The organism is Paenibacillus paludis (assembly GCF_042610515.1).
Classification (GTDB): Bacteria; Bacillota; Bacilli; order Paenibacillales; family Paenibacillaceae; genus Paenibacillus_AQ.
In genome coordinates, this window is the sequence record NZ_JBGJZP010000003.1 from 1 (window position 1) to 99,442 (window position 99,442).

Annotated in this window: 96 protein-coding genes, 1 tRNA gene, 1 pseudogene and 1 other annotated feature; of the genes and pseudogenes, 68 read left to right on the forward strand and 30 right to left on the reverse strand. The window is 49.2% G+C overall.

The annotated features are described in order from the left end of the window. Positions 1–126: 126 nt before the first annotated feature. The 8 genes from ACAN56_RS06550 (at position 127) to ACAN56_RS06585 (ending at position 6,022) form a co-directional block, all read left to right on the forward strand. Positions 127–351 carry a hypothetical protein gene (locus tag ACAN56_RS06550; protein ID WP_379141449.1) on the forward strand — a complete coding sequence of 75 codons (225 nt, stop codon included), beginning with the start codon at positions 127–129 and terminating at the stop codon, positions 349–351. A gap of 77 nt (positions 352–428) precedes the next feature. Next, positions 429–932, forward strand: a complete 504-nt coding sequence (locus ACAN56_RS06555; protein ID WP_379141451.1) for a DUF3800 domain-containing protein — start codon at positions 429–431, stop codon at positions 930–932. 366 nt (positions 933–1,298) lie between these two features. Beyond that, a complete protein-coding gene (locus tag ACAN56_RS06560) occupies positions 1,299–2,111 on the forward strand; it encodes an inositol monophosphatase family protein (protein WP_379141453.1) in 813 nt (270 codons plus the stop codon). A gap of 371 nt (positions 2,112–2,482) precedes the next feature. Further along, positions 2,483–3,250 (forward strand): hypothetical protein, encoded by a 768-nt coding sequence (locus ACAN56_RS06565; protein WP_379141455.1) that lies wholly within the window; start codon positions 2,483–2,485, stop codon positions 3,248–3,250. A gap of 158 nt (positions 3,251–3,408) precedes the next feature. Further along, positions 3,409–3,894 carry a VOC family protein gene (locus ACAN56_RS06570; RefSeq protein WP_379141457.1) on the forward strand — a complete coding sequence of 162 codons (486 nt, stop codon included), beginning with the start codon at positions 3,409–3,411 and terminating at the stop codon, positions 3,892–3,894. A gap of 487 nt (positions 3,895–4,381) precedes the next feature. After that, positions 4,382–4,828, forward strand: coding sequence for a GNAT family N-acetyltransferase (locus ACAN56_RS06575; protein ID WP_063848045.1), 447 nt, complete (start codon positions 4,382–4,384; stop codon positions 4,826–4,828). A gap of 143 nt (positions 4,829–4,971) precedes the next feature. Beyond that, positions 4,972–5,520: a histidine phosphatase family protein gene (locus ACAN56_RS06580; RefSeq protein WP_379141460.1), complete on the forward strand. Its 549-nt coding sequence runs from the start codon at positions 4,972–4,974 to the stop codon at positions 5,518–5,520. Positions 5,521–5,761: 241 nt separating this feature from the next. Beyond that, positions 5,762–6,022 (forward strand): hypothetical protein, encoded by a 261-nt coding sequence (locus tag ACAN56_RS06585; protein ID WP_038590223.1) that lies wholly within the window; start codon positions 5,762–5,764, stop codon positions 6,020–6,022. Positions 6,023–6,218: 196 nt separating this feature from the next. On the opposite strand, the gene ACAN56_RS06590 is transcribed toward ACAN56_RS06585, so the two are convergent. The 3 genes from ACAN56_RS06590 to ACAN56_RS06600 form a co-directional block, all read right to left on the reverse strand. Then, complete coding sequence (locus ACAN56_RS06590) at positions 6,219–8,441, reverse strand: alpha-galactosidase (protein WP_379141463.1); 2,223 nt, start codon at positions 8,439–8,441, stop codon at positions 6,219–6,221. Between the two features lie 57 nt (positions 8,442–8,498). Then, a complete protein-coding gene (locus tag ACAN56_RS06595; RefSeq protein WP_038590228.1) occupies positions 8,499–10,013 on the reverse strand; it encodes a peptide MFS transporter in 1,515 nt (504 codons plus the stop codon). Positions 10,014–10,279: 266 nt separating this feature from the next. Next, positions 10,280–11,212 (reverse strand): zinc-binding dehydrogenase, encoded by a 933-nt coding sequence (locus ACAN56_RS06600; RefSeq protein WP_379141465.1) that lies wholly within the window; start codon positions 11,210–11,212, stop codon positions 10,280–10,282. Between the two features lie 140 nt (positions 11,213–11,352). Here ACAN56_RS06600 and ACAN56_RS06605 point away from each other — a divergent pair, with 140 nt between their 5' ends. The 5 genes from ACAN56_RS06605 to ACAN56_RS06625 all read left to right on the forward strand — a co-directional run bounded on the left by ACAN56_RS06605 (position 11,353) and on the right by ACAN56_RS06625 (position 20,859). Then, entirely contained in the window at positions 11,353–12,231 is an 879-nt protein-coding gene (locus tag ACAN56_RS06605; RefSeq protein WP_379141467.1) for an MmyB family transcriptional regulator, read from the forward strand. Between the two features lie 256 nt (positions 12,232–12,487). Further along, complete coding sequence (locus ACAN56_RS06610) at positions 12,488–14,182, forward strand: methyl-accepting chemotaxis protein (RefSeq protein ID WP_379141469.1); 1,695 nt, start codon at positions 12,488–12,490, stop codon at positions 14,180–14,182. A gap of 583 nt (positions 14,183–14,765) precedes the next feature. Continuing rightward, entirely contained in the window at positions 14,766–18,635 is a 3,870-nt protein-coding gene (locus ACAN56_RS06615) for a galactose-binding domain-containing protein (RefSeq protein ID WP_379141471.1), read from the forward strand. A gap of 283 nt (positions 18,636–18,918) precedes the next feature. After that, positions 18,919–19,839, forward strand: a complete 921-nt coding sequence (cysK, locus tag ACAN56_RS06620; protein ID WP_379141473.1) for a cysteine synthase A — start codon at positions 18,919–18,921, stop codon at positions 19,837–19,839. Positions 19,840–19,863: 24 nt separating this feature from the next. Next, positions 19,864–20,859: a DUF3558 domain-containing protein gene (locus tag ACAN56_RS06625; RefSeq protein ID WP_052092015.1), complete on the forward strand. Its 996-nt coding sequence runs from the start codon at positions 19,864–19,866 to the stop codon at positions 20,857–20,859. 40 nt (positions 20,860–20,899) lie between these two features. Here the strand turns inward: ACAN56_RS06625 and ACAN56_RS06630 are convergent, their stop codons facing one another. The 4 genes from ACAN56_RS06630 to ACAN56_RS06645 all read right to left on the reverse strand — a co-directional run bounded on the left by ACAN56_RS06630 (position 20,900) and on the right by ACAN56_RS06645 (position 24,230). After that, positions 20,900–21,397: a VanZ family protein gene (locus ACAN56_RS06630; protein WP_038590242.1), complete on the reverse strand. Its 498-nt coding sequence runs from the start codon at positions 21,395–21,397 to the stop codon at positions 20,900–20,902. A 38-nt stretch (positions 21,398–21,435) separates the two neighbouring features. After that, a complete protein-coding gene (locus ACAN56_RS06635; protein ID WP_038590245.1) occupies positions 21,436–22,302 on the reverse strand; it encodes a D-Ala-D-Ala carboxypeptidase VanY in 867 nt (288 codons plus the stop codon). Positions 22,303–22,453: 151 nt separating this feature from the next. After that, positions 22,454–23,542 (reverse strand): sensor histidine kinase, encoded by a 1,089-nt coding sequence (locus ACAN56_RS06640; RefSeq protein WP_038590249.1) that lies wholly within the window; start codon positions 23,540–23,542, stop codon positions 22,454–22,456. Beyond that, complete coding sequence (locus ACAN56_RS06645) at positions 23,535–24,230, reverse strand: response regulator transcription factor (RefSeq protein WP_379141478.1); 696 nt, start codon at positions 24,228–24,230, stop codon at positions 23,535–23,537. Before ACAN56_RS06645 ends, ACAN56_RS06640 begins: the two co-directional genes overlap by 8 nt. Before the next feature lie 271 nt (positions 24,231–24,501). Between ACAN56_RS06645 and ACAN56_RS06650 the strand changes: the two genes are divergently transcribed. The 3 genes from ACAN56_RS06650 to ACAN56_RS06660 all read left to right on the forward strand — a co-directional run bounded on the left by ACAN56_RS06650 (position 24,502) and on the right by ACAN56_RS06660 (position 26,680). Beyond that, positions 24,502–25,299, forward strand: coding sequence for a sensor histidine kinase (locus tag ACAN56_RS06650; RefSeq protein ID WP_052092016.1), 798 nt, complete (start codon positions 24,502–24,504; stop codon positions 25,297–25,299). After that, a complete protein-coding gene (locus tag ACAN56_RS06655) occupies positions 25,296–25,967 on the forward strand; it encodes a response regulator (protein WP_379141480.1) in 672 nt (223 codons plus the stop codon). The genes ACAN56_RS06650 and ACAN56_RS06655 overlap by 4 nt, the downstream gene beginning before the upstream one ends. A 62-nt stretch (positions 25,968–26,029) precedes the next feature. Continuing rightward, complete coding sequence (locus ACAN56_RS06660) at positions 26,030–26,680, forward strand: YcnI family copper-binding membrane protein (protein WP_379141482.1); 651 nt, start codon at positions 26,030–26,032, stop codon at positions 26,678–26,680. A gap of 714 nt (positions 26,681–27,394) precedes the next feature. Here the strand turns inward: ACAN56_RS06660 and ACAN56_RS06665 are convergent. The 3 genes from ACAN56_RS06665 to ACAN56_RS06675 form a co-directional block, all read right to left on the reverse strand. After that, a complete protein-coding gene (locus ACAN56_RS06665; RefSeq protein ID WP_379141484.1) occupies positions 27,395–29,245 on the reverse strand; it encodes a CotH kinase family protein in 1,851 nt (616 codons plus the stop codon). A gap of 54 nt (positions 29,246–29,299) precedes the next feature. Next, positions 29,300–29,959 carry a DUF4956 domain-containing protein gene (locus ACAN56_RS06670; protein ID WP_379142037.1) on the reverse strand — a complete coding sequence of 220 codons (660 nt, stop codon included), beginning with the start codon at positions 29,957–29,959 and terminating at the stop codon, positions 29,300–29,302. Between the two features lie 95 nt (positions 29,960–30,054). Continuing rightward, complete coding sequence (locus ACAN56_RS06675; RefSeq protein WP_038590263.1) at positions 30,055–30,768, reverse strand: polyphosphate polymerase domain-containing protein; 714 nt, start codon at positions 30,766–30,768, stop codon at positions 30,055–30,057. A gap of 278 nt (positions 30,769–31,046) precedes the next feature. Here ACAN56_RS06675 and ACAN56_RS06680 point away from each other — a divergent pair, with 278 nt between their 5' ends. Both ACAN56_RS06680 and ACAN56_RS06685 read left to right on the forward strand, forming a co-directional pair. Next, the gene (locus tag ACAN56_RS06680; RefSeq protein WP_379141486.1) at positions 31,047–32,297 is read left to right on the forward strand and encodes a purple acid phosphatase family protein; all 1,251 of its coding nucleotides are present in this window, start codon (positions 31,047–31,049) and stop codon (positions 32,295–32,297) included. Positions 32,298–32,510: 213 nt separating this feature from the next. Further along, on the forward strand, positions 32,511–36,152 hold the full coding sequence (locus ACAN56_RS06685) for a X2-like carbohydrate binding domain-containing protein (RefSeq protein ID WP_379142039.1): 3,642 nt from the start codon (positions 32,511–32,513) through the stop codon (positions 36,150–36,152). A 149-nt stretch (positions 36,153–36,301) separates the two neighbouring features. Here ACAN56_RS06685 and ACAN56_RS06690 read toward each other — a convergent pair whose 3' ends face one another. Further along, positions 36,302–37,042 carry an SDR family NAD(P)-dependent oxidoreductase gene (locus tag ACAN56_RS06690; RefSeq protein ID WP_038590269.1) on the reverse strand — a complete coding sequence of 247 codons (741 nt, stop codon included), beginning with the start codon at positions 37,040–37,042 and terminating at the stop codon, positions 36,302–36,304. A gap of 127 nt (positions 37,043–37,169) precedes the next feature. On the opposite strand from ACAN56_RS06690, the gene ACAN56_RS06695 reads away from it, so the two are divergent. The 4 genes from ACAN56_RS06695 (at position 37,170) to ACAN56_RS06710 (ending at position 42,703) form a co-directional block, all read left to right on the forward strand. Further along, complete coding sequence (locus ACAN56_RS06695; RefSeq protein ID WP_038590272.1) at positions 37,170–38,054, forward strand: LysR family transcriptional regulator; 885 nt, start codon at positions 37,170–37,172, stop codon at positions 38,052–38,054. 61 nt (positions 38,055–38,115) lie between these two features. Beyond that, positions 38,116–38,826 carry an SAM-dependent methyltransferase gene (locus tag ACAN56_RS06700; RefSeq protein ID WP_038590275.1) on the forward strand — a complete coding sequence of 237 codons (711 nt, stop codon included), beginning with the start codon at positions 38,116–38,118 and terminating at the stop codon, positions 38,824–38,826. Positions 38,827–39,721: 895 nt separating this feature from the next. Continuing rightward, complete coding sequence (locus ACAN56_RS06705; protein ID WP_038590278.1) at positions 39,722–40,345, forward strand: hypothetical protein; 624 nt, start codon at positions 39,722–39,724, stop codon at positions 40,343–40,345. Positions 40,346–40,513: 168 nt separating this feature from the next. Next, positions 40,514–42,703 (forward strand): alpha-galactosidase, encoded by a 2,190-nt coding sequence (locus ACAN56_RS06710; RefSeq protein WP_379141490.1) that lies wholly within the window; start codon positions 40,514–40,516, stop codon positions 42,701–42,703. A gap of 81 nt (positions 42,704–42,784) precedes the next feature. Here ACAN56_RS06710 and ACAN56_RS06715 read toward each other — a convergent pair whose 3' ends face one another. After that, a complete protein-coding gene (locus ACAN56_RS06715; RefSeq protein ID WP_038590284.1) occupies positions 42,785–43,402 on the reverse strand; it encodes a nitroreductase family protein in 618 nt (205 codons plus the stop codon). Positions 43,403–43,728: 326 nt separating this feature from the next. On the opposite strand from ACAN56_RS06715, the gene ACAN56_RS06720 reads away from it, so the two are divergent. The 16 genes from ACAN56_RS06720 to ACAN56_RS06795 all read left to right on the forward strand — a co-directional run bounded on the left by ACAN56_RS06720 (position 43,729) and on the right by ACAN56_RS06795 (position 55,339). Beyond that, entirely contained in the window at positions 43,729–44,166 is a 438-nt protein-coding gene (locus ACAN56_RS06720; protein WP_379141494.1) for a helical membrane plugin domain-containing protein, read from the forward strand. Positions 44,167–44,206: 40 nt separating this feature from the next. Continuing rightward, complete coding sequence (locus tag ACAN56_RS06725) at positions 44,207–45,385, forward strand: NAD(P)/FAD-dependent oxidoreductase (RefSeq protein ID WP_379141496.1); 1,179 nt, start codon at positions 44,207–44,209, stop codon at positions 45,383–45,385. Positions 45,386–45,586: 201 nt separating this feature from the next. Continuing rightward, complete coding sequence (locus tag ACAN56_RS06730; RefSeq protein ID WP_379141499.1) at positions 45,587–46,330, forward strand: alpha/beta fold hydrolase; 744 nt, start codon at positions 45,587–45,589, stop codon at positions 46,328–46,330. Continuing rightward, positions 46,327–47,181 (forward strand): DUF2785 domain-containing protein, encoded by an 855-nt coding sequence (locus ACAN56_RS06735; RefSeq protein WP_379141501.1) that lies wholly within the window; start codon positions 46,327–46,329, stop codon positions 47,179–47,181. The genes ACAN56_RS06730 and ACAN56_RS06735 overlap by 4 nt, the downstream gene beginning before the upstream one ends. Before the next feature lie 93 nt (positions 47,182–47,274). Beyond that, entirely contained in the window at positions 47,275–47,904 is a 630-nt protein-coding gene (locus ACAN56_RS06740; protein ID WP_379141505.1) for an SGNH/GDSL hydrolase family protein, read from the forward strand. A 380-nt stretch (positions 47,905–48,284) separates the two neighbouring features. Next, positions 48,285–49,031 carry a type I methionyl aminopeptidase gene (gene map, locus ACAN56_RS06745; RefSeq protein WP_038590301.1) on the forward strand — a complete coding sequence of 249 codons (747 nt, stop codon included), beginning with the start codon at positions 48,285–48,287 and terminating at the stop codon, positions 49,029–49,031. 32 nt (positions 49,032–49,063) lie between these two features. Then, positions 49,064–49,648 carry a DJ-1/PfpI family protein gene (locus tag ACAN56_RS06750; protein WP_038590304.1) on the forward strand — a complete coding sequence of 195 codons (585 nt, stop codon included), beginning with the start codon at positions 49,064–49,066 and terminating at the stop codon, positions 49,646–49,648. Positions 49,649–49,675: 27 nt separating this feature from the next. Next, positions 49,676–50,491 carry a hypothetical protein gene (locus ACAN56_RS06755; RefSeq protein ID WP_379141508.1) on the forward strand — a complete coding sequence of 272 codons (816 nt, stop codon included), beginning with the start codon at positions 49,676–49,678 and terminating at the stop codon, positions 50,489–50,491. 64 nt (positions 50,492–50,555) lie between these two features. Continuing rightward, positions 50,556–50,978, forward strand: coding sequence for an Rrf2 family transcriptional regulator (locus ACAN56_RS06760; RefSeq protein ID WP_379141510.1), 423 nt, complete (start codon positions 50,556–50,558; stop codon positions 50,976–50,978). Positions 50,979–51,399: 421 nt separating this feature from the next. After that, entirely contained in the window at positions 51,400–51,579 is a 180-nt protein-coding gene (locus ACAN56_RS06765) for a hypothetical protein (RefSeq protein WP_038590313.1), read from the forward strand. 16 nt (positions 51,580–51,595) lie between these two features. After that, on the forward strand, positions 51,596–51,802 hold the full coding sequence (locus ACAN56_RS06770) for a hypothetical protein (RefSeq protein WP_379141512.1): 207 nt from the start codon (positions 51,596–51,598) through the stop codon (positions 51,800–51,802). 12 nt (positions 51,803–51,814) lie between these two features. Continuing rightward, positions 51,815–52,147 carry a GNAT family N-acetyltransferase gene (locus ACAN56_RS06775; protein ID WP_379142041.1) on the forward strand — a complete coding sequence of 111 codons (333 nt, stop codon included), beginning with the start codon at positions 51,815–51,817 and terminating at the stop codon, positions 52,145–52,147. 11 nt (positions 52,148–52,158) lie between these two features. Continuing rightward, a complete protein-coding gene (locus ACAN56_RS06780; RefSeq protein WP_038590321.1) occupies positions 52,159–52,545 on the forward strand; it encodes a hypothetical protein in 387 nt (128 codons plus the stop codon). A 41-nt stretch (positions 52,546–52,586) separates the two neighbouring features. Then, entirely contained in the window at positions 52,587–53,324 is a 738-nt protein-coding gene (locus tag ACAN56_RS06785; RefSeq protein WP_379141515.1) for a metallophosphoesterase family protein, read from the forward strand. Between the two features lie 196 nt (positions 53,325–53,520). After that, positions 53,521–54,396: a VOC family protein gene (locus ACAN56_RS06790; protein ID WP_379141518.1), complete on the forward strand. Its 876-nt coding sequence runs from the start codon at positions 53,521–53,523 to the stop codon at positions 54,394–54,396. A gap of 82 nt (positions 54,397–54,478) precedes the next feature. Beyond that, on the forward strand, positions 54,479–55,339 hold the full coding sequence (locus tag ACAN56_RS06795; RefSeq protein ID WP_379141520.1) for a beta-1,6-N-acetylglucosaminyltransferase: 861 nt from the start codon (positions 54,479–54,481) through the stop codon (positions 55,337–55,339). Positions 55,340–55,460: 121 nt separating this feature from the next. On the opposite strand, the gene ACAN56_RS06800 is transcribed toward ACAN56_RS06795, so the two are convergent. Then, a complete protein-coding gene (locus ACAN56_RS06800; RefSeq protein ID WP_379141523.1) occupies positions 55,461–56,216 on the reverse strand; it encodes an MBL fold metallo-hydrolase in 756 nt (251 codons plus the stop codon). A 259-nt stretch (positions 56,217–56,475) separates the two neighbouring features. On the opposite strand from ACAN56_RS06800, the gene ACAN56_RS06805 reads away from it, so the two are divergent. After that, on the forward strand, positions 56,476–58,497 hold the full coding sequence (locus ACAN56_RS06805; RefSeq protein ID WP_379141525.1) for a Na+/H+ antiporter: 2,022 nt from the start codon (positions 56,476–56,478) through the stop codon (positions 58,495–58,497). 3 nt (positions 58,498–58,500) lie between these two features. Further along, entirely contained in the window at positions 58,501–59,022 is a 522-nt protein-coding gene (locus ACAN56_RS06810) for a GNAT family N-acetyltransferase (RefSeq protein WP_379141527.1), read from the forward strand. 155 nt (positions 59,023–59,177) lie between these two features. Here the strand turns inward: ACAN56_RS06810 and ACAN56_RS06815 are convergent, their stop codons facing one another. The 5 genes from ACAN56_RS06815 to ACAN56_RS06835 form a co-directional block, all read right to left on the reverse strand. Further along, positions 59,178–59,600, reverse strand: a complete 423-nt coding sequence (locus ACAN56_RS06815; protein ID WP_339225855.1) for a threonine/serine exporter family protein — start codon at positions 59,598–59,600, stop codon at positions 59,178–59,180. Positions 59,601–59,624: 24 nt separating this feature from the next. Beyond that, complete coding sequence (locus ACAN56_RS06820) at positions 59,625–60,392, reverse strand: threonine/serine exporter family protein (RefSeq protein ID WP_038590337.1); 768 nt, start codon at positions 60,390–60,392, stop codon at positions 59,625–59,627. Positions 60,393–60,521: 129 nt separating this feature from the next. Further along, positions 60,522–61,784 (reverse strand): DNA polymerase IV, encoded by a 1,263-nt coding sequence (locus ACAN56_RS06825; protein ID WP_038590341.1) that lies wholly within the window; start codon positions 61,782–61,784, stop codon positions 60,522–60,524. A 98-nt stretch (positions 61,785–61,882) separates the two neighbouring features. Next, positions 61,883–62,464: a YitT family protein gene (locus ACAN56_RS06830; RefSeq protein ID WP_038590344.1), complete on the reverse strand. Its 582-nt coding sequence runs from the start codon at positions 62,462–62,464 to the stop codon at positions 61,883–61,885. Between the two features lie 113 nt (positions 62,465–62,577). Next, positions 62,578–63,096, reverse strand: a complete 519-nt coding sequence (locus tag ACAN56_RS06835) for a DUF3231 family protein (protein ID WP_038590347.1) — start codon at positions 63,094–63,096, stop codon at positions 62,578–62,580. A gap of 185 nt (positions 63,097–63,281) precedes the next feature. Here ACAN56_RS06835 and ACAN56_RS06840 point away from each other — a divergent pair, with 185 nt between their 5' ends. Continuing rightward, positions 63,282–63,494 carry a hypothetical protein gene (locus tag ACAN56_RS06840; protein ID WP_038599512.1) on the forward strand — a complete coding sequence of 71 codons (213 nt, stop codon included), beginning with the start codon at positions 63,282–63,284 and terminating at the stop codon, positions 63,492–63,494. Between the two features lie 6 nt (positions 63,495–63,500). Here ACAN56_RS06840 and ACAN56_RS06845 read toward each other — a convergent pair whose 3' ends face one another. Further along, entirely contained in the window at positions 63,501–64,373 is an 873-nt protein-coding gene (locus tag ACAN56_RS06845; protein ID WP_038590349.1) for a helix-turn-helix domain-containing protein, read from the reverse strand. A gap of 170 nt (positions 64,374–64,543) precedes the next feature. Between ACAN56_RS06845 and ACAN56_RS06850 the strand changes: the two genes are divergently transcribed. Next, a complete protein-coding gene (locus ACAN56_RS06850) occupies positions 64,544–66,508 on the forward strand; it encodes a glycoside hydrolase family 127 protein (RefSeq protein ID WP_379141533.1) in 1,965 nt (654 codons plus the stop codon). 229 nt (positions 66,509–66,737) lie between these two features. Here the strand turns inward: ACAN56_RS06850 and ACAN56_RS06855 are convergent, their stop codons facing one another. Together ACAN56_RS06855 and ACAN56_RS06860 are read right to left on the reverse strand one after the other, a co-directional pair. Then, complete coding sequence (locus ACAN56_RS06855; protein ID WP_379141535.1) at positions 66,738–69,173, reverse strand: glycoside hydrolase family 94 protein; 2,436 nt, start codon at positions 69,171–69,173, stop codon at positions 66,738–66,740. A 183-nt stretch (positions 69,174–69,356) separates the two neighbouring features. Next, entirely contained in the window at positions 69,357–70,412 is a 1,056-nt protein-coding gene (locus ACAN56_RS06860) for a LacI family DNA-binding transcriptional regulator (RefSeq protein WP_379141537.1), read from the reverse strand. Positions 70,413–70,862: 450 nt separating this feature from the next. Between ACAN56_RS06860 and ACAN56_RS06865 the strand changes: the two genes are divergently transcribed. Continuing rightward, positions 70,863–71,882, forward strand: a complete 1,020-nt coding sequence (locus ACAN56_RS06865; RefSeq protein ID WP_379141539.1) for an ABC transporter substrate-binding protein — start codon at positions 70,863–70,865, stop codon at positions 71,880–71,882. A 107-nt stretch (positions 71,883–71,989) separates the two neighbouring features. Here the strand turns inward: ACAN56_RS06865 and ACAN56_RS06870 are convergent, their stop codons facing one another. Both ACAN56_RS06870 and ACAN56_RS06875 read right to left on the reverse strand, forming a co-directional pair. Next, positions 71,990–72,379 carry a hypothetical protein gene (locus ACAN56_RS06870; protein ID WP_379141541.1) on the reverse strand — a complete coding sequence of 130 codons (390 nt, stop codon included), beginning with the start codon at positions 72,377–72,379 and terminating at the stop codon, positions 71,990–71,992. Then, the gene (locus ACAN56_RS06875; RefSeq protein ID WP_340898857.1) at positions 72,376–72,582 is read right to left on the reverse strand and encodes a helix-turn-helix transcriptional regulator; all 207 of its coding nucleotides are present in this window, start codon (positions 72,580–72,582) and stop codon (positions 72,376–72,378) included. Before ACAN56_RS06875 ends, ACAN56_RS06870 begins: the two co-directional genes overlap by 4 nt. Positions 72,583–72,756: 174 nt before the next feature. Between ACAN56_RS06875 and ACAN56_RS06880 the strand changes: the two genes are divergently transcribed. From ACAN56_RS06880 to ACAN56_RS06905, 6 genes are all read left to right on the forward strand, one after another. After that, positions 72,757–74,358, forward strand: a complete 1,602-nt coding sequence (locus tag ACAN56_RS06880; protein WP_379141544.1) for a helix-turn-helix domain-containing protein — start codon at positions 72,757–72,759, stop codon at positions 74,356–74,358. Between the two features lie 221 nt (positions 74,359–74,579). Next, positions 74,580–74,867: a hypothetical protein gene (locus tag ACAN56_RS06885; protein WP_076112099.1), complete on the forward strand. Its 288-nt coding sequence runs from the start codon at positions 74,580–74,582 to the stop codon at positions 74,865–74,867. A gap of 297 nt (positions 74,868–75,164) precedes the next feature. After that, positions 75,165–76,376 carry a copper amine oxidase N-terminal domain-containing protein gene (locus ACAN56_RS06890; RefSeq protein ID WP_379141546.1) on the forward strand — a complete coding sequence of 404 codons (1,212 nt, stop codon included), beginning with the start codon at positions 75,165–75,167 and terminating at the stop codon, positions 76,374–76,376. 593 nt (positions 76,377–76,969) lie between these two features. After that, positions 76,970–77,425 carry a hypothetical protein gene (locus ACAN56_RS06895; RefSeq protein WP_379141548.1) on the forward strand — a complete coding sequence of 152 codons (456 nt, stop codon included), beginning with the start codon at positions 76,970–76,972 and terminating at the stop codon, positions 77,423–77,425. Continuing rightward, positions 77,418–77,942: an accessory gene regulator ArgB-like protein gene (locus ACAN56_RS06900; protein WP_379141551.1), complete on the forward strand. Its 525-nt coding sequence runs from the start codon at positions 77,418–77,420 to the stop codon at positions 77,940–77,942. The genes ACAN56_RS06895 and ACAN56_RS06900 overlap by 8 nt, the downstream gene beginning before the upstream one ends. A gap of 2 nt (positions 77,943–77,944) precedes the next feature. Next, a complete protein-coding gene (locus ACAN56_RS06905) occupies positions 77,945–78,079 on the forward strand; it encodes a cyclic lactone autoinducer peptide (RefSeq protein WP_081965804.1) in 135 nt (44 codons plus the stop codon). A gap of 310 nt (positions 78,080–78,389) precedes the next feature. On the opposite strand, the gene ACAN56_RS06910 is transcribed toward ACAN56_RS06905, so the two are convergent. After that, positions 78,390–78,461: transfer RNA gene (locus ACAN56_RS06910), tRNA-Val, on the reverse strand. Positions 78,462–78,597: 136 nt separating this feature from the next. Between ACAN56_RS06910 and ACAN56_RS06915 the strand changes: the two genes are divergently transcribed. The 7 genes and pseudogenes from ACAN56_RS06915 to ACAN56_RS06945 all read left to right on the forward strand — a co-directional run bounded on the left by ACAN56_RS06915 (position 78,598) and on the right by ACAN56_RS06945 (position 82,740). Then, complete coding sequence (locus ACAN56_RS06915) at positions 78,598–79,134, forward strand: cupin domain-containing protein (protein WP_052092022.1); 537 nt, start codon at positions 78,598–78,600, stop codon at positions 79,132–79,134. 167 nt (positions 79,135–79,301) lie between these two features. Next, positions 79,302–79,736 carry an NUDIX hydrolase gene (locus ACAN56_RS06920; RefSeq protein WP_038590379.1) on the forward strand — a complete coding sequence of 145 codons (435 nt, stop codon included), beginning with the start codon at positions 79,302–79,304 and terminating at the stop codon, positions 79,734–79,736. A 21-nt stretch (positions 79,737–79,757) separates the two neighbouring features. After that, a complete protein-coding gene (locus ACAN56_RS06925) occupies positions 79,758–79,889 on the forward strand; it encodes an NUDIX domain-containing protein (protein ID WP_379141555.1) in 132 nt (43 codons plus the stop codon). Beyond that, positions 79,833–80,239 (forward strand): annotated as a pseudogene (locus ACAN56_RS06930) (NUDIX domain-containing protein); the annotation flags it as partial. The gene ACAN56_RS06925 and the pseudogene ACAN56_RS06930, both read left to right, overlap by 57 nt. A gap of 240 nt (positions 80,240–80,479) precedes the next feature. Further along, positions 80,480–81,217, forward strand: coding sequence for a creatininase family protein (locus ACAN56_RS06935; protein WP_038590386.1), 738 nt, complete (start codon positions 80,480–80,482; stop codon positions 81,215–81,217). Between the two features lie 205 nt (positions 81,218–81,422). Beyond that, positions 81,423–82,226, forward strand: coding sequence for a helix-turn-helix transcriptional regulator (locus tag ACAN56_RS06940; protein ID WP_379141559.1), 804 nt, complete (start codon positions 81,423–81,425; stop codon positions 82,224–82,226). A 112-nt stretch (positions 82,227–82,338) separates the two neighbouring features. Beyond that, positions 82,339–82,740, forward strand: a complete 402-nt coding sequence (locus ACAN56_RS06945; protein ID WP_379141561.1) for an aldo/keto reductase — start codon at positions 82,339–82,341, stop codon at positions 82,738–82,740. A 133-nt stretch (positions 82,741–82,873) separates the two neighbouring features. Here the strand turns inward: ACAN56_RS06945 and ACAN56_RS06950 are convergent, their stop codons facing one another. Together ACAN56_RS06950 and metG are read right to left on the reverse strand one after the other, a co-directional pair. Beyond that, positions 82,874–83,275 carry a hypothetical protein gene (locus ACAN56_RS06950; protein ID WP_379141563.1) on the reverse strand — a complete coding sequence of 134 codons (402 nt, stop codon included), beginning with the start codon at positions 83,273–83,275 and terminating at the stop codon, positions 82,874–82,876. Between the two features lie 220 nt (positions 83,276–83,495). Beyond that, positions 83,496–85,160, reverse strand: coding sequence for a methionine--tRNA ligase (gene metG / locus ACAN56_RS06955; protein WP_379141565.1), 1,665 nt, complete (start codon positions 85,158–85,160; stop codon positions 83,496–83,498). Between the two features lie 230 nt (positions 85,161–85,390). Further along, positions 85,391–85,656, reverse strand: a binding site (T-box leader). A 158-nt stretch (positions 85,657–85,814) separates the two neighbouring features. On the opposite strand from metG, the gene ACAN56_RS06960 reads away from it, so the two are divergent. The 3 genes from ACAN56_RS06960 (at position 85,815) to ACAN56_RS06970 (ending at position 86,878) form a co-directional block, all read left to right on the forward strand. Then, the gene (locus tag ACAN56_RS06960; RefSeq protein ID WP_038590399.1) at positions 85,815–86,030 is read left to right on the forward strand and encodes a hypothetical protein; all 216 of its coding nucleotides are present in this window, start codon (positions 85,815–85,817) and stop codon (positions 86,028–86,030) included. An 82-nt stretch (positions 86,031–86,112) separates the two neighbouring features. After that, the gene (locus ACAN56_RS06965; RefSeq protein ID WP_341092376.1) at positions 86,113–86,556 is read left to right on the forward strand and encodes a GNAT family N-acetyltransferase; all 444 of its coding nucleotides are present in this window, start codon (positions 86,113–86,115) and stop codon (positions 86,554–86,556) included. 85 nt (positions 86,557–86,641) lie between these two features. After that, positions 86,642–86,878 (forward strand): DUF3892 domain-containing protein, encoded by a 237-nt coding sequence (locus ACAN56_RS06970; RefSeq protein WP_038590405.1) that lies wholly within the window; start codon positions 86,642–86,644, stop codon positions 86,876–86,878. 115 nt (positions 86,879–86,993) lie between these two features. On the opposite strand, the gene ACAN56_RS06975 is transcribed toward ACAN56_RS06970, so the two are convergent. Further along, on the reverse strand, positions 86,994–87,731 hold the full coding sequence (locus tag ACAN56_RS06975; RefSeq protein WP_379141569.1) for an MBL fold metallo-hydrolase: 738 nt from the start codon (positions 87,729–87,731) through the stop codon (positions 86,994–86,996). 167 nt (positions 87,732–87,898) lie between these two features. On the opposite strand from ACAN56_RS06975, the gene ACAN56_RS06980 reads away from it, so the two are divergent. Further along, the gene (locus ACAN56_RS06980) at positions 87,899–88,450 is read left to right on the forward strand and encodes a copper amine oxidase (protein WP_038590410.1); all 552 of its coding nucleotides are present in this window, start codon (positions 87,899–87,901) and stop codon (positions 88,448–88,450) included. A gap of 91 nt (positions 88,451–88,541) precedes the next feature. Further along, complete coding sequence (locus ACAN56_RS06985; protein WP_019911532.1) at positions 88,542–88,865, forward strand: DUF1292 domain-containing protein; 324 nt, start codon at positions 88,542–88,544, stop codon at positions 88,863–88,865. A gap of 121 nt (positions 88,866–88,986) precedes the next feature. On the opposite strand, the gene ACAN56_RS06990 is transcribed toward ACAN56_RS06985, so the two are convergent. Continuing rightward, the gene (locus tag ACAN56_RS06990) at positions 88,987–90,462 is read right to left on the reverse strand and encodes an aminotransferase class I/II-fold pyridoxal phosphate-dependent enzyme (protein ID WP_076112074.1); all 1,476 of its coding nucleotides are present in this window, start codon (positions 90,460–90,462) and stop codon (positions 88,987–88,989) included. A 90-nt stretch (positions 90,463–90,552) separates the two neighbouring features. Here ACAN56_RS06990 and ACAN56_RS06995 point away from each other — a divergent pair, with 90 nt between their 5' ends. Next, positions 90,553–91,842: an MFS transporter gene (locus ACAN56_RS06995; RefSeq protein ID WP_052092023.1), complete on the forward strand. Its 1,290-nt coding sequence runs from the start codon at positions 90,553–90,555 to the stop codon at positions 91,840–91,842. A gap of 108 nt (positions 91,843–91,950) precedes the next feature. On the opposite strand, the gene ACAN56_RS07000 is transcribed toward ACAN56_RS06995, so the two are convergent. Beyond that, entirely contained in the window at positions 91,951–92,574 is a 624-nt protein-coding gene (locus ACAN56_RS07000) for a DUF1054 domain-containing protein (RefSeq protein ID WP_379141573.1), read from the reverse strand. Between the two features lie 309 nt (positions 92,575–92,883). Here ACAN56_RS07000 and ACAN56_RS07005 point away from each other — a divergent pair, with 309 nt between their 5' ends. From ACAN56_RS07005 to ACAN56_RS07015, 3 genes are all read left to right on the forward strand, one after another. Beyond that, positions 92,884–93,480, forward strand: coding sequence for a hypothetical protein (locus ACAN56_RS07005; protein WP_038590415.1), 597 nt, complete (start codon positions 92,884–92,886; stop codon positions 93,478–93,480). A 266-nt stretch (positions 93,481–93,746) separates the two neighbouring features. Further along, positions 93,747–95,159, forward strand: coding sequence for an NADP-dependent phosphogluconate dehydrogenase (gene gndA, locus ACAN56_RS07010; protein WP_038590418.1), 1,413 nt, complete (start codon positions 93,747–93,749; stop codon positions 95,157–95,159). A gap of 156 nt (positions 95,160–95,315) precedes the next feature. Further along, a complete protein-coding gene (locus tag ACAN56_RS07015; RefSeq protein WP_038590433.1) occupies positions 95,316–95,858 on the forward strand; it encodes a shikimate kinase in 543 nt (180 codons plus the stop codon). 25 nt (positions 95,859–95,883) lie between these two features. Here the strand turns inward: ACAN56_RS07015 and ACAN56_RS07020 are convergent, their stop codons facing one another. After that, positions 95,884–96,192 (reverse strand): rhodanese-like domain-containing protein, encoded by a 309-nt coding sequence (locus ACAN56_RS07020; protein WP_038590436.1) that lies wholly within the window; start codon positions 96,190–96,192, stop codon positions 95,884–95,886. 112 nt (positions 96,193–96,304) lie between these two features. Here ACAN56_RS07020 and aroA point away from each other — a divergent pair, with 112 nt between their 5' ends. The 3 genes from aroA to ACAN56_RS07035 all read left to right on the forward strand — a co-directional run bounded on the left by aroA (position 96,305) and on the right by ACAN56_RS07035 (position 99,036). Further along, positions 96,305–97,597 (forward strand): 3-phosphoshikimate 1-carboxyvinyltransferase, encoded by a 1,293-nt coding sequence (gene aroA, locus ACAN56_RS07025; RefSeq protein ID WP_038590439.1) that lies wholly within the window; start codon positions 96,305–96,307, stop codon positions 97,595–97,597. Positions 97,598–97,691: 94 nt separating this feature from the next. Beyond that, the gene (locus tag ACAN56_RS07030) at positions 97,692–98,126 is read left to right on the forward strand and encodes a CoA-binding protein (RefSeq protein ID WP_340898839.1); all 435 of its coding nucleotides are present in this window, start codon (positions 97,692–97,694) and stop codon (positions 98,124–98,126) included. A 241-nt stretch (positions 98,127–98,367) separates the two neighbouring features. After that, positions 98,368–99,036: a hypothetical protein gene (locus ACAN56_RS07035; RefSeq protein ID WP_379141578.1), complete on the forward strand. Its 669-nt coding sequence runs from the start codon at positions 98,368–98,370 to the stop codon at positions 99,034–99,036. The last annotated feature ends 406 nt before the right edge of the window (positions 99,037–99,442 follow it).

Here is a 99,442-nt window from a genome sequence, read left to right on the forward strand (position 1 = left end):
GTGGATTTTAAGGGCTTTTGACCCGTTGCATAATCCCATCGTACAGAGGCGCTCGTTTTTGTTCAAACTCCAAATTATTCGTATTACAGGAATTCTAACGGAGAACGATAGTAGGGGAGAGCTTTTATGAATAAGTTAAAGTATGCAGATTTTTTAACAGAGTTGCAAAGAGGTTCTCAATACGGAGTATTTATTGATGAAACAGGAATTCCTAATAAAGAGGATAAAAAAACATGGGTTGCTGTTATAATTAATCCAACAATTATGAGAGAGATATTTGTGTCAATAGATAATGTCTTCAGAGGAGCAAGTGATTTACAGAGCTTAAAATTAAGGAATTACACTTTGTAGATATTTATAACGGGAAAAAGGGTTATCGGGATATTCCTTTTGGAAAAAGGCTAGGTATATTTAAAGTTCTAGTCGATTTGTTTAAGCATTATAATTTACCCATTTTAGTTCAGTCAATGTCACCAGAATTTTTACAACAATTTGAAGATTTATATAGTCAAGGTATTACCAGCTTTGGTCCTTTTGATTTAACGAACTATAACGATATGGGCTTGTTTTATCTTTTACATAAAGTAAAACTCTACATTCTTGAACATAGGAGTAACAACCACGAATTAGCCAGAGTTTTCATTGATAAGAACTATAAGAAAAATGGTATTGGAATACAAACCTCACTATTCAAAGATGTGTTCTTAGACAGTGTAGTTTTTTTGGGGGACTCCGCTGACATAACTCCGATACAGCTAGCTGATTTTGCAGCTTTTTCATTAAATAGAAGACAATTATTTATTAAGAGTAGTGAGCCTAAGAAACGAGATGTAGCTCTGCTCGAAATACTATCTCCATTAGCGGAACAATACATTGATATTGATAAAATCAAAGCAATAATTATAAGGTCCAATAGTACACAAAATGAATAACTTTACATTGAAGTAACGGGAAACGACAGCTCAAAAACATTAAGACAGCCGATTTCAACACGATCGGCTGCTTTTGTTTAACTAGCCGTACTGTGTCCTGAATCTCATACCTCGCAAGCAAATCTTGCCCGTCCCCCACCCGAAAAACTTGCTGTTAATTATGATAAGGATCAACTTCAAGCAAGACGATGATGCCGTTCTCACCTATGTTGAATTGATGTCCAGCTCCGTCTTCCAGTTCAGTTCTACGTTGGTTGAAGTAGTCCTCCTGAAAATGAATCCTTAAAAAGGGATGTGGTACAGGGGCACGAATATAATCTATGTCTGAAAATAAGATTAAGCACTGTAAGGAGGAATGGGAACAAAATGAAGTTCGACCTTCGAGAATTAGCGTTGTTTGCAGAACAGGTTGTAACAAAAGCGGGTGATAGAATTTCCGAATTGCGCAGCCGGGAAAAAATTGAAGTGAATTACAAGGATGCGGGTGAACTTGTGACATCAGCTGACTTGCTGTCGGAAAGAATCATTCAAGAAGCCATAATGGGGACATTTCAAGGTCATCGAATTCTTTCGGAGGAAGATGGAGTACATAACTGGGATAATTTCAAGTTTGACGGTCCAGTGTGGGTGATTGATCCCTTAGATGGAACAGTTAATTTTTCTCGGAACCTGCCGCATTACGGCGTTTCATTGGCTTTTGCCCTTGATGGCGTAGTACTGGCAGGAGCAGTATATGCGCCAGATTTGAACTGTACTTATGTTGGGATTAAAGGGGAAGGCTCCTATTGCAATGGTGAGCGTTTACGAATTCGTGAATGTACTTCACTACTAGATGCTGTCATTGGCACTGGTTTTCCGCATGATCCAGCAAAAGTGCAGCCAGCAATCGAAAGAGTGAACAGACTCAGAAGAAACTGTCGTGACATTAGGCGTTTTGCCGCACCAACAGTAGACATTTGTTATGTGGCGTCCGGAAAGTTAGATGCGCATACGGAAAGTCTTTCACCGTGGGACGTAGCCGCTGCAGGCTTGATTGCACGGGAGGCTGGAGCAATGAGTTGCCATGTACAAGCGGTGCCTGATGGCATCCCTAATGAACTCTATGGTGAAGATGTCGTATTCACAACACATGGAATCTTCGATGATCTCTTGACATTATTGCGGATGGAATCCGAATAAAAGGTTCAGTCTCTTTTCAACATTGTGTACGTGCAAAAACGTTAGCTTAGTAAGGCATGTTCTTCAATGAAAAATCCATCCTTTTCAGGATAGCCTTAAATACTTACCCCTTCAGCCAGCGCTGAACCATATCATAGTTTACAGACAGGTCATTCCGCTAACTGGAAACGATAGCACTATGACAATAGGCAGCCGAAATCATTGGCTGCCTATTTAGCTAACGGGCAGGTTAGTTGAACAACAGTGGCTGTTATTGGCGAATTTTTTTATACTGACTGGTTTATGAATGTCATTTTGGAATTTAGTTTTATTCAAAGGGGATAATACCTACAATACCCTACAATACTGCTTCCAGAGGTGGCGTAAAAAACGTGAAAAGGTTAGTCATAATATACATGGTGTTTGCTGGACTATTTTCCTCGATACAATTAGCAAAGGCAAGTGTTCAACCAAAATTAAAAACAGAAGATGTTTCATCTATTCAAGCAAACCGTATATATGGGGGGTCTCGTTTATTTAAGGAAAGTGACGGATATGAAGAAGTAATCATCAGTAAGGTTGTTAAATGGATAAACACATCAAATCCTTCCGAAGTACCAACTGAGTTTGAGTTAAATAAAACTCCCGTCTCCAATTTGAAAATAAGAATGAAAAACGGGGATATTGCAGTCATTGAACCTGCCTATAATTGTATTTTTGAAAACCAAAAAATGACATGCACAATAGCAGATGGTGAGGTTAAATATACCCAAAAAAATATAAGAGTTCGATTAAAATCACTGGAGCTATATGATTGGCTCTTAGTTGGGTGGAAATATGAAAGTACTGGAGCTCCCAAAGAAGAATTGCTTGAAGAAGCTTTATATACCAGATATTTTACCTATCTCGACAAAACTTACTCAGACTTTATCCTGTGTCCAAAAATAGATAAAATTGAAAGAATAAATGGCGATACAAGAAGACATATCGTTCATGCAAGTGCGTTAAATTATGGTGCACATCATGGTGACGTTCCTTATGATAGAATACATATTACGTTAACTGATACTCCAGAAAATGGTGTTGAAATAAATAAAGTTACAATCGAAAAAGGTATTTCTGGAAAAGAAAGCCGTATACAATGTAGACGAGAGAACTAAAAGAACTTGAGCTAACGGAAAACGTTAGTTCAATGAAAACAGCGACAGTTAGTTTAATGATTTCGCGAATACTTCAACTATGTAGAATATGCGAAGTTTGCAGATTAGCTGTTAGGCGAATCTTTTGAAAGCATATATTAAAACATGGGAGGAAAAAATTGATTAAATTCATCTCATCAGTTTTATTTGTTAAAGATATAGCAGTTTCACGGATGTTTTATGAAGAGATTTTAGACCAACAAGTAGAGATAGACTATGGTGTCAATATCGGATACCTTGGTGGCTTTTCAATATGGAGGAAGGACGTAGCACATCAAAACATATTTAGAGATAACAAGGCTGAAATCGAATTAATAGGTAGCGGGAAGCAGCAAATTGAACTGTATTTTGAAGTGGAATACATAGATGAGATCTACAAAAAACTTAAAGATCATCAGATTGAATTCGTTCATGACATATTTGAACAACCTTGGGGACAAAGAGTAGTTAGAGTATATGACCCAGATAAATATATTATTGAATTAGGCGAACCGATGAATGTGGTAATCAAGAGATATTATGAGACTGGTATGACATTGGAAGAGGTAGCAGAGAGGTCTTTAACACCAATTAGTATTGTAAGAAGCGTAATTAATAACAAATAATTAGCACTAGCTCAAGCAGGTTAGAAGATTAAAACCTCCCTTTAGAAGCAAACCTAGATGTAATAGCTTCTAAGGGGAGGTTTTCTTATGAAGTTAAGTGAGTTGTGGCATCTATATGAGGCTGATATTCCTAAGTTTTTAATCGAGGAAGACGTTCGAGGATCTCAACTGGAAACTGCTCTGTAGTCGTATTCGTATCCGATATCCATCCAACTAAATACATGATCATTCCTACGATTAGATAGGCATTAAAACGGCATGCAAATCGAGGAGAGATTGAAACGGCAGGACTCGAGATATCTTTTTTATAACAGTTTTATACCAATCGTAAAGTATTACTAGTAGTATACTATTGGATGTGTTTCCCATTATTGAAGGGAGTGGTGTGGTATGAAGAATATCGTTGCTGTCGTGGTTGTTACGGAGGAAGTTCAATTATAATCACAGAGGAATTCCTCTGTGATATCAAAATTTTGGAGGGATTCATGTGGTTATTGAATTAAAGCCGGTATCAATTGAGAACTGGTACGATTGTACCAAGTTAAATGTAAAGCAAGAACAAACTAGTGTTTTTCCAGCTCCTGTTGTTTATTGGATTGCAGAATCTAAATTTCTTCATGATTTTGATTTGCGCGCAATATATTCAGAGGCGTTGCTAGTCGGATTTATTGTCTTTTGTAAAACCCCCGACGAAGACGGTAACCATTGGATACCTGCACTCATGATTGATGAGAATCATCAAGGGAATGGTTTTGGCAAAAAAGCAATGAAAAAATTAATTGATCTTATGAGTCAAAATGGTTGTAATAGATTAATGATCGGGCACAGACCCGACAACTTGATTGCTGGGAACCTGTATGAATCCTTGGGATTTCAGAGGGCTAGCGAAGAAATAATTGACGGTGAAATTATTCGTTTTCTACAACTTAATTAAAGGATCCCCTTAGTAAATAAATATGGCTGTCAGTAAATTACTGGCAGCGGTCGTTCAACTAATAAGAAACGTTAGCTCAATAAATGCCATGAGTATATTAGAAATGGATTTAAGAGCGGTATGTGATGTGTGGAGGATTTTTAATGACGCAATTTTATCTCATTCGCCATGGTGAACCTCTATGGGACATAAATGAACATTACAAATTAAAGGGACATGGCCGGGACATGGTTCCTCTTACTAATAAAGGGGTTAACCAAGTATATTTGACAGCAAAGGACGAACGTTTAAAAGAAGCTGAAATTGTTGTCTCTTCTCCTTACCCAAGAGCACTTCAAACGGCCGCTATTTTATCAAAGGAACTTGGTTTAGAAATAATGGTTGAATTCGATTTAAGGGAATGGCAACCTGACTTAACATTTGAATATGATTCATTGGAGAGGCTTAAAGAACTGGGGGATGATTATGATGCTAATCATGGAGTCTATCCTCCTGGGGTAACCAAGCTTTGGGAGTCTAAAGAACTACTGAAGAACCGCATGGAGAAGGTGATTAACAAATATCTCGAATTTCAAAAGGTGATAATTACTGGACACGGCATGGCTTTTCGTACCTTGGTAGGAGAGGTAGGCGAGATTCCACATGCTTCAATTATCGAGTATTATAAACAAAGCCATGTCACTTTACGCTAACGGGAGACGATAGTTCAAGCAGTAAAGGCAAGTGAGTTATGGCATCTGTATAAGGCTGATAAACGAATTCAAGGATGCTGGGCCATGAGAAAGCCTCAACCACGCAGATATACGCACAACACCGTGGCGAACGCAGGAGAGAAATGTACCAGTGATCCCTTTAGCACATTATAGCGGTAGATCCCTTTTAGAAATTTGCCGCTATTCAACTAAAGAGCAGTATGTGAAGGGAGAATGATTAATGAAGGGGCGAGTTTATGTAGAGTATAGGCGTTTAGGATTTTTTGCTGTAGAGACCGAAGACAATGATTTCTCCATAATTGAGGTTGGGAGTGGAATCCCTTCCTTAGGAGACGAATTGATTGGGGGGCTTAATTCACTTGGTGAAAAGCAACTATACAATGAGACAACTAAAGAAGAATTAGATGTATCTATTAAATCTATACAATTAACCCTAGCCGAAGCGAAGAGCTATATTAAAGATGCTGCAAGAGGGAAATAGTTAGACGATTTAACGGGATACGATAGCTTAATAAACCAGCGGGAGTTCAGGATTTTATTTTCCAGAACAAGACTTCCGCTGGTTTTATATGGGAGTCAGTCTAATACTTCGAACATGTATATGGAAAATATATAGGAGGTCCGGCAAACCATTTCATTGGTTTACCGGACCTCCTTATTGCAGATGCGGGTTGCTGCTAGTCTGCCTCCAAAATAAAAATGCGAGACAGAAAATCGCCTCTTGGCACCTTGGAATGGTAATCGCCAGATGTATGGTCATTTAAAACAATACCGATCTCCATCAATTCATCCCCAAAATAGCCGTGTTCGCCTAAATGGGCGATGCGATATTTTTTATGAGGGTCCAGTCCGGCAAGCTTCAATCGCCGATAGCCGTCGTTTACCTTCGTAAGAATGCGGTAATAGCCGACGATCGCCTGGCTTCTGTCTCTGGATCGGACCATCCATGCTGTTTCATTACCCTGGAAGGGACTGGCCAGCCGATAAAACGTCCCCCGCGCCATGAGACCACGGTACTTTTTCATAAAGCTGATTTGTTCCTGAACGGTTGCTTTTTCTTCATCAGACAGCAGGCTGATATCGAGCTCATAGCCAAAGGTGCCAAAATAGGCGACACTGCCTCGGGTATTCAGGGAAACGCTGCGGGATGTCTGGTGATTGGGCACCGCGGAAACATGGGACCCCATGCTGCTGAGCGGGTATACCATGGAGGTGCCGTATTGTATTTTTAACCGTTCGACGGCGTCTGTATTATCGGAAATCCATCCCTGCGGCGAATAATACAACATCCCCGGATCAAATCGTCCACCTCCGCTGGCGCATGACTCGAATAAGACCTCAGGAAATTTACTGGTTAGCCGTTCGTGCAATTCATATATCCCCAGGATGTATTGATGGTAAACCCTTCCTTGAAAATCACATTCCCTTCCTTGGGAAAACACTTCTGACATAGAGCGGTTCATATCCCATTTCACATAGGAGATATCAGAGCCGGCTAACAGATGGCTGAGGGTCTGATCCAAGTAATCAATGACCTCGGCCTTCGTCAAGTCCAGGACATATTGATTTCGACCCGGACTCACCGTACGGTAGGGGACGGATAATAACCAGTCCGGGTGCTTCTCATAAAGTTTGCTTGCTTTGCTGATCATTTCCGGTTCAAACCAAAGGCCGAATTTCAGCCCCATTGCAGTAATCTTAGAGGCAAGGCCGGAGATGCCGTTGGGCAGCTTGACCTTGTTGGGGTACCAGTCCCCGAGAGAGGTTGTGTCTGTATTACGTTCGCCAAACCAGCCGTCATCCAGAACAAACAATTCGATTCCAAGCCCGGTGGCCGCGCGGGCAAGTCCAAGTATTTTGTCCTCATCAAAATTCATGTAGGTGGCTTCCCAGTTATTGATTAGGATGGGGCGCTCTCTGTCCCTCCAGAAGCCTCGGACCAACCGTGTTTGATACAGCTCGTGGAACACTTGGCTCATCCTGTTCAAGCCTTTATCAGAATACACCAACACGGACTCCGGCGTTTGAAAGCTATCTCCGGGTTCCAAAATCCAACTGAAGCCATGCGGATGTATGCCCATCATTATACGGGTTACATCATACGTATCTACTTCCGCCTGAGCCAAAAAATTTCCGCTGTACACTAAACTGAATCCGATTGCTTCGCCGAGAAACTCCGTAGTTTCCTTTCGCTTCAACCCGATGAAGGGGTTATAGTTGTGGCTGCTGTGCCCCCGCAGACTGTATATGCTTTGAATACCCTGGTGCAGAGGAACATTCTGAATATGCCGCTCCCTCCCCCAAGCACCGGTTAAGGTCAACATTTCATACTCCTTATCCGGAAGCTCCAGGCTGAAGCTCATAGCGGCTTCAAGGCGGATTTTCTCTGTGCCTGAATGGATTATTTTCATAGATCGGGTTAATACAGGTAACTGGTTGAAGAGAGTATATTGCAGTTCAACCTGACAGGAGAGAGTCTTGTCGATTAAACAAATACACACGGTATCGGCCTCATTGTCCTCTTCGACATACGTTGCGGGCAGGCCTTCAAGTGAAGGTTTGCCCGGGAGGATCTGATGACTCAAATACTCAAAATGAGTGGTGCTGCTGCCATCCTGCTGGACCACATGAAGCCCGCAGTTTCTTAAATCGCCTGCACCATAAACCGAAACCTCCTGTTTGACCTGCTCCAGGGAAAACTTTGGGTTTCCTTCAAAAACGCAGGGAGACATATCGCGAAACCCCCATTCCAGCAGGTGGGAGAAATCCTCCTGGTCCTGAATCCTTTTGCCGTAATACAAATGGCCAAGCTGCTGATTCAGCATGACGCAAAAGATGTAACTGATTTCATCATTGTACAAGTGAAATTGCTTGGTTTTTTCATGGTAGATCACAGGCATGGGGAAAACTCCTTTCAAAAAAGTGCTGACAATTGAAATTGTCAACACTGGGGTTTATTAGTCCATATCTTTTTCGATATTTTTGGAAAAGAGGAAGATGAGCAGAGCCGTCATGAACAGAAGTCCCGTCATAATAGGAAACAAGTTGACCTGCTCGTCAGCCGTTTGATAGAAGGTGAACAAAATCAAAGCAATTCCGTTGCCGATCGTGCCCGCCTGCCCCCAAGCGGTTTGCATCTGCGTATCGTAAGCATCGGGTGACAACTTAGCTACAAGCGATGAACCGATAGGCCAAACCAGATTGTCGGAGAACGTAAGGAACAGATAGTAGAACACCATCCAAAGCAGGTTGTAGGGGGCCTGATCCTTAAACATAATGATCGGTATGGTCAGCAAGCCGAAGCCGCAAGCAGAGAACAATATACCCAATCCGTATTTATAAGTGGTGCGAATATGGGTTGCGCGTGTTTTGGTCCACAGCCAGACAAAGACGGGGGACAAGGCCAAGCCGAAAATGGTATAAATGGTTCCCACTGATCCTGGAGCAATTTCAATTCCAAAAATATGGCGATTGATTTTCTGATCGATAAAAATCGCCACAGTGGAAGTCAGCATGGTTCCGCAAAGCGCCATCACAATCTGGGCTGAGAATAATTTGAGGAAGGGCTTCAACCGTCTTTTGTCCCGGGCGGTTAAATCTTTTTTCCTCATGAGATTGGTCAAGAAAGCAATCGGAATAATAAAAGTGGCTGAAGTGATGATGTTTAGTACTCCCTGGAAGGACATCACACCGTTAATGACTAAAACCACAATGGTGCCTATAAAGATAAGCATAATGATCAGGAAACGGGTCAATAATGTTTTGAACTTTCCTTCCTCAAGAGGTTTGATCGGCTTTTCGCCCAAGGGACCAAAATATTTGTGTTGTGTAAAGAAAATCACCGCACCATACAGGAAGGCAGCCGCAGACGCGATCAAGAATCCCAGATGGAAATTTTTCATTCCGATTTGGCCGACCAGAAGTGGAGCAACCAGACCGGCAATATTGTTGGCAATCGTGTGAATGGTAAAGGCGGCGTCCCGTCTTCCGCTGTCGGATTTGCGGTAGAGCTGGCCGGTCAAAGAAGCGTTGCTTGCCCCCATAATTGGAAGCGACATCAAAAACAATGCGATGAATGCAAATATTCTTCCTTGTGTTAGAGAAAAAGCCGGAATGGCCAAAACACCAAATGCCATCCCTTTCACTATGTTGCCAATAATCAAAGCTTTGCGCATGCCCAATACCCGGTCAGCCAGCCAGCTTCCCAAAATGCCAAATATGGAGTTGCAGGCGCCCATTGCCGCAATCATAGATGCGGCCTGACCCTGTGTGAAGCCTAACCCTTTCATGTATGGACTGTAGAGATAAAAAATTAAAATCGCGTACAAGGCTCCCCAAGCAAATGAATTAAAAAAGTTCCCCGCTGCCAAAGCGCCTACACCTCTTGGGTGGCCCAAAAATTTCTTGTCGTCCAGTACCTCCTCCAACGATTTATTTCTGGGATTCATGTTCGTATGGCTTTCATCGCTCATGGTTCTTCCTTCTTTCTTCGTATTTCTGAGAACGCTTTCCCTTTTAAAATATAGCAGATTCATTTCTGTAAAACGGTAGCGGATAGTTGGGATAGGTGGACATTTATTACCTATCGCGGAGGTATCCGTTTCTCCCGCATAATCGATGACTTCGATGAACGCACCAAGGCCGTCTCTACAAAAAAAGGATGCACCCGAGCTGTCGCTTGACGGGGCATCCTTTGCATTTAAATAGCGGTACTATTAATTCGGAAAGAATACAAATGCTAATTGATTAAAAGCACTGCTTTACCGGAAAATCTGCGTTCTAATAAATCTTCGGATACCTCCCCAATGTTCTCCCATGATGTCTCCACTTCAATCCGGGGAGTTAATCGGCCTGTTGAAAGTAAATCCGCTAGCAATTTTAAATCGCTGGCAGGTGAATAGCGGTTAATTTCCTCCCCTAAAAAGAAGCTATACAAGGTTCTGCCGCCCAACCCCCTGATATTAAGTGTGGAGTAAGGGGAGGACGAATGTCCCATCGAAACGATGATTCCTCCTGGTTCAAGCTGGGGCATTAAGGCAGCCAGCGTATCGCCACCCACCGAATCCACAATGAGATGATAAGGCCCGAAAGAGTGGGCCGCTGAAATCGCTGCATCTCCAACCAAAACCTCGTTGGCACCAGCTTCCCGGACAACCAGGGCTTTTTCCTTTGTTCTGGCTACACCTACTGTGAAAGCCCCGGATTGTGCGGCTAGCTGATGGGCCCAGATCCCCACTCCTCCAGTGGAGCCAGTGATCAATATTTTTCTACCGAGCAGCATACCGCCCTTTCTAAGGGTATAGAGTGCAGACAGGCCTGCTACAGGCAAAGTGGAGGCTTGGACGAAGCTGACGTTGTCCGGTATTACTGACAGAAATGAAGCGGGTGCCGCCACCTGCTCAGCCCATGCACCCAGCGGAAGCAAGCCGACGACACGGCTTCCTTGTTTCGGACCTGTGCCATTGCTGGCTTGCTCAATGACGGTTCCGGCAAAATCCCAACCTGGGCGAAATTGCTCGGCCTCATTCCTTGCGTCTATAACTTCACCCCGATTAAGAGAGAAGGCGTGTACTTTAACGATCGCCTCCCAAGGCTGAGCTTGAGGAGCAGCGACGTCCTTGATGGCAAAATATCCTTTTGCCAGTGAGTCTGTAACTATTGCGCGAACCATAAAATCTCCTCCATGGATGTAATTAGAAGCAGATTGAACATTGCTCCCCGTTTTCATAATGGAGTATACTGTACAATAACTCTCGCACCAAGAGTAGAACTACACCTCATTATTTGTAAAGGATTTGGAGAATAATGACTATGCGTAAAGATCAGAACCTTCAGGTTGAAACATTAAAGAATCTTTTAGCTGAGGTAGAGAGTCTTCGTGTAAAACGTCAACAAGCCTATGCTAATCAATCCCATCCGTTGTTGAAACGTTTTAACCAGCAGGAGCTTAACGATATGGCTTGCCCTACTTATAAGAACTTATTAACGGGACGTTCACATCGAATTCCGGATCGTCAAATGATTGTTCGTATTGCTACCTATCTTGAGTGCACATCCATTGAACAAAATGATCTGCTGGTAGCTGCCGGTTATCTCCCATTCCATCAGCGACTTGAAGGTGAGGCTTGGGAGCAAGCGCTTGAGGAAGCAAGGCAGATCATGAGCAGCCTGCCATTGCCGGCCATGATCGTCGACCAGGCTCTAGCTATCAAAGGTGTTAATGATTCATTTTCCCGACTATTCGATCTGCCCGCTCATCCGGATTTTTATAAGGACCTCAATATGGCGGATCTTCATTTCAATTCTGAATTCCCTGTTCGTTCCCGTTCCACTTTCGATGCAGCGTCCTTCGAATTATGGGAATCACATGCTATCGATGGCATACAAGCCTACAAAACAATGCACATCTATTCCAGGCACGAGCTTTGGTATAAACAAGGCATCCGAAAACTTCAAAAATACGACGACTTCAATAAATACTGGAACAAGCAGCCCGGCAACACGAGGAATGAGCTTGAGCAGCATAAAATGATTTTAGCCGAAATGGGCAACACAGGTAAGTGGGTTCCTATTCGCTACAAGCAAATTCATATTTCCACAAGCCATCATATGCATCCGAGAATTGAGGCTTTTTTACCGGTTGATGATGCTGCCCGAATGGTATTTAAACAATTGGGATGTCATGCCTAGTGTGATCGCTTCAATGTTAGAACAAATCAGTCTTATATTTCTCTGATCAACGGATACCATCCTACAAAGGACGGTGTCCGTTTCTTTGTTAAGCGCTGAATCGCAAAATTCAATCACCTCCGCACTTTAAGCGAACATTCAGTTCAAACTCAGGTCAGCTTAAGGCTGGGGAGATAGGATAAGGGCAGAGGAAATGTTTAGCAATACATAGGAAGAGGCGGCCCCGAGAATACATACGGATATGGAGGAAACACCTATGTTTACAAAAATTCGCGCAAAAATACTACTTGGCTTCGCAGTGGTCATTCTCGTATTCATCGCCGCAATCGCCGGAAACACCTTGTTTCAAGGCAAGGTTACCATGCTCACCGAGCAGATTAACCGCAATTACAGCAAGCTGACGCTCGTTCAGCAGCTGACGGACAAGATCCGCACGGCGGACGGGCTCGGCGCCAGATATGTGATGAGTAATACAGATGAGGAAAGAACCACCTATCTGACCGCTTATGAGGCAATGATTCCGGAGATTACCGAGGCGATAACCGTGCTTAAGAATGCGGGCCTCAATGAAGCGGAGCTTGCCGGGATTACGAGTCTCGAAAGTGAATGGAGCAACTATTTGACCGTGCTGGAAAATGCTTTCGCTTTAGCCAAGGAAGGAAATTTCCCGAATGCGCAAAAGGAGTTCACGAATCTCTCGCTGGATACGATTATTGCTTCGCAGCTGGTCTTCGAGAATACGCTGAATGAGGAGATCCAGCATGCACAAAGTCAGTCCGTGGAGCACCGCAGCTCGGCCATGGGCATCAGCTTTGGTGTGACGGGCTTGTCGGTTCTGCTGGCTATCTTCATCGCACTGCTGCTGTCCGGCAAGATTATTAAACCGATCCGTGATGTAAATAAACAACTCCAGGAGATTGCCGAAGGAGATGCCGACCTGACCCGCAAGCTGACAGTCCGGACCAAGGACGAGATCGGTGATCTGGCACTTGCTTTCAATAAAATGACGGATAATCTCGGTCTGATCATCGGACAGGTGAGCCAGTCAGCGGATGGTCTGGCGGCTTCCTCCGTCAAGCTTACCTCCGACAGCGGGCTGACAGCCGAGGCTACGGAACGGATCGCCGGCATTATGGGTACGGTTGCTTCCGGTTCGGAGAGACAAATGAATGATCTGCAGACCAACATGACGACGATTGTTGAAATGTCGGCCGGCATCCAGCAGATCGCCGCAAGTGTGCAGGATATTTCCGATGCATCACTACGCTCTAATGAATTCGCCATGGCAGGCGACAAGTCGTTGCAGGCGGCCGCCCGCCAGATGGCTTCGATTAACCAGTCGATTGGGTCGCTGTCCGAGCAGGTGCTTGGTTTTGCCAAACGATCCCGGGAGATCGGCAGCATTGTTGGGGTCATCCAAGGCATCGCCTCACAGACCAATATGCTGGCGCTGAACGCAACAATTGAAGCGGCGCGTGCCGGGGAACAGGGCAGAGGGTTCGCCGTTGTTGCCGATCAGGTACGCAAGCTGGCCGAGCAATCCGGAGAATCGGCCAATCTTATTGCCGAGATGGCGGCAGGGATTCAGTCCGATGCCGATGATGCGGTCCTGGTGATGAAGAGCAGCATTGCCGAGGTGCAGGACGGTACGGAAATCATTGAAGAAGCAGGACATTCCTTCGGGGAGATCCGCATTTCGATCGATTCTCTGGCCGGACAGGTTCAGGAGGTGTCGGGAGCGGTCGAGGAGATCACGGCGGCTACCGAAGAGATTGTGGAGTCGATCCGCACCGTCACGCAAATATCGGAAACCACAGCTGCGAATACGCAGCAGGTGTCGGCAGCTTCACAGGAGCAGATGGCATCTGTAGAACAGATCGCTTCCTCGGCAGGTGCGCTGAGCACATTGGCGCAAGGTCTGCAGGGGTTGGTGGCAAGGTTTAATGTGTAGCTTGACTGGAAATACGCTCTTCAGCAAATCTTTACCTTCATTTCATTTGGTTTTAAGCTTCAGGCGGTATATTCATCACATGACCCCCATACAATAGACCTTGACCCTGCCGGATAACGGCGGGGTCGCTTTTTTTATATGCTGCTATATATAAATGGATCAGCTATCTCTTAAAGAACGAGAACTGATTACAAGTGTGCTATCCAACCATTTTGGCTAGATAGAAAAGAATAACAATTAATGTGAACGTAATATTGCACATACTAAGCATAGAAACGGCCATTGGTTAAAATCTAGTTATATCTTATATTATTACCATAATTAGTTAGTTAATAGTCAGTCTCCGAGTTCGGTCAGTGTATCTTGCGATTGCGGCTAGTAGTTCTGCATGTTTGCGCAAGGAGTAGATCGTGCTTTTTGTTGTGGATGTACAGCATTGGGAGACGCTGCAGCTGGCTAATTGAAATTGGATTAGTGCGGGCAGGAGGGCAGCCTTTGAATCAAGGAGGTGAAGGGGGAAACAAATTGTTTGTGAATGCGCTTTCTTTAACATGATCCATAACATTATGGAAGGTGGTTGTGTATGTTAACAGGAGACAAGGCATCTGCCAGGAAAACATTCCTCATCTATGGTTTGATTGTTGCGTTGTTTGTAGGCCAATTGGTGCTGTTTCCGGCTGTAAGCTCTGCGGCGGCCAATCTGGCGCAGGGCAAAACAATTACCGCAAGCTCGGTCGGCGACGTTTATGTGGCGGCGAATGCCAATGACGGCAATCAAGGGACGTATTGGGAAAGTGCAAGCAATGCTTTTCCGCAATGGCTAAAGATAGATTTGGGCACAAGCAGCAATGTGAACCAGGTGGTGCTGAAGCTGCCTGCTGCCTGGGAGCCAAGAACGCAGTCGTTAGCTGTTCAAGGCAGCACGAATGATTCTGCGTACAGCAACCTTGCGGCATCGGCGAGTTATACGTTTAATCCGTCAAGCGGCTCCAACACGGTAACTATTAATTTTACCGCAGCAAACGCCAGATACATCAAATTAAACTTTACCGCAAATACGGGTTGGCAGGCAGCACAGGTATCCGAGATTGAGGTCTATGGGACGACCCCAACGCCAACCGGCACTTATGAAGCGGAAGCTGCCGCATTATCTGGTGGAGCCAAGACAAACACCGACCATACTGGCTATACAGGCTCGGCATTTGTGGACGGATATCTCGTACAAGGTGCAACCACAGCCTTTACGGTTACTGCTGCCACTGCAGGCAGCTACAATGTTTCGCTCAGGTATGCCAATGCTTCAGGCAGCACCAGAACATTAAGTGTCTACGTGAACGGAACAAAGGTTAAGCAGACTTCGCTTCCCAATCTGGCGAACTGGGACACTTGGTCCATACAAGATGAAATATTGACTCTCTCTGCCGGTAACAATACAATTTCCTATAAATACGATTCCGGAGATACCGGCAATGTTAATATGGATCATCTGGTTCTTACTCCGGCGGCCACACCTACGGCGACACCAACAACCGTACCAACTCCAACAACCACACCGACAGCAACCCCAAAAGTAACACCCTCACCAACGCCTACAGCCACACCAACGGTTACGCCAACACCAACGGCTTCACCTACAGCTACACCAAGCACAGGTCCAGGATTGAATCTGGCCATCGGCAAAACTATTAATGCTTCCTCATCCATATTTACGTTTGTTCCTGGCCATGCGAATGACGGCGATGTCACCACTTACTGGGAAGGCGGGGCTGCCAGCTATCCGAATACGCTGACCGTCAACCTTGGGGCCAATGCCAGCATTACTTCTGTCGTCGTGAAGCTGAATCCGGCGGCGGCCTGGGCAACCCGTACCCAAACGATTGAGGTATTGGGACACAATCAGGCAACCTCCACCTTTACAAGTCTCGTTCCGGCTACCCTGTATACCTTTAATCCGGCCAGCGGCAATTCAGTGACTATTCCGGTTACGGCAACGGCCAGTGAACTTCAACTGAAGTTCACCACTAACTCCGGTTCAAATGCCGGCCAGGTTGCAGAATTTCAAATTACCGGCACGCCGGCAGCGAATCCTGATCTGACGGTGACGGCAATGTCCTGGAGCCCTTCTGCTCCGGTGGAATCGGATGCCATCACCTTAACCGCAGCCATTAAAAATGCAGGAACCGCAGCATCCACAGCGACAAATGTCAGCTTTTATCTGGGTACGACCAAGGTAGGGACGACTCCGGTAGGGGCACTTGCTGCAGGAGCCTCAGCCAATGTCTCGCTTAACATCGGTGCCCAAGATGCGGCCACCTATGCACTGGGCGCCAAGGTGGATGAGAGTAACACTGTTATTGAACTGAATGAAGGCAACAACAATTACACCCATCCGTCTTCTCTTACTGTTACACCTGTATCAAGCTCCGATCTGCTAGCATCTCCGGTAAGCTGGACCCCGGGAAATCCGGCCGGAGGCAATACCGTAACCTTCTCGGTTGCCATCAAAAACCAAGGGACAGCAGCTTCCGCCGGCGGTGCGCATAATATAACGCTGACGGTGACTGATGCCACCACCAATGCCGTGGTCAAAACCTTAACCGGGTCCTACAACGGAGTAATCGCCAGCGGTGCCACAACGGCTCCGGTCACTTTGGGCACATGGACTGCGGCGAACGGCAAATACACGGTGAAGAGCGAAATTGCCGTGGATACCAATGAGCTTCCGGTGAAACGGGCCAACAATATTCAGACCCAGCCGCTGTTTTTCGGCCGCGGGGCGAACATGCCTTACGACATGTATGAGGCCGAGGATGGTGTTGTCGGCGGTGGAGCTGTTAAGCTTGCCCCAAACCGCACCATCGGCGATCTGGCCGGTGAAGCTTCGGGCCGGAGGGCGGTAACACTGAACACGACCGGCAGCTATGTGGAATTTACCACAAAGGCCAGTACCAATACGCTGGTTACCCGGTTCTCCATTCCGGATTCGGCCAGCGGTGACGGAACCAATGCCACATTGAACATTTACGTCAATGGAGTGTTCAACAAGGCGATCAGCCTGACCTCCAAATACGCCTGGTTGTACGGCCCGGAAACCAGTCCCGGCAACTCCCCGGGCTCCGGTTCCCCGCGCCATATCTATGATGAAGCGAACATTATGTTCGACAGCACCATTCCGGAAGGAAGCACGATCAGGCTGCAAAAGGATGCGGCAAACACCTCGAAGTATGCTATCGACTTTATCAGTCTGGAGCAGGTGTCGCCAATAGCCAATCCGGACCCGGCTAAATATGCGGTTCCTGCCGGATTCAGCCATCAGGATGTGCAGAATGCGCTGGATAAAGTCCGTATGGATAACACCGGCAACCTTGTGGGGGTATATCTGCCTGCCGGAACTTACGAGACCTCAAGCAAGTTCCAGGTCTACGGCAAAGTCGTGAAGATCGTCGGTGCAGGACCGTGGTACACCCGGTTTTATGCTCCAGTCAGCCAGTCCAATACGGATGTCGGATTCAGAGCCACCGATTCCGCCAATGGATCGACTTTCTCGGGCTTCGCTTATTTCGGCAATTATACTTCGCGGATCGACGGACCCGGTAAAGTGTTTGATTTCTCCAATGTGTCGAACATTACGATCGACAACATTTGGACCGAGCATCAGGTATGCATGTTCTGGGGTGCGAATACCGACTACATGGTGATCAAAAACTCGCGTATCCGCAATACCTTTGCCGACGGTATTAATATGACAAACGGAAGCACCAACAATCTCGTATCCAACAATGAAGCGCGGGCCACCGGAGATGACAGCTTTGCACTGTTCTCGGCGATTGATTCCGGCGGTTCGGACATGAAGGACAATGTCTATGAGAATCTGACCTCAATCCTGACCTGGCGTGCAGCCGGTGTGGCGGTCTATGGCGGTTATGCCAATACCTTCCGCAACATTTATATCGCCGACACGTTATGCTATTCCGGGATTACCATCAGCTCACTGGACTTCGGGTATCCGATGAACGGATTTGGCGCTTCACCGCCGACGAACTTCCAGAATATCTCGATTGTCCGTGCAGGCGGACACTTCTGGGGCAGCCAGACCTTCCCGGCCATCTGGGTATTCACGGCATCGAAGGTGTTCCAGGGCATCCGGGTCAGTGATGTGGACATTATCGATCCGACTTACCACGGCATTATGTTTCAGACCAACTATGTGGGCTCTTCACCGCAGTTCCCTGTCGCGGATACAATCTTCTCCAATATTACGATTTCCGGTGCGCAGAAGAGCGGGGACGCATTTGATGCCAAGTCGGGAGTGGGCATTTGGGCCAATGAATCGGCGGAAGCCGGTCAAGGCCCGGCAATGGGTTCGGTAGTCTTCAACAACTTGAAGATTACCAATACAGTCACTCCTATTAAAAATAATACGTCCACCTTTACGATCAACGTTAATCCTTAGACAGCCAGCTGAACAGACCCATAGAAACGGAGTGCTGCTGCTTTCATTAGCAGTGCCCGTTTCACAGCAGGGCCGCCTCCCGCCGACACAGGGGGGCGGCCTTTTGCCGCGGAATAAAGAAGCGGCATGAGCAGCCCGGATTCCCGGCAATCGACAAGTGCCGGGCCATAGCCTACAATGGGTGTTACAAAGTATAAGGAGTAAAGCCCATGCTTCCGATGCCAGTTTTATTCGAAGAACACTCATGGATGCAGCGCTCACAAAACTGTTAGGAGGATTTACTATGACACCCCTGGTAGTCAATAATATTACGGAACTGATCGGCGATACGCCAGCCCTGCGGTTGAACCGCCTGACCGGCCCGGATGATGCAGAAGTGTATGTGAAGCTGGAAATGTTCAACCCCAGCGGCAGCGTGAAAGACCGGGCCGCGTATAATCTGATCCGGCAAGCTGAGCTTGGCGGCTTGCTGAAACCCGGCGGAACCATTATCGAGCCGACGAGCGGAAATACCGGCATCGGGCTGGCGATGAACGCAGCGGCAAAGGGGTATAAGGCGATTCTCATCATGCCGGATAATATGACGAAGGAACGGATCAATATCCTGAAGGCATATGGTGCTGAAGTGGTGCTGACTCCGGCGGCGGAGCGGATGCCGGGCGCAATTGCTAAGGCGCTGGAGCTTGGCGCAGAAATTGCGGACAGCTTCATTCCCCAGCAGTTTGAGAATAAAGCCAATCCGGACATCCACCGCACGACGACGGCACCGGAAATTGTGGCCCAGATGGACGGCAGGCTCGATGTGTTCGTCGCCACCTCCGGAACCGGAGGCACGATTACCGGAACCGGCGAGGTGCTGCGCCGGGAGCTGCCCGGCATCAAGATCGTTGTGGTGGAGCCGCAAGGCTCACCGGTGCTTTCGGGTGGCAAGCCCGGCCCGCATAAGCTTGTCGGAACCAGCCCGGGATTTGTCCCCGCCATCCTGAACACGGATGTATATGATGAAATCGTCCAGGTGTCCGACGAGGGTGCGCTGGAAACAGTCAGAGCGCTGGCCAGCACGGAGGGGATATTGATTGGCCCTTCCGGCGGAGCAGCGGTGTGGACGGCGCTACAGGAAGCGCGGCGTCTGGGGAGCGGCAAACGTGTCCTCTGTATCGCTCCAGATACCGGTGAGCGTTACCTGAGCATGGGGATATTCTAATACTTCTCTGGGGGGAAATGTAGAATGAAGCTTATCCGGGGTATAGTGATTACTTGCGTGCTGCTGACAGGATGTTCTGCGCAAAATGCGGCTAAAGAGGAAGGGACAACGTCCACCTCCTCCCCGTCTGCCGTAGTAGCAAGCGCAACGCCGTCTCCGGCGGTTACGGATGAAGCCAGTGCACCGTTGGTCAACGGAACCGATGGTGGAACAACTTCGAACCCTCCGGCCTCGGCATCAGCATCGAAGGAGTACATGGAGACTGCCAGGCTGCATACCACGTTCGGGTTTGCCGATGCAGAAGGGAAGCATATCCTGATGACCCGGGAAGATGACAGTGAGATGGAACAGATGAAATCCCTGAACACGGCTGTCGGCAATAACGGCCAAATTCTCACGTTAACGTTCGAGAAATGGCAGGCTGGGAGCGAGAACAGTAACGGCCGGGAGTCGGCGAATAATTTTGCCAATCTGCAGGGGGTTGTCTATGCGGTAGATGAAGGCGGCGCGACCCCGGATGAAACCTACTATTTGGCCGATTCCGCTGAGTTTAAGCTCAAGTCGCTGCTTGAAATTCAGCCGGCAGCAGAAGGAAGTGGACAGCTCACCGCTGATGATCCTTTGCGAAAGAGCATTTCTGCGGCTAAACAGCGGGAAATCAAGGCCGCCTGGAAGCTGGCGGATTTGCCGCCGGACCGTGGCCTGTACCTGGTGCAATTCGTGAGACAGAACAAGAACATGCTGTTCAGTCTTGTTGTAGTGGATGGCGGGAAGCTCAAGTTCATGGATTATCCCGCCGTTGTTCAGGAGGATGAATATTCAGTATGGCGTGTAGATGATGGCGGTGAGGTCCTGCCGGAGATGTTCTCGTTGTTATTTGCTGCCGAGACTACAGATGGACTGCTGCTCGGGCTGAATTGGTGGGGCGCAGAGGGGATTAATTCCTTTTTCCTGTCCCAGGATGGGGATACCTTCATAGAGCTGGATATCCAGTACGGCCGTTATACCTCGCCTTTGTAGCTGCTGTAAATGTGTATCTGTGTTGCACAAAGTCCAGCCGTCATGATTCTGTGGCGGGCTGGACTTTTTTCTTGTGCACGAACAGTCGAAGCATACTATAGCCGATCACTCCTCCAAGGGTATTCAGAATGAGATCGTCGACATCAAAGGTACCGATAGAGAGGATAGCCTGTGCACACTCCAATAGCAGACTTAAACCCAGGGAGCGAATCAGTACACGCATCAATGAAATTCTCCGGCCGCTCGACTGGAGTATAAGGAACATGCCATACGGCAGGAATAAAGCGATATTTCCGCCCAGATTGAGCAGTGTGTTACTTGTCAGGTTATCGAGTGTGTTCGATATGGTGGCCAGCGGGATGAAATTGCCCCATTGCATCGCACGGTCGATGTTGTGCGCACTGTGTTGTAATTGTTCCCAGAGAAAGATAAAATTTATGGAGCTGAACTTAAATAAAATGATTTTGAACAATGCATAGACATACAAGGCGAATAAGATCTGCACTGCAATCTCTCTCGTAGCTTGTGTACGCTTCATTTCTTCTCCTCACTTTCTATTGATTACTCCCATGCTCGTCAGGGGAACACGGTCAAAATGACCCCGTCCATATTGTCGCCCGACAGCTCAAAACGGCGGTCAGCCGGCACCGGGATCGGTGTGTTGCCGGTAACGGAATGATACGAAACCTGGTATGGCTCTCCATCCACCGTTGCCGAATAGGTCTGCTGCTCCTTGATGAATTCGAGATACTCTTCCAGTGTGAAATTGTTGTCCTGCATAATTCTGCTGTGCGGCAAACCGACATAGCGGAAATGCCAGGGTTCATACTGAATGCCGGTAATGGCCGTCTTGTCACCCGGGTAGCGTAAAATAAATCCGTATTTCCAGGCATTCTTCTGGAGCCATTTTCCTTCAGGTGCGCTGTTCATCGCCGTCTGTGTAGATCCGATATCCAGTGATAAGCCGAGATTATGCTCACTGTGGCCTGCCGGCAGCGCATATTCGGCACCTTTTTCCTCATAAAGCCGCTTTTGTTCTTCCGTATCCCGGTATCCGCTGCTGATCAGAAAATTCGAAATGCCGTCGGCGGCAGCTGCTTCAATCATCTCTGAGAAGCGCTGCACCACGCTTTGCGACAGCATGATCGTGTTGTCCAGCAGCCCGTATCCTTGCACCAGCTCCTGATGCTCAAACAGGTTGACGATGTCCTTTGTAACTCCTGATTTATGTACTGAATATTTTTTGTTGACGAGTAACAGGTTTCCCTGGTAGATCTGGCTTTTGGAAATAACCGTAAGATCGGTTCGCCCGGGATCCGCTGTGATCACTTTGGACCTCATGTCCTTAAGATCATTTCCTGTGATTTCCGCTTCCTTGTGGACAGCTTCATAGCCCAACAGCATCAGGATGACAAGCCAAAAAACCCACTTCTTTTTTTTCATTTCTGTCTCCTCCTTGTGTTCATTCTTTAAGGATAAGAGAGAGCGTTTAAAAAGAAGTGGGGTAAAAATAAAGTTTTTCTTAAATATATACTAATTTATTGCTGAAACGGATAATAAGCATGTTGAAATCCGTGTAACGAAAAGATTACAGCTACCGTGGAAGCCGAACCTCAAAGAGGGTGCGGATGATGTCACTTTGCACAGAGATGCTGCCGCCATGCTGTTCGACGATATTTTTGGCAATGAACAGGCCGAGTCCAGTTCCGCCTTCTTGGTGGCTGCGGGCCCGGTCTCCGGTATAGAACATATCGAATAGATGGGGCAGTTGTTCTGCAGGGATGCTGCCGCCATAATTGATCACCTGAATGACGATATCCTCCGCCTGCGGACTGCAGCTGACATCCACATACTGGCCATCTTTGCCGTACCGGGCGGCATTGGTCAGCAGATTCTCGAATACGCGTGCCAGCAGCTCACCGTCGCCCTCGATCTCGATCCGGGGAGGGGTATTCAGGCGGGCTGTCAGTCCATTGCTCTCAAAGACAGGATATAATTCCTCATTTAATTGGCTCAGCAGTTCGCTTAGATCAAGCGGCCTTTTGTTGATGGTAAGCATGCCGTAGTTCATTCTGGTGATTTCAAACAGTTCATCAATGAGCTTTTCAAGCCGTTGGGATTTGGTATAGGCGATGGTCGTATAATGTTTGATCTGCTCTGCAGACAGCTGTCCTTCCTTCAGCACGAGATCCAGATATCCCAGCACAGAGGTCAGCGGAGTACGCAGATCATGGGCCAAATTCAAGACCAGCTTGTCCTTGCTGTTTTCGGCAAAATCTCCCCGTTCCACCGCTTTCTGCAGCATTTCGCTCGCCAGATTCAGGTCTGCGGCAATGTCCTCGAACTCGTCGTTCGAGGAGAGAGTAAGCCTGCTTTTGAAATCGCCGTTTGCCAGCAGATGAATATGCTTGGAAATCTCCCGGAAATAGGTGGCATAGGGTTTGGTAAAGAGGAAGAAAAAAAGGATGGCCAGCGGAATAAAAAAGATCAGAAAGAAATTGAGATCTCCGACGCTGCCGATCATATGCCGGAACCGGGCCAGCGAGTCCTCCAGTTTAACCTCTGATTTATAATAAAGCTGAAGCATTTTATACAGCGCAAAGGTAAGGACACCCGAGCAAATCATGCTCATTATCAGCAGCATAATCATTTTAAAGCGGAAGCTGCGGATCATTTTAGCCATTGAATGTATAACCTACTCCCCAAATGGTTTTGATCCATTTATTTTTGTTTTGATCTTCGCCAAGCTTTTTGCGCAGGGTACGGATATGCACCATCACTGTGTTCCCGCTCTCAAAATAGGCTTCACCCCACACCTGCTGGAAGAGCTGCTCGGCACTGAAGACCTTCTTGGGGTAGCTGGCCATAAGGTACAGGATATCGAATTCTTTGGGCGTCAGCTCGATGTTGTTCCCGTATAACGTCACGGTGCGGCAGTCAGGATCAACGATCAAGCCGCCCGCTTCGAGCACAGCCTTGCTGCCGGAGACGGGCCGGCGCAGCTGCATGGAACGGCGCAGCTGCGCGTTCACCCTGGCGACCAGCTCCATGGGATTAAACGGCTTGGTCATATAGTCATCGGCTCCGATTACAAGGCCGGTGATTTTGTCCAGGTCCGAGGTTTTGGCACTCAGGAAGATGATCGGCATCTGGTGCTGCTCGCGGATCTGCCGGGTGACTTCATGCCCGTCCAGGCCGGGCATCATAATATCCAGAATTGCTAAATCAATGGAGTGGGTCTGGACCGCCTGTACGGCAGCTCGTCCGTCAGATACTTTGATCAGATGGTAGCCCTCTTTTTCCAGGTGCAAGGCGACCAGTCCGGCGATCTCGGCATCGTCATCGGCGATTAGAATCGTAATTCGTTTCATTTCATTTTCGCTCCTGTATAAGTTAACATGTAATGTGGACTTCAATTAACGCTTTGCTCCTAGTTTACCTTATCGGTTTAGCTTTCGCGAGCGGCGATTTTCGGTAATGTTAATATTTTAAATACTTATATTTGTAACATTTCAAAGAGGGTATAGCCCGAAAGAGTCATGCCGGCGCTAGCTTGGGAATGCTATTCTATACATTAAGATTTGGGAGGGGACAGCAACGTATACGAGAATCAAGCTGCTTATTCTGCTGCTTCCGACAGTGATGGTCGGTATTTGGGAGATTGTGCGCCACCAGTTTCTGATGCCTTATATCTCTATGGACATGGGGAATTATCTGACGCCTGTGCTTGTATTCCTGTTCAGCATCGTGCTGCTGCTGCCGCTGTTCTCGTTATTGGAACGGAACCAGCGGGAGCTGGAGCAGGAACGGGCGGTCAAAACGGCCATGGAAGCCCGTGAGGGTCTGGCCAAAGAGCTGCATGACGGGATGGCGCAGTCGCTGTTTCTGTTGTCTGTGCGGATTGAGCGTCTGGAGCAGAACCGCAGGAATGGTGAGGTAAGCGGAGAAAGCATTGAGCAGATCAAAAAAACAGTGCATGAGGTCAATTCTTATGTACGCCAGGCTATTGCGAACCTAAAGGTTCCAGTCAGCGTTGTGCAGAACTTCACCCTGGAGCAGTCCGTTAAGGAGCAGCTGGCGCAGATGGCAAGTGAAGTGATGATAGAAGTGTCGCTGGACTGGAGTCTGGATGACGAAGCACTCACTTCCGCTGAAAAGGCGGAGCTGCTGTCCTGCATCCGTGAGGCTATCATTAATGTGCGCAAGCATACACGGGCGGGCAAAGTAGCCATATCCGGGCAAGGCGGCCGGGAGCGTTGGAGAGTAGCTGTCACGGATGACGGTGCAGGTATCCTGCATGAGGACCCTTTTGCAGTGAGCGGAAGTTATGGCCTGCAGATTATGAGAGAACGGGCAGAGCGGATGGGCTGGAGATTATCGCTGGGATCGGATGCCGCCGGGACCCTAGTTGAAATAACGAAAGGGGGAGACGCCGAATGAACCGTTGCCGGGTACTAGTTGTGGACGATCATGCTCATGCGCGTGAGGCGATGTGCGAGATTCTGGCGATGGATGAGCGTTTTGAGGTCATTGGAGCAGTGGCGAGCGGAGCCGAGGCCATGGTCTGGACCGCACAGTGGATGCCGGATCTGATCCTGATTGACATTGAGATGCCGGGGATGGACGGACTGGAGACGACACGGCGGATCAAGCTGGAATACCCTTATGTCAAAATCGTCATCGTGACCGTGTCGGATGAAATCTCCTATCTGTTCGAGGCGCTGAAGCAGGGGGCTCAGGGATATCTGCTGAAGAATCTGGCTCCTTCGACCTGGATCGAATATTTGCTGGCGATTGTCAGTGAGGAGGTTCCGCTGAGCCGGGAGCTGGCTTTTCAGATTCTGAAGGAGTTTGCCGTTACTTCGGTCAAGGAAGAGCGGGAAGCATTAACGGCGCGGGAGAAGGAAATACTGGGCTGTGTCTCCTCCGGTTCCACCAACAGGGAGATTGCGGCTGAACTCGGGATTTCCGAGCATACGGTCAAAAATCATCTGAAAAACATCCTGCAAAAGCTGCAGCTCCAGAACCGTACGCAGCTGACACGGTATGCCCTGGAGCAGGGATTGGCCTCGCGGGAGCGGGATTTTCCGAGGAAACCACAGAGATAACGGCTATTAAGAGGGAACCTGACAGATACCATAGAAACTGAGAAGAGGGGAAATATACACACATGAATAAAATGCTTCGTAAACTGATGACTTTAGCCGCACCTTCCGTGGCAGCACTTATGCTGTTCGCGGCTGTGGCCAGCGCACATGTGACCATTGCTCCGGCAGAATCCAGTACCGGTGCATGGGAGACCTATACACTGAAAGTGCCGTCGGAGAAGGATATCGCTACCGTTCAGGTGGATCTGCGCATCCCGGAGGGGGCGGAGTTCAAGCAATATGAGGCAACACCCGGATGGAATGTAACCATCGAGGGCAATAAAGTCAGCTGGACCGCAACCGGCGAAGGCATTCAAGCCGGACAATTTCAGCGTTTCTACTTCACGGCCAAGAACCCGGATGCCGCAGGCGATATTGCCTGGAATGCCTACCAGCATTATGCTGACGGCAGTTTGGTGCAGTGGTCCGGTGAAGAAGGCTCGGAAACGCCGCATTCCGTTACTTCGATTGTGCAGTCTTCCGGCAACGGGGACAGTCACTCCCACGGATCGGCGGACATGGGTGACTCCATGAGCATGGATGAGCACAAAGCCATTGTGGAGGACCTCGATAAATCCTCAGGTACCTCACCGCTGCTCTATATTGCTCTGGGGATATCATTGCTGTCCTTCTTACTGGCTGCCATCAGTTTGTTAAGAGGGCGGAAGGAATAAGGAAAGACAGATATTTGCGGAATGCAGGTGGAACGTAGCTTGTGTCAAAATTCCAAAGGAATATGCTGTTGCAAAGAAGCTCCGCGCATTGACACTCTCTGTCAAGGGCGCGGAGCTTTTTGGTGTGTATGGCCATGTAGGAGGGAGTCCTATAATTTGGCATGAGTCATCATCCGTCTGAAATAACAGAGAGTACATGCCTTCCAAAGAACGTTTCGCATCACTCTGTGCCCTTGCAGCTGAATATTCAGGATAAGATCTGAAGTGTACGGCATACGGCAGCTAACATATTCTAAAAACAAAAGAGCCTCAGACGATCACCCGTCTGAGGCTCCACTTGCCGGAAGTTGCCTTCCACCAGTATTTAGTTGCTAGGCTGCACGGACACATGTCTGAGAGGTTAGCAGAGCCGCGTCCTGCCGAAATAACTGTATTTTGTGCAATAAAAATGGCCCATATTTGGGGTTTTTAAGTAATAATTGTATTTTGTGCAATTATAAATATCAAATAATACCCGTTTATTCCAAATGCCTCATTTTAAGTGCACACAGTGCAATTATTCTTCGGTTCGACGCAATATCTTGGATTAGAGCTGTATGAAATACAGTTAAATACAAAGCGAACTTAAGAATCTTTTCCCGTGAACCCAACTAAACTTATTTTATGGTATTCACCGGTTTACATTATCTAGTTCTTAAGTTCAGCTTGCACAGTTTACAGACGTTTGCGTTTGTAGAAGGTGATAAACGCTGCTGCAAGCAGAAGCACAACGATGGACACGCCGGTTGTGATGGCTTCGCTTGTGCTGCCCGGTTGCTGCGCACCGCCTGCTCCGCCAAACTCGCCGCCGCCCATGCCGCCACCGCCAAAGCCACCACCGCCGAAGCCGCCGGTCATATCACCGCCAGGACCGTTGCCGCCTTGAAGCATCGCCGGTCCGCCCATGGCACCCGGCGCACCGCCTTGCGCGGCCTGCCCGTCTGCCGGAACTTGCCCCGGTGCAACCGCGCCGATGGCGCCTTGCCCCGGAGCCGCCGCGCCGTTGGCGCCTTGCCCCGGAGCCGCTGCGCCGATGGCACCTTGCCCGGTCGCCGCCGCGCCGATGGCGCCTTGCCCCGGAGCCGTCGCGCCGATGGCGCCTTGCCCCGGAGCCGCTGCGCCGTTGGCGCCTTGCCCGGAAGCCGCCGCACCAGCGCCATTCGCACCCGTTGGCGCCTGCCCGCCTGCGCCGCCAAAGCCGCCGCCTGGACCACCACCTGGACCACCGCCCATGCCGCTTCCTGTTCCGTCACCGGAGGAAGGAAGGGTGCCGTCCAGCTGCTGGGAGACCGAACTGGCCATGGTGGACATGAAGGTCTCCACGGAGATAATTCCACTCTCGTATTGCTCGAACGTGTAGAAGGCGGATGGATCAGCCTTCACGTAGCTGGAGATCATCGTGTCCAGCTCCTGAATCCGCACCTTGAACGTATCGTTCTGCAGATAACCATCCAGCATATCGTGGATCATCTCATGATATTTCGTCTTGTATTCCTCGTTCGCCAGCAGCTTGGCCACCAGCGGACGTTCGGCAAGAGCGCCTTGGGTTGGTTCGTCAATCAGCACATCCGAGCCGCCCATCCCGCCAAAAGCCATATTATAATCCCAAGGCAGGATCGAGAAGATTCCTTCATCTTCATAGAGGTAATAATTCTGCTTGTTTCCTCCAAGGTAGCTGTCCATATTGCCAGTCACGGCATTCAGTGCAATATACCCCAAAGCATCGTCGATATCGATATACTTCTCATAGTCGGTGCCGTTGTTCAGTTCATCCAGCATGTCGACCACAATGTCATCGTTTGATTTTTCGGACTTCAGCTCAAGTCCCGTGTAGAGTGAAGCATCGTCGCCGAGCCAGGTCAAATCACTGCCTTGGCCGGTCATTACACCTTTATATAACGCACCATAGGAATTACCGAAGTTGCGCTCCAGATAGGCGTCGCCGATCTGTTCCACCGCGAGATAGAAACCCTTCAGTTCATCGTTGACGTAGACGTTGACGAAGGAGTATTTAGGTGTCGGAAGACCGATGCTCTCCGCCAGCTCATAGGTCAGAAACTCCCGCATATAGGAGGCATCGCTGTAGTTGTTGTTGAGGTTGATTTTGGTAATGCCGAATAAATTCTGGTTCACATACTCGTCAAAAGAAATCTTGAAGCTGTAACGGTCGGAGTCCGCCATCTGCACAACACTGCGCAGGCTTAAGTTGCCTTTGGTCCGCACGGCCACATTGTCCATTTTGATCCCGTTGTATTCCACGGAGGCTGTCTTGTATTCCTCGGCGCTGGCATTGTCCAGCATATCCTGGAAATCATCCGGGTCCAGGGTGATTTTAACATCAACAACCTTGTCCTTCGGGAACACCTCCGTATCCAGACTTTGTTCCTCGCTTGATACCGCTTTTTCCTGCGTATCCGTAATACTGTTATTGTCCGCAGAAGGATTTGCAATCTGACAACCCGCCATAGCGATAACCAGCAGCAGGCAACAAAGAATCAGCAGGGTCAGCTTACCGCGTGCTTTCATCTTCAGCACCGCCTTTCCTCATTGAATATTCTGTTGCTTCCATAAGGCCGGGACTTAAGATACATAGTCGCCGCTATAGCTGATCAGCAAGGCGTTTTTGACACCTGCAATATCGGAGACGGTGTTTACAAAGCCGCCTTCCTTGTCGTCCAGACGCAGCTCAAGCGTAAGCTCGATATTGCCTGTGGTTACGGTTTTTTGCTTGATGTTGTAACGTTTTACGGCTTTGTTCAGATGGCTGTGCACCTCACGTTCGCTGTCATCGCCTTCACAGTTAAGCACCAGCAGGTACGGAGTTTCGACTGAAGAATGTTTAATGAACAGGAAGAGAATCAGACCGATAATGATCGAGCCGATAATCGCCAGCGTGAAAAATCCTGCACCGGTAACGATCCCTGCAACGGCTGCCCAGAACAGGAAAATCAGATCCGTTGGATCTTTGATCGGCGTTCTGAAACGGACGATGGACAAAGCGCCGACCATACCGAGCGAGAGCACAAGGTTGGAGTTGATGGCGATAATGACAGTTGCGGTGATCATAGTCATGCCCATCAGGGACACGTTGAAGCTTTTGGAGTATAATACGCCGCTGAACACACGTTTGTAGAGCAGGTAGATGAAGAATCCGATCAGAAAAGCGACGCCGAGCGTGATCAGGATTTTGGAGATGCTGATATCGGAAACGAAGTTGTCTACGACCGAATTTTTAATCATATCGGAAAAAGTTGTGGCCGTATCGTTCTCTTGCCCTGCGGTTGCAGCTATAGTCTGCGTGGCCGTGGCTGCCCCCAGTGTGGATAAAATGCTCATTAATAATCCTCCCAAGTATTGGTTTTTAGAAATTTGCGGCAAATGACGTATTTCGAAGCGGATTGCCGGTTTAAACCGTTTAGCTGCAGCGCTATTTTGATGTACTCCGGTATGTATTCATCAAATTTGACCTCGAAAATAATGAAGTTCTCATCAAGCGCCCGGACCGGCTGAAGCTCTTTATCAAAAATGTCCGTCTCATGCAGTCCCGTACGCAGCTCCTTGTCAAAAGTGATCCGCACATTGCCGTTATGGCAGACGTAAGGTTCGCGGACATAATCGACGATCACTTTGGGACGCAGCAAATTGTGGCGCATCTGGTTATAGAGCTCCATAAACAAAGGACTTTGCGGAACGTTCAGCACCTCGTAATTGCCGGCCATAATCTGATCATACATTTCGCGGGTCAGCGGTTCCTTGATCTTGGCGATGTAGTCGTCCATTTTGATTTTTTTCTCAAAGTGTATGACATCGTCCTGTACGTTGTAGATGCGGATCCGGTATTTGGCGCGTTCTCTAAGTCCGCCCAGCTTGTCCGAAAGGGCCGAATTGTTAATATCATCAAAATACAGGCTGCGGATATGGTACTCCCCGCTGTCGTTCGCGTTCTGATCGGTATCTATCAAGCTCTGCAGCCGCTGCCGCAAAATAAGGTATTGATGATAGTTAATGAAAAATTTCAATTCATGCCGGAATTGCAGCTTCTTATTCATCTCACACCCCATTTCTCACTCAAAAGTTTGGCTTTGGTCACCGCTGCGCCTAAAGCTTGCTACTGAACCCATATTAAGTGACGGACCTTATGATTTTCTTAAATCTGCCTGAACGTTAGCTGAAAGTTTTTACATTGCGTTAACAAATGACGCCGTTATGTGAGGTTTTAGGGAGGGTTATTTGACTTCTGTCTATGAGGGAGGCTATCTTTTATAGACAGAAAGCTAGAATCCGGACTGTTGTTTATTGGAAATCAAGCGATGAGGGAGGGATGGGCATGAAGGATTTTAAAGTGTTGATTATTGTTGTAATCATCGTAGTTGTATTGGTCTTGCTGGCCCTTGGCCTGGAATGGCTTAAATCGGAGCGGACTGCCCGACCTGGAGAAAGCAGTGCTCCGTATGATCTGGTCACTACCTTTAAGGAAGATGCGGAGACCAGCCGTGCGTTCACCTGGTTTACCGGAGATCCGGGCGCGGAGGGACGGCTTGAGGTTGTGAAAGGAAAAAGCGCCGCATTTACAGCAGGAAATGTTGTCAAGGTGCAGGCTATAGACAGCGTGATCAAAACAGATGATGGCAAAAGAGGCGTACATAAAGCTGAAGTGACCGGGCTTGAGCCGGGAACGCTGTATACCTATAGGGCAGGCAGCGGGAAAGAAGGCGAATGGAGCACAGCAGCTACGTTCACCACGGCGGAAGCGGACAGCGAGAGCGTAACCTTTATCAATGTAACCGATTCGCAAGGGGAGACGGCGGCGGATTTTAAATTATGGGGCAATACGCTGGACAAGGCGTTCCAGACCTTCCCGGCGGCGAAATTTATCGTACATAACGGGGATTTGACGGAAGAGCCGGAGGATTCAGGTGCATGGGATGACTTTTTCGGCAATGTGCAGGGGTGGGTGCCGGGCATTCCGCTGATGCCTGTCACCGGCAACCATGATGAGGTCGACGGGCAGGCAGCAAGCTTTACTTCGCATTTCAACCTTCCGGATAACGGTGACCCGGAATCCATTGCCGGAACCTCATATTCTTTTGATTATGGACCTGTGCATGTGACGGTGCTGAATACGGAGAGCCACCTGAAGAGCCAGGCCAAGTGGCTGAAGAAGGATCTGGCCCTTACAGATAAACCGTGGAAAATCGTAGCGCTGCACCGTCCGGCATATGGCGGGAACATGTATAAGAAGCTGGAGGACTGGACAGAGATATTTGACAAGTATAGGGTTGATCTGGTGCTCCAGGGACATAATCATGAATATTCCAGATCATATCCGCTGCTTGCCGGAAAAGTCGTCCCGCAGGGCGGGAATTCTGCAGGTACCGGAGGAGGAACGGTGTACGTGGTGACCAACGCCTCCGGCGCAAAATTCAACGAGAAGAAAGAGGATCAGTACTATCATCAGGTTCATTTCCAGAACAATAAGCAGATGTACGCCGGAATTACGGTCAGCGGAAATACATTGAGCTATCAGGCCTATGATGTGGATGGCAACAAACTCGACGAGTTTCTGTTGAAGCATTAAGATAGTAAGACTCTTCTGACATTCCGTCAGGAGAGTTTTTTACTATAAATGTAATAATTAGTGTGAAAATGGTACGATAACAGAAGACGGAATTCTCCAAGTTTGAACCATTTTCCCTCACTATGAATCCTGCTTACACTCTATAATGAAAGCGTTAACAAAGTAAAGCAATCATAGGAGGCGTGGTTCGTGATTCGTAACCGTATCCGAAGAATGGGATTAATTGTCCTGCTGGCCGCGATGTCTAGCTCTTTGTTTACCGCCTTTCCGGCGGCTGCCCATGCTGCTGCAAGTGAAGCTTACAACTGGAAAAGTGTCGTCACCGGTGCGGGCGGAGGGTTTGTGCCGGGCATTATTTTTAACCAAACTGAACCGAATCTGATCTATGCGCGTACCGACATCGGGGGCGCCTACCGCTGGAATCAGGCCACTGGCAGCTGGATTTCCATCAGTGATGCCGTGGGCTGGGTCGACTGGAACAAGAACGGGGTGGATGCGCTGGCTACAGACCCTGTCGATCCGGACAAAGTATACATGGCTACCGGCACGTACACGAACCACTGGGATGACAACGGGCAGATTATGCGTTCCAGCGACCGGGGCAATACGTGGCAGACGACAGCGCTGCCGTTCAAGGTTGGCGGCAATATGCCCGGCCGTTCGGCCGGTGAGCGTCTGGTTATCGACCCCAATAAGAACAACATCCTGTTCTTCGGGGCACGCAGCGGCAACGGGTTGTGGAAAAGTACGGACTCGGGAGTAACCTGGTCCAAAGTAAGCTCTTTTCCTAATGTAGGCACTTATATTCAGAACCCGACGCTCGATTATGGCAATGACCTCGTCGGATTATCCTGGATTACTTTTGACAAAAGCACAGGCACACCCGGCAGTGCTACGGGAACAATTTATGTCGGCGTAGCGGATACGGCAAGCAGCGTGTACCGCAGCACCGACGGCGGCGTTACCTGGTCCGCGCTTCCCGGACAGCCCACCGGTTTTCTGCCTCATCATGGCGTGCTTTCCTCAACCGGGGATCTGTACATTACGTACAGCAATGGCGTAGGACCCTATGACGGCAGCAAAGGTGAAGTCTGGAAATTTAATAAAACCAGCGGTGCCTGGACGAATATCAGCCCGACGACCGGAACGGATAATTGGTACGGCTTCGGAGGACTTGCTGTCGATGCCCAGAATCCGAATACGCTGATGGTCTCCAGTCTGAATGCCTGGTGGCCGGATGAGGTTATTTTCCGCAGTACGAACGGCGGAGCGACTTGGAGCCGGATCTGGGATTGGGGCAACTATCCGGAACGGACCTATAAATTCGCAATGAACATTACCGCAGCACCTTGGCTGGATCATGGAACGACCTCCACTTCACTTGATCCTTCACCAAAGCTCGGCTGGATGATGGGAGACCTGGAGATTGACCCGTTCAACTCCAACCGGATGATGTACGGAACAGGAGCTACAATCTACGGCTCGAATAACCTGACTGCTTGGGATACGGGCGGCAAGGTCAATATTTCGGTCATGGCCAAGGGCGTAGAGGAGACTGCTGTGCTCGGACTGATCAGCCCGCCGTCGGGAAGTGCGCATCTGATCACGGCGCTTGGTGACGTCTCCGGCTTCCGGTATGAAGATGTGACCCAGGCACCGGTCAAGTTCCAAACGAGCCCTTCCTGGGCGACAACGACAAGTATTGATTATGCGGAGCTCAGTCCGGCGTTCGTTGTGCGCGTTGGCGGAGCCGATAAGGAAAAGACACCGAGCATGAAATCGCTTGGGATTTCGAATGACGGCGGTTCTAATTGGTATATGCCGAATGCCGAACCGTCGAATGGAACCAAAACAACGGCAGGACAAGGCCAGGTCGCCGTATCTGCCAGCGGCAATGCCATCCTGTGGAGTACCTCCGATATCGGTGTCTATTACACCAAATCGTCGGGCAACTCCTGGACGGCAAGCAGCGGGGTACCGGCCGGAGCCAAAATCGCTTCCGACCGTGTAAACGCGAACAAGTTCTATGCGTTCTATGCAGGAATCTTCTATGTCAGTGTGGACGGCGGAGCTACCTTTACCGCTACGCCGGCAGCGGGTTTCCCGACGAATAATGTAGACGGCCTGCAGCCGAACCAGGCTCAGATCAGCTTGAAGGCAGTGCCGGGCATTGAAGGCGATATCTGGCTGGCCGGAGGCAATACAGTCGAGAACAAATACGGTTTATGGCATTCTGTGAATTCGGGAACCAGCTTCACCAAGCTGTCTAATGTCGAGGAAGCTGATCTGATCGGTTACGGTAAGGCCGCACCGGGCCAGAGCTATATGTCACTATATACGGTTGCTCAAATCGATGGCGTCAGAGGCGTCTTCCGCTCCGATGATGTTGGCGCATCTTGGGTACGGATCAATGATGACGCCCACCAGTATGCGAAAATCAACATGGCCATAACCGGTGATCCGCGGATATACGGCCGGGTATATCTCGGAACAAACGGCCGGGGCACACTCTATGCTGATCCGGTGAATCCTCCGGCTCCCGGATCCACCATTACGCCGGTCACGGCCAGCTTCGATAAGAAGACGGCGAATCAGGCGGATGTGGCCGTAACACTGACGCTGAACGGGAACACGTTAAGCGCGATCAAGAACGGAACGGCAACATTGACTGCCGGAACGGATTATACCGTTAGCGGCACAGCAGTCACGATCAAGAAAGGTTATTTGGCCGCGCAGCCGGTGGGCACAACAACGCTGAGCTTTAATTTCAGCGCCGGAGCCGCCCAGTCGCTGGCGGTTGCTGTAGTGGATACGACGGCAGCGAGCAACTCGGCGATTACGCCGGTCACGGCCAGCTTCGACAAGAAGACGGCGAATCAGGCGGATGTGGCCGTAACACTGACGCTGAACGGGAACACGTTAAGCGCGATCAAGAACGGAAAGGCAACATTGACTGCCGGAACGGATTATACCGTTAGCGGCGCAGCAGTCACGATCAAGAAAGGTTATTTGGCCTCGCAGCCGGTGGGCACAACAACGCTGAGCTTTAATTTCAGCGCCGGAGCCGCCCAGTCGCTGGCGGTTGCCGTAGTGGATACGACGGCAGCGAGCAACTCGGCGATTACGCCGGTCACGGCCAGCTTCGACAAGAAGACGGAGAATCAGGCGGATGTGGCCGTAACGCTGACGCTGAACGGGAACACGTTAAGCACGATCAAGAACGGAACGGCAACGTTGACTGCCGGAACGGATTATACCGTTAGCGGCACAGCAGTCACGATCAAGAAAGGTTATCTGGCGGCACAGCCGGTGGGTACAACAACGCTGAGCTTCAATTTCAGCGCCGGGGCCGCCCAGTCGCTGGCAGTTGCCGTAGTGGATACTTCTGTGGTTGTGACCGGTGGTCTTAAGGTCCAAATGTATAATGGCAGCACAGCGGCTTCGGCGAATGTCTTGAATCCGCGGATCAAACTGCTGAATACGGGCACCAGCGCCGTTTCGCTGGCGGATGTGAAGATCAGATATTATTACACGATTGACGGCGAGCAGCCGCAAAGCTTCTTCTGCGATTGGTCACAGGCCGGCAGTGCGAATGTTACCGGCACCTTTGTGAAACTCCCGGCAGCCACAACCGGGGCGGATTATTATTTGGAGCTGGGTTTCACAAGCGCAGCGGGTTCCCTGGCAGCAGGGGAGGGCCTGGATATCCAGATGCGGGCATCCAAGGCGGATTGGAGCAATTATACCCAGACTGGAGATTATTCCTTTAACGCGTCAGGTTCGGGTTATGCGGATTGGGCTGGCGTTCCGGCCTATCTCTCCGGCAGCCTGGTATGGGGGAATGAACCTTCCTGATCTGATCCGGCCGCAACCCGGATCGGCATAACAGGATTATCCATTATACAATGAGCTGCAAGAAGCCATGATTTTCTTGAACCAACAGCCTCATCTTCCTTTGTGAATTGGGAAGATGAGGCTGTTGGGCGTTTTTGCTGTGCCTGCTGTTATAAAGTCTGTCCGCTGTCGACGGTAATGATCTGTCCGGTTAAGGCCTCTTGCACAACAACCGAGCAGATGAACCGGGCGATATCTTCCGCTGTGGCGATCTGCTGCAGCAGAAGATTGGGAGCCAGGCGCAGCATCTGCGCTTCCCGGCCGGTCCACCATCTCGTCGCGACGGCTCCCGGAGCCACAGCATTGACCCGGATCTCCGGTGAAAGCGCGCGGGCCAGTGACTTGGTAAGTCCATGTACGGCGGCTTTGGACACCGCATAAGGAAGAGAGGAGCCGGAGCCGGTATTTCCGGCAATGCTGCCGAGGTTGACAATGGCTCCCTGCTTGCTTTGCTTCATATAAGGAGCCACTGCCCGGGCGCAAAAGAACATTCCTTTGACGTTGACATCCAATAATTGATCCCAGACTTCTTCCGTAGCTGCATCGAGATCCTCCAGAGGGATGTGCTTTGTAATGCTGGCATTATTGATGAGCACATCCACACGGCCGAATGTTGCTGCGATTTGTTCAACCATCGCCCGGACTTCGACGTCCCGTGAAACATCGGCCTGTACCGCGATGGCCTGTCCGCCTTGATCAATGATCTGTTGAACAGTTTCCAGCGCTTCCTGTTCCGAACGGGAATAATTAACAGCGACCACCGCCCCGAGCCGTGCCAGCTCAAGGCTTGTGGCTCTGCCTATGCCGGTACCCCCGCCTGTTACGAGCGCCACTTTGTTTGTAAGCTCCATCTGCATCCACTCCTTGAATATCTTTTTGGGTTGATACAGACTATTTTATAGAGCATACTTGGTTTTGTATAATTGAACTTATTGAAGTGATGATTCATTAATATTGAATCTTGATGGGGGAATGGAAATGGACTTCAAGGCGCTGATTACCTTCCAGACGATCGTAAGCACAGGAAGCTTTAACCGTGCGGCGGAAGAGCTGAATTATGCCCAGTCGACGATTACAATGCAAATACAGAAGCTGGAATCACAGCTGGGGGTACAGTTGCTCGAACGCGGCAAGGGGATTAGCTTAACGGAAGCCGGGCGGCTATTCCATGAACAGAGCCTGCTCATTGTGAAGGACATGGAACGGTTGCAGAGCAGTCTCGCGGAAATGAAATCTGGCGAGGCGGGGAGTGTCCGTCTGGGTGCAACCGATCCTACTGCCAGCTATCGGCTGCCTCGTCTTTTGCAGCAATTCATGAGCCTTTACCCCAAGATTGAAATCTCGGTAGATATCGCCGGAACGCCGGCGCTCACCGAGCGGCTGCTCCGCGGGGAACTCGACATGGTGCTGTGTTCAGCACCGGAGCTGGGAAAGGAGCTGCACTTTGAGCCTCTGTTCATGGAGAAATTCGTGCTGTTAATGCCGGAGGACCATTCGCTCGCTGACCTGCCGGAGGTGACTCCAGATCATCTTCGCGGACATCGGCTGCTGATTACGGCCGTCAATTGCCCCTACCGCAAAAAATTGGAGAGCGTACTGCAGGAATTCGCCGGACCGCCGCTGAATACCATGGAAGTCGGCAGTATGACAGCGCTGAAATTCTACGTAGAGGCTGGTTTAGGCCTTGCGTTTGTCCCTGAGTCTACACTTGCGCCCGTACCGGCGGGAACGGCAGTGCGGCAGCTGGCAGGAGGAGCTGTAGACATGGCCTGCGGAATCGCCTGCAGAGTGGCTGGTTATCCGCTCCGGTCGGCCAGCTTGAGACTGTATCAATTTCTGAAACGGGAGCTGTCGTTATGCTAACTTTGCAACAAGACAAGATAGATGGGACGAGACGAGAAGAGGAAAGGTGAGATGAGATCAGATGAGTGGAGCGAAACTGGATTTACAGCGGATTGTTGTGATTGGGCGGACCTTTGAGGAATATTTGCGGATGTTTAATTTGCAGCGTGAGGAGCTGGCCGGGCGGAGAATACTCGATTGTCCTGCGGGTGTTTGCTCTTTCACGGCTGCGGCGAATCAGCTCGGCGCTGAAGCCGTCGCCGCTGATATTGCCTACTGCCATTCTGCGGAAGTTCTGATGGAGAAGGGAATCAAGGATATTCAGCACGCTATACTGCAGCTTGGGAAGGTGCAGCAGAATTTCCTGTGGAATGAGTTTAAATCCATCGAAGAGCTGAAGCAGGCAAGAACCGAAGCGTTAACAGCCAGCACTTTGGACAGACAACAGAACGAGGAACGTTATATTTCGGCGGTGCTCCCGCAGCTGCCTTTTGCCGATCTAAGTTTTGAGCTTACATTATCCGCGCATTTTCTATTCATGTATAGTGACCGTCTGGACTATGATTTTCATCTCCAGAGTCTGCAGGAGCTGATGCGTGTGACAAGTGAAGAAATCCGCATCTTCCCACTGATCGATCTATCCGGCCGCAGATATGAAGAAATGGACCGTTTAATAGAATATATTCACACTCAGGGCTGGAATACAGAAGAGCTTAAAGTCTCCTATGAATTCCAAAAAGGCGCAAACAGCATGCTGCGGATGACGAGGAGCAGAGGAATGCAGTCTGCATAGAATACAACTAATAAAGCAAACCATGGAACCGCCCGCATTGCTGTGAGGTTAAATTTCATTTCATATCAGCTGTTGCGATATTGCGGTAAAAGTACCCGCTAATTTGAGCTGAAAACCCCTTTTTGGCATAATATAGGGAATTGTTACCGCTAACGTGGAGATAAACCCCAATGATCCCTGGTAACATAAAATTAGAGGGCGGGATTCCCGTTAGTTGTTCATTTCTTGGAATAAGGACTATATTAGCGGCAGCATTTCCCGTTAATGAGGATAGGCATCAAAATGAAGCAAGGGTGCTCCCGCATAACACACATAAACCTCTATCATTGATTGTTCATCAACAATAGAGGTTTATGTTGTAAGCACTATACCCATGTTCTTCTCAGACTCCTTATCCTATCCTTTGTTCTCAGCCGGGTAGAAATCGTCCGAGGCGGCAGTGTATTTGCCTATCCTGACCGTTAAATCTTCTCTAATCATCCTCAGGTAACGATTGGATTGATGATCAACGTTTGAGCTTTAAGAAGCTCATACCATTTCGTTCCGGGATAAATTGAAAGCTTTATTGCCAGGATCAAAGATATAGTCTCAAGCTCAGGGATTACAGCTGCAAAAGATTGCTCACGGAGAGATTTTACCTGCCCGCATTAGCGTTCCTTCTAGCAGTGTATGGTTCCTTGAGTTGATGTCTATAGTATACCCTGATCCCCATAAGCAGTAAAAAGCCGTATCATTTGAATCTGGAACCATTATACATATAACCCTCTTGTAAGCGCTATTATCCTTGCTTATTCTTAGTTTTTTAACTAATATTCCATGGATAATTGCTGCTGCTCTTAATGTATAATTCACTTATGGCGTAGGAGTTAGGAAGAATGGAAGGAGTAGAGCATATATGAAGCTGTTTCAGATGAAGACGGCGCCGCTTGGGATTGAGCGGATGACGGAGTTTGTGCAGGACAATTATGTTTGCGCCGGATATCCCGGCATCGGTGATTTGGAACAGGCAAGCCGCGAAGAAATCGCCAGACGGCTGCATCAGACCTCTGCCTACTACGGGCCGGAACTGGAAAAGGCGCTGGACAGCCTGGACATCTTTGTACATACAATGCAGGACGGAGATTATGTATTGATCTCAGACGGGGAGTGGGCCTACCTTGGCGATCTGGGCGATTATTTCTATGAGGAAGCCTGTGACCATCCGGAAGATGGCCGTTGTCACCGGAGAGGTGTAACCTGGCTGAAGAGCTTGATTAGTGCAGAGCTGAATCCTATGATGGGTGAACTGCTGGCAGATGCCCTGCCAGTCTCGCAGTATATAGGAACACTGCCGCCTGAAAGGCTGGACCTGTGGCTTGCGGATGCGGGTCTTGGAGGTATTGAGCAAACGAAACACACTGTTAAAGTTGATGCAGAGATAATTGCTGAAGCGCTGTCTGTTCTCACGGCTGCGCTGCATAGTGAAGATGCCGAGCGGCGGGAGCGGGCGGCTGCGGCTATTCTTCATTATGCGAAATGAAAGCTAACCAGAAGTGAAATTAAAGCGATTTCACTATATAATAGAGTGATGTTGTACGAAGCCTATTAAGTAAGATGCTGCTCTACAAAACTAAGCTGATGCTTCCCAAGCGAGTTTGTACGATGCTAATCAAGGAAGCAGATGCTCACAAACTTTCAGGAGGTTCCAATGGCAATTCAATATTTTTCCGACGAACGCATCTTTCATCTTCAGAGCAAGGCAACCAGCTACGTGATTCAGTTGCTGCCGACCGGAGTTCCGGCGCATGTATATTGGGGCAGAAAAATCCGTTCAACCGGTCTGTCGTCCATCCTACAGCGGACTGAACGCTGCTCCTTCTCGCCAGCCCCATATCCTGAGGACATGTCTATCTCTTACGATACGATAGCACAGGAGTACCCGGTTTATGGTGTGGGTGATTTCCGCCATCCAGCCTACCAGATCCAGGCTGAGAACGGAACTACGGCTTCCGAGGCGCTGTATGACAAACACCGCATTTACCGGGGAAAGCCTGCTCTTGAGGGGCTGCCAGCTACATATACCGAGCATGAAGAGGAAGCCGATACACTGGAGATCGAGCTGCTCGATCCTGTGGCCGGGCTGCGGATTATCCTCTGCTATACCGTATTTAATGAATTGAACGCCATTACCCGTTCTGTGCGGTTTGTCAATGAAGGCAGCCAGTCGCTGAGGCTGCTGCGTGGACTCAGCATGAGTGTGGATTTCCGTGACTCGAATTACGATATGCTTCATTTGTCCGGGTCCTGGGCGAGGGAGCGATATGTGGAACGCAGAGCACTTGCTTCCGGCATGCAGGGTATCGAGAGCCGCCGGGGAGCGAGCAGCCATGCACAGAATCCATTTATCGCCCTGCTGTCCAAAGGTGCGGATGAAGACCATGGCGAGGTATATGGCGTCAGCCTGGTTTACAGCGGCGGATTTAGCGCACAGGCTGAGGTTGAGCCGTACAAGACAACCCGCTTATCCATCGGGATTAATCCTTTCGACTTCAACTGGCTGCTGGAGCAGGGACAGGCGTTCCAGACTCCCGAAGCTGTACTGGTCTTCTCGGCGGATGGCATCGGTTCGATGTCACGGACCTATCATAAGCTGTACCGTACCCGGCTGAGCCGCGGCACCCACCGCGACCGTACCCGGCCAGTACTCGTCAATAACTGGGAAGCGACTTATTTCAATTTCACCGCCGACAAGATTGAAGACATCGCCCGTGCCGGCAGCGAGCTTGGACTGGAGCTGTTTGTGCTGGATGACGGCTGGTTCGGTCGCCGCAATGATGACCGCAGCTCACTGGGGGACTGGTTCGTGGATGCGAATAAGCTGCCGGAGGGATTGGATGATCTGGCCAAGCGTGTAAACGGGCTGGGCCTGCAATTTGGCCTCTGGTTCGAACCGGAGATGATTTCGCCGGACAGCGAACTGTACACCCGGCATCCCGATTGGTGCCTGCATGTGCCGGACCGCCGCAGAACAGAAGGACGGATGCAGCTTGTGCTCGATTTCTCCCGTGAGGATGTCTGCCAGGCGATCGGCGACAGGATTGCCGATGTGCTGCGCAGCGCGCCAATCTCCTATGTGAAATGGGATATGAACCGCAATATGACCGAAATTGGCTCTGCGCTGCTGCCGCCGGAAAGACAGCGGGAAACGGCGCACCGTTATATGCTCGGTCTTTATGGAGTGCTTGAACGGATTACCTCGGAGTTTCCGGATGTCCTGTTTGAGAGCTGCTCCGGCGGGGGAGGGCGCTTCGATCCGGGAATGCTCTATTATATGCCGCAGACCTGGACAAGCGATAATACCGATGCGATCAGCAGACTCAAAATCCAGTATGGAACGAGCATCGTCTATCCGCTTAGCTCCATGGGCAGCCATGTCTCGGCCGTGCCGAACCATCAGGTACACCGCAATACTTCTCTTGAACTGCGCGGACATGTCGCAATGTCAGGCAATTTCGGCTATGAGCTGGATCTGACAAAGTTTACGGAAGAAGAGAAGGAAACGGTAAAAGCACAGGTAGCGCTCTACAAGGAGCTGCGGCCGCTGGTGCAGTTCGGGGAGCAGTACAGACTGCTCAGCCCGTTTGAAGGCAACGAGACCGCATGGCTGATTGCGGCTGAAGATAAATCCGAGGCTGTCGTCGTGTATGCCCGGACACTGGCCGAGCCCAATGATTCACTGTATTATCTTCGCCTGAAAGGACTGGATCCCGAAGCGGATTATGAGTGGCTGGAAGGCGGAGGCGTGTATGGAGGAGATCATCTTATGTATGCAGGGCTGCCATTGCCGAATCTGCACGGTGATTTCCAGAGCGTGCTCTGGCGTTTCCGCAGAGTCTAGGATTTAACCGGTTGTTATTATCATAAAAGGCCTTGCCGCGATACTGCGGCAAGGCCTTTTTGCAGGTTGCAAGGGTCCATCTCAGAAGAATTCAACAAACTCATTTACCGGCTTGCGGTAGCCGCGCGGTCTGATCTTGCGTTTGTAATCTTTGCCGATGGTAATCATCAGAGCCGGCACAAGATGGTCCGGGATATTGAGGGTGGCCTTGATGGCTTCGGGATCAAAGCCGATCATCGGGCAGGTATCCCAGCCTTTATCCTTGGCAATCAGCATGAACTGCATGGCGGACAGGGAGGCGTTGCGAATGGCTTCATCACGCTGGAAAGCATCATTTCCTTCATAGGCATCGTTGATGGATTGAATGGTGTTATCATATTCCTCCTGGCTCATAGCGCCAAGCAATTTCAGTCCGCTGTAAATTTCCGGTGCCTGCTGATAGGCAAGCTTATCTCCGAGCACAATAATAACGGCGGAAGCCGTGTGGATTTTATATTGGTCATAAGCACCTCTGCGGATTTCCTCCTTCAGTGCCGGATCGCTGATCACCTTGTAATGTGTATGCTGCAAATTGGAGCTTGAAGGGGCGAGCCGGGTGAGAGAGAACATGTCCTCCAGTTCGTTTTGCGGGATCTTGATCCCTTCCACGAAATTCATAGCTGATCTGCGGGATTGCACCAAATCTGTAAAAGTACTCATGATAAATACCTCCAAATGGTTATAAATTAATAGTTAATAAATATCAATAACTTATGTAAATAAACCTACTTACTAATGGTTACTTACTTAAGATAGCACGGCAATTGGGAATCGTCAATGATGAATTACACTAAATCGTGAAATTAAGTTCAAATAGAAGATAATTAATAAAAACGACAGAAAAGAAGTGATTTTAATCACAAAATAAGGTTATAGAGGCAAAAAGATTGTGACGTTTATTACATAATAGGTGTTATAATAGATGTATGGGTTATTGAATTGACTATTATCAAGCGTTACAAGCTAATGCAGAGGAGAGTCCAACAATGTCAGAAACAATTACGCAAACCACTCCTGAACAGGAAGCACCGAAAGCCTCTTTAACCAAAGAGGATGTTCTGGATCAGCTTTTGAAGCCGGAAGTTCAGGAATCATTAACAACCTTGATAGAACAGCTGCCGCAGCTTACACAGCTTGTAGGTGTATTAACGAAGTCTATGGACTTTGTACAGTCGGTTGCATCCGATGAAGTACTCAAGAATGATACGGTGGGCGCTATTAAAGAAATTGCCGAGCCGGTAGTAGGTTCCGTCAAGAATATGGCGGCTACTGTGATCGAGGCGAAAGACCGGGCAAATGAAACCAGCGAGACGATCAGCGTGTTCGGAATGATGAAGATGATTAAGGATCCGCAGGTTCAGAAGCTTCTCCGTTTTATGAATGCTTACCTGCAAGTCAGCGGCGAACGCAGCCAGCAGAAATAATTAATTCTAATCTCATACGTAAGGACGGAGGAAACATCATATGTCAAAACATATTGTTATTCTAGGAGCAGGTTACGGCGGATTGCTGAGTGCCTTGACAGTGCGCAAATATATGAGCAAGGCTGAAGCAAAGATCACAGTTGTCAACCAGTTTCCAACCCACCAGATTATTACCGAATTGCATCGTCTTGCCGCAGGCAGCGTGGAAGAGAAAGCTGTTGCTATGCCGCTGGCGAAGCTTTTTGCCGGTAAAGACATTGATCTTAAAATTGCCAAAGTAAAATCCTTCTCCGTTGAAAGCAAACAAATTGCGCTCTCGGATGGCACGAATCTTACTTACGATGCCCTTGTTGCGGGCCTTGGCAGCACGACGGCTTATTTTGGAATTCCGGGACTTGAACAATACAGCATGGTATTGAAATCGGCTGCCGACGCCAATAAAATTCACGGGCATATCGAAGACCGGATCCGTGAGTACGCAAAAACCGGCAATGAAGCTGACGCGACGATTCTAATCGGCGGTGGCGGATTGACGGGTGTTGAGCTTGTAGGTGAAATTGCCGACGTGCTGCCGAAGTTCACCAAACGTTATGGGGTGGATCAAAAAGCGATCAAGCTGCTGCTCGTGGAAGCAGGTCCGAAGATTCTCCCGGTACTGCCCGATCACCTGATCGAACGCGCTACATCAAGTCTTGCTGCACGCGGCGTACAATTCCTGACTGGTCTAGCCGTTACCAATGTGGAGGGCAACACCATTGATCTGAAGGATGGCCAGAAAATTGTGGCCAACACATTCGTATGGACCGGCGGTGTACAAGGAAATCCGCTGATCGGTGAATCCGGTCTTGAAGTTAACCGTGGACGTGCAACGGTAAATGAATTCCTGCAATCCACATCGCATCCTGATGTATTTGTTGCTGGTGACAGTGCTGTTGTATTTGCTCCGGACGGCCGTCCTTATCCGCCGACTGCACAAATCGCCTGGCAGATGGGTGAGCTGATCGGCTATAATCTGTATGCTTACCTGAACAATAAATCGCTGGATACCTTTAGTCCGGTCAATTCGGGCACACTCGCCAGCCTGGGCCGTAAAGACGGGGTTGCTATTATCGGCGGCAACTCAACGCCATTAAAAGGCTTGCCTGCAACGATGATGAAAGAAGCAAGCAACATCCGTTATCTGACACATATCAAAGGTTTGTTCAGTCTGGCGTATTAATATTCATTAGCCGGTTTTGCTGGAAGCAGTTCATAGGATCCCCTTTTAGTTACCCGAAAACACCTGGTTTTTTCTTGAGGTGCGGGTGCTGGAAGGGGATCTTTTTTCTGTGCTGAATTACATAGTTAATAACTGGAAATTAATTTAAACTGAATTTGTTTTTGGATGTATATTGAATACGTGTGGTAACAGGAGGCCGGTATGATGCTGTTTTATAGATACACACAAAAAAGCGCACCGGCGGTTATTTTCATCTCCGGCTTGGGAGACGGGGGTGATTCCTGGAGTGGGGTACAGGATCGGATAGCGGCGTTAACGACAACCCTCTCCTATGACAGGGCCGGAATCGGTGCAAGCACAGCAGCATCGGGTCCCCGTACCTGTGATGACCTGGTTCAGGAACTGCATAGGTTACTGTCCAAGCTGGCAGTGGAGCCGCCGTATATCTTGGTAGGACATTCTTTTGGCGGATTGGTCGCCAGACAGTTTGCCGCAAAATTTCGCTCCCGCACAGCGGGACTTGTTCTGGTGGATGGCGTACCGGAGTATAAGGAGCTTGCTTATGAGGAGGTTCTGCCCGTGCATTTGATCCCGGCAAACAGGGCTTATCTGGAGAATCCTCTGCTGAACAGCGAGAACATTGACAAGCTGGCGAGTTATAGGCAGATAGCTGAAACTGAGCTCCAATGGCCGGGTACTCACCCGATGTCGATTATTACAAGAGGGCTCCCTGATGAAGGAGAAGGGGATTGGCCGTCGACTGCAATCCTCGAGCTGGAGCAGAAGCTGCAGAGGGGATTCTTGCGGTGGTCTGCGGCTGGCCGCCAGAGGATCGCGGGAGGCAGCGGGCACTATATTCACCATGATGAGCCGGAGATTGTCATTGAAGAGATTACGGCAATGATTGCACAATGTACCAATAGACCTGAAGGGGTGGAAGAATGACGGATACAAGAAACGGGCTAAAGCTGGATTTGCAAAGAATCGAGGAGGAACATTATCAGCTGCGTGATGGTGAAGCGGCAGGAGATTACATCAGCCGGATGCTGGAGTATATCGGCGACCCGGATCCGGAGCTTCGGGATTTGCTTATTTATCCGACATTTTATGAATGGATATCTGAGCAGCAGTTGTTCACCACAGATGAGCTGCGCAGCTTGCTTGGAGTATTGACCGATGAGCGGCATTTGTTCTACGACATCGGCGGTTCAGGAGACCAAAGTGTATTCACGCGGACCTTCTCTGTGTTGCCGGCAGCTTTGATTATACAGCAGCACAGACTGCAGCCATTTCTGGAGGAAGCTGATTTCATGAGTTTGAAGGATTCGCTTCTCCGCTACTACAGAACAGAGAAGGATTTACGCGGCTATCTGGAAGAAAACGGCTGGGCCCACGCTGCTGCCCACGCGGCAGATGCACTGGATGAACTGGTGAAGTGCCCGGAGAGTGATGCGGCGGTGCAGCTGGAAGTCCTGGATGCGGTACAGGGTATGCTCCAGAACGGCACGTACATTTTCAATGAAGAAGAGGATGAGCGGATAGCCACTATCGTCGACTCCATGGTATTCCATAGCCTGCTTCCGGAGGAACAGCTTGCCGGCTGGATTAGCGCTCTCGGGGAATGCGGCAGCCTGCCGAGGACCCGCAGTGTGGATATTAACCGGATCAATTGCAAAAATTTCCTCCGGGCTCTCTATTTCAGACGGGGCAGCCATATCCGTGGACAACAGCTTGAGGGGACTTTCATGTCTGCCGAAATAAATTTAAATAAGTTCACAATGCGAAGTGCGCTTTGAAATCCTGCCATAATTGAGGGTGTCCGGAGAAATTCTATTTGATATAATGGAATATGTTTATACCATTCAGTGGTTTTATAGGAGGATTTAAACATGGGATTTAAAGAAAACGATATCATTTTGTTCCAGGGTGACAGTATCACCGATTGCGGGCGCAATTATGAAGACGCTTCATCACTGGGCGTAGGTTATGCAATGATGGCCGCCGCACGTCTCGGGCTGCAGTATCCGGAGAAGAATCTGACGTTCATTAACCGGGGAATCAGCGGCAACCGCATTACGGATTTGCAGCTGCGCTGGGATAAGGATTGCCTGGACTTGAAGCCGACCTGGGTGTCCATTTATATCGGGATTAATGATACCTGGCGCCGCTTTGACTCCGGCCAAGAAACTACTGCTGCCGAGTTTGAAGCCGCTTACCGTGATTTGATCGAGCGTACAATGAGTGCGCTGGATGCCAAGCTGGTGCTGATTGAGCCGTTCGTACTGCCTGTGCCGGAAGACCGCAAGAATTGGCGTCAGGATTTGGATCCCAAAATCCATGTTGTGCGTGAATTGGCACGTGAGTACGGGGCCCCGCTGGTTCCGCTCGACGGCCTGTTCGCTGCGGCTTCCGTTAAAGCGGAGCCAGCGTTCTGGGCAGGGGATGGCGTGCATCCTTCTTCGGCCGGACATGCCCTCATTGCCGAAGCCTGGCTGAAAGCGGTAGGAGCAATTAACTAGAACGCCTAATGATTTTGTTAAAGCTATCCCATCTGAGTGTGTTCAGAGACCGGTCCGTTATTTTATAGCGGACCGGTCTTTTTGATGCGCGGAGCTGAAAATTGGATGAGGCAGACCAATGCACGGACATTTCACTCTGCACCTGAAGACTGTTATAATTGTAGGGTACATATTACCGATACTTCATCTAACAAGCTCATGGCTAAGCCTGAATAAACGGAAGGAATTCTCAGAGCCACCGGGCGTCAGCACAAACCTCAAGATGAAGCTAGTGTTCGGAGAAGCGTATCAGGAATACATTATTTATGAAGAGGTTAACAATCTATACCGAAATAATAAATATCGAGTACATCTTATAGAGCGAGAGGAATGTTAAAAGAATGACGAGCGATACAGCAGAGGATTTGCAAGGTCTGAAAGCAGCCGGCAAGGTGGTAGGTTACACTATCGCCGAGATGAAGAAACATGTAAAACCAGGTATGACGACTGCCGAGCTTGATGCGGTGGGGGCGAAGATCCTGGAGCAATTTGGTGCAAAATCGGCTCCGAAGGTTACCTATAATTTTCCGGGCAGCACCTGCATCAGCATTAATGAAGAGGTGGCTCACGGCATTCCCGGCTCACGCGTCATTAACCCCGGTGATCTGATTAATATTGACGTATCGGCCGAGCTTAACGGTTATTACAGTGACTCCGGCGTTTCTTTTCAACTGCCGCCCTATAACGAGAAGCTTGTACATCTGTGCCGCAGCACGGAGGAAACCATGATGAGCGTAATCAATCATCTTCGAGCAGGCATGAAGGTGAATGAGATTGGCAGAGTGATGGAGAGTGAAGCACGCAAACGCGGCTACAAAATCGTACGCAATTTATGCAGCCACGGCATCGGGAAATCACTGCATGAGAAGCCTTTCGAAATTCTCCCGTTTTATAATCCGCGGGTAACTACGGTGCTTAAAGAAAATCAGGTCATTACGATTGAGCCGTTCCTGTCTACCGGGGCTGACTTTGTAGAACAGCAGTCGGACGGGTGGACACTGAGTGTGAAGGACAATAGCCGGGTAGCACAGTATGAGCACACCATTATAATTACTAAGGGCAAACCGATCATTCTGACAAGCGCATAGAACCCTGCCGAGGGTGAGAGGAGCTAGCGAAGTTGAAAATGGCCTTTATTCTTTTTGATGGAATTACTTTTCTCGATTTTGCCGGATTCTATGATGTTATCTACCGGCTGGGACAATTTGCCCCAGGTGAAGGGCTGGAATGGGATATTTGCGGTGTTGCGGAAGAAGTGACCGATGAGCTGGGGCTTACGGTCAAGATCGGCACAGTATTGCCGGATCTGTCGCAATATGATTTAGTCTTCGTACCCGGCGGGATGGGAACGAGAAGGCTCCGGACCGATGAGTCCTTTATCTCTTGGCTGCGGGGAGCCGCCAATGTGCCTTATAAGGTTTCTGTATGCACAGGCTCACTGCTGCTGGGAGCCGCCGGATTTCTGGAGGGACGCAGTGCAACGACGCATCCCGCTGCGTACGATCTGCTGGCGCCCTATTGTGGCAGTGTGGTGAAGACGCGGATTGTACAGGACGGCAGTATAATTACCGGTGGAGGGGTGTCTGCCTCCATTGATTTGGGGCTGCATGTCATGTCACTGCTTGCCGGTGAAGAGGCCATGCTCTCCGTGAAGAAGCAAATTGATTATCCTTATGTGATGCAGGGCATTGTACAGCGGCAATAAGCTGTCCAGGAAAACGGGGGAATTAGGATGACTGTAACTAAGACGGTGCCAGTGCCGATTCGGGAATGGATGGAGACGGAGGAGCAGTGGCCCCTGCTTGCCGGTTATATGCTGGACGGGAGCGGCCTGCCCGGACCACGAGCCAATCTGGAGCTGGCAGAGAGCTTCGCGATGTCTTTTGCCCGGCCTTCTGTAACGGAGACCTCATGGGCAATGCTTTCGTCATGGGCGCTTATTTCGGACCACGAGGCTGCTGCTAATGATCCCCGCGAGTTTCTGCCTTTTTGTGCTGTACAGGCCAGCTGTGCGCATTACGGGTATGCTGATGCAGTGCGGCGCACCCTGACAGAAGGCCTGCTGAAGACTGCCATGAATGATTACAGATGGCGGCTGCGCGAGGCCGCGGCGCTCGGTCTGCAGACCATTGGAGAATATGATTTTTCGCTTCTGCAGGGACTGCTGGATTCATGGAAAGCGGAGGCTACACTGCTGGAACAGCGCGCCTTTGTTGCCGCTTTAGCCCATCCGCCGCTGCTCAAGGAGCAGATCAACGCACGGTATAGCCTGGATCTGGCCGGCGGCATTATGGAAGGCATCCTCTCCTCTGAGCCGGGACAAGGCGATCGGGAGCATTATCGCGTGTTGTCCAAGGGTTTAGAATATAGTCTCAGTCTGTTTGTGGCCAGCGAGCCGGAAGCAGGTTTTGCTATGCTCCGCAGATTTGTACAGAGCGGCGATCCCCGGATGCTGAAGATTGTGAAGAGCAATCTGGGCAAAGCCCGGCTGAGTAAAAAATATCCGGACCAGGTTGCGGACCTCCTCACAGCATTGACAATGTGCTAAAATGTAACTATTATTGTTGCATCCAAAGCATTCTTTTGTTTAGGGCAATAAAGGAGAGATTTCCATGAACATCAGCACCCGGTTTGCGGTGGCTATTCATATTCTTACGTTAATCGACAGCAACAAGGAAGGCAAAAGCACCTCCGAATGGATCGCTGGCAGTGTCAATACCAACCCGGTGGTCATACGCAGAATTACAGGCATGCTGAACAAAGCGGGACTGGTTGATGTCCGTCCCGGTGTGGCCGGAGCCAAGCTGAACCGCACTGCAGCTGAGATCACGCTGCTGGAGATTTATCGGGCGGTTAATGCGGTGGAGGAGGATTCTTTATTCTCCGTGCATGAGCACCCGAATCCCGATTGTCCGGTTGGCAAGAACATCGCCGGTGCCATCGTGCCTGTATTCTCCCTCGCCCAGAAAGCGATGGAGAATGTGCTGCAGGAGGTTACCTTGGACCAGATTATAAATCAGATCTCTGTTTACTGAGCAGGGAAGGGGATTAAGAGTAATTTAAGTAAACTTTTAGCAAAAACTTATGTTTCTTTAAGGTTTCAGGAGTATATTAAAGATCTCCACCCCCCAGTGGATGCATTTTTGCTAGGAGCCTGCCGTGCCTCGGCAGGCTCCAATTTTTTTGGTTTGCTGCAATCCGATGATTCTACAAAATTCAGCAAACCTTTATTAAATTTTCATCCGGATTTAAGCTTTGCCGGTTATAGTAGTCACATGACCCCCTTATAATAGACCTTGACCCTGCCGGACGCTGGCAGGGTCACTTTTTTGTTCCTGTATAAGGAAATGGAGAGCGCGATAACGTAGCGGGAGCTTTACACAATATTCCAAATGAATTAGACTGACACAAGGCATACGAAATGGAATGATTTTTGTGAAAGAGGATGGGATTTGAATGATGACCTTTCTGGCTGTGATTCTAGGCTTGTTAAGCCTCTTGGTATTTATGCTGATTATTAGAAAAGCGATAGATGATTCGAAAACTTCGCACAAACTGGATATTTTGATTCAGGAGATCAGGCTGCTGCGCAAAGAAATTAAGGAGAATAAGCATATTATTGATAAACGCCTGTAAAAGGGGGAGCTTTGCAATGATCTTATATCACAATCAGGAACTAAGCGTTAGAAGACTGGTGCCTCCCGATGCGGAGCTGCTTGTGAAATGGCTTTCCGATCCGTTTCTGTTGGAGTATTATGAAGGACGTGACCGTCCGCATACAATGGCGATGGTGCTGGAGCACTTTTATGAAGAGGAAGCCGGGGAAATCACGCGCGGGATTGTCTGTTATAAATCGTAGGGTGTTGGATACATACAGTTCTATCCTATTGATGCTGAAGAGAAAGCGGAGTATGGGTATACGGATTTTGAAGGCAGAATTTACGGCATGGACCAGTTTATCGGCGAAACTGCATTCTGGAATCAAGGAATTGGTTCGCAGCTCGTGGGGGAGACAGTTAAATATCTTACCGAGTCGAAGCAGGCGGACAAGATTGTGATGGACCCGCAATGCTGGAATCACCGGGCGCTGAGAGTGTATGAGAAACTTGGTTTTGTGCGGAGGAAGCTGCTTGTAGAGCATGAATGGCATGAGGGAGAATTCAGGGACTGCTGGCTCATTGAATATGAGGGCAGTACGAAATAAGGGGATACTTTATGAAAAATAACCATTTATCTATACTGGGGGCCAGCCTTATTCTTGGTGTTTGTTTTATTGTCGGCTGCCTGGTCATCAGCCATGAAAAGGCAGGTAGCAGCGGAAATGCTTTGCAAGCCCAGAATACTCTGCTGCAGCAACAGGACAAGGCATTAATGACGCTTCAGGAGGCCGCATATTTTCTGGGGCTGGAAGAAGAGCAGGTGCTCAATATTATGAAAGCGGAAAATGCAATTCTGAGCAATAATGGACCTTTTACAAAAGCAAAGCTTCCGTACATTAAAATTGATGACGAGTTCTTGTTCACCAGGGAGGACTTATTGAACTGGATTCGGACAGCCACCGCAGAGAAGAGAATATACAGCGGCATTAAATTGCTGAAATGATTAAGCAAGACAATAAGAATGGACCAAACGGAGGAACTTCAGTGGAAAAAATTGCAATTATTTCTGATATTCATGGCAATGTGCCGGCGCTTGAAGCGGTACTCGCGGATATACACGGGCGTAACATCACCCGGATTTTTTGTCTCGGAGACATTGTCGGCAAAGGACCTAGCTCAGACCTGGCAGTTGATCTGGTGAAGAAGCACTGCGAAGAAGTTGTGATGGGCAACTGGGATGAATTCATCGGACGGCCCAGCGAAATCGCCGTTGTACAATGGCATCGGGAACTGCTCGGCCAGGACCGCCTGAATTATCTGAACTCCCTGCCGTTCTCGATTGAATTCTGGATGAGCGGAAAGTTCATCCGTTTATTCCATGCCTCACCGCGGAGCTTAAATGAGCGGGTCCAGCCCTGGGATGATTACGAACAGCGTTTATCCCTGTTCCTATCCTCCGGATTGTGCAAGGAACCAATCATGGCGGATATAGCCGGATATGGGGATGTTCATAATGCGTACCTTCAGCATCTGGACGGAAGGACGTTACTGAATGTAGGCAGTGTAGGGAATCCGCTCGATCTTACCCAGGCCTCGTATTTAATTATGGAGGGAAGGGATCAAGATCGTGCATTGGCACCGTTAAATCTGCAATTCGTCAGAGTTCCCTACGATATCGAACTGGCTGTGCAGCAGGCACAGGAATCGCATATGCCTGACTTGGAACCCTATATTAAGGAGCTTAGAACTGCTGAATATAGAGGCAAGGGCGTGGATCACTAATGCTAAGCCAGACCTGACGGGTCTGGCTTTTCTTTTTGAAAGTAATTGACAAACTTATGGAGTGCAACTATACTAAAGTTAGTTAATTTGTAACGGAAACAGTTACAAGTGTGAATTGCAAAAATGGAAGGTGTAAAGACTAAGCTGCAAAAAGCGGCTAGACACGGACACCAGCATTTATTCAGGAGGAGATATTATGACGGCAACAGCGACATTGCATGAGGGTGTGCAAATTGGTTTAGTGCAGATAAGAGTAAGCAATTTGGAGCGTTCGCTCGCTTTTTACCAGAATGTTGTGGGACTGAAGATCTTGCGCCAGACCGGGCGCCAGGTGGAGATGACGGCAGACGGGCAGCGTGTACTGCTCATCCTGCGGGAGATCGAAGGCGCGCAAATTCTGCGCCGGAATTCGGCAGCGGGCTTGTACCACTTCGCCATTCTCGTGCCTGACCGCCCCAGCCTGGGGCTCACGCTGCGCAATCTGATTGACTCTGGGATTCATATCGGCCAGGGGGATCATCTGGTAAGTGAAGCGCTGTACATTCAGGATCCGGATAATAACGGAATTGAGCTGTACCGGGACCGGCCGCGTGATACATGGAAACGTGATGCAGAAGGGGATTATATTATGACTACGGACCCGGTAGATGCCGATGGTCTGCTGGCCGCTGCTGAAGGCTTAACCTGGAACGGCCTGCCTGCCGGCACCGTGATCGGACATGTGCATTTTCATGTAGGTGATCTTGACCAAGCGAAGAAATTTTATGTGGATGCATTGGGCTTTGAGCCAACAACCCATTATGGAGACTCGGCGCTGTTTATCTCGGCGGGAGGTTATCACCACCATATGGGCCTCAATATCTGGGCGGGGCAGGGTGCTCCGGCGGCTCCGTCTGATGCACCCGGCATCGATTATTTTACACTGCTGCTGTCAAGCAGACAGGAGCTGGCGGAAGTGACTGAGCGTATGCGGGAGGCTGGTTATACAGTAACTGAGGCAGACGGCATCCTTTCGCTCAAAGATCCATGGAACATCGGTTTGAAGCTGGTGGTGAACTCGCAATCGGAATAATTTGCTTGTCCATCTTCACTCATTCCCCTATAATAATTGGAAATGAATGAGTGAAAGGGTGTAAATTTTGCAGAAATTCAAAATGGCATACGTAATCCTTTGTCATAAAAATCCTGAGCAGATCAATTTGCTGATTGATCGTTTAAGTGATGAACATGTGGATTTTTTCCTGCATGTAGACAAGAAGAGCGGCATAGAAGAGCAAATTGTTCACCGTGAACATATTCATTTTGTAAAAGATCCTGTTGAAGTGCAGTGGGGACATTACAGCCAGATTGAATGCATTCTTAAAGGTTTTGAGCTGATTAAGCAGCATGGTTACTATAATTATATTCATATCATAAGCGGGCAGGATTTGCCCCTTGTCTCCAATGGAACGATTGTGGAGTTCTTCCAGAAGAACGAGGGGAAGGAATTTGTGAAGTATTTGCAACTGCCTAATGAAGCGGAGATGTGGGGCTGCTACTATCGGGTTTCTGTCTATTATCCAAAATTTCTTGTATCGCGGGTAAAAACAGTCTCCGAGGTGCGCAACCGGTACATTAATCTGGTGATGTCGGTGCCTTGGCTTAAGCGGAGTCTGAAGCATCTCCCGGATAAACTATATAAAGGCTCAAACTGGATGTCGATTACCGGTGAGTGCATGGAGTATATTCTGGAATTCACCCGTACTTCTCCAGGTTACATCCGTTTGTTCAAGAACTCATTCTGCGGTGACGAAATATTCTTTCATTCGATTATTTTGAATAGTCCGTTTAAGGATAATGTAGTGAATGAAATCAAACGTTATACAGACTGGGAGACCGGACCGGAGTTCCCAAGAACGCTCAGGGCGGTGGATTACGAACGAATCCGCACACAAGGACAGGGATGCTTCTGGGGCCGCAAGTTTGACTTGGATGTAGACCGCAGTATTGTCGAGGATCTTCTGCAAAAGTGTTGAACCTTAGGACCACTGGGTCAAAAGCTCTTCAATCCTGATTTGATTACCGGGAGCGGTCGGGATTTCAGCAGGAGGCAAGGCCGGATCTACCGGCCTTGCCTCCTGCTTGTTCTGCATCCAGTTACGCTTCCCCCTGTGACAACGCGGCAATCCGGCGGCCTGCATCACCGCGGTACAATCCTCCGTGATAGCAAATCACCTGCCGGATCTCCAAATCGGCGAATTTCTGCAAAGAAGCAAGTGCGGTAGCCATGTCGGGTGTCGCCGCTGCATCTGGCCCGTACAGTTCTCCGCCGCGCACCGTGAGGGCATCAGCGGCAATCAGTGTGCAGCTAGCCTGATGGTACAGGCTCAGATGCCCGGGGCTGTGGCCGGGCGTATGGATCACAGTTATTCCGCCGCCACAAGGAATCTGTTCCCCGCCAATGAGCGTTTGGTCGACCCTTCCTTTTGGTGGATGGGCAAGCACGGAGAGAAAGGCATGCCGCCATTCTTCCGGTACTGTAGGCGGCAGCATGGCTTCGGCGGCAGCCAGCGCTTCCGGCGTATGCTTGAGCAGCATTTTATCGCCCTCAATATAGGGCTTCTCAATTTCGTGCGCCAGTACGGTCAGCTCGGTTTCAGCCTGCTCCAGCAGAGCGGGCAGGCTCCCGATATGATCGAGATCCTGATGGGTAATCAGGATAGTGCGCAGCAGATTCCAGGGTACAGAGGCTTCTTCCACAGCCTTTCTAAATGTGGACAGCAGCCCCGGGTAACCCGTATCTACGAGAGTGGCGGCTTGTCCGTCCCAAAGCAGGGTGGGGTAAATCGTTTCTTTTCCGCCCATAACTTGAACGGAAATCTCAAGCATGTCTATTCCTTTGGCGATATGCATAATGTTCCTCCTAAAAAGTTAGTGAGCCCGTGCTCCCATGCTTGATAAGATTCATGCTGTGAGGCTAATGCATATCATACTGAAAACAGAAATATAGCGCAATAGAAAAATATTATATTATAACACAAAAATAATTATTTGTCAATATATAAATTGGTGAACTTTTTCGGCTAAACATAAATATGAAAATTGCATTTTGCCCCTATATAAACATTTAGGATATAATAAATGGGAAAATCATTTTTGGAGTTGATGCAGCTTGGAGACTTTTCTTGCCGTACTGTTAATTCTGGGGCTGATCGCGGCCTCCAACATCGTGAACCGGTTTATCCCGTTTGTGCCAATTCCGCTGATTCAGATTGGACTGGGCGTTATTGCTGCACTGATGCCCACGGGAATACATATGACCTTTGAGCCTGAGCTGTTTTTTGTATTATTTATTGCTCCGCTGCTGTTCAATGACGGTAAGCGGACACCCCGCGATGAACTTTGGAACCTTAGAGCGCCCATTCTGCTGCTGGCGCTGGGCCTTGTCTTTGTCACCGTCTTTGTTGCGGGATATGCGATCCATTGGATGATACCCTCGATTCCACTGGCGGCGTCGTTTGCGCTGGCGGCCATTCTCTCGCCGACCGATGCGGTGGCGGTAGGCGCCTTGGCCGGAAGGGTTCATTTGCCGAAGGGCATTCACCGGATTCTGGAGGGCGAGTCATTGATGAATGACGCCTCCGGTCTGGTAGCCTTTAAGTTTGCCATTGCTGCTGCGGTTACCGGGGTGTTCTCCCTGCCCAAAGCAACGTTCAGCTTTATCCTCATCGCGGCGGGAGGGCTGCTGCTGGGGGCGCTGCTGTCATTTTTGCTTATCCGGCTCAGCGTGCTCATCCGCAGATTAGGCATGGAGGATGTTACCGTCCATGTACTGCTGCAGATTCTTACTCCGTTCATTATTTATCTGATTAGTGAAGAAGTCGGCGTATCCGGCATTTTGGCCGTTGTTGCCGGCGGTATCGTATATGCCATCGAGAAAGACCGGGCTGTATCTCCGCAATACAAGCTGCAGCTTGTGTCAGCGAGTACCTGGTCGGTGCTGCTGTTTATCCTGAACGGGATGGTCTTCCTCATTCTCGGCATCTCCGTTCCCGATGTAGTTGAAGTCATCTACCGGGATGAAACGCTGAATAACTTTATGGTGGCCGGCTATGTGCTGGCAATTACGGCGCTGCTCATTCTACTCCGCTTCCTCTGGGTGTATGTTTATTCGCTAGTAGAGAGCCGCAGGCTGAAGACAGAGAAGTCACCGCTCAAAACACAGCTGATTATCTCGATCTCAGGCGTCCGCGGAGCTGTAACCTTGGCCGGGGCCTTCTCCATTCCACTGGTTGTTGGAGATGGTTCCCTGTTTCCGGAACGGGATTTAATCATTGCGCTCGCGGCAGGTGTTATTCTCATGTCGCTGGTGATTGCCAGTATCTTTCTGCCTATCCTTGCGGGAAAAGAAGAGGCCGTTGACGAAACCGTCCGGCCGCAGAACACGGAGCTTGCAGCCAGATCGGTGGTGATAGATGCAGGAATGACCATGCTACGGAGCTTGACGACGGAGAATCCCGGCTCCCCAACGCAGCCTGCATTGCTGGAGTTCACCGACAAGATCGACAGACTATGCGCTCCCCAACCGGAAAATGATGTGGCTACGGAGCGCTTCCGCCGGCTTGGCGTTGAAGCGCGGCTGAACGGCCTCGATGCGGAACGGGCAGCATTGCGGCGTATGCTGGAACAAGGTCAGATTGAATCTCCGGTAGCAGTGAAGATGGAAGAGCTGCTGGATCATACGCAGGCCGTTCTGTGCCGGCGGTTCGATACACAGGTCAAATTCTCCCTGACAGAGATTCAACGCTTATTCTCGGGATTGTTCACCGGCCGTTTTAACGGTGAGGAAGGAAGGCGGGCGGTTCAGAATGCCGAGAGTGCCCGGAAAGCGAAGATCGCGATGTGCCAGGCAGCCGTCTCAGCGGTCAGCGCCGAGATGAGCGAAGAAAATCGCCAGGCTTCGCAGCGGGTTATTGACAAATATGAGCGGCTGGAGTCACGGCTGGAGCAGGGGGAAGGCTGGAGCAAGGATGGCGTAATCGACGATGAGAAGCTGGAGCTGAAGCTGAAGGCGATTCAGGAGCAGCGCGACACGGTGCAGCAGATGTACCAAAACGGAGCGATTAATCTCAAGGTAGCCGGCAAGCTGCGCCGGTTCGTGGATCAATTGGAAACATCAATCTGGGAGGATTAACAAATGGGCGAAATCATTGCGAGCGGGCTGTTGTTTGAAGAAATCGGGGAAGCGCATTTGGCTGAAGTGCTGGATATATATAATTATTACGTGTTGAACACTACAGTTTCTTTTCATACTGAGCCGCAGAGCCTGCCGGAAATGCGCCAGTCGGTGCTGAGCGGCGATCCGCGGTTCAAATCCTATGCCATTATGCAGGACGGCGAAATGGTGGGTTATGTGCTGATTGCCAGACATAAGAATAAACAGGCCTATGATACCTCCGGTGAAATCAGCATCTACCTGAAGCCGGGCTGCGGCGGCCGGGGATTGGGCGGCCATGCGCTGCGCTTTATCGAAGAGCGGGCCGTGGAGCTCCGGTTTCATGTACTGGTGGCTACGGTGTGCGCCGATAACGAGCCGAGCCGCCGGTTGTTCGTGAAGCATGGATACGAGCAGAGTGCCCTGTTCAAAGAGATCGGCAGCAAGTTCGGCAGATGGCTGGATATTGTCAGCTACCAGAAGATCATTGGCCAGCTGCAGTAAATATCCCCTATACCCAAAAGTCCGCCTGCGGCAAGGATGAATTCCTTGCCGCAGGCGGACTTTTTATGCGCTGCAGACCAAGCAGCTCTAGCCGAGGTGTCCCTGTAATCATAGCTATAGGTGATCGGTAAGGGGAGGCTCTTTTCTGCGCGTGTCTACTTGTTCTTCCGGCGGAACATTTGTCCAAGCACTTCACTGAGCACAAGTCCCGTGGCGATCGCTCCAGAGAGCAGCAACGCCTGTACGGCGATCTGAATCGCCTGGTTATTGTCGTTCTCCACGAATTTGCGCATAGCGTCATATGCAAGTCCCCCCGGGACAAGAGGAATAATCCCTCCGACGCTGAAGATAATGACCGGCATCTTGAAGGAACGGGCAAAGAATTGGCTGATGACGCCGACGACTACGGTTGCCGCAAAGGTGGCAATTACCGTATCCCATCTTTCATCAAGCTCCAAATACAGGATCCAGCCTACCATTCCGGCCAAGCCGCACTGCAGCAGCGCGCGCCGCGGGGCATTGAACAGAATGCAGAAGGATGCAGCGGCGATAAAGCTGGTTATCAGTTGCAAAATCATGAATTGCTACCTCTTTCACATGGGTTAAAAAAGCGACAGCACAAGACCGATGCCAGTCCCGATCGCAAACGCGGTCAGGAAAGCATCGGCACCTTTGGAGAGGCCGGAAACCAGATGCCCGGCCATCAGGTCACGCACCGCATTGGTAATGAGCAGACCCGGGACCAGCGGCATAACGGAGCCGATGATAATCTTATCCATTTCCCGGCCAATGCCAAATTTGACGGAGAAGAACGCGAACAGTCCGATCAGGAATGAGGCGGTAAATTCTGCAAAGAATCGGATCTGTACGAGCCGGTGCAGATAGGTAGCAGCGGCGAATCCAAGCCCGGACACCAGCAAAGCCGGAAGGGCGTCCCACAGACTCCCCTTGAACATTACTGTGAAGCAGGCTCCGGTGAGGGCGGCTGCGGCGATCTGCAGCCATGCCGGATAGGCATGTGCGGCATCGTCCACGACGCCGAGGCGCTCGCGGGCTTCTGCCGCGCTGAGCTGTCGTTCGCTCAGCCGGCGCGAGATGTCGTTGACCTCCGACACTTTCTGCAAATCGGTCGTCCGCTCGGCAATCCGGAACAGCTTCACCGGTTCGGTTCTGCTGGTTGTGAACATGATGACCGTTGGCGTCACGTAGCTGTGCGCCCCGGGAAAACCGAGTGCCTCCGCCATACGCGTCATGGTATCCTCCACACGGTAAGTTTCCGCACCGCTCTGCAGCATGATTTTACCAGCCAGCAGGCAGAGATCGATAATTTCATGCGTGGAAGTATTGCTGTTATTGCTTGTGCTATCCAACTTCTTTCGATCCTCCCCGGGAATGTTATATATTCGATTGTCGCCGCAATACCTGAAAATATCAACCCTTATTCATTTAATTTATTTTTAAGTACTTTTCCCGTTCAGGCAGTGTAAAAGCAGTACCGTTTATTTGTAGTGTCCTCCGATTTTGCCGGCCCGATCCTTAATTTGTCCTGCATCGGTGAAAGACGCAGCCCGGCCGATAATCGTATCTCCATACTTGTTCTTGAGATTGTCAGTAGCCCGTTCAAGCTCGCGGTAGCGGGGGCGGGATTCGAACAGTGTCAGCTGGTACTCACTTTCGTCGGAGAGCGTGGAAAGACTGAGGTTGACCCTGCGTACGGGCTGGTTGTCCCAGTGCCGCTGGAAAAGCTCTACGGCTGCTTCGTAGACCAGATTGGTGGCATTGGTGGGGTCGTTCATTACGGTCTGGCGGGAGAAGCCGGTCGGCATCTCAAAGCTTGCACCCTGGCAGCCGACGGACAGGGCCGCGCCGTTCACCTTGAGGCTGCGGCAGCGTCTGCACACCAGCTCGGATAGCTCCAGCAGAATCGTCTTGATTTCCTTCAGTGTGCGGTAGTCCCGGGGCAGGGTCATCTGGTGCCCGACACTCTTGGGTGGAACCTCGTGGGTATGCGGGTTTACGGGACTGTCGTCAATGCCGTTGGCAATCCGCCAGTACAGCTCGGCGTCTATATCGCAGTTCTTGCGGAATTTCTCGCGCATGCGCCACTTCAGCTCGGCCAGCGGCAGCTGGGCCACATGGCCAATGGTCGTAAGCCCCATGCTATGGAAATGGGCGGACATCCGGCGGCCGACCATGAACAATTGCGAAATCGGCAGCGGCCAGAGCAGGGTGGGCAGCTGTTCGCGGGTGAGTGTAAACCGGCCGCCTTCGTTTTTCTTGGCCCACAGATCGCAGGCCATCTTGGCAGTAACCTTGGAATAGCCGATGCCGATACGTACATACACGCCTGTCTCCTGGCGGACGGAATCCTGGATCGCGGCCGCGATGGACAGCGGACTGCCGAACAAGGCGGAGCTGCCCGTGACATCAATGAACTGCTCATCAATGGAATAAGGCTCTACGAGATCACTGAAGCTGCGCAGAATATCGGTGATTTGCGAGGAAACGTTGATGTAGTGCTGCATACGGGGACGGACGACCACAAGCTCAGGGCATTTCGCCAGCGCTTCCTTTAAGGTCTCGGCAGTGGTAACGCCATGCTCTTTGGCTAAGGGGCAAGCGGCGAGTACAATCCCGCTGCGTCTGGCCGGATCGCCGGCAACGACCAGCGGTTTATGGCTGTAGAGAGGATTGGCAGCCTTCTCGACCGAGGCATAGAAGCTCTGGCAATCGGATAGCATAATGACACGATCTCTGTTCATAGGTTCACACTCTCCAGGCAAGCGGCTGAATTTGACCTTATTATAATACGAACATATGATCGTGTATATGCATAGTTATTTCCATTCAGTCAAGAGGCTTATTTTTCGAGCGTACATAACCCCGTAGCGATTCCGCCCGAAAAGATCGTCAGAATCGAATGCAAGAAGGTTTCCTTGGAGATCAGCAGGCCACCCGCGCCGATAATCAGGAAATCCGTCAGAAAAATAATGACGCCGACATTGAGCGGAATATAGCGTTTCATAAACTTGGCGAGCAGATCTGTTCCGCCTGTGCTGGCCTTGAACCGCAGCATAATCCCGAAACCGCTCCCCATCAGAAAGCCGCCGAGAATGGCGCTGGAGATGGAGCCGAGCTCAATATAGTACAGAAAGTGGTACTGGAGCGGTCCGAGGACTTCAATGAAAAACGAGGAGGTGAGCAAACCCAGTACGCTGTTATAGAAGATGTCCCGTTCTTTAAGCCAGGCAAGCAAGAAAATCGGCAGGCTGCACAGGACAATGGCCAGTCCAATTTTTGCGCCGGATATATAGTTGATGATGAGGGCGATGCCGATGACTCCCCCATCAAGAATTTTGTAGGGGACCAGAAAAAAATTAGTTCCTGCAGCAATCAGCAAACTTCCCAGCAAAATAATGGCGTACCTTACACTTGAGCGCATATTCAACATCTCCACATTTAGGCCTGTCTTAATGAATATGCTTGGAAATGGGAAAAAATAGCTATACAGCAAAAAATCCTGCTTGCGCAGGATTAGACGGGACGGGGATATTACTAGACCAAAGCAGGCTCCGGCTTTTTGAGCTGCAGCGGCGGAGGTACGAGCCAGCCCTTCTTTTTATTCAATTTCAGCACAGCCATTCCTAAAGCGGCCATTTGCGCATGATTTTTCATAAACATGGCCCCGATATCCTCACGGATGGAAGTCCCCATAATCTGGCTGCATACGACTAGGCTCAGGGAAACTGCGCCAGCAAGGGAAGCGGCGATTTCCGGATCGGAGAAACGGGCTCCGGCAGGAATCTCATCGAGCTTAACGGAGGGGCGGTCGGGCAGTGCAGGGGGCGGTGTGAAGCCATGGGTCTTCAGCAGCTTGTCGCAATCTTTTATTTCCTGCTGCGACTGGTCCATGAGATCATCAATTATTTTTTTCAGATCCTGATCGCCAGCGTGATAATGAAATGCCTGTAGTGTGGATAATGACATTTTGGCGGTAGCGGAAAATTGCCATAGATTAAATATTTCGCCATAGTGCAGCGGTTCGTCTTTGGGATTGCCGTTTAGAACTCCCATCGTTGCAAAACTCCTTCACTGATAAGGTGGTGAAACGTGAAGTTAGGTTGTCCGGCATCCTCTGTTTTATTCGAAGGAAGGGTTGATTTAAGCAATTAAGACTTGTACAGGACAGCCAAACAATATATATTAATAGTAAAGATTACGATTAAATGCATAAAGTCAGCAAGGCGGGTGAAGGTTGGATGGACTATACATATAAAGTGCTGGAGAGCGATATTGATTTGCTGGCGGCCGCGCTGTCAGAAGTCAAAGTGGCGGTCGCCGTGAAAGAAATAAAAGATGATATTCTGGAGTTTGGCGGGCAGATTAGAGAATACACCCCTAATTGTGTCCGTATCGGGGAACTGTCCTACAGCCGGGAGTTGTATGAGTTTCGTGCTCTCGCTAATGAGTGATCCGGCTTACCGTGAATAACGCTTGCGGAAGCGCAGCGGTGAGATGCCGACTTTGCGGGCAAAACGCCGTGAGAAGTAGGCAGCGCTCTCGAAGCCTGTGCGCTCCGCAATCCCGGAAATGGGGATCTCTGTCTTGAGCAGCAGCAGCTTGGCCTGCTCCAGGCGGTAATCCGTCAAATATTCCATCGGCGTCAGCCCATAGACGCGCTTCATGCAGCGGGCGAGATAGTTATAGTGAAAATGGAGGGCATCCGCGAGCGAGCCATTGGTGAGCGCCTCTGCGTAATGGTTGCGGATGTAGGCTTCCGTCTGCTCCGCAATCTCGGCAGCATGGCTGCCTGCAGCGTCCTGCTGCGCAAGATCCATCATCCGCAGCATCTCCTCAAAGATCCGCTGTTGCTGCCATACCGCGCTTGACCGTCTGTCCCGGCTCAGCTGCAGGAGCAGCTCCGCCTGCCCGCTCCGCTCAAAGGGGTCCGGGAGCGGACCGAATTGCGGTACACGGATCGTGTACGGATGTGTGAGAAACTGCTGGAAATGTGCTTCACGGCCGGCATACACCGGATCGCCCTCGGCTTCAATCCATTCCCCCACCGTGTGAAAATGGATCCATACAAACGTGGTGATCTCCTCGCAAGGTTTGACAGCGTAGTGATAACGGTCTGGCAGCAGCAGCAAAGTGTGCCCGGCCGCAACCTCCCATTCTTTCTCATCTTCGCCAATGAACAGGGTGCCCTGTTCTACAATAATCAGATCGAACTTCCCCATACGGTTGCGGTTCGGGTGCTGATCCCCCGGCTGATATACAGTGCGGTCGCATTCCAGAAAGTAGGGGAACGGCGGAGCAGCCAGATGGATATAAGAAGGACTGAATGTCATGATTACTCCTTTCAAAGCAAATTGTCGGCAGCCTGCAGTTCTGGTGTCATTCGCAATCTTGAGTGTGAAATAGTACAAAAACAGGGTTGCTTATGATTGTATTTTTTATTTATTCTACCCTCTATAATTGCTAATAGCGAGAATGAAATATAGCGGAGGGGAAGAGGCAAATGAGCAGAACTATTAAAATGCAGCAGACAGACAAGCAGCAATCGGTAAAGATTCAGGATGAATTCTGGGGACGTTACATCAGGCTGGCGCAGGATGTAGTCATTCCGTACCAATATGAGGCGCTGCATGACCGGGTACCGGACGCAGAGCCCAGTCATGCGATTGCCAATTTCGAGATTGCCGCAGGGAGAAAGGAAGGAGAGTTTCACGGCTGGGTGTTTCAGGATAGCGATGTGGCGAAGTGGCTGGAGGCAGTAGGTTACTCCCTGAGCCTTAAGCGTGATCCCATACTGGAGCGGCAGGCAGATGAAGTTATCGACCTGATCGGCGAAGCGCAGCAGCCGGATGGATATCTCAATACCTATTTCACAATCAAGGAGCCGGGCAAACGCTGGACCAATCTGCAGGATTGCCATGAGCTGTACTGCGCCGGACATTTTATCGAGGCTGCGGTTGCGTATTACGAGGCTACAGGCAAAGACAAGCTGCTAAATATTATGCGCAGGATGGTCGATCATATCGATTCGGTCTTTGGACCGGAGGAAGGTAAGCTGAAAGGCTATGACGGGCATCAGGAGATTGAACTGGCACTGGTCAAGCTGTACCGTCTTACTGGAGAAGAGAAATATCTGAAGCTCAGCAGCTTTTTTATCGACGAGCGCGGCCAGGAACCGAATTTCCTGCGGCAGGAGTGGGAGAGCCGGGGGCGGATCACGCACTGGAGCGGGCAAACTGACCATCTCGATCCAGCCTATAATCAGGCGCATATTCCGGTCCGTGAGCAGAGCGAAGCGGTAGGGCATTCTGTACGTGCAGTCTATATGTATTCAGCAATGGCTGACCTCGCGAGACTTAAAGATGATGACGCGTTGCGCGATGCTTGTGTGAGGCTGTGGAACAACATGACAGATAAGCAGATGTATATTACAGGGGGAATCGGTTCCACCCATCACGGGGAGGCTTTCACCTTCGATTATGATCTGCCCAACGATACTGTATATGCGGAAACCTGCGCTTCCATTGGCCTGATCTTTTTTGCCCGGCGGATGCTGGAGTTAGCCCCGGAAGCCCGGTATGCGGACGTGATGGAGCGGGCGCTCTATAATAATGTGCTGGGGTCCATGGCGCAGGACGGCAAGCATTATTTCTATGTCAATCCGCTGGAGGTATGGCCGCAGGCCTGCAGCTGCAATCCGGGCAAACATCATGTGAAGGCGGAGCGGCAGGGCTGGTTCGGCTGCGCCTGCTGTCCGCCCAATGTAGCCCGGCTGCTGACTTCGCTGAACCAATATATTTACACGGTTCACGGGAGCACACTGCACACTAATCTGTACATTGGCAGTGAATGGAAGGGTACGCTTGGCGGAACGGAGGTTAAGGTTAGCCAAGAGAGTAATTACCCATGGAAAGGCAAGGTATCGCTGAAGGTTAATCCGGCAGAAGCTGCAGAATTCGGCATTGCCTTGCGGGTCCCTTCCTGGAGCAGCAGCATGGAGATTAGCGTCAATGGCGAAGTGCTGGATCCTACAGCAGACCGGGAACTGGGATACCGGGTGATCCGCAGAGTGTGGTCTGCCGGGGATACCATAGAGGTAAGCATTCCGATGGAAGCGCACCGAGTTTATGCCCATCCCGAGCTGCGGGCTGATGCGCAGAAAACTGCTATTCAGCGGGGACCGCTCGTCTATTGCCTCGAGGCAACCGATAACAGTGAGCCGCTGAGCTCTATCTCCCTGAACGAGACAGGGGAGTTCACAGAGGTCTTTAAGGACTCGCTGCTTGGCGGAGCCGTAGTCGTTGAAGGAACCGGCTTCCGTGTCAATCCGTCCGGCTGGAGCGGAGGGCTGTACAGCAGGGAGAAAGCACCGCTGGAATCCGTTAAGGTTACAGCTGTCCCTTATTATCTGTGGGGCAACCGCGGCAGCGGAGAGATGAAGGTGTGGATACCGGAGGGCAAGGCTTAAGCCGCAGCACGTTATCTAAGAGGAAAGCAACCCAAATGCACCCCGCTAGTATGGCGGATGCATTAGGTTGCTTTTTTTGAGAACATTGTCCTTGGATTGGTGGTAACGGCATTACTGTATCTTTTTGTGAACCGGAAAGTGAGCTTCCCACAAAAAACAGGCCCCGTCTTTTTGCAAAGACGAGACCCGTTTAATAAACAAGCGGTTAAAATGTTGTCACGGCAGCTATTTAGCCCAGCTCAACTACCACTTGGTGCACTGCACCGTCGCCAACAGGAGCGATGATGTTTCCTTCTACAGCGGCGCCGTCGAGAGTGAGGCTGGCTACGCCTTTAGAGACATGGTTAGGGTTCTTAATAGTGATTACATAAGTATCTCCACGGAAGACGCGGGTAATTTCGAATCCGTCCCACTCAGCAGGGATACAAGGATCTACTTTCAGACCGGCGAAATCAGCCTGGATACCGAGAATGGATTGGGTAATGGCTACATAGTTCCAGGCAGCGGTACCCGTCAGCCAGGAGTTTTTCGCTTCCCCGTGGCGTACGGCATCTTTACCAGCGATCATTTGCGAGTACACATAAGGTTCCATCCGGTGAACTTCGCTGATGTCTTCCAGGTAAGCCGGAGCGATTTTCTTATAGATATCGAATGCTCTGTCTCCGTGTCCCAGTACCGTTTCAGCAATCATGATCCATGGGTTGTTGTGGCAGAAAATACCGGCATTTTCTTTGTAGCCCGGCGGATACGTAGAAATTTCACCCAGGTTCAGGTAGTACTTGGAGTATGGCGGCTGCTGCAGCACGATACCATAATCTGTGTCCAGACGTTCCTCAACGGAAGTCAAAGCTTTGGCCGCTTGACCGTCTTCCACGCCGATACCGGCCATTACGCAAATGCCTTGCGGTTCGATGAAGATTTGGCCTTCTTCGTTTTCTTTGCTGCCGATCTTGTCGCCGTAGTGGTCGTAAGCGCGCAGGAACCAGTCACCGTCGAAGCCATGGGTCAGCGTGATTTCACGCATGTTGTCGATCTTGGCTACGGCATCCGCAGCAACATCGTTAAGTCCGCGCATGCGGCAAATTTCCGCATAGTCCGGTCCAACAAAGACGAACAGACCGGCGATGAAGACGGATTCCGCTACACGGCCTTCGATGTTGGCAGTCGTCTGGAACGATTCGCCTGGCTCGGTAGAGAAGCAGTTAAGATTCAGGCAGTCATTCCAGTCCGCGCGGCCGATCAGCGGCAGGCCATGAGGTCCGAGATTGTTGGTGACATGCTCGAAGGAGCGTTTCAAGTGCTCGAACAGGGTAGCAGTGTTGTCCGGGTTGCTGTCGAAAGGAACCTGCTCATCCAGAATGGAAGTGTCGCCGGTTTCCTTAATGTAGGCAGCCGTTCCCAGGATCAGCCAAAGCGGATCATCGTTAAAGCCTGTGCCGACTTCGTTGTTGCCTTTTTTGGTGAGCGGCTGGTACTGGTGATACGCGCTGCCGTCTTCGAACTGGGTAGCGGCGATATCCAGAATACGCTCTTTGGCGCGCTCAGGAATTTGGTGTACAAATCCGAGCAAGTCCTGGTTGGAATCGCGGAAGCCCATACCGCGGCCAATCCCGGATTCGAAGTAGGAAGCGGAGCGGGACATGTTGAAGGTAACCATACATTGATATGGGTTCCAGATGTTAACCATACGGTTCAACTTGTCGTCGCCGCTTGTGATCTGATATTTGGACAGCAGGTTATCCCAGTGTGCAGCCAGAACAGCCAGAGCAGCATCTACTTGAGCGTCTGTAGCGAATTGCTCGATGACAGCCTGCGCCGGTTTTTTATTGATGACATTCAGGGATTCCCATTTCTCATCTTCCGGGTTCTCGATATAGCCGAGTACGAAGATGAAGCTTTGCTCTTCGCCTGGTTCCAGCGTGATTTCCAGTGCATGAGAGCCGATTGGCGACCAGCCGCTGGCTACGGAGTTGGTTGCTTCCCCGGCAGCTACTGCTTGTGGAGCATCCAGACCATTATACATACCCACGAAGGATTCGCGGTCAGTATCAAAGCCGGCGATTTCTTTATTTACAGAATAGAAGGCATAGTGGTTTCTGCGCTCACGGTATTCTGTTTTGTGATAGATTACGGAATCCTTGACTTCAACCTCACCAGTGCTCAGATTACGCTGGAAGTTGGTCATATCATCCTGGGCATTCCACAGACAGAACTCGGCAAAAGAGAACAGCTTCACCGATTTCTTAGCAGATCCGGTGTTCTTCACAACAAGGCGGTGAACTTCGGCATTGTGGCCCATCGGTACAAAAGCGAGCTGGTTCACAGAAATACCGTTGCGTTCGCCGGTGATGGAAGTATAGCCAAGACCGTGGCGGCACTCGTAGAAATCGAGGTCGCGTTTGACCGGCATCCAGCCCGGGGTCCAGAAATCGCCGTCGTCATACAGATAGTAGTAGCGTCCGCCTGTATCCAGCGGAATATTGTTATACCGGTAGCGGGTCAATCTTCTCATCCGGGCATCGCGATAGAAGGTGTAACCACCGGCAGTATTGGAGATAAGGCCGAAAAATTGCTCGTTACCGAGGTAGTTGATCCATGGATAAGGTGTTTTAGGGGTGTTGATTACGTACTCTTTACGGGTGTCGTCAAAAGTTCCGAATTTCATAAGAGGAAAGTCTCCTTTCAATTGTGAACGCGCGTTTATAGAGCTGAGAAAAAATTCCCTCGGGGCAAAGGGATTTTCCTGCATAACATTATAATAAATGATTGCCACTCCTTAAAGAAATGCTGGTACATCCAGCGAAATGGTATACGCTGGACGGATGATGCAGCATTCTTGCAGGAAGCCTTACTTCTTCGGCGGGAGGCAGGAGTCTCTTTCGACCAGCCTGGCCGGGAAGCTGATGGTGCTAAAGGTCGGCTGAACGGAATCGCACAGCTCGATCACTTTCTCGACAGCAGCCTTGGACATTTCGTAAATCGGCAGACGTACGGAGGTCAGCTTGGGATGAATGCGCGAGGCAAGCTGCACATCATCGAATCCGGCAATGGACATATCCTCAGGCACGGATACTCCGTGTTCGGAGAACGCTTCCATCGCTGAGATAGCCATGTCATCATTGGACGAGAAGAAGGCTGTCGGCAATGGTCTGCCGGACTCCAGCAGCTTCTTGACCTCTTCGTAGGCCTTCTCCTTCAGGAAATCACCCTGCAGGATGAAGTTCTCATTGAGCTGCAATCCATGCCGCTTCAACGTATCCTCGTATGCCATATAGCGTTCCCGTCCGGAGTACGTGTTCATTCGTCCGCAGATCATGCCAATTTCTTTATGGCCAAGGCCGATCAAGTACTCGATGGCTTCGACAGTGCCCTCATAGTCCTTGGAGTTCACAATGGCCAGATGATTGCGGTCCAGATGCTCCGACATAATCTCCGAAATATCATAATCGATCAGCACTAGCGGGGATTCAAGTCCAACCATTTCCCGTACGATATCAATATCCTTCTGGGTGCCGACGATAATGCCGCCGTCAATCCGTTTCTGCAGGAAAGCCTGCTTAACCTTCAGGAAATCGTCAGGAGAGTATACGGTATGAATCAGCACATAACAGCCGCGGGCATTCGACGTGTCGACTACGGCATCGACGAAAGGCGCGAAGTAATTGTTCTGATAGATCCGGGTTGCATTCTCCTTCTCGTTCATGCTGATGGCGAAAAGGCCGATCGTATCGGTCTTCTTGCCGGCCAGAGCCCGGGCAAAGCTGTTTGGCTCGTATTGATGCTGTTCAATAACCTTCAGCACCTTGGCCCGGGTCTCTTCAGGGACATTGGAATAGTTGTTGATCACGCGGGATACCGTACTACGGGATACCCCGGCGAGCTTAGCAATATCTTCGCTGCGCATAATGCCCCCTTTAAATAAACGCGCGTTTATGAGTTCATTGTAAAATAAATCGCTACAGAAATCAATCACCCGGTTAAAGAATTTTGCCTTGCTCATAATTTATCCATTCCGTGATTTCTTCACACACTCTATTAACAATCAGGTGTTAAATTGAAGATATCCCCAGCTTGTATGTAGTATATACGTTCATGAACTCTTGACTCTGCCAGCTGCTGGCAGGGTCGTTTTTTAAAATATATGAATTTATATGCTTCACTCTATAAATTATCCTTCCATTTCAGCTTGTTTATAGCTTTGCAAATCGACGTAAGATATCTATGCAATTTAGAAGTTTGTATAAGATTGCCGCAGAGAAAGTGCATTGAAAGCTGATGAAGACGTGCTACTATTGTCATTAGGATTATTGAGAATGATAATCAATCACAATGATGTATAGGAGTGAAGAAATCAATGGCAAGTTGGGGTCGAAAATGTATTTGGACAGCTGTACTTGTACTGTCAATGTCCGCTTTGGCGGCTTGCGGCACGAATAATAATGCTGCCGGAGGAAAAAACGTTCAAACAGAGAATGCGGCGAATCCAACCGCAGCAAGCAATACATCCACCGATGCAGGCACCGATACTTCAGCCGATAATGGCACACGGACTGTCGTCGGGGAATTCGGAGAGGTTGAAATCCCCGTTAGTCCTAAGCGGGTGGCAGGGATCTATGTGGAGGATTATCTGAAGGCGTTAGGCGTTACCCCGGTCGTGCAATGGTATCATCCCAGCTGGGGCAAGCAGGATTATTTGAATCTGGATGTGCCGGAATACGATATTACCGGGAGCATTGAGGCATTGTTGGAAAAAAATCCGGACTTAATCATTGCCGACGGAGGAGCAGATGCAGCAAAATACGAACAATATTCCAAGGTAGCGCCAACCTACCGTCTGCCGGAGAAAGTGCTGCAGGATTCAAGACAAATGCTCACAGCTATCGCTGAGGTGCTGGGCATTCCGGAAAAGGGCGAAGCTGTACTTGCGGAGTATGACCAGAAGGTGGCGGATGGAAAGGCCAAGCTGCAGCAGGCGTTAGGGCAGGAGAAGGTAGCTGTAATCCGGCTTAACGTTGCCGAGAAAACCTTTGCGCTATTTGGTGTCAAAAACCGCTTTACGGGTGTGATTTATGATCAATTCGGTCTGACACCCGTCCCTATGGCTGCGGAGATGACTGAATTTCAGTCCATTATTTCCGAAGAAGTGATACCAGATCTTGAGGCGGATCATATCATTGTATTCCCTGACAACGGAGGATGGGATACTGCGGAGAATGAGGAAGCAATCAAAATTCTGGGTGGCCCGTTGTGGAAGAACCTGCCTGCGGTGAAGAACGGGAATATTTACAGAATGGAACGCTCTCACTGGCAGTCCGGCGCGATTACAGCCAATTCGATGAAGCTGGATGATCTGCTGAAAGCAATGGTGAAATAAAACGCCAGGCAAACTGATAGACTAACCCCCATAAAAGAAACCGCGGCAGCCATGGACGAGAAATAAAGTCCTGGACTGCCGCTTTTTTTATTGAACTGACGTTCCCGCTAGCGATACTTCTTACTCACTAAAAACTCAACAATCGGTAATGTAATCATTGCTAATCCTAATACCCCTAATAAAAAGATGTTCATTGTTTCATTTACGATTTCATCAGCAACTAAAGCTCCAAGTATAAAAAAAAGAAGAAGAAAGTAACTTATTTTCGAGCTTCTCTCCGTAATCTTTTTTCCTAACTCGTCATCCTCAAATATACCATCTTTGTCTGCCTTAGTTCCCCAGGTGATCATAGGAAAAAACATCATTAATAGCGTTGCGATTGTTATTATTTCGTTAAATCCAACGTCTTTTCCAACCATGACCTTATAGATGGTAAAAACTACCACAATTAGAGTGGCTGCCCCTACTGCGATTGCACCTATTTTTCGGGTGTTCATTCCTCTTCTCTCCCTTCATGTAAGAATAACTTATCGATTCTAACTCCTAAATGTTTGGCAATATCAAAGGCTAATTGCAAGCTTGGGTCATATTTGTTGTTTTCAATGGCATTTATGGTCTGTCTGCTTACATTGCATAAATCTGCTAACTTGCCTTGTGATATATCTTTTTGCTCTCGAAACTTTTTGATATGATTTTGCATTAAATTCCACCTTCTTCGTTAGATGGGTGTAAAAAAGTTTTTACATGTAGATTTTAAAATAACATGGTTAAAGTATCAAACATCTTTTACACCTTTGAACAGCATGGTTGATAGGCTTTCATTTTTGTTTTACACTAAGGAAATGAAAATGATTCTCAATTAGGGGGCGGGAGAATGGCAGAACAGCTCAGTGAAAGCACTGAAAAAAAGCTGTTATACAGCTTGACTAACATAGAAGCAATAGCCCAATCCCCTGCGGGAAACGGACAAATGGCTGTGTTTCAGGAGCACACATTAATCATAGTATCGGAAGGGCAGGGCTGGCTCGAAGCGGAGGAAAGACGTTATCCTTTAGACAAAGGCGCAGGCTTTCTGATTGAGGCTGGATCTATGAACAGAATTCAGGCCGGAGAGCGGGGGCTTAGCTTTTACCGGCTTGCCTTTGAGGTTATCGGCACTGGGGATGGCAGACACCGCGGAAAGGAGAAATTGCCCGGGAATGCCATGCTCCAGCCGGGTCTCTTAAGCTGCAGACCTTTTTCACAATGTGCACTGCTGCTGGATTCCATTTATCATAGCCGCAGGAGCCCCGATGACATCGAATGGTTCGCGGGTCATACCCGTTTTCAGGAGCTGCTGCTGCTGATCATGCGAGCCAATTCCCCGGCAGTTCAGACAAAGAATGATCATGAGGCGGTACAACGTTCCATTCACTATATGCAGGAGCATTACAGTGAACCGGTATCCGTCGATCAATTGGCAGAGATTGCAGGCATTGGGCGCGCGCGTTACACACAGCTTTTTAAAGAGATTACCGGCAGGATTCCCTTGGAGCATTTGAACGGCCTCCGTATCGAACGGGCGCAGCAGCAGCTGCTTCTGACCAAGGACCGGCTGCATGATATCGCACTGACTGCCGGCTATAGCAATGAGTATTATTTTAACCGGCGTTTCAAGGGAGCGGTAGGTGTTACACCCGGTCAATACAGGAGCCTTCATCAGGATGGGGTCCGTGTATTCGCGCCTTTTCTGGAGGATTATCTGCTGGCTTTGGGCATTACTCCGGTGGCTCAATATTGTCATGCCCAGTGGGGCAAGCAGGAGTACCTGGGTCTGGAGCAGGTGCCAACGTTTGATATTTCCCGCGGAGATTGGTCGGAGCTTTCCCGTTACACGCCCGAGCTGATTATGCTGGATGACGGCTTTCAGCGCTGGCATTTAGGTGAGTGCCGCCGGATTGCTCCGCTGTTCAGACTTCCGTTTCACCAGGAAGACTGGCGTGCAACACTGCGCTCTGCAGCTGCTGTCTTCGGCAGAACGGAACATGTGCAGGAGGTCATCGGCCATTATGAGCAGCAGGCCCAGCAGGCGAAGCGGATCCTCAGCCGCAGCGTCCGGGGACAGACGGTAGCGTTACTCCGAATTTCTTCCTGCGGAGTTGCTCTCTATGGATGTGAGGGTCTGGGATATACAGCAAGCGTATTGCATGAGGATCTCGGGCTCCAGCGGCATCCGTTGGTCCGGCAGCTCACCCGGGGACAGAAGCGTGTGAGCCTAACAAGTGAAGAGTTGTCAGGCCTGACGGCGGATCATTTGTTCATTACTTTTGACCGGCAGGAAGGTGAAGGCCGGGAGCTGCTGGATACTCCGCTGTGGAGAAGCCTGCCCGCTGTGCGCAACCGCAACGTGTACGAGGTGGATTTTATGGCCTGGATGAATTATGGTGTGCTTTCGCATCAGAGGAAGATCGAGGATGTGCTGCGGGTACTGGCGTAAACAGCCGGTTACCTATGTGGGATAGGTTCATGAATGATTTGACTCTGCCGGATGCGGCGGGGTCTTTTTTTATATCTAATTTTGATTGAATCTAGGCCATAGAAGATAGTTTCACCACTATTTAATAAAAGTAAAATGTATTTTATTACTGATTCACTTATCTATTACATTTATTCTTTGGAAGAATAGAATACTATATCTAGTTCTAGGAGGTGATTCTTATGTCGATTCTCTTACCTCAGCAGTTTTACTCTCTGGCTACCAATGTTGGTAAATCTTATTTTGAAAACTTGAACAATGGAGCAAATGCTACAATTACCGTTAATAACAACGGTCCGTTTCCGATCCTTCTTGTAGTTACACGTGTCAATGCTCCTGTTATCACTTATGAAATACCTCCAGTCAATAGCCTCACGCTGGAAGTTGCTTTGCTGTTGGCAGCGGCTCTCCAGACCACAGCTGCTGGTCCTGCTACGGGTTCAATTCAAATTGCTACTGCTGATTTCTAGTTTTAAAAAAGACAATAGATAGATTTGAATGTAGAGCATATGTATCATAACCCGCCGGGCTTGTCCTGACGGGTTTGTTTTTGTTTATTCTTTGACGTATATTGGCACATTTTGTATGCTTATTGAACAATTAGGGGGAGGGAGCAAAATAAACGAATCAGAAAATATGAGGAGTCTTTGCGATGTTATTTAGAAGTTGTATGAGCTGATCAATAGTGAACGAGAACCATACAAGCACTAGGCAAAATCTATTACATACACATAGTCAAATCATTTTGAAACAAAGGAGTATTCGTAATGAGAAATATAGTAAAGCGAATGCTAATTATCATGTGTTTGATTTTGGCCTCAACTGGCACAGGTAGTTATGTGCATGCCGACATGAATCAGACAATCAAAGTAATGGTGAATGGTCAGCTTTTAAATATGAACCAGCCAGCCGTTTATAAAAATGGCCGGGTAATGGTACCTATGCGTGCTGTCAGTGAGGCTTTAAATGCTACTATTAAATTCCAGTCTGCGAAGAAGCCGATTGTGATCAAAAGCGGTTCCTTCGAGGTTTCTTTTACTTTGGGGCAAAAAACGGCCTATACGAACGGGAAGAAGCTTGCTCTTGAGGTTCCGCCGCAGAACATCAATAATACCATGATGGTGCCCATTCAGTTAATTTCCAAAGGAATGAATACAGATGTGGTATGGAAAGATGTCTGGAAGACCGTAGCTATCGAATCGAAGCATGCGGCTAGTGAGGTAGTTACAACGCAAGCTGAAGCATTACAAAAAGCTAAGGGCTTTATAGATGGAGACAACAGCACAGCAAAAATCAAGGGGCAGGAGCTTCTAAGATACTATAGCGTTAATCTGGACGGTTACAATAACGGTGTGTACCTTGTTGATAAGTACAACGGTGAAGTGCTTTATTATTCTATTTCTGATGGAGCTTTTCAAAGTATATCTCGAAGAAATGCCCTTGAAGTTTTGGAAGCAAAGATGGGATCTCAGTCACAGGAACTAACTATTGACGACAAGGATGAGATTAAAATCATCAACGAGAACAAATACTACGCTTTTAATGTTGAAATAGGAGATGAAAAATATTTTAACTCTTATGTTGTTACCACTATGTATGTCAGTGTAGATGGAGAAACTTTCCTCATGTTGAATAAAGACCATCAAGTTGTTGGTTTCTCTGACAAAGCTTTCTCAGAAAGTATGGATGCTGTTTCTTTGAGAGTAAAAGCTTTAGAAGTTCTTGATAAAAAAGTTAGATCCCTTCTTGGAAATGAACCTAATCTCATGGATGATGGTGAGATTAAAACGATCAATAAGCAAAATTACTATGTTATCGAAGTGTGTTTTGTAGGGGCAAATAATCCCTATTATTATGTGACTACTGCGTATGTAAGCGCGGATGCTAAAAGCATCTATATGCTGACGAAGGACAATAAGGTTGTTCTGTTCTCGGACAAATTGTTTGTTCAATATATAAATGATGCTCTAGAGGGATAAACGCCATTCTTGAATGGATATTTGATGTTCAGCGTATCCGTCTTGGTTTTGTATGGTTGACCCAATGATATGATAACCCGCCGGGCTTTTTTGAGCTGGCGGGTTTTCTTCGCTTCAGACGTGTATTCCAGGATATTTTGTACCCTCCGTACAATTTTAAAGTATATCTGTGACACGTGCGACTTCTCTGATAGATAGACCGCGTTCATCTACAATTATTTTTAGCTTGGTTTCAACATAGGACAACCCTCATGCGCTGGGAGCGCCTTGGACTTGCTGTGGCACTCGCGTATGGCAGGAATGGTATTGAGGTATTGCCGCCTGAAAGACCTATTTCGTAGTAAATAAGTAGTATACGGTAACTCTATTTCGGATTTATAATTAATGCATTGAATGAAAATAATGTCAGGCGGTGTTGTGTGTTGTCATGGGAGCCAATTCTATTCATGTTCTTTTCGACTATTGAGCTCATGTCTATTTATTATTTGATTATGTCGCTCTTTAGATTCAAGTGGAAACATCATGCTTGGCAAGCCTTGTTTGTTACTTTAATTATAAATTTGCAGAGCTATTTGTTGAGGAATGAGCTTGATATGAGCAATATCGCACCTTTGATATTGATAGTAATATTCATATTGTTCTTTGCTGCAGTTGTTAGGATGCCCCTCATACTGTCCGTTATTGCAACTATATCAGGATATGCTATTTTTGCAGTCATACAAACTGTTATTGTACTTATCTTATTCGGTTCAATAGGAGCAATAGAAGGGAATAAAAGCAATGGATACATATTACAAGTACTCACCTCCGCAGTTATTTGCTCTTTTTTTTGGCACTACTACAGAAAAGGAAAAGGCTTTACTTTTGACATAGAGAAACTTCGTTTTAAATTAGAAGATATTTTTTTAACGACGATCATCATAATTTTCTTAATTGGAATCTCAATTCTTTTATATTACAACGAAATTTATTTGAATATATTGTTCTTTTTAATGATCTCAATTTTCTTCATCTATTACTCTACCGGGAAGGAAAAAGAAAATGATTGATCGTATATCTGAGAGGATAGCCTACAACATAAAAAAAGTTGTTCCTGATCACCCCGCATCGCAAGCGGTTCTAAAGTATGCATTAGAGGTTGTGCTAAATGTTGTTTTTATCATCGTCATTACACTTGCTATATCTTTGCTCACAGGTAATTTTTCTGAAGCTTTAACGATATTAGTTTCTTTTGCATTACTACGGCAATCGTCGGGCGGTGTTCACCTTAAGTCGGGTGTAGCATGTGTCATATTTACTACGACGTTGTTTACTGTGCTATCGTTTATTAACGTAAATTTATTAGTTGTACAGGTTATGAATGCAATCAGTTTTTTGATCATCTTGTGGTTAGCGCCTATTGGGATTGAAAAGCAGACTAGAATTCCCAAGCGTCACTATCCGAAGCTTAAAATAATCGGTCTGGTCTTGGTTGCTACAAATGTCATAATTTGTTCATCTGCTATAGCCGTGAGTTATTTTGCTCAATCTCTAAGTCTATTAATTGCCAGAAAGGAGGTGAAGTAAAAATGTTGAAAAAAGCGAATGTTCGAATCGTGTCTGGTTTGGCGACATGCTTATCGATGGTAGCGTTATTCATTGCAAATACAAACAGTGCGTTGTATGTGCATCAACCTGAGGTTCCAGAAGAACTACTTAAATAATACTGGAGTGATCCGTTTGAGTATCATATCCGTGAATCAAGACCCAAAAGGCATTACCGGGAGTCGAGCAAAAGTGTTTCCTTTCTGAAAAAGGATACAAAGAAGTCAGTAAAAATATTAACTTAACAACTGCAATAATCAATTTCATTGAGTTGCCTTTATGATCATCAAGAGCATCAGACTTATAAAAACAACCACTCTGACATGAGTGGTTGTTTTTATAGGCGAAAAATTCCGTCCCCAATGCGAGTGGGGGATAGAAAAAGAAAAACTCCTTATAAAATAAGGAGTTTTACGTAGTGATGCAGTATAGGACGGATGGGGTTCGAACCCATGACCCCTACCCTGTCAAGATAGTGCTCTCCCGCTGAGCTACCGTCCTGCAACGAAATTTATAATACCACAGGATGTGAGGGGATGGCAATGTTTTTTTCGCGGGATATGAATTTACTCACTTACAACTTGCTCCATAGTCTCTATGCTCGGATTAAAATAACTTATGCGTAGGGAGTAATTCCATGGCGACCATTTTCAATGAACAGAACATCTCTTTTAAACAAAGGCAGTCTCCGGTTCCGGAATTTGCTTGGCACACCAGCGAGAAGCTGGCGGGGATGGTAGGATCGAAGCATTTGATTTTTGATATCCGGTCATTGGACCCGGGCAAGTACTCGTATCCGTATCACTTTCATAGAAATGCTGAAGAGCTGTTTGTGATTTTGACGGGCAGTGCTATGTTAAGAACTCCCGACGGGTTACAGGAAGTCCATGAGGGGGATACGATATTTTTCGAAACCGGTCCATCAGGTGCGCATCAGCTGTTTAATCATACAGAGACGCCTTGCCGCTATCTCGATTTACGGACGAATAACGGCTTGGATGTTGCGGAATACCCTGACTCCGGGAAAATCAATATTTTGCCGTATGAGGAGCTGTATGAAACGGAGAATAGGGTGGACTATTATAAAGGTGAACATTTGACCCGGGAGATATGGGCGCAATTGAACGCTCAGGGCAAGGGTGAGGAGAAGCGGGGAGAAGACGGTGGTGAGTGATTCTTTTCCCGACGGACTTATGAATGCTTCTATTATATAATGGATGAAGCTGTTGGGAAAAATATCAAGGGATTCTATACATAGTTTAAACCAGAGATAATAGGAACGTCACATCCGGTAATCCACCAAAACTCTATCGGTTTTGCCGTCTAAGGAGATGTTTGTGAATGAAAGTTACTATACACGAGACGGGAATAAAGGAAGAAAATCTAACCTACGTCGTTATTATCGTTAGGCATAATAAGCAGTGGATATTAGCTCGGCAGCGTGGACAGACCACATGGGAATTTGCAGGTGGACATATTGACGAGAATGAAACGTCTGATGAAGCAGCGGCAAGAGAACTGTATGAAGAGACAGGAGCGGAAGACTATACGTTATTTCCAATAAGTATTTATTCGGTTACCGGAGAGTCAATGCCGGATAGTTTCGGAAAGCTCTACCTGGCCACCGTTAATAAGTTCGGACAATTGCCGGCTTATGAAATGGAAGAAATATGCGGGTTCACGGAGGTACCGGAAGAGTTAACCTATCCGATGATCTATCCTGCGTTGCTGTCCAAAGTCAATGAATTTGCTGAGCAGTGCAATATTCAATTATAAAGATCATGGGAGGTCAATAACATGGCTATGCCAACTCATATTGTGGCTGTCGGCGGGATCGTGGAGAATGAGCAGGGAGAAGTGCTTTTGGTCAAAACATTTCATGGTGGCTGGGTGTTCCCCGGGGGCAAGTGGAGGCCGGAGAGAATCTGATGGATGCGCTCATCCGGGAGATCCAGGAAGAAAGCGGAATAGATACCGAGGTCTCTCACCTGATCGGAGTGTATTCGAATACGGGAATGTACAAATGGCATGACGGCATCACCGATGTTCCGACGAAAGTAATGCTGGATTATGTATGTAAGCCGGTGGGCGGAGAACTTGCCGTTTCAGAGGAAACGTCGGAAAGCTGCTGGGTGGCTAAGGAGCTTGTGTTGGATAAGATCACAAGCCCGGCGATCCGCACGCGTTATCAGGCTTATTTGGATTTTGCAGGGACAGTATCCTACATGGCCTATGAGACCAAACCGGAGTTTGCCGTCTCGCTGAAACGGAAGATATAGAACCAGCATAGAAATCCTATTATTCTTCACTTCGATGGCTGCAGCTAGCCTTCTTTTCTCGTTCAGGGTCAGATGTCGCTAAAGCGCTGTCTTCGTTTCTTGTTAAGGCTATAGATCAGGAAATCCAGAAGAAGGCCTGCGGCAAGAAAGGTTAGGAGGGGCAGCCACAATGAACATCTGCGCATAAACAAACACCTCGCTTCGACTATTTACTATTAGACAACCTAAGGGGAAATTCAAATGACAGTCGAATACGGAAAGCTCACCTTTTTGGAAATTAAAGAAAAAGCAGCGGAAGGTTATCTGGCAATTATTCCGACGGGCTGTACGGAGCAGCAGGGTCCACACTCCACCGTTGATTTTGATACATGGCTGGCCACAGAACTGTCCATTGAAGCAGCGCAGCAGGCCAAGCTGAGATATGGAGTCAAGTCCCTGGTGATACCGACAATTCCTTTTGGACCTACGCCGGAGCACCGCAGCTTTGGATACGGCTTTATCGATATTCCGCAGAAGCTTTATGAAGATGTAATATACGCTGTTCTGACTTCCCTGGTGGACCAAGGCTTTAGACAGCTGGTTATTTTTCGCGGCTGCGGCGGTCACTTGCTGGGCAATGTGGCAGTAAGGTTCAATCAGGAATATGAGGGGAAAGCCAAGGTCGATATTCCCCACCATCCGTTTCATGAGATCTGGTGCAGGCATGCTGATCCCGACATTCCGGGTGGTCATGCAGACAGCTTCACTACTTCGCTGGGACTTTATAAACATCCTGAGGATATTAGGGAAGCGCAGATCTTTAATCCTGGCAGCAGTGAACCGGAATGGGATGATCCCAATCTGGATTTTGGCAAATACTCCACAACAGGCGTTATAGGTGACCCAACCCATGCCAGTAGGGATCTTGGCGAGAAGCTGTGGAACGGCTCCGTTGAAGCCATTGCAGCAATGCTGCAGGAAATTGCTCTAGCTCAGTAAAAGTTGCACAAAAGTGTGTCCGCAGCAGTCGTGTTTATGACTGTTCGGGCACTTTTTTTATTCTGACGCTGTGGGGACACGTAACGCGCAGGCTTGATCAATGATGAACATCCGTTTTAAGGGATAGCAAGCACGGACAAAGGTTTAAGTATGGAACATGTTAAGCTAAAATGGATCGTAATGATTCAGTGAGAAGAGGTTGTGTATGCTTAATGAGAATAGTAAAGCCAAAACGCTCGGCGATTATCTGAAATCGCGCCGAAACCGGCTTCAGCCGGAACAGGCAGGGCTTAAAGCATCCTATAGCCTACGAAGAACGCCGGGACTCCGAAGGGAAGAGGTTGCTATGCTGGCAGGTGTCAGTGCAACTTATTATACCTGGCTGGAGCAGGGCAGAGAAGTAACCGCGTCCAGAGATATCATCGAGAACATCGGGAGGGCGCTGCAGCTGACGCCGGATGAGCAGCAACATCTGTTCGAGCTTTGGAATCCACATGAGCGTGCAGCTGTTTCTTCTATTAGTACAACGCTTAATCCGCAGTGGAGGGAAATCATCGGGCAGCTGCCCTATCCGTCTTTCATCAGCAATGAAAGATCCGAGGTTCTTGCCTGGAATGAAGAGGCAGCGAAGATGCTGATTGATTTTGACGCAATACCTGATGCTGAACGGTTGATGATCCGGCTGCTGTTTCTGAATTCCGGGCTTCGCCGCCGTATGATCAATTGGGAAGAGTTCACTCTGCATTCAGTTGCCGTGTTCAGAACCTACTATGATAAGCATCCGGAAGATCCATGGTTTCAGGATATCGTCGAGCAGTTGTGTGTGGAGAGCAGGGAGTTTGCGGACATATGGAAGCTGCACAACATCCAGCTCAAAACTGTAAACCGGGTTTACATCCAAACTCCTGCTGGTGATGACAAGACGGTTGCCTACGACATTCATTCCTTTGCAAGTCCAACCGATCATCCCGATCTGCATGTGTGCGTGTATACACCGGTTAAGGATTGACAGCCTGGTAATGATCTTACTAGCATAAACGTACTGTGGTTGCTTTTGTTCGGGCTGATTAGAATAAAGTGCATGTTCATTTACTTTAATCTATGGAAAAGAGGAACCACACATGTTGACAAGAAAACTGGGAAACGAAGGGCTGGAAGTGTCAGCTCTGGGCCTCGGCACCATGATGATGCCGGACAATGAAGAATCGGTAGATACGATCCGGGGATCGCTGGAGCTGGGTGTGACACTTTTTGATACAGCAGATCTTTATGGTGAGGAATACCTGCTGGGGCGTTTCGGAGGTAATGAGAAGCTGCTGGGGCGGGCGCTTAAAGGGCGCAGGGATAAGGCTGCAATTGCGACCAAATTCGGGGTGACGCATACTCACAAAAACCTTGAAGTCGTCTCCCTGATTGAAGCGATGGCCGTACAAAAAGGCTGCACGACTTCACAGTTTGCCCAAATCGAAAACATCTCACCGAAGGGGGCAGCAGCCGGCGGGCGGTTTCCCAGCCAGAATTAACCTGGATAACCGGTAGAATTAGAGAAAGCATGAGGAATACAGTGGTCTTTTGCGGTACAGCCGTTTTTTTCTACAGCCTTACGATATCAACCGGGCTATAGAAAAATCGGTTTTTTTGGAGAGACGGTACCAGTTATTGTGTTCCTGCATTGATAGTTTCAATGAATTCATAATCATAGTAGAACTGAGCCGCCGCCTCTGCTCCGAAATCGTTGTAAATGACCAGCCTCTTGTCGGGTAAATTCCAGTAATACCGCTGAAAATTGGCATCATTGCTATACTGCCCTACACCGTAGATGCCCGCGTATTTCTCCGACAGCTTCCGGACGAGTGCTGCTCTGGCCTCTTGATCCTGTATATAATAGATGTAACCGGCGCCGCCTAACTTGTGGTTCTGCTGTTCCGGGAACAAATAGTACACCCAAGCATCGTCAAATTCCGGTGACGGATATTTATATTGCAGAATCTTTAGAGCACCATCACCGAACTCTTTAAAATCCAACGTTTCGCTTTCCCTCACCTCGGTAATGCTCATTCCCCAGTCGGCGCTACGAAAGGAATGCTTCATTAGAAAAGAAGAAGAAGGCAGAAAAAGCAATATACATAATATTGGAACTAGAGTTAGAGTTTTTCTCATAGTTTCACCTTTAAATAGAATTGAATTCATCCCGAATATAAGCGGAACTTACAGGCGGAGGCTGCCTCCTACATAATAAACTCATCCTCCGCCATATGGCCAGCAGGTATTATAAGGATTAGTTACTTAGCATCTGGCTCTCCAGCCGGGCTGTTTCCTCTTCAATCCGTACAGTATCAATGCGTTCGAAGAGCAGCTTCAGTTCATTGATGGTCTGTCCTGCCGGAACAGAGGACTGCTGCCATCCAGCCTCATCAAGGGACAAGAAGGTACGGAGCTCATCACAGGAAAAAGGAATGAACGGATTCAGCAGATTAGCCAGATTAGCAATGATCTGTACGCAGGTGTAGAGGGTATCTCCGCAGGCATTGCGGTCTTCCTTGATCTGCAGCCAGGGTTTCTGTTCATCAAAGTATTTATTGGCTTGGCGAATATAACCAAAGATAAACTCCAGACCCTCCTTAAAACGCCCGGATTCGATCAGTCTGCCGGCTTCGGCGTATAAGGTGTCGAAGTTCGCTCTCCACTTAGGTTCCAGTATTCCGTCCGGCACACAACCCCCGAAGGCTTTATTTATGAAGGCCAGGCTGCGGTTTACAAAATTGCCGAAGGCGCCGAGCAGCTCGCCATTATGGCTGTGGATGAACTCCCTCCAGGAGAAGTCGGTATCACGTTTCTCGGGGCCGTTCGCAATCAGGAAGTACCGGATTGAATCCGGCTGATAGCGGCTGAGAATATCCGGTACCCAGACCGCCCAGTTGCGGCTGGTAGAGAATTTCTGCCCTTCCAGCGTCATGTATTCACAGGCAAACAGACGGTCAGGCAAATGCAGTCCGCCCACTCCCAATAGTATACCCGGCCAAATCAGACTATGAAAAGGCACGTTGTCTTTCCCATGCACATAATAAGCGGTTGTCTTGCCGTCCTCATCGACGCTCTCACGATTCTCCAGCCAGAAATCCTCCCAACGGTTTCCTGTCTCTGCGGCCCACTGCTTGCTGGCGGACAGATAGCCGCTGACCGCTTCGATCCATACATAGATTTTTTTGCCGGTAAATCCGTCTGCCGGCACATCCACCCCCCAATCGAGATCACGGGTAGCCGCGCGGTCTTGAAGTCCCTCTTGCAGATAACGCTGAGTCAACCGGACGGCATTATCCCTCCAGCCCCGAGATGATTCCGCATAGTCTGCCAGTTCCTTTTGAAAGCTCGAAAGTGAAAGATAGTAATGCTCTGTAGGCCGCAGCACCGGAGGGGTTCCGCAGATTTTACAGGATCTGTCCAGCAGATCGGACGGGTCAAGCAGGGTGGAGCAGTAATCGCACTGATCGCCGCGTGCCTGCTGCCCGCAGACCGGACACGTTCCCTCCACGTACCGGTCGGGTAGAAACCGTTGATCCTGCTCGCAGTAGCACTGGAGCGTTGTCTTTTTGTACAGGTGCCCGTTGTCCAGAAGTTTAAGAAACAGCTCACGAACGACCGTGTGGTGGGTTTCCTGATCTGTCCGCGTGTATAAATCGTAAGTAAAACCAAGCTTGCCGAAGCACTCCACAAATTCCTCATGATAGCGGTCGGCGAATTCGCCCGGCGTTACGCCCTCTTTGGCTGCCTGGACAGCAACCGGTGTTCCATGGCAATCGCTGCCGGACACATACAGCACCTGATCACCTTTAGCCCGGTGGTAGCGGGCCAGAATGTCACCGGGCAGAATGCTTGCCAGTCTTCCCAGATGCAGAGAGCCATTGGCGTAAGGCCACGCCCCTCCGATAAAGATATTGGACATTTTATCTCCTCCTAAAGTTTTGTGAGCGTTACTCCCAGATTGTCCTTCGAACAAAACTCGCTTCGAAAGCATATGCTCAAGTTTTGTGAGCGTTACTCCCAGATTGTCCTTCGAACAAAACTTGCTTCGGAAGCATATGCTCAAGTTTTGTGAGCGTAACTCCCGGATTTCCCATCGAACAAAACTCGCTCCGGGAGCATTTTTGGGCAACAAAAAAGACTCCCGTCCCCAAAAGGGACGAGAGCCTGTGCTCACGTGTTACCACCCAACTTCATCAATGCCTTGCGGCATTCACCTCTTCAGGTACGTCCGCTGTTCGCGGGTATACCCTAGCACGATAACGGATGCGGGTTCCGGCGCAGCCTACAACCCTCATGGAGGGGTTCGATGCGCAGCTCAGAGACCATATTCCCTTGGATTTTCTTTGCTCCTTTTCAGCGGCTGGAGCTCTCTGTGAAAGATTGGCCAAGGTACTCTTTCTCTTCTTAGCTTTTGTGGTTATCCTAATTAATGGTTATCTTACGGGAGGAACGCGGTAAAAGTCAAGCGTTTAATGTGGTTTTTGAATCTGGATTCACAAAGACCGCTAATCAGTTTAATAACCTCACGAATCGTCAAAGCTGTGTAGAGCAGAAGACGATAGGAGGGAAAGAGATGCGCAGAATTAAGATATGGGAAGCGGTAGTGTGTTTAATGCTGCTCCTGACGGCAGTTGGATGTGCTTCGTCCTATCAGGCGCCGAGTGTTGTGGAGATCCAGAGCATGACTGGCTTGGATGGAAAGCCTGAAGGTTTAGACAGCCCTTTATCGCCTGTATTGGAGGATGTATACGACCGCTCGATTTCCACTGAGGTCTATTCGGTCGAATAATGGCGCTCTTCACAGAGTAATGAAAATTCTGTATAATGGGTCAACTATCGTTTTTATATAAAGAGAGGAGACCTGTGGAAGTATGGCGGCGGAAATCGTACATGTAACGACAGATGAACAGCTCCAGATGGGACTGGACATCCGCAAAAAGGTATTTGTTGAAGAGCAAAAGGTACCGGAAGAAGAGGAAATTGATGAGTATGATGTAATCGGCGACAATGTGCATCATATCTTGCTGATGGATGAGGGTCTCCCGGTAGCTACCGGAAGATTGATTTATTATAAAGCAGGCACTGCGAAAATGCAGCGTATCGCAGTCGACAAAGACTACCGCAGCAAGGGATACGGGCGTATCCTGCTGTTGGCGCTGGAGGAGCTTGCCCGTGAGCTGGGCCTCGAATCATCCATCCTTGATGGACAATGCCAGGCGGAAGCCTTTTATAACAAACTGGGGTATGAAGTGATCTCTCCAGAGCCATTCTATGATGCGGGTATTTTGCATGTGAGAATGCAGAAAACGCTGTAAACCTCAAAGTACATATTCTTTCGTTAGCGGGGCAAGCTAGAGTTGAGCCTAATGGCCAATCCAAGCGCGAAGGAGTAGATCCTAAGTGATGAACAATGAACGCGAACGGTTTACAGCGGCCCAAAGAAACGGTGACGGTGATCTGATGAAGTTCCAGACCTCTTCAGGACGAGTACTGGACTACCAGCAGGCGCTGCAGGAGGTTCAAGCGGGAAGTATAGCCGGAGTGAATGTGTTCAAAGGCAGAGATGGCGAACTATACATCCGTGGCGATGCGGATGGCGATCCCACGAATAATCTGGATCAGCTGCCGCAGTTCTAAAACCGCATAGATAAGAACAGCCGGACAGGCAGTGTCAGTTGACACTGCCCATCCGGCTTTTTTTGCAGCTTCAAGGTTATAAACTGCGGTTAATAAAGATACGGGAAACTGAACCTCAAAGCTCATATATCTCATGCTGAACAAGAAACTCCATTTCTCCGGTCATCCCCTCAAATTCAGGCTTCCGGTCGCTGTAGTGCATTAAATAGATTAGCTTGCGTACATCATCAGGCAAAGACATCAGTTCCCGGAGTGTAGTATGAACCTGACCCGATCCGCTGAGCTCACAGTCGTGAAAAATCTTCCGGACGCCATGCTTGCGGACAAGCTTGATCAGCAGCTCAGGCTGGAAGGTCATATCGGCGCTGTAAAAGATATCGTCATTCAGCAGCAGCGAGTAGCTGTCCCGGCCGCGAATATGCGGGGTGCGAATCAATTGCAGTGTAATTTCCGGGGAAAGGGTATAAGACTCACCTGGACGCAGCGCAGTTACATTGAACATTTCTTCGAGGGAATCTGCACGGCCTTCCTTTGAGTGAGCGCTCTTGCGGATGTGATCCCACAGCGGTTTGACCAGTGTCTCCGACAACAGCAGCCGCATTTTCCGATTATTATCCTGCATCAACTCTAGTGCCAGCTCTTCCAGTCCGCCGACATGATCATTATGGATATGTGTGATTAGTGTCGCGTTCACCTCACGGAACGATCTCCCTAATTGATGCATGGCGAGCGGGGCTGTAGCACCACAGTCTATGAGAAGCGAGAAGTTGCCATCCAGCAGCAGCCCGTTGTTATTATAGTAGTTATTGGAAAAAGCATCACCCGTACCTATCATTTGCAGTTGTATAGTCATACCGAAAATCCTCCAGTTCTAATTGTTGCCAACACAGGTTAACGTTTTATTTTCAATATAGTAACATTTTGATGACAGAAATGAAATTTTCATCTCACTTCGGCGCAACTTGTGTCACCCTTGGCAGTATATATTAACAGCATGAATTATTTGGAGGGTCTCTGCTTATGAGGTGGAAAAAAGTTGCTCTGTGCGTAGTTGTATTTTCCCTGATGGGAAGTTCATTATTGTTCGCGGACGCTGTAAATCAGAAAATCAGGGTATGGAGCAATGGGAAAGAAATGGCCGATGGCGGCTATTTGATTGATGGCAAGGCTTATATCCCGGCCAGGGAAGCTGGAGGCGTCGTGAACTGGGACGGTTCAGGCAAAGTGACCATTCTTAAGCCGAATGTACAGATTATTCTGTATAAGGGCGATGATGTATTTGGTAACGTGAATATCGGAAAACTCAAATTTAAGGTGTTGTCACAGGTGGACAGCTTGACAGATAGCATCGCAGCAGTAAAAGTAGCCATTACCGATCCATCGGGAAATGTGAAGGACATTCAGTCGCAGGAGCTGGGCGGTTCGAAAAAAGAAGATTTCTGGTTCTCCACCTCGGAGTTCACCTATGATTTTAAAGAGTCCGGGAAGTACCGTGTGGGCTTCTATATTAAAGCCTCCAAGAATGTAGATTACGTACTTGTGTCAGAGAAGGTAATCACTGCACTAGATTAGGTATTTTGCACCTCCCTCAAATTGACCTGAACTTATCATACGTGTTACGATACCAAATGTAGGATAATTCAATTCAAAGTGAGGTATTTCAATGAGCGATCACAAACATGAGCATGGCCATGAACATGGTGAAGCATGCGGTTGCGGACATGATCACGACCATGAGCACGAGGAGTTTGTGCTGACCTTGACGAACGAGCAGGGCGAAGATGTAGAAATGGTGCTGGTAGAAACGTTCGATGTGGGCGAGAAATTATACGCGCTGTTGCTGGAGCGCGAAAACCCTGAAGCGGATGGCATCATTCTGCGTATGGAAGAAGAAGATGAAGAAATGGTGCTTTACAACATTGAAGATGAAGCTGAATGGAAAGCCGTTGAAGAAGCTTACAACGAGCTGCTTGCCCAGCAAGAATAGATTTCAGTGTAGCACAGCCTGAGGTTGCATGGATTCAGCACTGAGGCTTGCATGCAAAAACCCGATACCTAAAGTATCGGGTTTTTGTATGAATGCCTATGTTTTGCGGAAGGCTGGCCGATCAAGAGATCGGATCAGCTTCCACGACTACCTTGACAAAGTTGATGCTGCGGTCCTCCGGACCTTTGACCGGCAGCCCGATTTCCACATGGTCGATGATATAATCAATGTTATCCTGGGTAATTATTTCACCGGGGAGCAAAATCGGAATGCCCGGAGGATAAACATAGATGAATTCCGCAATGATATAACCTGCGGATTCGCGGAACGGAACTACCTGAGTATCCGCATAAAAGGCATCTCTTGGAATAAGGGCAAGCTGTGGAATTTCCGGCACCTGCACCTTAAGCTCATAGATCTCACCTTTGCTGTAATGGATGGCTGACAATACCCGCAGGGCGGAAAGCAGCTTATCTACGGAATCTTGGGTATCACCAGGCGTAATCAGGCAAAGAATATTATACATGTCGCTTAGTTCTACTTCGATGTTATACTTTTGGCGCAACCAGTTTTCTGTTTCATAACCGGTTATTCCCAAATGGCGGACATGAATGTTAAGCTTGGTTGGATCAATATTAAAGGTGGCCTCTGTGCCAAGAATCTCTCTGCCAAAGCTGTACAGACCGTCGATGTTGTTGATGGTCTCCCGGGCATAATTGGACAAGGCTATTGTTCTCTCGGCCATTTCATGGCCGTTCAGAGCCAGATTGCGTCTGGAAGTATCCAGTGACGCAAGCAAAATATATGAGGTGGAAGTTGTCGTCAGCATACTGAGAATCGTCTGTACCCGCTGCGGGTTGACCAGCCCGGTTTTGGCATTCACGTTAAGCACCGAGCTTTGCGTCATGGAGCCGCCCAGCTTGTGAACGCTGGTTGCCGCCATATCGGCACCGGCCTGCATGGCTGATACCGGAAGATCCTCATGAAAATGAATCAATACTCCATGTGCCTCGTCCACCAATACGGGAACCCCGTAGCTGTGGGCCAGGTCAACAATCGAACGCAGGTCAGCGCATACGCCAAAATACGTTGGATTGATTACTAGAACTCCTTTGGCGTCCGGATGGCGCCTTAATGCTCGTTCCAGCGAGCTGGTGGTAATGCCGTGGTCTATCCCAAGATTCTCATCCTGTACAGGTGAGACGAAAACAGGCTTGGCTCCGGAGAAAATAATTGCCGACATCACGGATTTGTGAATGTTCCGCGGCACAATTATTTTGTCTCCTTCTGAGCAGACAGAGAGGATCATAGTCATGATGGCATTGCTCGTGCCCTGTACGCTAAAATACGTATAGTCGGCGCCGAAAGCCTTCGCAGCCAGCTTCTGAGCTTCTTGTATTACGCCGGTAGGCTGATGAAGATCATCAAGCGGTGCGATATTGATCAAATCTATGGATAGAGCGTTATCGCCGATAAACTCACGGAATTCGGCATCGGTTCCTAGCCCCTTCTTATGCCCGGGAATATGAAATTGAACTGGGTTTCCAGCGGCATGCTTTTTGAGAGCAGTGAAGAGGGGAGTACGGTGTTGATCCATTTAATGCTGTCACAACCTTTCGCGAATAGTTTTTTTTCAAGCAAGCATCAGTATAACAAATCAATCAACATAATACTAGGATGTGATCTAATGTCTGGCAAAGTAGCACAACGTATGCATATCAGCTTGGCCTCGCCCTTCATTATGGAAATGTGGGCTATTATCTTTTTGGTGGAATTTGTGAAAGGCTCGCTGCTTGTCGCCCTCCTGCCTGTGTATATGGAGAATATCCTCGGCTTGTCGGTAACGGTGGTAGGTTTTGCTTTTGCCTTGCAATATCTGGGGGACAACCTCTTCCGCAGCCCGTTCGGCTGGGTGATGGAGCGTATCGGCTACCGCTGGACAATGACGGGCGCCCTGCTGCTGCTGGTAGTAGCGGTAGGAATGATTGTCTATGCCAAAGATGCGGTCAGTTTATCCATAGCCTGCCTGATTCTGGGCATTGGAACATCGCCGCTGTGGCCTTGCACAATGACAGGGATTACGGAGCTGGCCGGTTCTACGAAGAGCGGCAGCAGCGGTGCGGCGATGGGCGCAGTAGAGATGGCCTCGCTGGCCGGAACCGGGATCGGGCCGATCACCATGAATTTTCTGATGGATCATGGCGGTCAAGGCTACCGTACGGTATTTCTTGTGCTTATGGGATGCGCAGCTGCTGTTGCTGCCGTTGCCCTGCTGCTCCCGTCCAAAATCGGTGGCCATGCTCCCCATGTTGTGCGAGACCTCCACAGTGAAGAAGCGCCTGTGGAACAGCGCAGACCGTTTCAGCCGCTGCAGAGCCTCAAACGGACGATGCACGCGGTCAGAAGCTCGCTGAAGGTAAGCCGGCTGCTGTTCCCGGCATTATTTCTGCAGGCTTTCGCCATCGGCCTCATGACGCCGGTAGTTACGTTGTTTGCCCATTCGGAGCTGCATGTCACGCCGAATCAGTTCAGCATGCTGCTCATTGCGGGTGGGGGGATCACAGTGCTGGCGCTCATTCCCGCCGGGAAATTGGTGGACCGGATCGGGACTACGGTGTTTCTGAACATTGGATTTCTGCTGGCAGCCGGTTCACTGGCCTTCTTCTCCCAGGTGCGCTGGCTGCCGCTGGCCTTCTGCGCTGTTGCGCTGGTTGGTGTAAGTTATGCGCTTATCCTTCCGGCCTGGAACGCCTTTATTGCTTTGCAGGTGCCTAAGGGGGAGCGGGGCACCGTATGGGGCCTTTTCCTGACACTCCAAGGCTCCGGCATGGTCGCAGGCCCCGTGCTGTCAGGCAGACTGTGGGATTCAGTCAGCCATAGTGCTCCTTTTCTGGCCAGCTCATTTGTGATGGTGCTGCTGTTCGGACTGCATCTGCTTATTGTCCATCGGACAAAATTAAAGGCAGGAACTAGCTGAGCTGGAGTCGATTGGGAACGATCGGTGACACCAAATAAGCCGCAGGCAGACGGAATGAATTCATCCGTCTGCCTGCGGCTTTATTGCAGCCATAGACTTTGTAGGTGTCTAAAAGGACATACGATACAGGGGCAGCAGCGTCTCGAAGGTCTGCTGAATAAGCTCCAGGAGCTTATCCTCATCCAACAGAATCGGATCATCCTTGTCGATCCGCAGACCGCACGTAATCTCGGCTTTCTTGACTTCCTTCAGCTTGCGGGCAAGCTCGGTGAACTGCCGGTCGTCCATGTCCGATTCCTGGATTCCCTTAGGATCCAAGTGGTCGGTCGACCAGAAATAGCTTCCCGGAAGCTCGGCGCGGATATCTGCGGATTGTTTCGCCAGCGCATTCGCAAAGAGCACCTTGTTGGAGCTCTCGTAGATAATGGCAAAAACAACAAACAAGTGGCTGTGGAACATACCAACCTGGAAATGCGGCAGAGCCTTGTACCCGCGTTTATTCGGGCCCCAGGCCACCCATGTATCATTCGGGGCATGAACGGTGCGCCGGGCGTGCTTGGCTACATGCGGGAACATTTCTTCACCGCACAGCGCGGACAGGACTGGAGCAAGTTCGTTGCCAAGCTCATTCAATTTAGGCCGCACCCGGGCAATGAGGGCATCCATTCTCGGCTCCAGCCCCACAATTTGAAATACTGCAAAATCATCATGTGTAAATCCTTGAAATGGCATTCTAGCGTCTCCTTGTTCAAAAAATAGATTCGCATGCATGTAAGCATTGCTGAAATTGCTGCCGCTGCCGCATATTTCCATCTCAAAGCCTCAAAATCCAGTAAAAACAGCGGGAAGCGTTTGGGATTAGCAGGAAACGGGTAAAAATAGTCAATAAACCAAGTTACCGCTACATAAAATGAAGTATAAAATAAGAGTAAGACGAACGCAAAGTAAAGATCGCAAGTGGAGGTCCGGCAGTCAATTTTACCTAGGAAAAAAGCTAATAAAGCTGGTTTTGCAGAAGCAAAGCTGTTAGGGGGGAGTGCCGTGAACAAAAATGACGAAGTGGAGTATTGCAATCTGGAGCTGCGGTTTGACCGACAGCATATACAGGATCTTATCAAGGACTTGATAAAGGATGGCTATTCCCTTTACTGGAGTGAGAATGAAAGTGTTTTTTTGATTTCGGTGCGCACCGGCCGTAAGCTGGTAAAGCTCCGCTTCCAGCGGATTAAGGATGGCTACAAGCTGGTGGGCGATTATATGATCCGTGATGCGCGCCTGTCCGAATGGATGGAGAAGCTGATTGGCGATATGCGAGGGCATGCCGTAGTCAAACGTTTCCGCGACCGCCAGATTATCATTGAGAATATTTTATTTGGTGAAGTGATCCGTCTGGTGGAAATTTCCGGGTATCAGCAGCGTGTACTGTATCAGAAAGGGCCGATGCTCACGGATCAGGAGCTGACAAAGCTTTTTTACTCCGGTGAAGGAGAAGAGCGGATCCGCCAGCGGAGGATTGAGGTTGATGAACAGCTGGACCGCTTGAATGAGGCCCTTCGCAGTGAAGACGCCGAACTTGCAGAGTCCTGTATGGCGGAGCTCAGCTTTTTGCAGCGGGAACTAAATATGCTTGAATGGTAGCAAAGATCGGCTTCATTTGGTTAAGGGCATCCCTCAGCAGGGGTGCCCTTAACTTTGTATTTCAACTTGTGGACAGGGGTTCACTTCTGGCGGTAAAAACGTTAAAATAGTCATTGTGAGCAATTTCCTGCAACTTAAGGACTTTGTCAATGAAATTGCTCTCTATTTCGCAGGCGGAACTTTGCTGTATCTGACAAAGGGTGGTATTCTTATACTGCGAGAAATGGATTTCACAAAAATATAGGATGCAAAGGGTGGAGGACCAGATGGCAAAACAACAAATCGGCGTTATTGGCTTAGCGGTAATGGGTAAAAATTTGGCTCTTAACATCGAGAGCAGAGGCTTTACCGTATCGGTATTCAACCGTTCCCCGGAGAAGACACATGATCTTATTGCCGAAGCGGAAGGCAAAAATCTGGTGGGTACTTTTTCCATTGAAGAGTTTGTAGAATCACTCGAAGTACCGCGCAAAATTCTGATCATGGTTCAGGCGGGTAAAGCTACCGATGCCACAATTGAGCAGCTTTTGCCGCATCTTGACCAAGGCGATATTATTATCGACGGCGGTAACGCTTATTTCCCTGATACGGTTCGCCGCAGCAAAGAACTGGAAGAAAAAGGTTTTCGTTTCATCGGTACCGGAGTTTCCGGCGGTGAAGAAGGCGCGCTTAAAGGACCTTCCATTATGCCAGGCGGTCAAGAAAGTGCATATAAGCTTGTTGAACCTATCCTTACGGCAATTTCGGCCAAAGTGGACGGAGAGCCTTGCTGTACATATATCGGACCGGACGGTGCAGGACACTATGTAAAAATGGTGCACAACGGCATTGAATACGGCGACATGCAGCTGATCTGCGAAGCTTACCAGCTTTTGAAGGATGTGCTTGGTCTGGATGCCAAAGAACTGCACAGCATCTTCAAAGAGTGGAACAGCGGCGAGCTTGACAGCTATCTGATCGAAATCACAACGGATATTTTCGCACAATACGATGAAGAAACCGGCAAACCGATGGTTGACGTTATCCTCGATGCCGCCGGCCAAAAAGGAACAGGCAAATGGACAAGCCAGAGCTCGCTCGATCTTGGCGTGCCGCTGTCTATGATCACCGAATCCGTATTCTCCCGCTTCCTGTCTGCAATGAAGGATGAGCGTGTAGAAGCCAGCAAAGTGCTGAGCGGGCCGGAAACCGAGCCTTTCCAAGGGGACAAAGCAGAATTTATCGAAAATGTGCGCAAAGCGTTGTTCGCGAGCAAAATTGTATCCTATGCGCAAGGTTTTGCGCAGCTGCGCGTAGCTTCCGACGAATACGGCTGGGATCTGAAATACGGCAGTCTGGCCAAAATCTGGCGCGGCGGCTGCATTATCCGCTCCCGTTTCCTCCAGAATATCACCGATGCCTATGAAACCAATCCAGAGCTGAAGAACCTGCTCTTGGATCCGTTCTTCAAAGACATCATGGGTTCGTACCAATCCGCATGGCGCAAGGTTGTTGCCGCTGCTGTAACTCAAGGGGTTCCGGTTCCGGGATTCGCAAGTGCACTGGCCTACTATGACAGCTACCGTACGGAACGCCTGCCTGCGAATCTGCTGCAAGCACAGCGTGACTACTTCGGCGCCCATACTTTCCAACGTGTGGACAAAGAAGGCGTCTTCCACCACAACTGGCTCGCTGAATAGGCTATTTGGCTTAGCTGCAAACAGCGGCCCGAACGGCTTCCCGCACGCGGGAGGCTTTCGGGCCTTTTTTTTCGGAATCTACAGGACGGGAATCGCATTGTGCAAAGTTTTCACCCTGTGTTATGATATGACAAATGTCGCGGTTGGAGGGTAGTCATGACTGGGGAGTTAGAACAACAACAGAGTTTCAATACCTTGCATAAAAATATTATCCTTGTAGGAATGATGGCCACGGGCAAGTCAACAGTGGGTGCCATGCTGGCGGAGGAACTGGGCTTTGAACTGGTTGATTTGGATCATGTCATTATAGAGAGTGAAGGCCGGAGCATTGCCGATATTTTTGCCGATGGCGGTGAAACGTATTTCCGGAAGGTTGAAACTGCAGTACTTCAGCGGATGCTTGAAGGAGAGGGCAGAATTATTTCGACAGGCGGAGGTGCAGCACTGGCTCCAGGGAATGCCGAGATGATGTTGGAAAAGGGGCTTGTTGTGGCGCTTACGGCCACGGAAGAAGTCATCTTATCCCGCGTCAGCGGAGATCAGAACCGGCCGCTGCTCGCTGGCAACGCGCAGGAAAGGGTCCGCACCATCATGGAGCAGCGCCGGGAGGCTTACCGTTTCGCGCATTGCACAGTCGATACTTCGGAGCTGAGTGCGGCAGAAGTGTCGCAGCATATTTTAATGCATTACCGCGGTTGAGCTTTTAAGTATACTTGTGTGCGGCTTACGCCTCTGCACTTTCATTCCATTCAATCATTCCGCCGCTGAGGTTGGAGCCTTTGAAGCCGAACTGCTGCAGATATTCGCAGACACGCTGGCTGCGGGCACCTGAGCGGCAAATAAAGACGATCTCGGTCTCTGCCGGTAGCTCTTCCGTGCGCTGCGGAATCTCGCCCATTGGGATATGCTGAGCGCCGGGAATCATCCCGAAGGCGACTTCATCATCTTCACGTACGTCTATCAATACAAGGTCTTCGCCTGTCTCCAGACGTTTCCGCAATTCCTGCGGTGTAATTTGGGGGATCTCATTCATGGTTGTGACCTCTTTTCTATCGGAAGATTGGTTTAATGATAACACAAGTGGAGAATAGCCTGTCAAACGAAGCACTATATATCAACTACATTAACTAAGGAGCGCTTATATCATGGACGTTATTGTTAGGCCGACGCCAGCTTTGCAAGGAGAATTTGGAGCTTTGTCTTCCAAAAATTACACTACACGCTACCTGCTTGTTGCCGCTCTATCCGAGGGCGTCAGCACGATCTACTATCCTGCACATAGTGAGGACAGCGATGCGATCCGCAGATGTATTGCCGATCTTGGAGCAGTGCTTACGGAGGATGAAGAGAAGATTGTCATTCAAGGCTTTGGCCGGCATCCCCGTGACGTCAAGGAACTTAATGTAGGGAATGCCGGGGCTGTCCTGCGCTTTCTGATGGCTGTAGCTGCGCTGAGCCCGGAGGTGACTTTCGTTAACACGTACCCGGATTCTCTGGGCAAACGCCCGCATGACGACCTCATTGCAGCGCTCGGCCAGATCGGTGTTCAAGTGGAGCATAATAATGGAAGACTTCCGATTACCATTCGCGGCGGCAAGCCGGTTGGCGGCCGGATTACCGTCTCCGGTGCAGTCAGCTCACAGTATCTTAGTGCGCTGCTCTTCCTGACGCCGCTGCTAGAAGAGGACAGCGAGATCGTCGTACTGGATGATCTGAAGTCGAAGGTTGTTGTCGGCCAGACGCTGGAGGTGCTGGAGCAGGCAGGAATCGTAGTTCATTCTGCTGACGATTATATGTCCTTTAAGGTGCCGGGGCGCCAGGCTTATGCGGCCAAGTCTTACACCGTGCAGGGGGATTATCCGGGATCTGCGGCTGTGCTTGCGGCAGCGGCTGTCACCCAATCGGATGTGAAAATTCACCGGCTTGCCGAGAAGAGCAAGCAAGGGGAACGGGCAATTGTGGATGTGCTGCGTATGATGGAAGTACCGCTTACTCACGAAGACGGAACAGTACATGTGCAGGGGAACGGCATTCTAAAGGCTGTGGAATTCGACGGCGATGCGGCAACCGATGCCGTGCTGGCGATGGTGGCGGCGGCGGTATTTGCCGAAGGGACCTCGCGTTTCTACAACGTGGAGAATCTGCGTTATAAGGAATGCGACCGGATTACCGACTATCTGGCGGAGTTGACCCGTGCCGGAGCCAAGGTTGAGGAGCGCCGCGACGAGATCATCGTGCACGGCATGCCTGAGGGTGTCGAAGGCGGAGTAACGATTAATGCGCATTATGATCACCGGGTAATCATGGCGCTGACGGTAGTGGGCCTTCGTGCCCGCAAGCCGCTGCTGATCAAGGACGCCCATCATGTCGCCAAGTCCTATCCGCAATATTTCGACCACCTGCGTGCGCTTGGAGCAAATGTGGAGTGGGTACAATAACAATATAGGATGCTGATCCAGGCGAAGTCGGCTTATAATAGGAAGATTTGGTTTCACCTGCTGATTCGGCACTAAAGCGAAAGGGGTAACAAACATGAGCTTTGAGAACCCGACCCGGGAGCAAATCGGCGATATTCTTGCTTCCGCAGGTAATATTGCTGTTGTAGGTCTTTCCGACAAATCGGACCGTACCTCCTATATGGTGGCTTATGCGATGCAGAGCCGCGGATACCGGATCATTCCGGTTAATCCTACAGTAGACGGTGAGATTCTAGGGGAGAAATGCTACCATACGCTGGCTGAAATACCGGAGCCGGTGGACATTGTCAATGTGTTCCGCCGCAGCGAATACTGCGCCGAAGTGGCGCAGGAGGCAGCTGATATCGGCGCACATGTGCTGTGGCTCCAGCAGGGCATTATCAGCAAGGAGGCTGCTGACATTGCCGCAGAGCACGGCATGACGGCGATCATGGACCGCTGCATCAAGGTCGAGGAAGCAATCACGATGCACGGGCGCAGCCGGCAGTAATATTCAGGGGGAGTCTGGGGAGGATCCAGTACTCTCATAAATCCGGAACCCCGGAACCCCGGAACCCTTTAGCCTAGGTGGGGAAGGAAGGTATACAGCAAGTTTTGCTGCTCTGATCCTATTTCATCTAGAAATAGCCAGGTTGTGTTGCTATACTGGCATTAGACGAAGAACGTCCATGTACCCGTGATTATTTTGCGGGAGGTGGGCGTTCTTTTTTTATTTACCGGGAGGGGATCAGATGGAGTTTGAGGCAGCACATCGTTTATTCATCGAGCAGCATACGTCGGAGAGAAGTGGGGAGCGTAAGGGGAGGCTGGTCAGAGGTCACAATTTTGCGGAGCGGCTGTTTTTGCAGAATGTGTGGTGGCCGCTGTTTGAATCGCTTGAGCATTTACATCCAGAATATGAAGTTTACGATTGGAACCGCAAATCGCAGTTTCTGGACTTCGCCTTTCTGCCGCAAAATGGGGGCCGGTTCGGGATCGAATGCGACGGCTTTCAAAGTCATGTCAAAGACATGGACCGCGAGAAGTTCAGCTATTCTTTGAACCGCGATAGTTTCCTCACCGGGATGGGCTGGAGGATGCTCCACTTTTCCTTCGACGATGTTCAGCAGCGTCCTGAAGTATGCCGGATGCTCCTGCAGCTGGTGCTTGCGCCGCATTTAGCCAGAAAGACGCTAGCCGCAGATATTTTGTCCGAAGAGAAAGAAGTGCTGCGCCTGGCCTGGCGTATCGCTAAACCGCTCCGTCCCAAGGATGTGTGCAACCATTTCCAGATTAACTATCGTACGGCCCGGAGGCTGTTGCAGTCCCTCAGTGACAAAGGATTACTCAAACCGGTAAATTCAAAGCAGAGGGTGCGGTTCTACGAAGTAAAAGCAATGCAGGCTGATCAAATATGGTAAGTGGATAGGGAAATGAAAAGCAAATTTAAGCACTCTTGCATGCAGTCTGATTGAGGTACAGGTGGAATTAAGGAACTAAGTGAGGTTTGGTTGAATAGCAGGATGATAATAGAATAAATGTACTTCATGCAACTAAATGATGCTAAAAGTTCCTTTTTTGAAGTTTAGCTGCACTTGGTACAACTAAAAGTTGCTAAATGGCTCCTTGGAGCAGAAAATGCGATTTGTAGATGTATAAAGTGCAGTTAAACTAATATTACTGTTTGAAAGTGCTGTTTTAGTTGTACAGAATACACTTAAGAGGCTGGAGTAGCTGGAGTAGCTGGAGTAGCTGGAGTAGCTGGAGTAGCTGGAGTAGCTGGAGTAGCTGGAGTAGCTGGAGTAGCTGGAGTAGCTGGAGTAGCTG

What these genes read in the sequence shown, in the direction of transcription:
- ACAN56_RS06550 (WP_379141449.1), top strand. Translation starts at nt 127, where the DNA reads ATGAATAAGTTAAAGTATGCAGATTTTTTAACAGAGTTGCAAAGAGGT.
- ACAN56_RS06560 (WP_379141453.1), top strand. Translation starts at nt 1,299, where the DNA reads ATGAAGTTCGACCTTCGAGAATTAGCGTTGTTTGCAGAACAGGTTGTA.
- ACAN56_RS06580 (WP_379141460.1), top strand. Translation starts at nt 4,972, where the DNA reads ATGACGCAATTTTATCTCATTCGCCATGGTGAACCTCTATGGGACATA.
- ACAN56_RS06585 (WP_038590223.1), top strand. Translation starts at nt 5,762, where the DNA reads ATGAAGGGGCGAGTTTATGTAGAGTATAGGCGTTTAGGATTTTTTGCT.
- ACAN56_RS06590 (WP_379141463.1), bottom strand. Translation starts at nt 8,441, where the DNA reads ATGCCTGTGATCTACCATGAAAAAACCAAGCAATTTCACTTGTACAAT.
- ACAN56_RS06595 (WP_038590228.1), bottom strand. Translation starts at nt 10,013, where the DNA reads ATGAGCGATGAAAGCCATACGAACATGAATCCCAGAAATAAATCGTTG.
- ACAN56_RS06600 (WP_379141465.1), bottom strand. Translation starts at nt 11,212, where the DNA reads ATGGTTCGCGCAATAGTTACAGACTCACTGGCAAAAGGATATTTTGCC.
- ACAN56_RS06605 (WP_379141467.1), top strand. Translation starts at nt 11,353, where the DNA reads ATGCGTAAAGATCAGAACCTTCAGGTTGAAACATTAAAGAATCTTTTA.
- ACAN56_RS06610 (WP_379141469.1), top strand. Translation starts at nt 12,488, where the DNA reads ATGTTTACAAAAATTCGCGCAAAAATACTACTTGGCTTCGCAGTGGTC.
- ACAN56_RS06615 (WP_379141471.1), top strand. Translation starts at nt 14,766, where the DNA reads ATGTTAACAGGAGACAAGGCATCTGCCAGGAAAACATTCCTCATCTAT.
- cysK (WP_379141473.1), top strand. Translation starts at nt 18,919, where the DNA reads ATGACACCCCTGGTAGTCAATAATATTACGGAACTGATCGGCGATACG.
- ACAN56_RS06625 (WP_052092015.1), top strand. Translation starts at nt 19,864, where the DNA reads ATGAAGCTTATCCGGGGTATAGTGATTACTTGCGTGCTGCTGACAGGA.
- ACAN56_RS06630 (WP_038590242.1), bottom strand. Translation starts at nt 21,397, where the DNA reads ATGAAGCGTACACAAGCTACGAGAGAGATTGCAGTGCAGATCTTATTC.
- ACAN56_RS06635 (WP_038590245.1), bottom strand. Translation starts at nt 22,302, where the DNA reads ATGAAAAAAAAGAAGTGGGTTTTTTGGCTTGTCATCCTGATGCTGTTG.
- ACAN56_RS06640 (WP_038590249.1), bottom strand. Translation starts at nt 23,542, where the DNA reads ATGGCTAAAATGATCCGCAGCTTCCGCTTTAAAATGATTATGCTGCTG.
- ACAN56_RS06645 (WP_379141478.1), bottom strand. Translation starts at nt 24,230, where the DNA reads ATGAAACGAATTACGATTCTAATCGCCGATGACGATGCCGAGATCGCC.
- ACAN56_RS06650 (WP_052092016.1), top strand. Translation starts at nt 24,502, where the DNA reads ATGGTCGGTATTTGGGAGATTGTGCGCCACCAGTTTCTGATGCCTTAT.
- ACAN56_RS06655 (WP_379141480.1), top strand. Translation starts at nt 25,296, where the DNA reads ATGAACCGTTGCCGGGTACTAGTTGTGGACGATCATGCTCATGCGCGT.
- ACAN56_RS06660 (WP_379141482.1), top strand. Translation starts at nt 26,030, where the DNA reads ATGAATAAAATGCTTCGTAAACTGATGACTTTAGCCGCACCTTCCGTG.
- ACAN56_RS06665 (WP_379141484.1), bottom strand. Translation starts at nt 29,245, where the DNA reads ATGAAAGCACGCGGTAAGCTGACCCTGCTGATTCTTTGTTGCCTGCTG.
- ACAN56_RS06670 (WP_379142037.1), bottom strand. Translation starts at nt 29,959, where the DNA reads ATGATTAAAAATTCGGTCGTAGACAACTTCGTTTCCGATATCAGCATC.
- ACAN56_RS06675 (WP_038590263.1), bottom strand. Translation starts at nt 30,768, where the DNA reads ATGAATAAGAAGCTGCAATTCCGGCATGAATTGAAATTTTTCATTAAC.
- ACAN56_RS06680 (WP_379141486.1), top strand. Translation starts at nt 31,047, where the DNA reads ATGAAGGATTTTAAAGTGTTGATTATTGTTGTAATCATCGTAGTTGTA.
- ACAN56_RS06685 (WP_379142039.1), top strand. Translation starts at nt 32,511, where the DNA reads ATGGGATTAATTGTCCTGCTGGCCGCGATGTCTAGCTCTTTGTTTACC.
- ACAN56_RS06690 (WP_038590269.1), bottom strand. Translation starts at nt 37,042, where the DNA reads ATGGAGCTTACAAACAAAGTGGCGCTCGTAACAGGCGGGGGTACCGGC.
- ACAN56_RS06695 (WP_038590272.1), top strand. Translation starts at nt 37,170, where the DNA reads ATGGACTTCAAGGCGCTGATTACCTTCCAGACGATCGTAAGCACAGGA.
- ACAN56_RS06700 (WP_038590275.1), top strand. Translation starts at nt 38,116, where the DNA reads ATGAGTGGAGCGAAACTGGATTTACAGCGGATTGTTGTGATTGGGCGG.
- ACAN56_RS06705 (WP_038590278.1), top strand. Translation starts at nt 39,722, where the DNA reads ATGAAGCTGTTTCAGATGAAGACGGCGCCGCTTGGGATTGAGCGGATG.
- ACAN56_RS06710 (WP_379141490.1), top strand. Translation starts at nt 40,514, where the DNA reads ATGGCAATTCAATATTTTTCCGACGAACGCATCTTTCATCTTCAGAGC.
- ACAN56_RS06715 (WP_038590284.1), bottom strand. Translation starts at nt 43,402, where the DNA reads ATGAGTACTTTTACAGATTTGGTGCAATCCCGCAGATCAGCTATGAAT.
- ACAN56_RS06720 (WP_379141494.1), top strand. Translation starts at nt 43,729, where the DNA reads ATGTCAGAAACAATTACGCAAACCACTCCTGAACAGGAAGCACCGAAA.
- ACAN56_RS06725 (WP_379141496.1), top strand. Translation starts at nt 44,207, where the DNA reads ATGTCAAAACATATTGTTATTCTAGGAGCAGGTTACGGCGGATTGCTG.
- ACAN56_RS06730 (WP_379141499.1), top strand. Translation starts at nt 45,587, where the DNA reads ATGATGCTGTTTTATAGATACACACAAAAAAGCGCACCGGCGGTTATT.
- ACAN56_RS06735 (WP_379141501.1), top strand. Translation starts at nt 46,327, where the DNA reads ATGACGGATACAAGAAACGGGCTAAAGCTGGATTTGCAAAGAATCGAG.
- ACAN56_RS06740 (WP_379141505.1), top strand. Translation starts at nt 47,275, where the DNA reads ATGGGATTTAAAGAAAACGATATCATTTTGTTCCAGGGTGACAGTATC.
- map (WP_038590301.1), top strand. Translation starts at nt 48,285, where the DNA reads ATGACGAGCGATACAGCAGAGGATTTGCAAGGTCTGAAAGCAGCCGGC.
- ACAN56_RS06755 (WP_379141508.1), top strand. Translation starts at nt 49,676, where the DNA reads ATGACTGTAACTAAGACGGTGCCAGTGCCGATTCGGGAATGGATGGAG.
- ACAN56_RS06760 (WP_379141510.1), top strand. Translation starts at nt 50,556, where the DNA reads ATGAACATCAGCACCCGGTTTGCGGTGGCTATTCATATTCTTACGTTA.
- ACAN56_RS06765 (WP_038590313.1), top strand. Translation starts at nt 51,400, where the DNA reads ATGATGACCTTTCTGGCTGTGATTCTAGGCTTGTTAAGCCTCTTGGTA.
- ACAN56_RS06770 (WP_379141512.1), top strand. Translation starts at nt 51,596, where the DNA reads ATGATCTTATATCACAATCAGGAACTAAGCGTTAGAAGACTGGTGCCT.
- ACAN56_RS06780 (WP_038590321.1), top strand. Translation starts at nt 52,159, where the DNA reads ATGAAAAATAACCATTTATCTATACTGGGGGCCAGCCTTATTCTTGGT.
- ACAN56_RS06790 (WP_379141518.1), top strand. Translation starts at nt 53,521, where the DNA reads ATGACGGCAACAGCGACATTGCATGAGGGTGTGCAAATTGGTTTAGTG.
- ACAN56_RS06795 (WP_379141520.1), top strand. Translation starts at nt 54,479, where the DNA reads ATGGCATACGTAATCCTTTGTCATAAAAATCCTGAGCAGATCAATTTG.
- ACAN56_RS06800 (WP_379141523.1), bottom strand. Translation starts at nt 56,216, where the DNA reads ATGCATATCGCCAAAGGAATAGACATGCTTGAGATTTCCGTTCAAGTT.
- ACAN56_RS06810 (WP_379141527.1), top strand. Translation starts at nt 58,501, where the DNA reads ATGGGCGAAATCATTGCGAGCGGGCTGTTGTTTGAAGAAATCGGGGAA.
- ACAN56_RS06815 (WP_339225855.1), bottom strand. Translation starts at nt 59,600, where the DNA reads ATGATTTTGCAACTGATAACCAGCTTTATCGCCGCTGCATCCTTCTGC.
- ACAN56_RS06825 (WP_038590341.1), bottom strand. Translation starts at nt 61,784, where the DNA reads ATGAACAGAGATCGTGTCATTATGCTATCCGATTGCCAGAGCTTCTAT.
- ACAN56_RS06830 (WP_038590344.1), bottom strand. Translation starts at nt 62,464, where the DNA reads ATGCGCTCAAGTGTAAGGTACGCCATTATTTTGCTGGGAAGTTTGCTG.
- ACAN56_RS06835 (WP_038590347.1), bottom strand. Translation starts at nt 63,096, where the DNA reads ATGGGAGTTCTAAACGGCAATCCCAAAGACGAACCGCTGCACTATGGC.
- ACAN56_RS06840 (WP_038599512.1), top strand. Translation starts at nt 63,282, where the DNA reads ATGGACTATACATATAAAGTGCTGGAGAGCGATATTGATTTGCTGGCG.
- ACAN56_RS06845 (WP_038590349.1), bottom strand. Translation starts at nt 64,373, where the DNA reads ATGACATTCAGTCCTTCTTATATCCATCTGGCTGCTCCGCCGTTCCCC.
- ACAN56_RS06850 (WP_379141533.1), top strand. Translation starts at nt 64,544, where the DNA reads ATGAGCAGAACTATTAAAATGCAGCAGACAGACAAGCAGCAATCGGTA.
- ACAN56_RS06855 (WP_379141535.1), bottom strand. Translation starts at nt 69,173, where the DNA reads ATGAAATTCGGAACTTTTGACGACACCCGTAAAGAGTACGTAATCAAC.
- ACAN56_RS06860 (WP_379141537.1), bottom strand. Translation starts at nt 70,412, where the DNA reads ATGCGCAGCGAAGATATTGCTAAGCTCGCCGGGGTATCCCGTAGTACG.
- ACAN56_RS06865 (WP_379141539.1), top strand. Translation starts at nt 70,863, where the DNA reads ATGGCAAGTTGGGGTCGAAAATGTATTTGGACAGCTGTACTTGTACTG.
- ACAN56_RS06870 (WP_379141541.1), bottom strand. Translation starts at nt 72,379, where the DNA reads ATGAACACCCGAAAAATAGGTGCAATCGCAGTAGGGGCAGCCACTCTA.
- ACAN56_RS06875 (WP_340898857.1), bottom strand. Translation starts at nt 72,582, where the DNA reads ATGCAAAATCATATCAAAAAGTTTCGAGAGCAAAAAGATATATCACAA.
- ACAN56_RS06880 (WP_379141544.1), top strand. Translation starts at nt 72,757, where the DNA reads ATGGCAGAACAGCTCAGTGAAAGCACTGAAAAAAAGCTGTTATACAGC.
- ACAN56_RS06885 (WP_076112099.1), top strand. Translation starts at nt 74,580, where the DNA reads ATGTCGATTCTCTTACCTCAGCAGTTTTACTCTCTGGCTACCAATGTT.
- ACAN56_RS06890 (WP_379141546.1), top strand. Translation starts at nt 75,165, where the DNA reads ATGAGAAATATAGTAAAGCGAATGCTAATTATCATGTGTTTGATTTTG.
- ACAN56_RS06895 (WP_379141548.1), top strand. Translation starts at nt 76,970, where the DNA reads ATGAGCAATATCGCACCTTTGATATTGATAGTAATATTCATATTGTTC.
- ACAN56_RS06900 (WP_379141551.1), top strand. Translation starts at nt 77,418, where the DNA reads ATGATTGATCGTATATCTGAGAGGATAGCCTACAACATAAAAAAAGTT.
- ACAN56_RS06905 (WP_081965804.1), top strand. Translation starts at nt 77,945, where the DNA reads ATGTTGAAAAAAGCGAATGTTCGAATCGTGTCTGGTTTGGCGACATGC.
- ACAN56_RS06915 (WP_052092022.1), top strand. Translation starts at nt 78,598, where the DNA reads ATGGCGACCATTTTCAATGAACAGAACATCTCTTTTAAACAAAGGCAG.
- ACAN56_RS06920 (WP_038590379.1), top strand. Translation starts at nt 79,302, where the DNA reads ATGAAAGTTACTATACACGAGACGGGAATAAAGGAAGAAAATCTAACC.
- ACAN56_RS06925 (WP_379141555.1), top strand. Translation starts at nt 79,758, where the DNA reads ATGGCTATGCCAACTCATATTGTGGCTGTCGGCGGGATCGTGGAGAAT.
- ACAN56_RS06935 (WP_038590386.1), top strand. Translation starts at nt 80,480, where the DNA reads ATGACAGTCGAATACGGAAAGCTCACCTTTTTGGAAATTAAAGAAAAA.
- ACAN56_RS06940 (WP_379141559.1), top strand. Translation starts at nt 81,423, where the DNA reads ATGCTTAATGAGAATAGTAAAGCCAAAACGCTCGGCGATTATCTGAAA.
- ACAN56_RS06945 (WP_379141561.1), top strand. Translation starts at nt 82,339, where the DNA reads ATGTTGACAAGAAAACTGGGAAACGAAGGGCTGGAAGTGTCAGCTCTG.
- ACAN56_RS06950 (WP_379141563.1), bottom strand. Translation starts at nt 83,275, where the DNA reads ATGAGCATTACCGAGGTGAGGGAAAGCGAAACGTTGGATTTTAAAGAG.
- metG (WP_379141565.1), bottom strand. Translation starts at nt 85,160, where the DNA reads ATGTCCAATATCTTTATCGGAGGGGCGTGGCCTTACGCCAATGGCTCT.
- ACAN56_RS06960 (WP_038590399.1), top strand. Translation starts at nt 85,815, where the DNA reads ATGCGCAGAATTAAGATATGGGAAGCGGTAGTGTGTTTAATGCTGCTC.
- ACAN56_RS06965 (WP_341092376.1), top strand. Translation starts at nt 86,113, where the DNA reads ATGGCGGCGGAAATCGTACATGTAACGACAGATGAACAGCTCCAGATG.
- ACAN56_RS06975 (WP_379141569.1), bottom strand. Translation starts at nt 87,731, where the DNA reads ATGACTATACAACTGCAAATGATAGGTACGGGTGATGCTTTTTCCAAT.
- ACAN56_RS06980 (WP_038590410.1), top strand. Translation starts at nt 87,899, where the DNA reads ATGAGGTGGAAAAAAGTTGCTCTGTGCGTAGTTGTATTTTCCCTGATG.
- ACAN56_RS06985 (WP_019911532.1), top strand. Translation starts at nt 88,542, where the DNA reads ATGAGCGATCACAAACATGAGCATGGCCATGAACATGGTGAAGCATGC.
- ACAN56_RS06990 (WP_076112074.1), bottom strand. Translation starts at nt 90,462, where the DNA reads ATGGATCAACACCGTACTCCCCTCTTCACTGCTCTCAAAAAGCATGCC.
- ACAN56_RS06995 (WP_052092023.1), top strand. Translation starts at nt 90,553, where the DNA reads ATGTCTGGCAAAGTAGCACAACGTATGCATATCAGCTTGGCCTCGCCC.
- ACAN56_RS07000 (WP_379141573.1), bottom strand. Translation starts at nt 92,574, where the DNA reads ATGCCATTTCAAGGATTTACACATGATGATTTTGCAGTATTTCAAATT.
- gndA (WP_038590418.1), top strand. Translation starts at nt 93,747, where the DNA reads ATGGCAAAACAACAAATCGGCGTTATTGGCTTAGCGGTAATGGGTAAA.
- ACAN56_RS07015 (WP_038590433.1), top strand. Translation starts at nt 95,316, where the DNA reads ATGACTGGGGAGTTAGAACAACAACAGAGTTTCAATACCTTGCATAAA.
- ACAN56_RS07020 (WP_038590436.1), bottom strand. Translation starts at nt 96,192, where the DNA reads ATGAATGAGATCCCCCAAATTACACCGCAGGAATTGCGGAAACGTCTG.
- aroA (WP_038590439.1), top strand. Translation starts at nt 96,305, where the DNA reads ATGGACGTTATTGTTAGGCCGACGCCAGCTTTGCAAGGAGAATTTGGA.
- ACAN56_RS07030 (WP_340898839.1), top strand. Translation starts at nt 97,692, where the DNA reads ATGAGCTTTGAGAACCCGACCCGGGAGCAAATCGGCGATATTCTTGCT.
- ACAN56_RS07035 (WP_379141578.1), top strand. Translation starts at nt 98,368, where the DNA reads ATGGAGTTTGAGGCAGCACATCGTTTATTCATCGAGCAGCATACGTCG.